The sequence below is a fragment of the Epilithonimonas zeae genome (assembly GCF_900141765.1).
GTDB classification, from domain to species: Bacteria; Bacteroidota; Bacteroidia; order Flavobacteriales; family Weeksellaceae; genus Epilithonimonas; species Epilithonimonas zeae.
The window spans coordinates 634385-749727 of sequence record NZ_FSRK01000001.1 but is presented as its reverse complement, the minus strand read 5'-3'; the positions used below and the strand labels follow the sequence as shown (position 1 = coordinate 749727).

The window sequence follows — 115343 nt, the reverse complement described above, 5'->3', positions numbered from 1 at the left end:
CGTCCGGTAAAATTGGTGATCCCATCACGGCACCTCCAGAATTTTTCTCTTCTTCAGTAGCTCCAAAGTCTTTTACAACCGCTTGGAATTTCTTTCCAGAAGCCAGTTCTTTATAAATTTTAGCTTTAGTCGTTTCATAATTAGCATCCTTTGGAAGAGACAAAACGCCAAAAATCATATAACCAAGGCTAGGCCTTGTGTTCACTACTTTTGCAAAAGCGACAACATTTGGTTTGTCAATAAATGTGGTATAAGAATTAGCTGAAGCATTTTTTATCTGCTGATAAAGTTCATAATCCAGCATTCCTGGTTTTACATAAAATGGTTTTGCTGCTTCTGGTTTAGCATTTTTTGCCAAAAAATCTTCCATTGTCATTTTACCGGCTTTCACATCATTGTAAAGTGCTTTGTAGTCGGTTTTATCATCTGATTTTTTTTCTTTGATGAAGAGTAAAACCTGAGTTTCAGTCTTGTTCGAATTAACAAAGTCCTGAACCAATGGATCTATAATTGGTTTTGGATAAAATTTTTGCTCTCTTAATTCAGATAATTTTTGATTAACAGAATTCACGAAAAAATTAAGCGTATCCGCTTTTTTTTCCTTTGCTAATTGTTGCAATAGCAAAAATTCTACAGTAGAATTTACAGATTTATCCGGACCGTTGGTTTCCAGTCCGTATTTATTTTCTTTGATATAATCTTTTACAGAAATGCTGTCTTTGCCAACAATCAGATATTGTGAAAAAGCAGTTTGCGAGACAAATGCTAAAACAACTGGAAAAAAAATCTTCTTCATTTTATATATGTTAATTTACGACACTCTTTTTGAGTGCTAAATTCTGATAAGGTTAAATTTTAAATTGCAGATTCGAAAGAGGTCAATTCTTTGAACTGATTGATTCTCTCAGACAATTCTTCTTTTGTAACAGTTTCTATTCTTTCTGTCCCGAATTTTTCTACAGTGAATGAAGCCATTGCACTTCCTACAAGAATTGCGGTTTTCATAGTTTCAAAACTGAAATCACCTTTCTTCGTAAGATAAGCCGCAAATCCTCCTGCAAAAGTATCTCCAGCCCCTGTTGGATCAAAAACTTCTTCCAAAGGCAAAGCAGGAATTGCAAAAACTTTCCCATCGTGGAAAAGCAAAGCACCGTGTTCTCCTTTTTTGATGATGACATATTTTGGTCCTAATTCGTGGATTTTCTTAGCTGCTTTCACCAAAGAATATTCTCCTGAAAGTTGTCTTGCTTCTTCGTCATTAATTGTAATAACATCCGTTTTAGCAATGACTTTCATTAGATTATCCCAAGCGATATCCATCCAGAAATTCATTGTATCAAGGATTACTAGTTGTGGTTTTGTTTTCATTCTTTCTAAAACCGAAAGTTGAACTACGGGATCAAGATTTCCCAACAATAGAACTTCGGCATCTGCAGAATGTTCAGGAACTTTTGGATCAAAATCAGCTAAAACATTAAGTTCTGTAACCAAAGTATCTCTGGAATTAAGGTCGTTATGATATTTCCCACTCCAGAAAAAAGTTTTACCATCTTTTACCATTTCTACTCCATCAACATTGATATTTTTAGAAGTCATCATATCAAGATATTCTTGTGGGAAATCTCCGCCAATTACGGAAACCAAGCTCACGTCTGTATTCAAAGCAGAAGCTGCCAATCCAATATAAGTGGCTGCTCCACCAAGAATTTTATCTGTTTTTCCAAAAGGTGTTTCGATGGCATCAAATGCTACAGTTCCTACTGCTAGTAATTTCATATTTATTTGTTTTTTTTCCGAGATCAAATCGGATATTTTAATTTATAATTTAATTAAGAATCTTGATTCTTTTATCTTGTTTCTTATTTATTTTTCCATTCAAAAGAATCTATGATATGCAGAAGATCTTTTTTGATATAGTCTACAGCTGGCGCTAATGAATCTGGTTTTGGGCGGGAATTGAAATATAAATTCCCTGTTACAAAATGTCTCGTACTATCCGTCACAAAAAACTGAATGTTTGAAGCTGTTTGTCCTTTCAATTCATAGAAATTCCCGTACACTTTTTTTTCAGGATAAGCGAAGGTCTTGGTATCGATAGAACTTGCTTTGATCGTATGTTCATAAACCATTTTTTCTACTTCTCTCACGTGTAACTGAAAATCATTCTTAATAGGAAAATAAGTAATGAAAACATTAGCCTTCATCTTCGGATAAGACAGATTGTACCAGCAAGGCTGTTTTGCATCTTTAATATTTGCGAAATCCGAGTAATCAAAGGAATAATTGCAGGGCGAAGAAAAACTCAGATATTTTGGATTGGGGTATTCCAGACGCAAGTCTCCTTTGGGCTTTGGAACAGGTTCTTTGCCACAGGAGAATAACGATAGACCAACAAAAATTCTGATCAGATTTTTAAACATTCGGCAAAAATAACAATTAGAATTGATACAGAGAATTTTGAAAACCTAATTTTTGTTAAGAATAATTGATTTACAGAGAAAAGAGGATTTTTATTCAATTAATAATTGGAACTCGCAGATTTGGCAAATTAGGCAGATTATTCTAAACGTTTTTTGTACTATCTTTTATTTTTACACCGAATCTGCAGCCCGACTTGAACGGATCTCATTTTTTTGTGACTGGAAAAGCAAAGGCAAAAAATAGCGGGAGTGGAAGGCGGAAATAGCTGCCCAAATTTTACTAATTAATTTTAAATTACGTTAAAAATGAACATTAATCTGATGAAATTAAAATATTTGTAACCTTTTTGATGTTCTCATCGTATAATATAATGCAACCTAACAGAATGAGGTTTTTATAATGAGACAATTAAAAATTACAAAACAGGTTACCAACAGGGAAACCGCATCACTAGACAAGTATCTGCAAGAGATTGGAAAAGTTGAATTGATTACCGCTGATGAAGAGGTAGATTTGGCTCAGAGAATCCGTGCCGGAGACAGAGCTGCATTGGAAAAACTAATCAAAGCTAACTTACGTTTCGTGGTCTCGGTTTCTAAACAGTATCAGAATCAAGGACTTTCTCTTCCGGATTTGATTAACGAAGGAAATCTTGGTCTGATGAAAGCGGCGAAAAGGTATGATGAAACGAGAGGTTTCAAATTCATTTCCTACGCTGTTTGGTGGATTCGTCAGTCGATTTTGCAGGCTTTGGCTGAGCAGTCGAGAATTGTGAGATTGCCATTGAATAAGATCGGTTCTATCAACAAGATCAACAAAGCTTATGCTCACTTGGAGCAAGAGAACGAAAGACCACCTTCTCCGGAAGAGTTGGCGGAAGTTCTGGATATGAGCGAGGAAGACATCAAGGAATCTATGAAAAACAGTGGTCGTCACCTATCGATGGATGCGCCGCTTGTGGAAGGTGAAGATTCTAACCTTTATGACGTTTTGCGTTCGGGAGAATCGCCTAGTCCAGATAAAGATCTGATGTTGGAATCTCTACAAATCGAGATTGAAAGAGCGCTTCAGACTTTGACGCCGAGAGAAGCTGACCTTGTAAGATTGTATTTCGGATTGAACGGAAAACACCCAATGACTCTTGAAGAAATTGGAGAAACTTTTGACCTTACGAGAGAAAGAGTCCGTCAAATCAAAGAAAAAGCAATCAAAAGATTGAAACACAATACTAGAAGTAAGATTTTGAAATCTTACCTTGGTAAATAAAATTTTCATTCTTGGAATGAAATTGAAGCAAGACTTTTTGGTCTTGCTTTTTTTGTATTTTTGAATACTATGAAAACAGAATTATACTTTGGAATTGGGGGAATACTTATATTCTGTCTTTTGGCTAATCTTATTATTTATTTTTATTTTAAGCAGAAGCGAAAAATATTTTTTGATTATATTAAAAACAGAAAATATATTTTGATAGAAAAGGCTGAAACGAATATTGAAACTTATTCTAAGATTAGTTCAAAGCTTGTTTATAGAAAATCAGACATACTTTTTTTAGATGATTAAATTTTCATATTAACCTTTAATAAGCCTATTTTACATATATCAAAAGGTTCAGAAAGCTTCCCTAGTGTTTTTCAAAAATTCATTTATGCTACTAAATTAAAGGATAGTGATTTTCTAAAAATTGAAGGAAAATTTCACAGTCCAATTGAAGGGAATTTTAAAATTTCCATAAACTTTAAAAATAAAAATCTCGATATAAATTCAATTTTATCAAATTAATGAACATCTCAATCATCGGTGGCGGAATTGGTGGTTTGACTTTAGGTAATTTTCTGAAGCAACAAAACATCGATTTCAAAATCTATGAAAGTGCACCAGAAATAAAACCTTTGGGAGCTGGAATTGCAATGGCAGGAAATGCAATGCAAATCTTCGACAAACTTGGTTTGAAAGAGAAAATCGAGAATGCAGGAACCAAAATGCACGCTTTAATTATTACTGATGAAAATCTTAAAACCGTTTCAAAAACCGACGTTTTAAAGCTTGAAACTAAATATAAGGTTTGCAACATCGCCATTCACAGAGCGGAACTTCAAAAAGTCTTGAGTGAAAATATTTTAGAAAATATTATTCTTAATAAGCGCCTTCTGAAAATTGAGAAGAAAGAAAATTACCATTTGACGTTTGAAGACAAAACTGAAATCGAAAGTGAAATCATCTTCGGAGCTGACGGCGTAAAATCTTTGGTTCGAAATCAAATTCTTAGATCTGGCGAGATTCGAGAAGCCAAACAAAAATGCTGGCGCGGAATCCTGACTACCGAAATCCCAGAAAAATACAGCCACAACGCCTATGAAATGTGGGGAAAAGGAAAACGTTTCGGTTTTGTGAAAATCAAGGAAAATACTTTGTATTGGTACGCGTTGGTGAATGAGAAATTCTATTCTAAAGATATTGATTTAGTGGAAACCTTCAAGGAATTCCATCCTGATGTTATGCAAATGATTTCTAAAACTCCAAAGGAAAATATCATTCTGAATGACATCATCGACCTAAAACCAATGGAAAAATGGACTGCTGAAAACCTTTGTTTGATTGGTGACGCAGCACACGCCACAACGCCAAATATGGGACAAGGCGGTTGCCAAGCGGTGGAAGATGCTTATGTGATTGGGAAATTATTGGAAACTGAAAAAGATTGGAATAAGGTTTTTTCTCAGTTTGAAAAAATCAGAAAAGAAAAGGTTCATCATATTGTGAACACAAGTTGGACGCTTGGAAAAGTAGCACAGTGGGAGAATTTTACAGGAATCAGAAATTTTATTTTCAGAATGATTCCGGAAGCTGTGAATCAAAAACAGATGGAGAAGATTCTGAAATTGGAGATTTAGTTTTTATGGTCTTCGAGAGCTTCAGACTGACAATTGCAAATATTAATTAATCCTCTTCTTTTTTAATTTTTTCAATTAAACTTTCGAGTTCTTTGATTTTATCTTTCAGGTTTTTGATGTCATTTTTATTATTGGTGACTTTGCTTTTCAACATTACTGTTCTGGCACGTTCGCTGTGGTCTTCGTCGTCATCATCTTCATTGATTTCCTCCACATCTTCTTGGATTTCATCAATATCCTCTTGGATTTCCTCTACATCTTCCTGAATTTCCTCAATATCTTCCTGAATCTCGTCGATATCTTCCTGAATTTCATTAACATCTTCCTTCAAATCCTCGATATGCTCTGTACTTTTATTGACAGACATCTGGATGAAAATCGCCAGATAAATCGCCTCCAAAGAAACTACCGTTGTGAGAACCAACAACATATGTTCAAATTCTACAATATTGAAAACAGGTAACGCAAAACTGACGATGAAAAAAATGGTATGAAAAACCAATGACTGAATAGAACCTACCCACCAAATAATTCCGTTTGCAATTTTTTCTAAAACAGATAGTTTTTCTTTATTTTCTTCAGTCAATCTCATTGATGATTTTTTTAAGCTATTGGCTTTTCTTTCAGAACTTTTCTGCAAAAAATAATAATTAAAATAAAATTAATAATGATTAAATAATAACCAATTTTAATCTGATCTATTGCTTCCAAAACTTCACAAAAATAGAGTAAAATTGTTGAACTAATTAGCAAAATCAAATTAATTAGAGATAAAATTTGAACTGCTTTTATTTTATTTAAGAATGATAAAATCATCATTATTATCGTTGACATCAATACCAGAAAATATCCTGACAATGAATAAAATGACCCTTCAAGAAAGGAATTTTCATCGAATTTATCCTTAAATAAAGTTTTCTCCAAAAGTGTATAGAAATTAAATGTAAATTCTTTTTTAGCTTTATGAATCCTTGCTATTCTATTTTCTTTTTCTTGTAGTAAAAATCTTGTTCTTCTTGCTTTGATGGAGCCTTGAAGGTTCTAATTGTATCATTTCCTTCGATAACCTTATTTGCAGAATCTACAACTAAAACTGCGGTTACTTCTTCTGAATGTAAATTTTCAATCGATCTATCCGAACAAGTCCTCAAAAACGGAAGAAAAAAGAGTAAAAAACTTAGTGAGACTAAGCTTCTTAAAGTTAATTTATATTTCATCTATTCAATTAGTTTCATTTCAAAATTACTAATTTAAATATCAAAATGAAATTAATTAATCACATCACTCAAAGCCTTATCGAGATTATTGTACTGGAATTTGAAACCAGCATTTTCAATCTTTTTTGAAGAAATCCGGCTGCCTTCCAAAGCCAAAACCGACATTTCTCCTAAAACAGTTTTAATAATAAACTTGGGGATATTGGGAAGAAATATTTTTTTATTGAGATGATAGGCGATTTTTTTGGTCAGAATTTCGTTGGTTACGAAATCAGGAGCCGAAGCATTATAAGCACCATTCATAGAAACATCTTCGACTGCTTTGAAATAGATATTAACCAAATCATCGATATGAATCCAAGGAAAATATTGTTTACCGCTTCCTAGAGGAGCACCAACATTTAGTTCAATTGGTTTTTTGAGTGTTTCCAAAGCACCTCCTTTTTCTGATAAAACGGTTGAAGTTCTGATTCTGACTACTCTACTGCCAAGGCTTTCAAACTGCAAAGCTTTGAGTTCCCAATCTGTACAAATGCTTCCTAAAAAATCTTCTGCTGGAGAATCCTCTTCAGAAAAAATATGTTCCGATGTGATTTGTCCATAAAAACCTACTGCCGAAGATGAGATAACTGCCTCTGGATGAATATCTTTCTCCAGCATCTTTTCATAAATGAACTGCGCCAAATCTATTCTGCTTTTATAGATTTCTTTTTTGTAATCTTTCGTCCAGCGCTTACTAATCGAAGCTCCAGCTAAATGAATAAAAATATAAGTATTGTCTAAGGCGCCTTCTTCTAAAAATCCATTTTCATAGTCCCAGATATAGGATTTGAAGTCTGTTTTTTTTGATTTGGAACGAACAAGAATCTCAACTTTGTAGCCACGTTCATATAGCTTTCGGGCGAGTTTTTTGCCAACAAGTCCTGTTGCACCACTTATGAGAATTTTTTTCATCAGTTTTTATTTTGTCTTTATTAACAAAAACGATTCCAATGAAAAATTATTAGGATTAATTTTCGGAAAGCTGATAATTTACAGATTTAAAGCAATCTGATTTTATCGTCCAAAATTTCGATGACTTTATCTTTATAAAGACTTCCAATTGCTTTTTTGAAGTTTTTCTTACTCATATGCAACGCATCTTTGATTTCTTCAGGAGAAGATTTGTCGGATAAATAAAGTAATCCGTAGTTATCATTCAGTTTATCAATGATTTTTTGTTTGAACTCATCTACATTTTCAAAACCTTGAGGCTGCAAAGTCACATCTATTTTACCATCTTCACGAATGGTTTTGATATAACCAGATTCTTCTGACAACGGATACAGTTTTTTGAAAACATCAGAAGCGTATATTAATCCTATATATTGCTTGTTGATAACGACATTCCAACCTAGCTCAGACTCGTTCATTACAATCAAATCTACTTTATCGCCATTTTTAAAAGGTAAATTTTCGTATTGAGGATTGCGTTTGAATTTGGTTGTTCCCGTAATCAGTCCAGTAGTTTCATCGATATAGACATATACCAGATAACGCTTTCCTTCTATGATTTTGGATTTTTGTTGCTTATATGGAATAAAAAGATCTTTGATAATTCCCCAATCCATAAAAGCACCACTTGGCAAACTTTGTACGCTCGTCATTACTGCAAATTCCCCTATCTCAGCATTTGCTTTTTCTGTGGTTGCTTTTAGGTTACCTTCTTCCTGATACACAAAAACTTTTACTTCTCCTCCAATTTCCCAAGAATCATCTGCGAAAACTTTTTGGATGAAAGCTTTTTCACCATTTTCATCTCGAAGGATAAATCCGGATGAAATTTGTTCAGAAATTGTAAGAGTTTGAGTTTGTCCAGGCTTCATAAAAATTGAATTTGCTGCAAAAGTAACTAAACTTTTTTTTATTCTGGTCTGTTACGGAAAATTCCGTCGCCAAAACAAATTCTTAAAACTACCAAACTGAAGTTGACAAATTTTACGAAGATTAGATTATTAAATTTAGACATAGTTTTTATCTTATTTTATAAATTGATATTTCTGTAGAAATCTGTCCGAAGGATGATAAAGATTCATTTTCTGTCATCAAACCAAAGTTCAGTTTCTCTCCTTGTTTAAGATTATAAATATGATTGATTCCTGCTTGTGGAGAAAGTGAAATTCTATCACTTTTTGAATTTTCAGCCAAAATACCATCAACCATTTTTGAGCTTAAAACAATACGATTCGTAGCATTGGAATTTGATTTTACAATCGCGACACTTGGTCTTTGGGTAACGGTCTTATCATTACTATTATCAAATGTGATATAATAATTAATAACATACAATCCGGTTTCCGGAACTACATATTGATTATCTGCGATATATTCTGATCCAATTTCGTTTTCAATTGCAGAATCAAATCTGATAGCTTGAAAATTTAGTTTAGAAGAACTTAAGCCCATTGAAGCAAAAGAAACTGGAGAAATACTCTTTGCTGCAAACGCATTTGGGTCGCTGAACATTTTCTTCCAAGTCCCTCTGGATTTATCTTGATTAGAATATCCTGCATCGTAAACATAATAGCCGGAACTTGTAACTTGTTGCGTTCTACTTGATGTTTTTGAAACAGGTTTTGTAATATAAATCATCGCTCCATTTTGTGCCGGACCATAAAGATGATCTTTCATTTGAAGAGAATCTGCCGTGATTCTTGGTGGAATAATCCCTTCCGGAATTTTAGAAGATCTGGATTTATGTACTTCCAAAGTTGCTAACGGATTAGAAGTATTGATTCCGATTTGGGCATTGATGTTACCCATTAATAAAACTAAAATAATTGTGTGGATGTTTTTCATCGCTTTAAAAAGTAAGTAAGAAATCAAATTTCAGTTTTATAACATACCGATATTCATTTCAAATGTCTATTTTCAAATCTGCCTCAATCTAATTGAATAAATTGAGGCAGTTTATAGTGCTTGAATGAATGTTTTTAAATCTACTATAGATTACCAGCTAGTTCCATCTTTCACAGGTGGATCTGGATCAACAGGTCTTTTATTTGCTGTTACTGTTACTGTGTCTGTCTCTGTACTATCACCGCCTTTTTTAAAGCTTACATTGTCCTGAGGAGAATTAACTTCCATATCAGAAGTTGAATCGTCTTGTCTACAAGATACAAAGTTTAAAGACACAAAAGCAATTGCTAAGATTGAAATGAATTTTTTCATATTGAGTAATAATTTTTATAAATTTTATTGAGATGCAAAACAAAGGTTTTCTTCTCATTTTCTGTGACGAAATTATATCCTAATTTTGATACGTGAAAGAAATCATGGTCACGATTGGGAAATCATGACGTCCTAATTCACAAATAACGACCAAACCAAACAACTGATTTTCAATTATATAAATGATAAATTATGTTATTCCAATCCATAACCTTTTCTTAATAAATAATTTTCAATAATATTTGATAATTCCGTATTTTTGTGGACACAAATGATGAAGTTTTTAAAATTTGAAATGAAAAATTTTTTCTTTATCATATTCGTCCTGTTTTTCGGTTTTGTTTTTTCCAAAGACATTAATCCAAAAAGCTATGAAGACCTTCGAAAGGGATATGAAAGTTATTCGGAAAATGATATTCGAGCTTTTTCTTACATCAATCCTTATATTCAGAAAGCAAAAAGAGAAAAAAAATATCCCGAACTATTCCAAGCATACAGAGATGCGGTTTTCTACTCCAAATCTGTAGATAAAAAAATAAAGTATGCCGATAGCTGTTTGGATGCAGCTTATAAATCTACAAGTGAGGACAGAATTTCTACAGCTTATGTCCTAAAGGGCAGTATATATTATGCAAAAATGAAAAAATATAAGCCTGCATTAGATGAGTATCTGATGGCTTATAAATATTCTAAAAATACAGGAGATTTATATCTTAAAAACAAGGTTTCTTACCATTTAGGAGTTGTAAAAAACTATTTAGGTTATAATGATGAAGCTTTAGATCTATTCCGAGAATGCGTCAACTTTTTTGAGACTGAGGCTAATAACACAAAAGCTCATAAATTTCAAATCTTTAATAATCAAAAAGGTTATCTGAACAGTCTACATCAAATGATTATCTGTTACAGAAATAAGAAAGATTTTGCTAAAGTGGATTCTTTAATCAATATTGGATTACTAAAAACTTTCAACGAGCCAGATTTTTCCCAAGAGAGAGGCTATTTCTTGAAAAGCAAAGGACTATCTGAATTTTCCAATAGTAAATACGAGTCTTCAATCGACTATCTTACTCAGTCTTTGGATTTGATGAAAGAAGATTTTGCTTGGAAATCTGTTGATTATTTCTACATTGGAAAAAGTTATTTGGCTCTTAAAAAAGAAGATTTAGCTATTTCTAATTTTAAGAAAATTGATTCTATCTTTACAAAACAAGAATTTTTATTACCTGAATTAAGAGAAAATTATGAACTTCTCATCAATTATTATAAAGGCAAGAATGATGCTCAGCAACAATTGTATTACACAACACAATTATTAAAAGCTGACAGTATTATCTCAAGAGATTTTGCTTATTTGTCCCCTAAAGTTCATCGAGAATACGATACGAATGCACTTCTTGAAGAAAAAGGTAAATTGGAAAAAGTTAATATTTGGGGTGGAGTATTTATCATTTTGTTAGCGGGATTGGCCACTTTTCTCATCATTACTCTGTTCAAAAAGTTTAAAAAAGAAAAAGATATCCTTCAAAAATATTTTGTTTTGCAGGACAAATTGCAAACTCATAATTATACACGTCCTGAAAGTTCTGTTGCGGTTGTTAATAATACAGAGAATAATGATGATAAGAGATCTCATATCGCAGAGACGATAAAAGAAGAACTGTTACACAAACTAAAGGTATTTGAGGAGAAAAAACAATTCACTCAGAAAGGACTGACTATCCAGAAGTTAGCCACTCAGTTGGACACCAATTCCAATTATCTTTCTCACGTCATTAATGATAACAAAGGAATGAATTTCAACAAGTACCTGGGCGACTTGAGAATCAGACATATCACTCAATTACTTTTTGAAAAGAATATCTACCTCAATTATACCATTGATACTTTGGCAAAAGAATGTGGAATTGCCTCGAGACAAAACTTTTCAGACCTTTTCTTTGAGATCAACGGCATTAGACCTACGGATTTTATACGAAACAGAAAAAAAGAAATAGCAGGAGTTAGTCAGCCTTCTGTTGAGAATATCAAAGGTTTAGTTTCTGAAAATTAATTCAGAAACTCACCTATTTTTAAAGTTTGCTGTTCGCCGGAATTAAGATTTTTAACTGTAACATTTCCATCTTTAATTTCCTGCTCACCAAGAAAAACCAGATTTTCTATTCCTTTTTTCTCAGCATAAGTGAACTGCTTTTTCAATTTAGAAGCTTCTGGATACAACTCTGCAGAAATATTTCTTTCTCTCAGTTCAGCAATCAGTTTTAAAGCTTCAATAGATTCAGCATCTCCGTAATTGGCAAAAAGGTACTTTACATTATTTACAGAATCTTCAGGGAAAATTCCAAGTTCTTCCATTACCAGATAAATTCTGTCCAAGCCAAAAGAAATTCCAATTCCAGGAATATCCTTAACGCCAAAAACTTCCGTCAGATTATCATAACGTCCACCACCGCCGATAGAACCCATTAAAACTTCATCAGCTTTAACTTCGAAAATAGCACCGGTATAATAATCTAAACCTCTGGCTAAAGTGATATCAAAAACTAAATTTTGAGAATCGATGCCGAGATTCAAAGCATTAGTAATAACAAATTCTAATTCCTCAACGCCTTTCAATCCAATTTCGTTTCCGACAAATTTTTCTTTCAGATTAAGAAGGTTTTCCAAAGCATCATTGGTTTGGCTGAAGAGGAAATCCAGTTTAGAAATTGCTTCTTCAGAAATTCCCTTTTCCAGCATTTCTTTTACAACGCCATCTTTTCCAATTTTATCAAGCTTGTCCAAAGCAACTGTAAAATCAATCAACTTGTCTGCAATTCCTGCATAATCTGCTAATCCGGAAAGGATTTTTCTGTTATTGATATGAATCGAAACCGATAACTTCAAATCTTTGAATGATTTAAAATACAATTGCAACAATTCAACTTCCTGCCAAAGACTGGTGCTTCCTACAACATCCGCATCACATTGGTAAAACTCTCTGAATCTACCTTTCTGAGGTCTGTCTGCTCTCCAAACCGGCTGAATCTGATAACGCTTAAAAGGAAAAGCCAATTGCCCGTGATTCATTGCTATAAATCTTGCGAATGGAACTGTTAAATCATAACGAAGTGCTTTTTCAGAAATCTGAGAAATTAGTTTCTGAGAATTTTTATTCGTCCAGTCATCATCATTGGTTTTTGAAGCATAATCACCGGAATTTAAGATTTTAAAAATCAAACGATCTCCTTCTTCTCCATATTTTCCTGTCAAAGTAGAAAGATTTTCGAAACTTGGTGTTTCCAACGGCTGGAATCCAAATAATTCAAAATTATTCTGTAATGTATTGATAATATATTTTCTTCTGGAAACTTCTTTCGCAGTAAAATCTCTGGTTCCTTTTGCTAAACTCGGCTTCATTATATAAAATAAATGATGATTGATAAATGATAAATCGACTGCAAAAATAAGAATAATCAAACAAAGGTTTCTAAAATCAGAAATAACTTATAGGAAAAATTCGGGCATTTTTATATTTTTAAGAATTATTTTGAATTTAAAAACACAACAATAATTGATGCATACACTTTTACCTTTTTTGCTTGCTATGGTTGCGGCCATAGTTTTGCTTACCATTTTGGCCAATAAACTGAAAATCGCCTATCCTATTTTGCTGGTGGTTGCCGGCTTACTCATCAGTTTTGTTCCTGGTTTGCCAATGGTGAGAGTAGACCCGGACCTCATCTTTTTCATTTTTTTACCACCATTATTGTTCGAAGCGGCTTGGAGCATTTCTTTCAAAGAAATGAAAAAATGGTGGCGAATCATCGGCAGTTTTGCATTTTTGGTGGTTTTTTTCACGGCATTGTCAGTGGCTATTTTCGCCAATCATTTTATTCCCGGTTTCACCATCGGATTGGGATTTCTTTTGGGCGGAATTGTTTCGCCTCCTGATGCTGTGAGTACGGGTGCTATTACCAAATTCGTCAAAATTCCAAAATCAACATCAGCAATTCTTGAGGGCGAAAGCCTCCTGAACGATGCTTCATCATTAATTATTTTCCGATTTGCACTGATTGCTGTCGGGACTGGACAATTTATTTGGCAGGAAGCAGCTACCAGCTTTGTATGGATGGTCATCGGCGGTGCTGGAATCGGATTGGTTTTGGGCTGGTTATTCGTTCAGATTCACAAATTACTGGATACAGAACCTGCTTCTGATGTCGCATTGACATTGATTGAGCCTTATTTTATGTATATCGCTGCAGAATTATTACACAGTTCCGGCGTTTTGGCAGTAGTTGCCGGCGGATTGTATATGTCCTCCAAACGTTTGATTTTTCTTAACAGTGCCAGCCGAATCAAAGGTTACAGCGTTTGGGAAAGTTTTGTTTTCATTCTCAACGGTGTTGTGTTTTTGCTGATAGGATTGGAACTTCCGGAGATTGTAGACGGTATCCGTTCGGAAGGGGTTCAGGTAAGAACGGCAGTTGGTTACAGCATTTTGGTAACAGCTGTTTTGATTTTGGCCAGAATTATCAGTGCTTATGCGGCTTTGGTGGCGACGATTATTTTCCGTCCCAGTGTCATTCCTAATGCTTCATCCAGACGTAGACGTTATCTGATGCCATTACTTCTCGGTTGGACGGGAATGCGTGGTGTGGTTTCACTGGCTGCTGCTTTGGCTATTCCGGTGAGTTTAAATGGCGAAGCATTTCCACACAGAAATTTGATTTTATTCATCACATTTATTGTAATTTTATTGACCTTGGTGATTCAGGGTCTTACCTTGCCTGTGTTAATTCAAAGAACAGGTTTGTTTGGTGGAATTTACAATGAGGAAGACGAATTGGAAACCAGGCGAAAAATCAAACACGGATTGCGACACCATATTTATGACAAATTGAAATATAAGTATGACAATGGTCTGAACGGAAATGCAGGATTTGATAGGATTATGAAACATTGGGAAGAAAAAATCAATGCGAATGACGACAACTGGATGAGCGATGAATCGAAGGAAATATTTTACGAACTTCTTGAAAATCAAAGAGAATACCTGACAGAATTGAATCAAGATCCGAAAATTGATGAAGAAATCATCCGCCAGCAATTGTATCAGATTGATTTGGAAGAGGAACGAATTAAGAGCATCTAAAAAATATAATATGAAAATCATTCAAATTCTGATAACTGCAGTATTTATTTCTGTAATGACAATTGCCTGTAACAATTTTGATTCGAAGGACAATTCGACTAATGAACAATTCGTAAAGAAATATTTTCAACTGTTCAACCAACATCAATGGAAAGCGCTTTCCGAGCTTTATGTGGAAAACGCAGAATTCAAAGATCCAAGTTTCGGAAAAGGAATTGTAAAGCAAAGTCGGCAGGAATTTGTCAAGAAATATTCGGAGTTAAACCAAATGTTTCCTGACCTGAAAGACGAAATCAAAACAATTTATGTATCTGGCAATAACAATGTTATTGTTGAATTTGTTTCGACAGGGACTGCGCCGGATAATTCCAAATTTGAATTGCCGATTTGTACTATTTTCACCATTGAGAATGGAAAAATTACCAAAGATTTTACTTATTACGATAATTTTGACGAAACTAAATAATGAGCCTTTTTGACGACCAATTCGAAATCATAGAAAACATTCTGCCTTACGATGGAACAACTTCTTACTATGGAAAAATATTTTCTGAGGAAGAAGCGAACCATTATTTCAATAGATTAATGACCGAAGTTGAGTGGAAAAGTGATGAAGCAGTCATCTTCGGAAAACTGATTGAAACCAAAAGAAAAGTGGCCTGGTATGGCAATGAGGAATTCAGTTATACCTATTCAGGAAGGACGAAAACAGCTTTGCCTTGGAACAAAATCCTTCTTGAAATCAAAAAAAAAATTGAAAACGTAAGTGGCGAAACTTTTAATTCCTGTTTACTTAATCTCTATCACGACGGTTCCGAAGGAATGGCTTATCACAGTGACGGCGAAAAGGATTTAAAGGATAATGGCGCAATAAGCTCTGTGAGTTTTGGTGCTGAAAGGAAATTCAATTTCAAACATAAAACTACGAAAGAATTGGTTTCTCTTGTTCTTGAACACGGCAGTCTTTTGATGATGAAAGATACGACTCAGAAATTCTGGCTCCACAGATTACCAACAACTACAAGAATCATCAAACAAAGAATTAGTCTGACTTTCCGGACAATTGATAAGTCTAAATAACCGGCTTATATTTCTTGATAAAAGCAAGACAAAGCAAGAATCCTAGCGCGGCCAAACCTGCACCAACCAACGATGGATAATTATATGATAATCCAAATTCTAAAGGAAATCCGCCAAAAAGTGCACCTACAGAATTACCAATATTAAAAGCAGCCTGCATAAAAGCAGCAGCCATCATTTCAGAATTTTTCGCAGAACGCAGCATCATAATATTAACAGGCGTTCCTACAGACATCGATAATGCACCACAAATGAATGTCAGAATCAAAGAAATAGTTTGATTTTCTGAGAAAAAGAAAACACCAATCAAAGCCAGAATCATGGCACTTAAAAGTATTGCTCCAGCCAAAGCAGGACGCATCTTGTCCGCCAAAATTCCGCCAAGGAAATTACCAACTACCATTCCGGCTCCCGCTAGAATCATAATATAAGCGATAAAATCTGTCGGGAATTTAGAAATTGTAGTCATCAACGGTGTGATATAACTGAACCAAGCGAATAATCCGCCAAATCCAACTGCTGTAATAGCGATGATATGCCAAGCTTTTGCAGTTTTGAAGAACTCCAGTTCTTTTTTCAATGTTGTGGTTCGTAAACTGTTCATTGATGGAAGCAAAAATTTGAGACCGACAATTGTAATTAAACCAATGACTGAAACTACTCCAAAAGCATATCGCCAATTTAGCTGATGTCCAAGCCAAGTTACGAAAGGTACCATTGCAAGATTCGCCAATGTGAGTCCAGTGAACATCATTGCGATACTTTGTGCCTGTTTTCCTGGCTTTGCCAGTCTTGTTGCAACCACAGTTCCAACCCCGAAAAATGCCCCGTGAGGAAGCCCAGCCAAAAATCTGATCGCCATCATCGAATAATAATCATTCGAAAAAGCAGAAAGTGCATTGAACAAAGTAAAGGCAATCATCAAGAAAATAAGGATTTTCTTTGGTGGATATTTTGCAGCATAACCAATCAGAATCGGTGCACCTACAACTACTCCAAATGCATAAGAAGAAATCAAATGTCCAGCTTGCGGAATGGAGATTTTAAGTGATTCTGCAACGTCTGGCAAAAGTCCCATAATTACAAATTCTGTTGTGCCTAATCCCAATCCACCTAATGCCAGTGGAAATATCCTTTTATCCATTTTGCAAAAGTCTTTAATTTAACGAGAAAAATCAAGATGTAGAGATTCAAAATATCGAATGGTGTTATTAAATTAAACTATTGTTTAAATCTAGTTAACATAGAACTGGAAATGGTGTATCGGATGTTAAAATCTAATTTTATCCTGAAATCTCACAGCCCGACTTGAGCGGAAATCCTTTTTGTTTTTTTGCTAAAAAATAAAAAGATTGGGAGTGGAAGGCGGATTAAGCTGCCGAAAGTATTATAATTAGTTAAATTCTAACAGTGTTTTGATTTTTCTACTATTTTTGCATAGCTCAAAATTATGTTGAACAAGATTCTGACTTTTCCGTTGGTGGTTTTGATAAAGTTTTATCAACTCGCTATCTCACCTTGGCTGGGGAAAAACTGCCGGTATGACCCGACTTGTTCGCATTATACTTTGGAAGCTTTGAAGGTGCACGGACTGATCAAAGGGAGCTGGCTGGCGATGAAAAGAATCGGAAGTTGCCATCCTTGGGGAGGCGAAGGCTACGATCCTGTTCCGCCGAAACAACATTAAAATCAATTATCAATGAACCATATTTTTCTAAGATTTTATCTCATCCTTTTTGCCGGAATTTTCCAAATGATTTCTGCGCAGAGTGCTGCAACAGGACTTTCTGACGGAACTTTGAAAATCAATAACAAGGAAACAGTTGCTGTGAAAATCTTCGCAACGCAAAACAATACCAAGTTTTATGATGAAGCATCCAATAACATTCCTAACGAATTAGTTATTCTGAATGAAGATAACATCAAAGCGGAATCTGCAGAACATCTTGGAAGCATCCAGAATATTCTGTTAAAATATAAAGCATTCAATTTTCAGTTTCTGGATAAGGATTTCAAGCCTGTAGATGCTACGCTGGAGCAGAAAAATATTGAGAATTTCAAATATCTTTTGAAATCTAAAACCCTTATAAAACCAACTGATCAAGTAGAATTGGAAACTGGTTTCAAAATTTGGGATCCAATAAAAGGGATTAAATTAGGACCTGTGATGCTGCATTTCTATAGTTTGATGTTCATTTTCGCTTTTGGATTCGGTTATGTTATTATGACCAAAATCTATAGAATAGATGGTGTAGATGAAAAATTTGTAGAGCCATTTTTTACTTGGACTTTGGTAGGAACTATTCTTGGAGCTAGATTAGGTCACGTTATTTTCTATCAACCAGAATTGTTTAAAGAAGATTTCTTGAGTGTTTTCTTGCCAATCAGTACAAGAGGAGGATTACATTTTACAGGATTTTCCGGCTTGGCAAGTCACGGTGCTGCGATTGCTGTGATTGCAACTACACTATACTACAGTTTGAAAATCATCAAGAAAAATCCGCTTTGGGTTTATGACAGAATTGGGATTGTGGTTGCTTTGGGAGGTGCATTTGTGAGAATGGGAAATTTCTTTAATTCTGAGATTTTAGGAAAACCTGTTGATCCTTCTTCGCCATTTGCGATTCTTTTTCCTCAGCAAAGTTCTGAATACGGTGTGACAATTCCACGTTATCCGAGCCAGTTATTTGAAGCATTTGGTTACGTTTGTCTTTTCGTTTTACTCTGGTTCTTGTACCGCAAAACTGATAAGAAATATCAGCAAGGTTGGTTATTCGGATTGTTTTTCATTTTGCTATGGGCGATTAGATTCTTTGTAGAATTCTTGAAAGAGCCACAAGGCGACGAGATTATTCAGTTTGCCGGACTTAATACAGGTCAGATCTTGAGTATTCCGTTTATGATTGCCGGTTTGGTGATTATGATTTATTCTAAGAAATTTAAACTTCCAAAAGAAGAAACTGCAACTGCATAAAATAGAAACTCCCGATTTGGGAGTTTTTTTATTTTAGCAAAACAATGGTGTAACAAAAATGCACATCCAATTGTCTAATTTGAAAAAAGTTTATGTCAAAAATATATTTGCTTTTCATTTCATTTTTTATTTTGATTTCCTGCTCTGTTTCGAAAGAAAATAAAAACAATAAAATGGCATTGATGAATGAAATCAATACCATTTATAATCAGAAAAAATTCAATGGATTTGCAGTTTCGATTGTTAATGAAAATGGAACTTTGTATAAAAATGGATTTGGATTTTCCGATGTCGAGAATCAAATAAAATACACTACAGAAACCATCCAGAATATCGGATCTGTTTCCAAAACGTTTGTCGGGATTGCACTTTTAAAGGCTCAGGAATTAGGACAATTAAAACTTGATGACCCAATTGATCGATATCTACCATTTAAAGTTCTTAATCCAAATTTCCCACAGGAGAAAATCACGATTCGTCAATTGGCAACTCATACTTCATCCATTACTGATAACGAATTTTATTCCTCAAAGAATTATTATTTAAAGCCTAATCAAAATCTGAAAGGACTTAAACTGACATTTGAAGATGAACAATCTTTCAATCCATCCGATTCTATTATTTCTCTTAGATCATATTTGGAAAACGTTATCACAGAAAATGGAAAATGGAACAAAGACAGTTTTACTTCTCACAAACCCGGAACAATCTACGAATATTCTAATGTAGGAACAGCGTTGGCAGGCTTTATCATCGAACAAGCAACTGGAGAATCATTCAATCAATTCACTAAAAAATATATTCTTGAGCCTTTGAAAATGAAAGAGTCTGGTTGGAAATCAGAAGAAATAAATATGACGAAATATTCAAGGCTTTATGAAAATCCAAAAAACCCTCTTCCCTATTACGAACTGATTACATATCCTGACGGCGGATTTATAACCAATGTTAATGACTTAAGTAAATACCTATCAGAGCTCATAAAAGGTTACAATGGCAATGGAACAATTCTTACAAAAGAAAGTTATAAAGAATATTTTAAACCACAACTTTCAGAATCTAATTTCATAGAAAGAAATACCAAAAATCCGTTTAATGAATCTTACAATGTTGGCATTTTTATGGGTTTTGGTTACACTGGTTATATTGGTCATACAGGCGGCGATCCAGGAACAATGTCGATTATGTTTTTTGATCCTAAAACCAATCTTGGCAGAATAATGATTTTCAACACCAATTTCTCCGACAAAGAAGGGAACAAAGCTTTTTATGATATTTGGAATGCTTTGGAAAAATATAAAGATAGATTGAAATAAAAAACTCCCAGATTTGGGAGTTTTTTGTTTATAATGATTGAATTTTTTTCACAAATTCTTCCACAACCTCATCAGAAGTTGCCCAAGATGTAATCAATCGGATTGCAGAAGTTTCTTGATCCATCTTTTTCCAAACATAGAAATCAAAGTTTTCTGATAACTTTTCGATTTGAGAATTGTTGAGGATTGGGAAAATCTGATTGGTAAATGTATCAGACAAAAACTGGAAACCTTTATTCTGAAAAGCAGATTTAATTTTCATTGCCTGAATGTTGGAATGTTTTGCCAAATCGAAATACAAATCATTTTTCATCAATTCCAAAAATTGAATTCCTAACAGTCTGCCTTTCGCCAACATTGCTCCTTTTTGCTTGATGTGAAAACCAAATTCTTCTTTCAGTTTGTCGTTGGTAATGATAATAGCTTCACCTAAAAGTGCTCCATTTTTGGTTCCACCGAGATAAAATATGTCCGTTAAGTTAGCAATATCTTCTAATGTCAAATCATTGATTTCGGAAGTCAAAGCTTGCCCTAATCTTGCGCCATCCATAAAAAGATACAAATCATTGGCTTTGCAAAACGCAGATAATTCTTGTAATTCTTTCTTTGTATAAATCGTTCCGACTTCTGTAGAATTGGAAATGTAAACCAGTTTTTGTTTGACTTGATGAGGCTTATTGGTATGCGTATCCAAAACCGATTGAATATGTTCGGGCTTCAGTTTTCCATCTTCCGTAACAAGTCCGTGAACTTTGTGTCCGGTTGCTTCTATTGCGCCAGTTTCGTTGGTAAAAATATGTCCCGTTTCTGCAGAAACTACACTTTCGTGTGGACGAAGAACCGAAGAAATGACTAATAAATTGGCTTGAGTTCCGCCACTCACAAAATGAATATCCACATTTTGATTGTTCATTTTTTGTTTGATTAATGCTTTGGCTTCTTCGGAATAATCATCGTAACCATAACCGTTTTGCTGAACGAGATTGGTTTTGATTAATGCTTCTAAAATATGGGGATGACAACCTTCCGAATAATCGTTTTTGAAAGAATATTTCTTCATTATTTCTACTTCTTTTTAGAGTTTGTAAAGTTACGCTTTTTGCGTGAGGGCAAAGGGCATTGTTGGAGCTCTTCCCGAAAAACCTTGCAAGGTTTTTCGGGAAAGCGACTGCCCGTAGACCGGCCCGCTTGCTGTTTGCCAGTCTTGGAATTAGCTCGGCAGGTAAACAGCAAAGGGACACGCCCGAATAATTGTTAGTTTAAAATTGACTTCCATCTAACTTTTACTTATCTTTGGAATATGAATTCTTTAACTGAGGAAAATTATCTTAAAGCGCTTTATCATCTTGTGAATGAGAATGATGAAGTTTCTGTGAATGATTTGAGCCGACAGCTTAACATCAAAATGCCGTCTGTGAATAGTATGATAAAGAAATTTGCGGAAAAGAATTGGGTGAAATATGAGTCTTACAAACCTATAAAATTAACCGAATCCGGAAAGAAAGAAGCGTCGCTTATCGTAAGAAAGCACCGATTAACAGAGATGTTTTTGGTAGAAAAAATGGGATTTGGCTGGGAAAATGTTCACGAAATTGCGGAACAATTGGAACACATCCACTCTGATATTTTCTTTGATAAAATGGACGAAATCCTGAATTATCCAAAAGTGGATCCACACGGTGAACCGATTCCTGATAAAGACGGAAATGTGATTCAGCCCGATTTGAAGAAACTGAGTAAGTGTAAAGAAAATGAAACGGTTGAACTGGCTTCAGTAACGACTTCTTCCGAGGAATTCTTGAATTTTCTTAACAAAAGAAATCTTAGTCTTGGAACTGAAATCAAGGTTTTACAAAAGGAAGATTTTGACCAATCGATAAAAGTTTTTTATAATGGTCAGGAAGAGAATTTTAGTAAAACGGTTTGTGATAGATTGTTGGTGAAATAGAATTTTCTGTTAGTGAATAACGAATTAAAAGAATATAATTTCAAATACTCAAAAAGTTTATTAGGTTTTGAATCTATATTTGTCTTGGCAACTTTTGTATTAGCAGGATATTTGTATTTTGAGAAAAATAGTGTGAGATTAGCTATCATCCTTTTAGTAATAGGAATTTTAAATTCTATTTATTACATCAGCCGAATAACAAATAATAAAGTTCAGCTAAAGATTAATAATAAGGGGATTACACTTAAAAATCGCTTTTTTAGTTGGAATCAAATTAATCATATTAATATTGATAAAGTAAGTACAGGAAAAACTTCTGTAGAATTTTTATCATTGACAACCAAAGCTGATAAAGATTTTGAAATTGAAATAAGTGAACTCAATGTCAGTGGTAAAAAATTAAAGGAAATAATAAAGAATTATAAAAATATTTCATAATAAAAAAGAGACTTAAAATTAAGTCTCTTTTTGTTTGTTCTTAGTTGAACATATCTTTTACTTTCTCAAAGAATGTCTTTTCTTTTCCTGTTGGCTCGGCGTTCATATCTCCGTTATCCAATTGTTTCTGGAAGAATTCTTTTTGCTCTTTGGTCAATTTTTGTGGTGTCCAAACATTGATATGAACAAACATATCGCCTTTTCCACCGTAACCTTCGATGTTTGGAAGACCTTTGCCAGCTAATCTCAGGATTTTACCAGACTGCGTACCTTCATCCACTTTGATTTTCACTTTTCCACCAACCACGTTGATTTCTTTTGAAGTCCCCAAAGCTGCTTCCGCAAAAGAAACATATAGTTCCTGATGAAGATTATCGCCTTCACGTTTGATTACTTTATCTACTTCCTCCTCTACTACAACCAAAAGGTCTCCAGGAACACCACCCAAAGGCGCATCGTTTCCTTTTCCTCTTACATTCAGTTGAATGCCATCTCTAGCTCCAGCTGGGATATTGATTGTGATTTCTTCCTCTTCTTTAATCAAACCTTGTGCATTAGCTCCAGAAGGAATTTTGTCTGCCACTTTTCCAACCCCTTGGCAAGTTCCGCAAGTGGTTTGAGTCTGCATTTGACCGAACATTGTGTTCATCATCCTTACCTGAACACCACTACCGCCACAGGTAGGACAAGTTTTAGAAGTTACGCCTGCAGCCAACTTCATCTTCTTAACTTTAACGGTTTTCTGAGTTCCGTTAATCATCTCTTCTAGATTCAGTTTGATGCGGATTCTCAGGTTAGAACCACGAGATTGTTGCTGTCTTTGACCGCCACCGCCACCAAATCCACCGCCAAAGATATCACCGAACTGACTGAAGATATCCTCCATATTCATTCCGCCGCCAAATCCGCCGAAACCACCACCTCCGGCTGCACCACCCATTCCTGCGTGACCGTATTGGTCGTATCTTGCTTTTTTATTGTCGTCGCTCAGAACTTCATAAGCTTCTGCCGCTTCCTTGAATTTCTCCTCAGCAGTTTTGTCACCTGGATTTTTATCCGGGTGATATTTGATAGCCATTTTTCGGTAGGCCTTTTTTATTTCGTCAGCACTTGCACTTTTGGAAACCTCCAAAACTTCGTAATAATCTCGCTTGCTCATAATTGATAATAAATGATGATTGATAGTTGATAAATTATAATTGACAAAAAATGATTGATGATAGAATCCAAATCATTTATCCATTATCTTTTATCATTTATATTCTTAGTTTCCTGTAACCACTTTTGCGAATCGAATCACTTTGTCGTGTAGCTCGTAACCTGTTTCTATCACATCAACGATTTTCCCTTTCAAATCTTCTGAAGGCGAAGGAATAGATGTAATAGCCTCGTGTAAATCTACATTGAAAGCATCACCTTGCTCTACGTGGATCACCTTCAAGCCTTTTTCTACCAATTTGCTTTTCAGTTTTTGGTAAATTAATTCGATACCTTTTAACTCTGCTTCGTTTCCGTTTTTGGAAATTTCTTTGATGGCTCTTTCAAAATCATCTAAAACACCAAGCATAGATGTCATCAAATCTTTAGAAGCATAAAGGTAGAACTCGTTTTTTTCTTTCTGTGTCCTTTTTTTATAGTTTTCGAATTCAGCATACAGACGGATGTATCTGTCTTTTTCTTCTGCCAAAAGTTCCTCGGCAGTCGGTTGTTGTGACACATTTTCCTGATTTACGTTTTCCGTAGCTTCAGTGTTTGTAGTCTCTGTATTCAGGTTTTCTTCGTGTATATCTTTGTTTTCTTCCATTATGGTAATTTTACAGGGTAGTTTTTTCAATTCCTTTGCCAATTATGTTTTTTTGTCAATTAGGCAGAGTTTGGGGTTGATTGGGGGTATAATTGGGTTTGGAAGTTTGAGTGGCTTGAGTATCTTTATTTTTTTTATAAAGAAGCTTTAATCGCTCGGATAAATACAGTCTGTTTGGATGAGTAAAGGAAAATAATTTACCGCACTACTTTACCTGTAATTGAAGTCCGAAAATCAATATCATCCATCACCCACTTCATTGTTTTATCTTCGGTATCAGTTAGATTTCCGAAATCTGGATCTATTTCTACATTTGGGATAACACCTCTGTGCTGATTATCAAACTCGATATTCGGACGGATTAGTAAAAGTCCGATTGGTAAAGCTAATTTAGAATGTGGCAAAATGACGGTATTACTCACGCCGGCAACTGTTCCGTCATTGGCACCGCCTGTTTCTTCGCCTACGATGGTTGCTCTTTTTTCGTATTTCAATTTTGCTGAAATCACTGATGATGCTGAAAAACTGGCACCATTCACCAGGACATAAATTTTACCCCTGAAAGCATTATGCTTCGGTTTGGTCGGTTTAGAAGCAAATTCTCGGAAGTAATACTTTTCATCTTTTTTAGAAGACATAAAATAATTGCCAGCCAAAAAGAATGGATAAGTAACAGCAATATAAATTTTTGAAAAAAACGTCTTTCCTCTGAAGTAATTCTGATGCATGCTAGAGGTTTTGGAAGTCATTTCCGGTGTTTTTACCAATACAAATTCTTTATCCGTAAGATAAGAATAGAGCGTATTGATTTCCGAAAGCGATCCTCCAAGGTTATCCCTGATATCCAAAATCAGATAATCTGCTTTGCTATGTTTTATCTTTTCGAAAGTCTCTTTATAAAACTTGCTGGCCAAAGTTGAAGAAAAAGTTTTCACTTTGATGTAAGCAACACTGCTGTCAGCTTTTATGAACTTAAAGCTTCTGTTATAAGTTTTGGAATTAATATCATAATCCTGAACTTTTTGTTCGGCAGTTACCTTTGATTGCACTTTATCTGTAACAAGTTCTTTATCGGTTTTACTCTGTCTTTTGATAGAAATATCTGCAATCCTATTATCATATTTGGTCTGCAAAGTAACACTGTCCAAATAGCCTTTCTCCAACGTATAATAATTCAGGAAAGCCAGATTAAGAAAATATTTTTGGTAGGTTTGATTCTTACCATCTGAACTGATGAGCTTTCTGTATTTTTTGATCAGGGCTGATACATCTTCTCCATTGATTTTCAAAATCTCTGTTCCAACTTTTAAATCCTTGATGTTCTCTTTATTTTCTTTAATAAAAAGCCTATCATCCACCACTTGATAATCCATCAAAGAAAAGAGAGGGCGCTTATTCTTAAAGGCTTTTTGTTCTGCCTTTGTATATCTTCTGGAAAGCGCTCTCAGTCGGAGATGACCTTCATTAATGCTTGCGATGACAGGTGACAGTTGGAAATAAAATTCATTAGGCGTCATTGGGTCTTTAAGACTGGTTTTCAGACTATCGAATTTATAATCCAAATCTTCTTTAGAGATGTACCAATAAAGTTCCGGATGGAATTTTTTCAGTTTATTATAAGTGAAATCAATATCTTTTTTAAGTTCAGAAACCGGTATTCTTTTCTCAAGTAACAAGTTGTTTTTCCTGACAGACTGACAAGACATTAGAAAAATAAATACCAATAAGAATAAAGCTTTTCTCATAATGAATAAAAATAAGATTATTAAATCACACAACAGTAATTGCAGAATGAAATTTAACATATTCTAACATAAAGTGGTTTTAAATTTGTTGCTTACAATTAAATTTAAATTAATAATGAAAAGTATAATTGTTGCAGCTTCTGTATTTCTGTTTTCTCAGTTTTCATTTGCGCAGACAAAAGATGTGGCGGCGTTCACATCACTCAAAGTCTTTGATAAAATACCTGTAGAATTGGTTTCATCCACTTCTTACAAAGCAGAATTAAGCGGAACAAAAGCCAATGAAGTTGAATTGGTTAGCTCTGGAAATGAACTGAAAGTGAAAATGAAAGCAACCAAATTATTGCAAGGCGATGATGTCAAAGTTATTCTTTACTATAAAGACATTAATCAGATCCAAGCCAGCCAGGGTGCAAAAATCACTTCAAGTGATCCCGTGAAATTCACCAAATTAGAAGTCACTTCCAATGAAGGTTCTCAGATTGATCTTAATATTGATGCTGATGTTCTTGAAGGAAAAGTCAACACAGGCGGAATTTTAAAATTATCCGGCGATGTGGAATCCCAAACCGTAGTTGTGAACACAGGCGGACAATACGACGGACAAAATCTGAAAACAGAAATTACAAAAATAACAACCAACGCTGGCGGAAATGCGTCCGTATACGCTTCTAAATCTGTAGATGCTACAACCAGAGCCGGCGGTGTAATAGATGTTTATGGAAAACCACAGATGAAAAATGAGAAAAAATTAGTAGGAGGTAAAATCAATTACCGTTAACAGTTTGATAGTTTAGTAAAAGTAGAAAGATAAAACTCCCAAAATTCGGGAGTTTTTTTATTTTTTTCTGCTGGACGATTGTCTAATATGAAGCGTTGGTGTCAAAACCAATTTTTTCTCGATACTGATTCCGGAAGAATTGTCTCTGATACTTTCCAGAAAAACATTTCCTGAGATTTTCCCCATCAAAACAGGTGTTTGGTCAACAGAGCTTATTGATAACTCCATAAATTGAGTAAAGGGCTCATTACTGAAACCAATTACGCCAATATCCTGAGGGATTTTAAGTTTAAGATTTTTGATTTCTTTGCATGCACCTAAAGCTGTAAAATCACTGGCAGAGAAAATAGCATCCGGTTTCACTCTGCGTTTCCAAAGACTTTTCATAGCACTGATTCCTTCCTCGATAGAACTTCCTGTATTGATAATATTTTCCTTAAGGATAGGTAAATTATGATCTTTCAAAGCATCAATATAGCCATTCAAACGGTTTTGATAAATTTCCAGATTCTGATCTCCAGAAAAATGGCAAATGTTTTTATAACCTTGGTTAATCAAATGTTCTGTTGCCTGATAAGCGCCTTTGTGGTCATCAATCGTGATTGTACTCACGCCCGGGATATCTTTTTTTCTATCAAAAAGAATAATTGGTGTGTTGGTTGTGCTTAGGATTTTTCTTACATAATCCATATCAGTCGTGTTTCTTGATATCGAAATAAAAATACAATCTACCTGAGTGTGCAACAACGTATTGAGTTGTTTCTTTTCTATTGCAGCATCATCGTGACTTTGACAAATAATCACACGATAGCCGTGAGGAGACAGTTCTTCCTCTATTCCTCTAATGACGGATGAGAAAAAATTGGTATTGATATAAGGCACAATCACACCCACAGTTTTGGTCTCTCCACTTTGCAGGGCTTTTGCCAAATTGTTCTGTTTATAATTCATTTCCTTAGCCGTAGCAGCGACCAATTCCTTGGTTTCCTGACTAATTCTTGGATGGTCGTTTAGCGCTCTGGAAACAGTCGCTACACTTACATTCAGTTTTTTGGAAATGTCATATATCGTCGTGTTTTTCTTGGTCATATATTCTTTTTGATGAATATTCGTTTGTTGTAAATATATAAATAATACCCGTCACAACTGCTTCCGGAATCAAAATAATCTTTTGATTTCTTTTTTCAGTTTTACAATTCCTAATTTCCTATCAGATAAAAAGCCGTCCCATCAAAATGAAGACGGCTCTTATTATGAAAATTAAATTGTTTACTTTTTAATAAGTTTACCAGTTGATTCTCCAGAATTGGTTTTCAAATTGTAAAAATAGATTCCGGTTCTCAAATCTTTTGTATCGATTGTCAAATTATTCAGTCCTTTCTTTTCGTTGCTTGTGATTGTTTTCACAACTCTTCCGTTCACATCATAAATTTTAATATTAACGTCAGAATTAGATTTCAAATCAAATGCAATGGTGACCTGATCTGCAAACGGATTTGGGTAAACCAAAAGCTTACTGTTTTTGATATCATTTACTGCTAAAGTTTCAAAGTCTATATTAACCGAAGCTTCCGGCATCCAATCGAAAACGAATGAAGGATCTGTATCTTTTTTGAAAACGTTAGAAACAGTGTAAACCTGAGATTCAGTTGGCGTTAAAACTACTCCACCATTGGCTCTCTGTGCTAATCTGTCAGGCGTCGCTCCAGCTCCGGTATTTCCATATTCTACAAACGTTACTGGAAGCGCCCCATTAATTGGTGTTGTCCAACCTGTTGCATTCAGCATAGAAGGTGTTTCACATGTGATGAAAGCTGATTTTGGTGTATTCTGCCAAGCTCTTCCAAAATGGAAATTGCTGATTACTGTTCCATTAAAGTCAGTTGTTCCGGCTGCTGGTACAGTCAAATTACAATCCAAAAAAACAAATCCGTATTTCGTAGTCGCTTCTGTAGAAGGTGCTGTTACAACACTATTGTTACGATTAATATAAGTTGTACAATGGTCAAAGACAACCGTTTGGCGTCCAAATATGAAATCCACATTTCCTTCGATATAACAATTCTTAAAGTAAGCTCTTCCAATACTGTTACCTAGATATGTATCCTGATAACCTAAAATCTTACAATCGTAAAAAGCCTGACGATCGCCCTGTGTTTTAAGCGCTACAGCCTGAGTAGATGAATTGATTTGAGTATTAGCTGTTGAATTGACAAATGTATTGGCAACTGTAATTTTGGACGCTGTAAAATCACTTCCGAAAATCGCCATCGTTTGTGATAGAGAAGTTCCGTAAGCAGATCCTGTATCAGGATTAATGTCTCCAGCAGAAATATTATTGGTAATAACAGTTGTATCCGCATTATCTCCAACCAGAAAGACATTAATCTTATTAGCTAAAAGCGTCGGTCTTTCTGTGTAAGTTCCAGGTTTGATATGAAGAATCCATCTTCCTGTGTAATTATCCGGCACTGCATCAAAAGCTGCCTGTACAGTTGTATAATCTCCAGAACCGTCTTTAGCAATTGTTTTGATTACATCTGGTTCAGTAGCTTTTGTATTAACGGTAGCTTGAGAACCATAAGAAGTTCCAGCAGAATTGGTTGCAAATGTTCTAACATAATATAATGTAGAAGGCATCACACCATAAGCATAAGATGAAAAAGCGCCAAGACCCGTTCCTGTAGAAACTTTTGTGGCATTATTAATTGTTGGATTCTCCGCTGTTGAATAAACGATTCCTCTCTCTGTTACATTGGCACCACCCCAATCTGTAACGTTTCCAGAAACCACAAAAGACTTATTGGTAACCTGAGATTGAGAAGTTGTTGTTACTGTCGGTGCAATAATATTGGCTAATGTTGTAAAACTAACCTGACTTCCGTAAGATGTTCCTGCAGAATTGGTTGAGTAAGCCTTAACAAAATAAGTTGTTGCCGGTAACAATCCTGATAAATTACTTACATACGAGCCTGAAGTCGCATTTTCAGTCGTTTTAGAATCTGCGATTGTTGGATTTTCATTAGTACTGTAAACAACACCACTTACTGTGATAGCACCACCGCCGTTGCTGGAAATTGTTCCTCCTGTAACCGCTGTTGTTGTGGAAATAGATGAGATTGCTGTTGTAGAAACTGTCGCAGGATTAGCAACAGAGCCTTCCATAGTTCCGGATATTTTTACATTTCTAAGTGCAAATTGTTTCCCTGTAGTTGCAGAAGCTATGTAAGGATAGAATCTAAGATAAAATTTTTGACTTCCAGAGATTACAACCGATGTTGCTAGAGTGACATCCAGAGTTAACGCTTTTCCGCTAGGTGTTAACTGAGTCGCACTTTTGATCTGAACTCTGTCCGAGAAATCAGCATTCAAACTATAAAATGCCTGATAATACATATTACTAGTTCCACCAGCTCCAACCTGAGCTTCTACTCTATTGATGGTAAAAGTGCCGCTATTAGTCGCGTTAACCTCAAACTGAACATATTTGGTTTCATCCACAACCGCTGTACTTCCGGTTCCCGTCCAACTATTGGTATTGGTTCCCGTATATTGATAGAAATCGACATTACTATCAGCTGTTCCATCACCTGTAAAATCAACTTTGGAATTGACTTCTGTTTTTAATATTGTCGTTGGATAACTTACTGCTGATTCCAGGTTACCTTCTAAAGATTTTGTTGTAACATCTGCAATCAAAGGCCAGTTGACAGAGGCTGGCGTAGCTTCAAATAGTCTTGAATATTTTTTTGAAGATTCTGTTTTATTCGTAATTTCCTTTATTGAAGAAAAAGATGGTTTTGAATCATTATAGACAGAATCTGAGAAAAAAGAAATGCTCTTTCCGATTCCGAAAATCGTAGCTGTACTGAACAGCACAATTGGCAAAATTAGACTTTTTTTCATGAGTAGTTAAAGTTAGTAGTTAAGTGTAGTAATTTGATTCTAATTTATTTTACAATCACTTTTTGGGTGTAAGAACCTTTATCAGTTTTTACTTCAAAAAGTTTTACACCTTTACTCAATTTTTTAATTGAAATTGAATGGATTGTATTATTCCCTTTATTAATATTTCCCTGATAAATTGTTCCTTCCGATTTTCCTGAAATATCTGTCACGTTAATTTTTACCAGCTGATTATTTTCAGAAAAAGCTTTTAAAGAAATCTCTTCCGAAGCCGGATTTGGGAAAAGTAGAAATTCAGATTTTGACTTGGAATTAATTTCGTTAGTAGCTAAAAAAACACAATCGGTTGGTTGTAACAAAACTGCGCCTGCTCCAGTCATTACCGTTTGTTTTACATCCTGAGATGCAATTTTGTTAATCGAGTAAGGCGGCGTAAAAGCTGTTCCTGAACCTACTGCTGTTCCCGATGTTCCGACAAATGTATTATCAACAGATTGAGCTGCAGTGAAATTCCCGGTTTCTAAACGGATTGGATTTTTCACGCCCTCAAAATAATTACCTTCTATTAGCAAATCTGCTTTATAACCTGCATAAATACAGTAATTACTTACAGAACTATTAAAATAATTATTCAAAAGATGAACTTTTCCGTAACGTACTCTAGGCATTCTTTCTCTTACACCATTGGCCCACCAACAATATTGCATCGTAATTCTCAATTTTCCTTCGTCTTGAGTCGCATCATCTCCGGAACCAAAAAGATTAGAGAAACGGTGATCGTTGCTTCCGCCAGAACCGCCAGGAATCGGAGCTTTCAGATATTCAAATTTTGTCCAGGTTATAGTGATCAGATCAGAAGCATTTTTGATATCAAGATTACCATCCAAAGCATCCTGAAATGTACAATGGTCCACCCAAACATTGGTACAGTTATCAATGGTCATATTATCATTTCCATCTACATCATAAGCACCAGGACCTTCAAACGTGATATTCTTTATCAAAATATTGGAACTGCTTTTCAAGGTCAGAATTCCTGAACCGCCAGCCGTAAGATCTGTAGAAATCAATCTAGCGCCGGCTAAACCTAGAATGGATTTGTTGGTTTGATTATTCAACGTCAAACGTCCGGCAGCAGGAAAAGTAATTTGCCCCGAAACGTGGATTACTTTTACCGATGTGCTGTTTACAGCAGCTCTTAACTCAGCATAAGTCGTAACAACAGTAGGAGTTGCTGAACCGCCTCCTGTAACACCATTGGTTGAAGCCCAACCGGAAACAGGACATTGTGCATTTAGATGGGTAATAATAGCTGATGTAAGAAATGTGAGTATTAAAAATATTCTTTTCATTAGAAATAAAAATGTGTAAAAATTGATAAGAAGATTAAAGTTGATCTAAACCACATATAATTGATTAACAGTAATTTAAATATCAAAATTATTTTAATTAAGGCAAAAAAAAGTTTGATAAAAACAGGTTTCATCAAACTTTAATTAATGAAAAATTTAATTCAGTTAAATTTTTATTGATTCTCTATATGCTGTAGAAATAGTCTTATCTAATTAAAACTTTCACAGACTTTTCACCTGCCTGAGATTTAAGATTTACGATATATAAACCTTTAGTACTCAATTCAAAGTTAGCATCAGTAGAAGTCGTCATAGATTTTACCAAAGATCCGTTCGCATTGAAAACATTAACCTCTGTATTTTTAGACTCAAGATTAGAAACTACTACTTTGTTTCCATTGGTGTAAACTGTAGCTTTCATATCTTTCTTCACATCATTTACACCAAGAACTGTGTTTCCAACGTTAGTAGCTGTAATTTTATAAATATTAAGAGACTGATCTCCGTAGATATAAATATCTCTTGCAGGTCCAGCATAATCATAAGTATAGATAATACCATCTTGCGAATTAGAATAAGTTTTAGAAGCTAAAACAGCAGTTCCTGTACCTATGTATAAAGTACGATCTCCTGCGCCACCGTTTTTATACCAGATAGTAATGGATGAATTACCATTTGCTTTAAAGTATATGTAACGTTGTGTAGGTGTTGTGTTAACTCCTGTTGAAGTATAACCTCCTCCATTCAGTTTGAAACGTTTTGATGCAGAATAGCCATCTGAAAAAGTAGCAGTATTAGCTTCCACAGCTCCAAAATTAACAACAGTTTCTGGTCCAGGAACCAATGCCAGATTATTTTTCACTTTTGCAGTTTCACCGGATATTATTGGCCACGCAGCAGATGAAAAGTCCCAAGTAGTTTGTGCTTTTACGTTTCCTACAGTAGCAACAACTGCAAATGCTAAAAGAAGTAATGATTTTTTCATGATAAAATGATTTATTAATTGTTTGTTTAAGTTTTCAATGCAATCGATTACACAAGTATTTGTAATAATTCGACGGTTCTAATATAAAATTATTATTCAATTCCAAGATATTTTTTTTTAATTTAATATTAATTTTCTTTAACACTAGACAGAAAGTCTTTATTAATAGTAGTTTTAGAATAAAATAATTAATGAAAATTTTGATATTAAAATCTTGAAAAAGTATTTTTTTGAATTAAAATCTGTGCAATCGGTTGTCTTAATTTAACTAAAAACATAGCCAAGTTCTTGAAATAATTAAATTTTAAAAAAAAATCGATTATCAATATCATAATAACAGACTTACATTGTTTCAAATAAAAATATTAATATTAAATCGTTTGAAATCAAACAAAAACCCTTAGAATAAAGATTCCAAGGGCTTTCTTAAAAAAATAATATGAAAAATATTTATAACTTAACTTTTTATTTAATCATAACCTTTACAGATTTTACTCCAGCCTCAGATTTCATATTTACAACATAAACACCTTTAGTATCGATCACAAAATCAGTATCAAAAGTCGTTTTCAAAGATTTGACCAACGTACCATTAGCAGAATACACATTAATTTGAGTATTCTTAGCGTCTAAATCTTTGATGTAAATTTTGTTTCCTGCAGAGAAGGCATTTAGTTTATTTTTAGACTTCACATCACCAACAGCCATTGTAGCATTATCAGTATATTCTATTTTGTACAAACTATTATCACCACTTCCAGTCGTAATCAAGATGTTTCCAGCAGCACCTGTATAAGTGTAAGTCGCAATAGCTATATCAGCAGTTGTATTTCCCGCAAATGTTGTTGAACTCAGCACTTTTCCAGTTTCGTCCGAAATCAGAATTGACCTGTTAGCTCCTCCACCTCTTGCCCAAAACTTAATCACAGCATTGTTAGATACAGCAAATTGCAAATACCTTCTTGTTGGCATAGAAGTCGTTCCTACAGCAGGATTCGTAGAACCGCTATAACTGTTACCGCCAAATTGTAAACGTTGAGTTGGAGCATAACCGTCGTCAAACGTCGCAAGACTGTTAGTCGCTATAGTAAGGCTGCTGCCTCCTGTAACAAAGGACAAACCATCTACAGTTTTATCAGTCGCAATGGCACCAGCAGGAAATTTTGAAGTATCACTAAAGTCCCAGGTTTTACTTTGAGCATTGAATGTAACTGCAGAAATCCCCGCAAACATTAAAGAAAATAATAGTTTTTTCATAATAAATGAGTTTATAGTTGTTTGTTTCATCTTAGTTGCGCAATCGATTACACTATTTATTATAATTAATCGACGGTTCTAATATAAAATTATTTCTATGTCATCCAATATTTTTCTGAAAAATTTTTAGAATCGGGTTTAATTTAAATTAATAAATAATTAAAATTTGCTTTAAATAAAGAACTTATGGATTAAATAATTGTTTAATTATTTATTGAGCATTTTATCCTTAAAATATAATAAATAAAGAAAAACAACGCAAAATTTAAGCAATCGATTGCATAAAAATTCCCAAAATCTTAACTGAAAAGTCAAAATTTTTGAATCGATTAAAATTTCTTTTTGTGCAACAATCTTATGGAATCCAATTATCCGACTTTTTGAAAATATTTTCAATCGAATAGTTTTTCAATTCTTTTCCAGAAAGCTGATGAGACCATTCAACTCTTTTGTCGGGATTTGAACCGTTTCCTTTACTTCCAAATTCTGCATAGAAAGCCGTTTTTTCTTTATCCGGAAACATTTTATCACCTTTCCAAGGATTCCAGCCTTCTAATAAAATATGACTTTCCATAGTTGTATTAATGAAAACTGTCTTTGCAAATGGTCGCCAAGGTCGCCCAAGATAAACTTTGGTAATGTCTTCTTTTGCAGTCAAATGACAATCGATAAAAACAAAACCAAATTGATTGTCTTTACTTGTTGCCGCAGCAGTAATGTAAGAATTCGCTAAACTTTTGATTTCACAATTTTTGAAAACCACAGTCGCCTGACCGAAAATAAAATCCGTAGTTCCTTCTATATAACAGTTTTCATAATATTGCCGGCTGTGGTCTGTTGCTGCGTAAAGTGTATCCTGACAACCCAAAATTTTAGAATTTTTCATTACAAACCGGTCGCCTTCCACGTGAAGTGCAACGGCTTGTCCTTGATTACACGACGAATTTTTAATCGTTAAATTCGAAACCTTAATATTATCTCCAACAACTAAAAATGTGTAAGAATTAAAAGTATTGAGCTTTTCATTAGTCAAAGGATTCAGTTTTCCGGAGAAATCATCATTTGTAATGATTGTATTTTCTTTGTCTTCGCCTTCAATTGTAATCAAATGTTTTGAAGAAGGAATCACAATTTTTTCATTATAAATCCCTGATTTAATCTTAATAAAAGCTTCAGCAGGACCTAAATCTCGAATCGAATTAATCGCATTCTGAACTGTAGTAAAATCCCCAGAACCATCCTTAGCAACTGTAATCGTGATATAAGGCGATTGTGCAAAAGACAAAATTAATGATAGAAAACCAAGAAAAGAAAATAATTTTTTCATTGGATTAATTTTTTAAAACTTTATCCAGAAAATCAACAGTATATTTCAAAGTCTCATCAAACCAAGGCTGAACCAACCAAAACGAATGCGGCGAATCTTTGATTTCGTGAAATTCTGTCGGGATATTATAATTTTTTAATAGCTTCATCATATCATCCCTTCCAGCGTGAAATCTAGATTGGGAACTGTTGATAAACAATGTTGGCGGCGTACGTTTCCCAACATATTCCAAAGGTGAAGCTTCTTTCCAGATTTGGAAATTTTGGGCTTTTGTCGCTCCAAACCAATAAGCAGCATAAGTACCTTCTTCCGAGTCGGGATGAATGAAAGAAACGATTCCATCGATATTGACAATCGCCTGAACTTTGTTTTTCACACCGACCAAAGTTGCCAGCTGCGCTCCGGCAGAGTTTCCACCAACTGCAATTTTCTTTTTATTAACAGTAAATTCTTTGTGATGTTTCTTCAAAAATTTCAAAGCATCTTCGATATCTTCAACTGCTGCAGGATATTTTGCATCGTCGCTTAAACTATAATTGATTGCCATCGCAACATAACCTTTTGAAGCTAATTCCTGAGCAAGAAATCGTTCATTTTCTTTACTTCCTGAAATCCATCCACCACCGTGAACCAGAATAATCGCGGGATATTTCTGAGCCGAATTTTCAGGATAATAAATATCTGCTAAAAGTGATTTTCCGTTTCTGGTTTTGTATTCGACGTCTTTTTTGACTTTGATGTTTTTCGGAAATTCCAGATTCAAAGGCTGAATGAAAGGATATTTCTTTATCAGCTTTTCATAAGTTCCTTCAATGGTGTAAGGCTGTGCTTTTGGTCTTTCAATTTCCTGAGAATAAATCTTTGAAATCGAAATCAAAATAATAGAAAAACGGATGAAAATCTTCCGCAGATGACTATTGTGATTCAAGTTAGATTTGGTAGGTTTCATCCGTTTTAAGAAAAAATATAAGAAAAATTATTTTACTGTATTCTTCGGAACATCTTTGGAGATAGATAATTTATCGCCTGTAATTCCTTTCGGTAATTTAATAGCCTTAGTTTTACTTCCGATAACCCTTATCAAAGGTGTTTTAGAAGATTCCAAAGTCAATCCGGAGATGTCCACGTTCTTACTGTTATAGATTGTTGCACCTATTCCATCGGTATATTTTATTTTGACATTTTTTAATGTAATTCCGTCCGCATCCACGATGGTTAAAGCTTTCTTGGTATCGAAATAAGAATCTTCAACAATAATATTTTTAAGATTCATTTCAGATAAACCGTTTAGTGACAGAGCTTCGTAAGAATTGGAAGCTGTGATATTTTTGAAGAACACATTTCTGAAAATCGGAGTTTCGTCTGTCACAGGAATATCCTTTACGACTCTCTTTTCGTCATCTGCATTTTGGTCTTCTTCGATAATTGGCGAATTGCCTTCATAGAACATATTGAAACCAATCACTTGAGCTGGAATCCCAGTCATATCAACATTGCTAATCCAAATATTCTCGACAACACCACCTCTTCCTCTCGTCGTTTTGAAACGAAGTCCAATGTCCGTTCCGATAAACGTACAATCCGATGCGTGGAGATTTTTTACACCGCCGGACATTTCGCTTCCGATAACAATTCCGCCGTGTGCGTGGTAAACTGTATTATTTTTGATGATGACATTTTCTGTTGGAATTCCTCTGTCTCGTCCGTCTTTATCTTTTCCGGATTTGATACAAATCGCATCATCTCCAACATCGAAAGTATTATTATAAATCAAAACATTCTTACAAGATTCCAAATCCAAACCGTCGCCATTTTGAGAATACCAAGGATTTCTAACTGTTAAATTTCTTAAAATCAAATTACTTGACATCAATGGATGAAGATTCCAAGCCGGGGAATTTTGGAACGTTGGTCCGTCCAAAAGTACTTTGTCACAACCGACTAAACTTACCATAACCGGACGAAGAAAATCTTTCACAGTTTCCAATTGCTCTCTTGTTGTCAACTTTTCAGGAATATTGAAATTTCCTGTGCTTTCGAAACCTCTTTTCGAACTTTCACTTGGGAACCAAATCTTCTTATCAACTGACAAAACGCCACCTTTTGACAATAATTCTTTCCATTGTCCATCAGTCATTTTACCTTTTTTCACATATCTCCAAGCGTCGCCATTTCCGTCAATCACACCTTTTCCTGTAATTGCAATATTGGTAGCACCTTTTGCAGAAATCGGAGACTGGCAACGGGTTGTATTCAGGCCTTCGAAACTTACATCAACCAAAGGATAATCTGCAAAATCTCTGCTGAACATAATCAAAGCGCCGTCTTCCAAATGCAGATTGATGTTGTTTTTCAGAACAATTGGTCCCGTTAACCAGATTCCTCTTGGAATGACAACTGTTCCGCCACCTTTTTGAGATGTTTCGTCAATGGCTTTTCTAAAAGCTTCGGTATTTTTTACAATTCCGCCAGAAACAGCACCAAAATTTTTGATATTGACAGAAGTTGCGGGAAAAGACGTTTCTGCAACTGTCGGCATTTTGAATTCTACATTTTTGTAAATATCAGAAATGTTCTGTCCAAAAGCATTTCCTGAAACTAATGTTGCTAAGCTTAAAGCTAAAATTTTAATCGTTTTCTTCATTATTATCTTTTTAAATTCCCGCAGATTAAACTGATTTTAAAATTTGCTATATCAATAAAATCTGCGAGATAAAATTTAAGTATTTAAAAAATTATTTCTTGCTTACTATTTTTTTGAATTCATTGTAAACCAGCTGAGCGACTGCTTTTGCTCCTTCTGGCTGGAAATGTGTGTCATCCTTTTGTCCATTCGGATAAGCTGTGAATTTGCCTTCGGGAAGATTCATAAAGTAAGTTGTAGTCACGAAATCTTTTCCTTTTTGTGTGAAGAATTCTCTGGAAAGTTTATTCAAATCGATAATGTCAACTTTTTGTTCCTGCCCGACTTCTATCATCGCTTTTGCATAATCTACGTGACTGTCGCCCAAAACGCCGTCTTTCCAAGGATAATTTCTGGAAACAGGCGTTACCAAAATCGGCGTTGCTCCTTTCTCACGAACCTGATGAATGTATAATCTCAAATATTCCTTATAACCAGCAACATCTACATAACGGTCGACTTTTTTCTCCGATTCGTCATTGTGACCAAACTGAATCAAAACCCAATCTTTCGGTCTTAGATTTTCAAAAATATAACGCCATCTGCCTTCCTGAAAAAACGTTCTTGTGCTTCTTCCGCCTTTGGCTTTATCAACTACTAAAACATTTTTTGCTAATGGAGATTTGAAAGTTTTGAGACTATCTGTTACAAAAAACTCCTGAAAAACACCGCCCCAACCTTGCTGTGGATAACGTTTTTCCTGATAATTGCTTTCCAAAGTATAATCTGTCAACGTAGAATCGCCAGCCAGAAAAATATTGGTCGTATTCTTATCTGTTGAAGGCTTTACAATTTTTTCTTTTTGATTATCCTGTTCTGTCTGAGCAAAAGTCATCACAGAACCTGTGATAAAAAATACTGTTGAGATATTTTTGAAGGATATTTTCATTTTTGATAATTATAATTTTTTCGTTTTAATTTTTTGTAATTCTGAAAAAGTCAAAATCTGCATAACCACCTCTCGAAACTTTTGGGTCGCTCACAGAATAAAGTCCGACTTTTGCGCCTATCCACTTTCCTGGTTTTGCCTGAAATGTCTCGCCAATATTTTCAAATTTTTTCCCATTTTCGCCGTAACTGAATGTACAGATTCCATTAGGTTCGTTGACATTGACTTTTAGGTAAACCTCGTTTGATTTTAATTTGATTTCGTTCAGAATTTTTTCTTCGCCACCTTTATCCGCTTTTTGAGCTTTCCTCAGCTGAAGATAAAATCCGTCAGGTTTGTTTGTAATCACTAATGACTGATAATCCATTCCCATTACCAAAATCCCGGCGGTTTTTCCTTCTTTTACATCTTCGGGAAATAACTTAACTTTTGTAGTGGCTACGAAATTTGGAGCTGGGAATTTCTGAGTTAGAAGATTCGGAACATTCCAAAGATTTTTTTCGCCATCCGGAATTTTGATTGAGAATAATCTGAGATAATCTTTATCAGGAAGTTTGGCTGACCAAACTATATTTTCATTCGCACTCCATTGCCATTGCAAACCAATCTTATCATCATTGAACTCATCCGATTCTGCAGGTGTTTCTATTGGGTATGATTTTCCGACATTCGGTTTTCTGAATGTCAGAACTGGTTCTCCAATTCCATTTTTATTAGTATCAATTCCAATAACTGGCCAGTCTTTTTCCCACTTCATCGGTTGAAGATGGACGATTCTTCCACCTGCATCGACATCCTGAAAATGGTAAAACCAATCTTCGCCATTCTGCGTATCCACCCACGCGCCTTGATGTGGTCCGTTGATTTTGGTTGACCCTTTTTCTAAAACAATTTTCTCTTCATAAGGTCCATAGATGCTTTTCGAACGCAATGCCAATTGCCAGCCTGTCGCCACGCCACCAGCCGGAGCAAAAATGTAATAATAACCATTTCGTTTGTACATCTTTGGACCTTCAACGGTTGGATTCGCATCGTGTCCGTCGAAAACGTGAATACCTTTGTCAAGAACTTTTGTTCCTTCCTGATTCATTTTATTGATGGTCAAAATACTCTTGACTCCTGCTCTACTTCCTGCCCAACCGTGAACTAGATAAGCTTCGCCATTATCATCCCAAAACGGACAAGAATCTATAAGACCTTTTCCTTCCATTACCAAAACAGGTTTTTCCCATTTTTCGAAAGGATTTTTAGTTTTCACCATATAGATACCAAAATCAGGATCTCCCCAATAGATATAATATTCATTGTTGTGAAAACGGATACTTGGGGCCCAAACACCGTCGCCACGTCTTGGTTGATTAAAATGTTCTTTTGGAATTAAATCGGTAACTGCATAATTCACCAACTTCCAATTGATCATATCTTTCGAATGAAGAATCGGTAAACCCGGCATTTCGTTGAAGCTGGAAGCAGTCATAAAATAATCGTCTCCAACTCTTATTGCATCTGGGTCAGAATAATCCGAATACAAAACCGGATTTTTATACATTCCGTTTCCTAGATCCGAAACCCAGACTTCTGAAGCATAAGGTTTTGTTTTTTGAGCAATGATTGGATTAATTGCTAATGTCAATAAGGAAAGGATAATATGTTTTTTGATTGTTTTCAAATTTCCATTTTTTCAATTATGTTCTTTTGTGACTTCGTCGAACCACTTCGTTAGGTTTCTTGAAACAAAAGAACCAAAAATTCAAGACTGTAAACTTTTAGCTACAAATTGAAATTTAGTTCTAAAAAGTTCAAACTCGCTTCGCTCAAACAGTGAACTTTTCTTAACGCCCGAAATTATAATTTGCTTAACGCAAAAATTTTAATATCGTTTTTGTAATTCTATTTTTCCAATTCTAAACTGGCAAGGATAAAAGGCCCGGTTCCTTTTGGATCGTTGGAACGGATTTCTTCATTCACATAATAATCGTAAGTTCCGCTTCTATAAGGTGTTCCGCCTAATCCTGCCACTGCACAGTTTTTATTGAGGTTAACAACTCCGTTAGGTTCTACTGTAATTAGATTTTTAAGTATTCCAGCGTAGGCTTTTTTTGCAACTGTTTTATAAGAAGTTGGAAGATATTTCTTTCTGGCTGCTTTTGCAAACGTATAAACAAACATTGATGAAGCTGAAGCTTCCAAATAATTTCCTTTCTGTCCGCCTTTATCCAAAACCTGGTACCAAAGTCCGGTTTTTGTGTCCTGAACTTTCAGTAAAGCTTCTGAATAAGATTTCAAATAACCAATCAATTTTGTTCTTCCCGGATGATTTTCTGGCAAATAATCCAAAACATCTACGATTGCCATTCCGTACCAACCCATTGCTCTTCCCCAGAAATTTGGAGAAAGTCCGGTTTCTTTGTTCGCCCATTGTTGTTCCTTGCTCTCATCCCAACCGTGATACAACAATCCTGTTTTAGAATCAACCATATGTTTCTGAATCACATCAAACTGATTCACAATATCAGTATAAGCTTTATCAGCTTCTGCACCTTCATTAAACAATCTTGTGTAAATCGCATAAAAAGGTTCCGCCATATATAAACCGTCTAGCCACATTTGGTTCGGGTAAATTTTCTTGTGCCAGAATCCACCTTCCGAAGTTCTTGGATGATTATTCAATTGCGATCTCAACAATTGAGCGCCTTTCAGATATTTTTCGTCTTTGGTTGAAAGGAAAAGATAGATTAAAACATTGCCGGAATTCAGCATATCGAGATTGTACTTGTTGATATCATAGGTTTTGATGGTTCCATCTTCATTGACTAATTCGTCTGCATAAGCTTTGATATAATCGTAATATTCTCTTTTCCCCGTTTTTTTGAATAGTTGTTCCGCGCCTTTCAAAACCAATCCGTTGGGATAGCTCCATTTCGGCGATTTGTGAAAATCCAGCATCCAGGCTTCGGGGAAACGCTTCATCTCGGATTGCATCATTCTTTCTGACCAAGGTAATTTTGTAGAAATCGTTTGTCTTGTAACTTTCGAAACTTGTTGATTGGTTTGCTTCGGTTGTTGTGCACAGGAAAAAAATAATCCTGAAGCTAAAGCTGCGATGGTTAATATTTTGAGTTTGCTGAATTTCATTTTAATTACTTTTACTTTTTAATACTAACTTTTATTTCATTTTAAAATTCCAGTTATCTTTTCCTGAAAGAATATTTTTAATCGAATATTCTTTGGATTGCTCTTTGGTTAATTGATGAGACCAAGCGACTCTTTTTTCTGAATTAGCTCCAACTCCTTTCGAATTGAATTCTGCATAAAAAGTTGTTTTTTCAGCTTCCGGTTTTTTCCAATTGTGCCAACCTTCCGGTTTTATGACATTCGAAATGTCTATATTGATAAAAACTGTTTTAGCAAAAGGTCGCCAAGGTCTTCCCAGATAAACAGATTCTGGTTTCGCCTCGCCTTTGATTTTGCAATCGATGAAAACAAAACCATATTTGGTATTTTCCGGTGTTGAAGCTGCTGTAAGATATGTTGCGCTTTCTTTCGCATAGATTGTACAATCTTTGAAAACTGCTGTTGCTGCACCGAATATGAAATCTGTTGTTCCCTCTATATAACAGTTTTTGAAATAATGCCGGATTTCTCTTTTTGGTGTGGGAACATCCTGCTCGCCTTTCAAATATAAAGTATCCTGAAATCCTATAAATCTACAATTCTCAAAAATGGCTCTATCGCCTGTAATCAAAACGGCAACAGCTTGTCCTACTTTTCCGGCATCATTTTGAAACGTGATATTCTTTGCTGAGAAATTATCTGAAAAAATGAAAATCGTAGAAGAACCTGTCGTTCCCATTTCTTTTCCTTCAGCATTTTTCTTAGATGCAAAATCATCATTCACAATAATGGTTTCTGCCAAACTTTCGCCTTGAAAATAAATAGCACCTTTGGTTGCTGGAATTGTAATTTTCTCTCTATAAATTCCTTTTTTTATGATGATTTTAGTTTTAGATTCAAACCTATCTTCAACTGCATTGACCGCTTCCTGAATTGTTTTAAAATCTTCTCTTCCGTCTTTTGAAACTGTATAAACTTTTTCAGAATTATGAATAACGCTGAAAGAATTAATAACAATCAAAACAAGAATGAAAGAAAAAAACAACAATAGATTTTTGGTTTTTGACATCTTCATTGAAATTTTTGAACTTATTTTAAACACAAAAGTCACTAAGTTTTATTTTAATAATTAATGTTTTTAAGGTCACTAAGATTTTGACTTCGTTGATATTTCAATTATGAAATTGAGCTTATCTTTTTTTAAATATACAAGTTTCCACCCCTTTCGGGATGAAAACCTGTATGAATTTAACAATTAAATAATGTGATCTGAAAACTACAGATAGACATTAAGTTATGTATGGTTATTTTTTGATAATCTTTTTGGTAATTGTTCCTTTATCAGTTGTGATGCTGATGATATAATTACCTGATACAAGGTTTCTCAAGTCAACTGAATCCGCTTTTGCATCAAAAATGTTCTTAACCAAAGCACCTGCAAAATTGTAAACTTTAACGCTCAGAACTTTTTGTCCAGCGGTGTTGATATATAAATGATCTGATACCGGATTTGGATATAAAGTGACCTGGGCTTTGTTAATATCGGATGTTGCCATTGTTGAATAAACCGTCTTGATATAGTACAAGTTGGTTGTATCTCCTTTTGTAATCGTGTGTTCTCCAGCTGCAACATTAGGAATTGTAACAATACCGTTGTTTGCTGTATAATTCACGCCATCAAACTTAACCACTTTAGCAAAATCAGCATCGAAAACCAAAGTTAATGTAGATTCTGCTGTTGTAGTGTATTTGATGCTTGTAGAAGATTCCATTTTGAAACGTTTTGTCAACGTTAATCCGTCGTAAGACTGAGAACCATCCGTAGAGTTCATATTACCTGTAATTGCATAGAATGTACTTATTTTTCCAGATGTTGTGAAGTTGTGAATCATTCCATCTGTTGATCCCGGATTTCCAGGTGTACCAACTGTTACTGTTCCACTGATAGAAGCTGAAGTTCCTGAAGTGCCAACAGTTGTAACCGTGTAAGAAGTATTTTGAGTTGGCGTTCCAGTAATTGTAACAGTTTTTGCCATTGTATCTTTTGTGAAAGTAAGACCATTTGTGACACCAGTTAATGTAACATCTGTCGCATCTCCACCCCAAGTGAAGACAATTGGAGCAACTGCCGCACCTGTAGCAACCGTTTGATCTTTGTTTCCAGAAGTATTAACCAAAGTCTGAGAACTGCCTTCTGCCTGAATATAAACCATAGAAGTCCCATAGTTGGTCAACGCAGATTTAAGACCTGTAATTACAGCGTACGATTTGTCATCCACAGCGTTGTCGAAAGTCCATTTGAAATCGCCACCTTGGACACGTCCAGCATAAAGTTTAGTTTTGTCTCTCGCTACAGTTGGTTCTTCAATTGATAAATTTTTCACGTAAAGCGAAGCATCTGTATCAAAGTTATTATAGGTTTTTGCACCCACTTTCGACTTCACAGTTGCCGGAACAGTTTCGCCACGAGTTGCTGCTAAGTAAGCATCAAAATCTGTCAATGAACTGATTTTCCCTTCGATATTATATAAAGGATTAGGGTCTGCATAAGCTACAAAACGCATAGAATTGGTTGCAATATCAGCGTCCATCAAGTTATTAAAAGCCTTAATCATACCTCCATCTTCGCCGGAGAAAGTTCCCTGATTAGTTGGATCATTCATTTGTTTTGAAGGATTCCAAACATCTGTTCCCTGAAGCGAGATCATCATTGGATTTTTTGCATTGCGGAAATAGTTTCCTTCTAAAAATAAAGATGAACCTTCTGTAGAGCCAGAACCATATTTAGCAATTCCGTCAAAATAATTGTTATAAATATGAGCTGAATAATAACGAACCCTTGGATGTCTGGAATCTGAATGATCAAACCAATTGTGGTGGTAAGTCACGTACAAACCAGCAGTTGTATTTTCACTTAGGCCTAATAAACTTGCTTTTCCAGAATCCCAGAAGTGGTTGTAAGAATACGTTGCATAAGATGTCCCTTTGTTATCCAATGCGCCATCTCCTTTGATCTGATCTGCGTCGCTACCTGCGTGTCCGTAGAACAAATCGTTGTTATGAACCCAGATGTAAGAATTGTTTTGCTGCATCCCAATATTATCACCTTCGCTGCTGTCACAATTCATAAATCCAAGATTGGCAATCTCAATATTGGTTGCATTCTTAACACGAATTCCCCAACCGTTGGCTGTTGCATCGTCCCCAACACCTTCTACAGTGATATAACTTAAATCGTTATTCTTATTTTCAACCACAAGATCTCCACCTTCCATATCGGTAAAATCTGTGATATTACCTACCAGTCTGAAAATATATGGTCTCTTATCAATTCCTTTTTTGATTCCGGAAAAGATATTCTGGAAGCCAACATAATTAGTTGTATTTCCGTTGTTATTCGTAATTACATTGAAAGAAATGGTGTTTTTACTTTTTTCAGTGATGTAAAGAATGACTGCATTATCTTTTGGTGTTCCGTCAGCTTTGTATCCTCCTGGAACTCTTCCACCGTGGAAAGCAAAACCATTTCTGTCCTGGGATAAAACGGTCAAAGTACCAGTTGTAGAGCCAGAACCTTCGATTCCCAGAATCACAGGCTTAACAGTAATTGTATAGTTTCCTGCTTTTAATCCCAAAACATCAGCTCTCAGATATGATCCGTAGCTACGAATCAAATAATCATCGACCTGCTTGTTTACCACACCTTCTCCGGAATAGTAAACATTATATCTTCCGGCATTTTCCACCGGTTGCCATTTTACAAAGGCAGTTTCTATCCAGCCTGCTGATTCGTTGAACGTAACAGACTGTCCTGATACCTGCATAAATGCAAGTAAAAAGAATACATAAAGTAGTTTCAGTTTATTCATATAAAATTTATTAAATGAGTTTTTACGAGTTTTTATAAAAAGTAATTATTATAATTAGTGTTGAACCTCAACGAACCCATCTCATTAACTAATTTTAAATAATATCAGAAGTTTTTGTTTAAAAATTTGGACAAAGAAGTCCTTAGAGTCAGCTCCGTCAGGGCATAAAACCCTGACAGAGTGATTCTTCAAAAAAAAATTAAAAATATAATAACTTAAAAAATTCTAGTCCAGAATTTCTTATATTCTAGTAACCGTAATCTTGTTTCAGATTATAGTTTGATAGTATAATATCATCGTAGATCGGGAACAATTCTTTTCTGTTCGCTTCAAAATACTGAGCATAACCTTTCAAAGGACTGCTGATATAATCTGCAGTAACCGCAACTCTCCAGTTGACTCTTGTATAACCAGTTGGTGTACTTGCTACAGAAGGCGTATAATAAACATCTTCTCTGGTTGTCCCTGGCTGAACATATACATCTATAGCTTGCAATGCTGCCTGAGCAGTTTTTGTTCTGTCGTAAGGCGAAGCTTTGTAGTATAAATAAGAAGGGACTGATGAATACTGTCCTGTTCCATTCAATAAGTCTGTTAACTTTTGCTTTGTTTCAGCGATTTTTGTTGCTAAAAGATTCCAACGGATTAAATCATATTTTCTAAGACCTTCTCCTCCAAACTCTAACAATCTCTCGTGAACAATGTAGTTGAAAAATCCAGTTTTATCAGTTGGAATGGTTCCAGCTTGTCCTAAGTTCCCCACGTATGCACGATCTCTTACTTGCTTCACTGCGTTTACAGCTTCAGCAGAAGGAGAACCATTCAGTTCATTATCAGCTTCTGCAAACATTAATAAAATGTCAGAATATCTAAGTAACGGCCAGTCAATTGACAATTGTTGCGCTGTTCCTGTAACACCGGTCCAAGACTTTCTGAATTTTCCATCGGTACAAACAGCTCCTGTTGCTAATATCGCTTGGTTGGCATCATTAATCTGCATTGATGCTACTGTAATATCTCTTCTAACGTCGTATTTGCTAAATTCATAAAAATAAGTTGCGATAGCATTGATCCCACCACTACTTTTCCAGTTAGAACCATCACCGTGTCTCATCCCATTGTAGTAACCTATTTTACTATCTGTTGCTGCGTTACCGCCAAAAGCTCCGACTGCGAAAATCACTTCGTGCGCTGCATCTTCTGTATTGTCGTGTAATGCTCTGAAAGTTGCTTCGAAGTTTCCATTCAAACCGTGTTGTCCTTCTGTAATAATCGATTTGCACTCATCGTAAGCAATCTGATAATAAGTTTGAGAATTGGAGCCTTTAGCCATAATTCTTGGTTCTCTCCTCAAAGAATAGCCTGCCCTAGCCAAAGCTATTCTTGCTCTAAGTCCTTTCACAGCTGCCTTCGTAATTCTTGTATTACTACTGTTAGCTTCTGATCTCCAAGGAACTAGATTAGATGCCGTTTCCAAATCAGCAATGATTTTGTCATAGATGACATCTCTGTCTGTTTTTGGTAAATAAACCGACTCCAAATCTGAAGAAGGTACCATTTGCATTGGAACATCTCCCCAGTTTTTGATCAAGTCAAAATAGAATAATGCTCTTAAAGTATAAGCTTCTCCCAGATAACGATTCATTAGCTTTTTATCAGCTTCAGAGCCAGATTGCATTACTTTTGATAATGGAATATTTTTGATAACAAGATTGGCTCTTTCTATCCCTGAATATAATTTTAAGAAAGGCTTATTAAGATCTGGATTTGAAGTACAAGCGCCATAAGTACTCAGTCCTCTTCTATCATTACAGTTATAATCTCCGGACGTTTTGAAATCGTCCCCTGATTGAGGAAAATATAAACTAATTCTCTGTCCATATCCATCATCACCAATAACCTGATTGTAAACACCAATCAATGCTGTGAAGGTATCTGCAGTACTATCAAACTGCTGCTCTTCATTAGAGTTAGAAATGTTTTCTGCATCTAAGAAATTATCACAAGAAGTAACTGTAGATAAAGTAAGTGTACAACTCAATATTGCAATTAAAAGTCTATGTTTTTTCATTTTTTTTTGAATTAAAAAGTTACATCAATACCTGTTAAGAAAAATCTGCTTCGTGGAAATGCTGCATAATCTACAGCAGGAGTAAGTGTACTTTTTCTAGTACTTACCTCTGGATCATATCCCGAATAACCGGTAATTGTAAATACATTATTTGCCGTAGCATATAATCTCAAATTGGTAATACCAATAGCCTTAAGCGCATCTTTGCTTAATGAATATCCAATTGTTACGTTATTCAATCTCAGGAAAGATCCATCTTCTATCGCGTACGAATGTAAGAAATAGTTACCTCCTGTTGGTGTCCACATTGTAGTATTAGCATTAAGTGCTGCTAATGCAGTAGGATCTGTAACCTTCATACCCTCATCATTAAACCATCTCCATCTGTTGGCCATATCGCCCAGCATATTTTGGTCTGTGTACTGATATTTGGTCGTGAATTCAATTTTGTTAGCATTATAAACTTTGTTTCCAACAGAGAAGTTGAAGAACAAACTCATATCAAAATTTTTGTATTTGAAAGTTTGGTTAAAACCACCGTAGAATTTTGGCTGAGCATTTCCCAGGACTGTTTGATCTTTGTTATCGATTATACCATCTCCGTTAATATCTCTCAATTTAAGATCTCCTGGTTGTGCTGCTCTGTTTCCTAAAGCTACAGAACTGGTTGTCGGGATCCCATCTTTTAATTTATAGGTGTTATTAGTCGGATTGAAATCAAAATCGCTAACCTCATATCTACCTTCCGTTACATAACCATAGAACATCCCAACCGGCTGATTAATCTGAACTTTGAAATCGAATAAGTTATTAACCCATCCTGAAGGTTGTAAATAAAAATCTGTTCCAGACTGTGTCACTGAACCTAAACTTTTGATCATATTTCTGTTAGCGGCAAGGTTGAAATCTGTTTTCCAAGTAAAGTTTTCATTACCAACAATAATAGCTCCTAGACTGAATTCCAAGCCTTTGTTCTGAGTTTTTCCAGAGTTTTGATATTCATACTCGTAACCAGAAGTCTGAGGGATTTTTGCTAGTAATAACAAATCTTTTGTATCTGTAATATAAGCATCAATTGCTCCATAAACTCTCTTATTGAAAAGTGTAAAATCTAAACCTGCATTTTTAGAAACCGTTGCTTCCCATTTGATATTCTTATTTGCCTTAATGTTTCCTGCCGCCGCTCCTGTAATGATTCCAACTCCGCCTGTATATCCATACGTGCTGGAAGGATTGTAGAATGTATCGAACAAGAATGCTGCAATTCTATCATTTCCAGATTGACCATAACCGACACGTAGTTTAAGATCATTAACTATTTTAGAATCTTTCAGAAAGTTCTCTTCTCCAATTTTCCAAGCCAATGATGCCGATGGGAAATTAGCCCATCTGTTAGCTGGTCCAAATGAGTTAGATCCATCTCTTCTTATAGATAAAGTTGCGATATACTTGTTGTTATAAATATAATTGGCTCTTGCAAAGAAAGATGCTAGTCTATATGGAGGTAAAACACCTGCATAAGGAGCATCTTGAACCATTCCTGCTGGCGGAGCCGCAAGAATAATGTTTGCAAAAGCTTGGTTAGCGTCCATAGAAGTTGGCAACCATCTGATAGTCATATCTGTTTTATTACCATCTGTCTTTACAATTTCTTGACCTAACAGGAAATCCATTTTATGATTGCCTATTTTTTTCTTATATGCTAGCGTATTGGTATTAGTTATTCTTCTACTTTGATTGCTTGTTAACTGAACAACAGACATATCAGAGTAGATTCTAGACAAGTATGTTTTAGGACCAGAAAATTGCTGAATCTCCTGATCATTTTGCACATATCCAATGACACTTTTGAAAGTCAGATCCTTGGAGATATTATACGTAATAACTCCGTTTAAGAATAAGTTATCGGCATTATTATATTTGATCTCGTTATTAGAAAGCAACACAGGATTTACCAAGTTAGTCACTGCGAAGTCGTCTGTATCAAATTCGTCTGAACCTGTTCCAGTACCTAATCCATTTTCAAAAGGTCTGTATCGGATAACGTTTCTAAGTCTGTTTGTACTTTGAGAGCCTGCAGTTGCAGTTCCAGCACCATTGATGAAAGTTTGGCTATATCTTGCTGTCACTCCTACTTTCAATTTTTTGCTGATATCAAAATCATACTTGAAATTGGCCATATTTCTCTTATAGCCAGAATTAATCATAATTCCGTCTTCCTCAACATGGTTTAATGATAATGTGAAAGCAGAATTAGTATTACCTCCAGAGATGTTCAAATTATGAGTAAAGTTGAACGCTTCTTTTCCGAAAACTTCTTCCTGCCAATCTCTTGTCTGGATGGTTTTGTATCTATTGATTCCCGGATCTATTATCCTTCCTTCAGCATCTCTTATTTCTTCATAATTACCGTATAAACTAATAAACTTATCATGGAGCTGAGAATCGCCATCTCTATTATAAAGTTCATATTGATAAAGCACAAAGTCATAAGGACTCATGACGTCCAATTTTTTTGCAATAGTTCTTACTCCTGTATAACCATTGTAATTCACAGTAGTTTTGGCATTTTTTCTACCACTTTTTGTAGTAATTAAAACAACACCGTTTGCTCCTCTTGCCCCATAGATAGAAGTTGAAGATGCATCTTTAAGAACCTCGATAGATTCTATTTCTTTTGGAGAGATTAACGATAATGCATTGTCCATTTGGATTCCATCCACAATATAAAGAGGCGCATTATCCTGGGTGATAGAAGTTCCACCTCTCACTTTGATTTCCGGATCAGAACCTGGCGAACCTTCTCCAAATGTGACTTGAACACCGGCCATTCTACCTTGGATAGCTTCTGCAGCACTGTTCACAGGCATATCATTCAATTGATCTCCTTTTACAGAGGCAACAGAATTGGTAACATCTTTTTTAGATACAGTTGTATAACCAACCAAAACTACTTCGTCAATAGCCTTCTCTTTACTGCCATCAAATTTTGCTAAGGAAACATTAATGCTAGTCCTTCCATTAACTTCTACTTCCTGTTCTTCAAAACCTTTGGAACGAATAACAAGCGTTGCGTTCTTTGGAACGTTAAGCTCATACTGCCCTGCTTTGTTGGTCATTGTAGAAAACTTGGAGTTTCTTACAGTAACTTCTACATTTTGTACAGGTTTGTTTTGATCAGAAGTAATTTTTCCTGAAACTTTAATTAATTCTTGAGCTAATCCAAAGGCTGGTAATAAAAAGACCGAAGCAATTGTCGTTTTTATAAAAGCACTTTGAATACCTAATTTTAAACCACTCATAGATATTTTTTAGTTTTTATAATTTTAGTAATGTTTTTTACTCAAAATTGTCTTGAAAATTATGTTAAAAATGCAATCGATTGCACTTAAAATTTTAGACTTTTCTTAACTCGACTAAACTAAGATTATTTTTCAATTGGCAAATAAAAAAAAACAAATTTTTATTAATATTAATTTAACATAGCAATTATTCATAATTAAAAATAATATACAAATAATTCATTTTCAAACATTTAAAATCATATTTAAGTTAAAAATAAATCTTTAAAATTTTCTAAAATAATTTTTATTTAATAACATAATTCAATTAATCAAACCAAAAAATGACAGATATCATCAATTTTTAATTAACCAAAATTTAACTTGAAGAAGTCATTTTTGAAAAATGATACATTTTTATTACACAAAATCAAAATTTTTGTAGCTAATATTTTTTTTGACAAATATTACTCAAAAATAATCATAATTAATTAATTTTCAACAAGTTAAAATTAAACAAACCAAACAACAATATACTAAGTAATAAAAGTTGATAAAATGCAAAAAATTGCACAAATTTTACATTACAGTGCAAAATAAAGCACAAAAATAGGCATAAATAATATTAAAAAAGTATTATAAAACTAGCGCAAACTACTGATATTGAAATAATTAAAATTTATTTTAAATTTTTCTTTCTTGGTTAATATTTATATATATATTTACAGGAATTATTTATTGTGCCAAAAAGAGCATTTATCAATGCAATCGATTACACAATTAATTTTTAGTTAACATTTATATAATAAAGAAATGACAACTTCAGAGTTCAGATACGCTCATCATCCGGATGATGCAAAAAAATACACAACAGAAGATCTTAGAAGAGAATTCCTAATTAACAATTTATTCCAAGACGGACAAATCAAATTAATCTATACAATGTATGATAGATTAATTGTTGGTGGAGCAATGCCAACTGACAAAGCTTTAAAGCTTGAAACAATTGATGAACTGAAATCCGAAAACTTCCTTGACAGAAGAGAAATCGGAATCATCAACGTTGGTGGAAAAGGAAAAGTAACAGTTGACGGAACAGTTTACGAACTTAATAATAAGGAAGCATTATATATAGGAAAAGGAAACAAAGACGTAACTTTTGAAAGCGTTGATGGTGAACAAGCTTATTTCTACATCAACTCTGCACCAGCTCATCATTCTTACCCAACAAAAAAGATTACAAAAAATGAAGCTGAAATCGTAGAATTAGGAGATTCCAAATATGCGAACAGAAGAACCATCAATAAATTATTGGTAAACAGTGTTCTGGAAACTTGCCAATTACAAATGGGAATGACCGAACTGCACGAAGGAAGTGTTTGGAATACAATGCCTTCTCACACGCACACCAGAAGAATGGAAGCTTATTTCTACTTCGATTTGGAAGAAGGCCAATCGATTTCACATTTTATGGGACAACCTCAGGAAACGAGACATATTTTTCTTAAAAATCGAGATGCAGTCATTTCTCCGGAATGGTCTATTCACTCTGGCGTTGGAACTTCCAACTATACCTTTATTTGGGGAATGGCAGGAGAAAATATGGACTACGGCGATATGGATGCTGTAAAAACTGACGAATTAAAATAAAAGAAGAATATAAATTCTCGCAGATTGAGCAAATCAAGCAAATTTAAAATCAGCACAATCTGCTAAATCAGCGAGAAACAAAATATTTGAAATATTCTATCTAAAGATATTTAAAAATGAAAAATTTATTTGACTTAACTGGAAAAGTAGCTCTTGTAACTGGTGGAACGCACGGTTTAGGCTTGGCGATGGCAGAAGGTTTGGCTTCAGCTGGAGCAGAATTGGTTGTCACCAGCACTACGCCTTCCAAATTGGAAGAAGCTATCAAATATTATCAATCAAAAGGTTTCAAAGCAACAGGTTATATTTTTGACGTGACCGATGAGAAAATTGCTGCTGAAAAAGTAGCAGAAATAGAAACGAATCATAAACAAATCGATATCCTTATTAATAATGCCGGAATCATCAAAAGAATTCCAGCTCTGGAAATGGAAATTTCTGATTTCCGAAAAGTAATTGATGTGGATTTAACGGGGCCTTTCATTATGTCTCAGTTAGTCGCAAAAAGTATGATTGCCAGAAAATCGGGTAAAATTATTAATATCTGTTCTATGATGAGCGAGCTGGGTCGTGACAACGTCGTGGCTTACGCTTCTGCAAAAGGCGGACTGAAAATGCTGACAAAAAATCTGGCGACAGAATGGGCAAAACATAACATCCAAGTGAACGGGATTGGTCCCGGATATTTTGCAACATCTCAAACAGAACCAATCCGTGTGGACGGAAATCCTTTCAACGAATTCATTATCAGCAGAACACCGGAAGGACGTTGGGGAAATCCAGAAGATTTGGCAGGAACAGCTATTTTCTTGGCTTCCGAAGCAAGTCAGTTCATCAACGGACAAATCATCTACGTTGATGGCGGAATTTTAGCAACTATCGGAAAACCTTCAAACGAATAAACATTCATAATTAATAATTTATCATTAATAATTAAAAATGAGTACACTTACAAAACCATTTATCACAGATACATTTCTATTAAAGAACAAATTCGCTGAAGAGTTGTATTTCAGATTTGCTGAAAACCAACCAATCATCGATTATCATAACCACCTGCCTCCAAAAGAGATTGCAGAAAACCGTCAGTTTGAGAATATTACTCAAGTGTGGATTGGTGGCGACCATTACAAATGGAGAGCAATGAGAACAATGGGTGTGAACGAAAAATTCATTACCGGAGATGCTTCTGATAAAGAAAAATTCGCAGCTTGGGCAAAAACAGTTCCGAATACTTTGAGAAATCCGTTATTCCATTGGACACATTTGGAATTAGCAAGATATTTCGATGTTTATGATTTATTGAGCGAAAAAAATGCAGATGCAGTTTACGAAAATGTATCAGCTCAGCTTCAAACGCCTGAGAAATCTGTTCGTGGATTGTTGAAAATGAGAAATGTGGAAACGGTTTGTACGACAGAAGACCCGATTGACACTTTAGAATATCATCAAACAATCAAAGAAAACAACATCGGAATCACAGTTAGCACAGCTTTCCGTCCTGACAAAGCGATTTTGATTGATAACGAGGATTATAATTCTTACATCGATAAATTAGGCGAATCTGCAGGAATCGAAATTAATTCTTACAAGGATGTACAGGATGCGCTGATCAAAAGAATAGAATACTTTCACGCCAACGGATGCAGATTGTGTGACCACGGATTGAATAACATTTCTTTTGAAACGTTCACCGATTCAGAAATCAACTCAATTTTTGAAATTAAGAGAAAAGGACAAACCCTAACGCCACATCAGATTGAGCAATTCAAAACAGCAATTTTGTTGTTTTTGGGTGAGACTTACCATTCTTTGGGCTGGGTTCAACAGTATCATTTGGGTGCGTTGAGAAATAATAATGCAAGAATGTTGAAGGTTCTGGGACCAGATACAGGTTGGGATTCCATAGGCGATTTCAGTCAGGCTGCGAACCTTTCGAGATTTCTTAACACATTGGACTCAAAGGACAAGTTGACTAAAACAATCATCTACAATCTGAATCCTGCCGATAACGAAATTATGGCAACAATGATTGGAAATTTCAATGATGGTTCAGTAAAAGGAAAAGTTCAATTCGGTTCTGGCTGGTGGTTTTTGGACCAAAAAGACGGGATGGAAAAACAGATGAATGCGCTTTCCAATATGGGACTCATCAGCACATTCGTTGGGATGTTGACCGATTCAAGAAGCTTCCTTTCGTTCCCAAGACACGAGTATTTCAGACGTGTATTGTGTAACCTTTTAGGAAACGAAATCGAGTCTGGCGAACTTCCTGAGGATTTGGATTTGGTAGGAAAAGTTGTGGCAGATATTTGTTATTTTAACGCTAAGGAATATTTCAACTTTTAATATTGTCATCCTGAGGCTCTCGAAGGATTTCAGAATAATTAGGGCAGCTTAATCCGCCTTCCGCTCCCAATCTTTTTTGCAGAACATTTCAGTTTAAATAGAACTAAAGTACAAGCAAAAAAGGATTTCCGCTCAAGTCGGGCTGCGAGTGATTCAACGGATAAAAAGCTTACTTAAGCGAAGTGGCTTTGCGACTTTAAAAGCATTGAATTAAATAAAAAATCTTTGCGGACTTTGCGTTCAAAAAAGAATTAGAATAAAAAATGGAAACAAAACAAACATCCAAAATATATTACAAATCCGATTCAACAGAATGGGAAAAAATAGATGAATACATCGACCGCCAAATTGTCGGCTACGACGAATCTGTAATGATGGTAAACGTCCGTTTCAAAAAAGGTGGAATTGGCTACAAGCACAAACATCCTCATATTCAGGTGACTTATGTTGCAGAAGGAAAATTTGAAGTCAACATCGGAGAAGATATTTCAATTTTGAAAAAAGGCGATTCATTCTTCGTCCCTTCCAATGTTCTTCACGGTGTCGAATGTCTGGAAGACGGAATTTTGGTTGATGTTTTCAGTCCGTTTAGAGAAGATTTTATAAAGTAAAAACTCAAACCTTCGAGGTTTAGAAAAAATAAAAATTAATGAGCAAAGTTGTAACCTTTGGCGAAGTATTGATGAGATTGTCTCCGTCCGACAGCAGAATGCTGAGACAAAGCCGCGAAATGGAATTCTTTTTCGGAGGAACAGAAATGAATGTCGGTGCGTCTTTAGCAATTATGGGATGCGAAACCAGACACATCACCAATGTTTCCGATTGTTTCATCGGAGAATCAGCCATTGCAACAATGAAAAGTTACGGAATTGATACACAATTCGTCAACAGAATAGAACATCCAATTGGTTTATATTTCTTGGAAGTTGGTTCAGCAATGCGCGCCAGCAGAATTTCGTACAACAGATTAAACGGTTCTTTTGCCAACATCAAACCCGAACAAGTAGATTGGGAAAAGGCTCTCGAAGGTGCAGAATATTTCCACTGGACAGGCATTTCTCCCGGGATTTCGGAAGGTGCTTACGAAACTTTGAAGCAAGGCTTACAATTAGCCTATTCAAAAGGAATCGAAATTACAGCTGACCCAGCCTATCGTTCCAATCTTTGGAAATATGGAAAAGAAGGATTTGCAGTTCTTAAGGAACTCATCTCCTACTCTACGATTTTCATTGGTGGCGTAAACGAAATCAATGAAATCCTAGGAACATCTTTCGGTTATGATAAAGACAGTTTTATCCAAGCTGCAGAAACATTAATGAAAGAAATTCCTTCCATCAAAAAAGTATTTGATAAAACCAGAATTGGTGTGACAGCAAGTAATCAAGCAACTCAGGGAAGAGCTTTAGTTAACGGACAATATTTCGAAACAGAAAGTCTGGAAGTGAATCCCGTTGTTGACAGAATCGGAACTGGAGATGCTTTTGCAGCAGGATTAATTTATGGTTTAATCAACTTCGATGACGAGAAAGCTTTGAAGTTTGCCAATGCAGCCTGTGCTATCAAACATACAATTTTAGGCGATGTGAATTTGAGCAGTGCCAACGATATTTTGGAAGTAATGAACGGCAATTCAGGAGGAAGAATTAAAAGATAATTTAGAAAAAAATGATTATAGATACATTAGAAAATGCTTCTCAATATTCTTTGCTAAATCCATTATTTGAAAAAGCTTTCGACTATTTAAAAGACAAAAATTTAGATTCTTTAGAAGTTGGAGTTACAGAGATTGAAGAAGGTCTTCGAATGATTGTTTTTGATGAAATGGCCAAAACAAAAGAAGAAAGTCTTTCCAAATTCGAATGTCATAATCAAAATATTGATATTCAAATTTGTCTGAAGGGAATAGAAAATATTGGTTGGAAATCAAGGCAAAAATGCACAAATCCAATCGGAGAATACAATGCAGAAAAAGATGTTCTTTTTTACAATGATAATCCGGATATGTTTTTCCAATTAAACAATAATCAGTTTGCTATTTTTTATCCAAATGATGTCCACGCACCAATGATTGGAAATGGTTTCATCAGAAAAATAGTTTTTAAAGTAAAAATTTAAGAAAAATGACAAAGATTCAATTAGTTACGAACGCCATCATCAAGCAAGGACTTTTGCCTTTGTATTATAATGCTGATGAAACGGTAACTTTAGAAATACTGAAATCGCTTTACAGAGCAGGAATCCGAGCGGTAGAATACACAAGCCGAGGCGAAGCTGCATTGAGCAATTTCACAAAAATGGTAGAAATCCGAAATGTAGAAATGCCGGATATGTTGCTTGGAATCGGAACAATTAAGAATCAAAAGCAAGCAGAAGAGTATTATAATGTTGGTGCAGACTTCTTTATCAGTCCTGGAATTGTTTCTGAAGTTGCAGAATTCCTGATTCCGAAAGATGTGTTGTACAGTCCGGGTTGTATGACACCAACAGAAATCATCGAAGCTGAAAATGCAGGTGTGACCTTCGTAAAGTTATTCCCTGGAAATGCTTTAGGAACTGGATTTATGAGCGCCATCAAAGATGTGTTTCCAAACTTGAAATTTATGCCAACAGGTGGTGTTGACACAACCAAAGAAAACATCGAAAGCTGGTTTAAAGCAGGCGTTTCTGCGGTTGGAATGGGAAGCAAATTGGTAAGCAAAGAATTAATGGCTTCCAAAGATTACGCTACCATCGAAAACGAAACGAAAAAAGTATTGGACATCATCCAATCCATCAAATAATTATTGAAAACTAAATTCCTAAAACCAATATGAGTTCAGTCAAATCCTTAAAACCGAGTAATTTCAGATGGTCAATTTGTGGACTTCTGTTCATTGCTACGACCATCAATTATCTTGACAGGCAGGTTCTTTCTTTGACCTGGAAAGATTTCATACAACCCGAGTTCCATTGGAATAATAATGATTATGGAAACATCACGGCATTATTCTCAATTTTCTATGCAATAAGTATGTTATTTGCCGGGAAATTTGTGGATTGGATGGATACGAAAAAAGGATTTCTTTGGGCAATTTTCATTTGGTCGATTGGAGCTATTTTACACGCATTTTGCGGCATTGCAACTTCCGGAATCTTAACTGGAAACTGGTTTGTAGGATTTGCAGAATCAAAGGAAATTATTAGTACAGTTAATAATATTTCGCTGGTTACAAGCACAAGTGTGACGCTTTTCATCTTTGCAAGATTTGTTTTAGCAGTAGGAGAAGCTGGAAACTTCCCTGCAGCGATTAAAACCACTGCGGAGTATTTCCCTAAAAAAGACAGAGCATTTTCTACAAGTATTTTCAATGCTGGAGCGACTGTTGGAGCTTTAGCAGCGCCAGTTACCATTCCTTTTATTGCTAAATCGATGGGTTGGGAAATGGCGTTTATCATCATTGGTGCGCTTGGATTTGTTTGGATGGGACTTTGGATTTTTGTTTACAAAAAACCTCATCAGCACCCGAAAGTTAATGAACACGAATTGGCTTACATTCAACAGGACCAAGACGATGTTGTAGAAAATGCAGACGAACCTCAGAAAAAAATGAGCTTAAAACAAGCTTTTGGATACAGACAGACTTGGGCTTTTATTTTCGGTAAATTTATGACAGACGGCGTTTGGTGGTTCTACTTATTCTGGACTCCGGCTTACCTAAGTTCAGTTTACGGAATGGACAGTACGCAAAGTGCATTACCATTGTTCGTTTTGTATATGATAACCTTGGTTTCCATTGTCGGAGGCTGGCTTCCAAAATATTTTGTAGACAAAAAAGGAATGAATCCTTATGCAGGAAGAATGCGTGCGATGCTGATTTTCGCTTTCTTTCCATTATTGGCCTTGGTTGCACAACCTGCAGGAACTATTTCCTATTGGCTTCCGGTTTTGATTATCGGAGTTGCAGGTGCAGCGCATCAGGCTTGGTCAGCTAATATTTTCTCAACGGTTGGCGATATGTTCCCTAAAAAAGCAATTGCTACGATTACAGGAATCGGAGGAATGGCTGGTGGAATCGGTTCTTTCCTTATCAATAAAGGTTCTGGATTATTGTTTGACCACGCCCACAAAGCTTGGACAACTATTGACGGCATTCCACTTTTAGAAAAATATCCTGAATTCAAGGATACAAGGCTTCCTGATGATTTGTTGGTTCAATTGAAAAATTCCGGTGCTGTCATTTCAGACGGTATCGATAAAGGATATATGATTATTTTCTCAATCTGCGCAGTAGCTTATCTCATTGCGTGGTTCGTAATGAAATCATTGGTTCCGAAATATAAAATCATTAAAGAATAAAGAAATGGAATATCAAACTAAACAAAAACTTAACCGTGAAAACTCAGGTTCAACTGAGAAACTTCCAATCAAATTTTTACAGTTCGGGGAAGGTAATTTCCTTCGTGCGTTTGTAGATTATCTTATCGACAAGATGAACAAAGAAGCTGGTTTCAATGCTGGTGTAGCTGTTGTTCAGCCAACTATTGGTGGTCTTGTCGATATGTTGGAAGAGCAAGATAATCTTTACACACTTTTCGTAAGAGGTGTAAAAAAAGGACAAATCGTAGATGACCAGAGAGTGATTTCTGCAATCCAGCGTTCATTCAGTCCTTATGATAATTATGCTGAATATCTTGAACTTGCAAAAGGCGAAGACTTACAATTCATTTTATCTAATACAACTGAGGCAGGAATTGCTTTTGATGAGTCTGAAACGTCTTTAGCTTCAGGCCCTCACAAGAATTTCCCAGCTAAAGTGACTGCTTTTCTTTACGAGAGATTCAAGCATTTTAATGGAAATTCAGAGAAAGGCCTTCACATTATTCCTTGCGAATTGATTGAAAACAATGCTTTGACATTGAAGAAATATATTCTAAAATATGCTTTGCTTTGGAATTTAGGTTCAGAATTTTCTAATTGGATAGAAAACAGCAACTATTTCCATAATACTTTAGTGGACAGAATTGTTCCGGGTTATCCAAGAGAAGAAAAAGACGAATACGAAGCTAAATTGGATTATGATGATAATCTAATGGTGGTTTGTGAAGCCTTCTTACTTTGGGTTATCGAAGGTGATGAGAAATTGAAAGCTTTGATTCCGTTTGATAAAATCGATGACCAAGTTTTGGTTGTGGATGACATCACGCCTTACAGAACCAGAAAAGTTAGAATCCTGAACGGCGCTCACACAGCAATGTTAGCGTTCTCTATCCTTGACGGAAAAGAAACTGTAAAAGAAGCTATTGATGCAGACTTTGCAGGAAAATGGATTTCCGAGACGGTTTATAACGAAATCATCCCTACTCTAGACTTATCAACAGAAGAATTGACTGCATTTTCGGATGAAGTTTTTGACAGATTCAGAAACCCGTTCTTGAAGCATTTGCTTTCCAGTATTGCACTGAATTCGGTTTCGAAGTTCAAAGTGAGAGTGTTGCCAAGCTTGTTGAAATATGTTGAAATCAAGAATGAATTACCAATTAATTTGACTTTTGCATTAGCAGCGTTGATTAGATTCTATCAAGGTGAATTTGACGGAAAACAACTTCCTGTAAGCGATGACGCACCGGTTTTGGAGAGATTCAAAGAAATCTGGTCAACTAACGACCTTGGTGAAGTGGCAAAAAATGCTTTGTCAGAAGTGAGTTTCTGGGATACAGATTTGACTCAGATTAATGGACTAACTGAATCTGTTACGAAAGCTTTGCGTGCAATCGATTCCAATGGGATTGAGGAAGGGTATAAAAGTTTCATTCAGTAATTTTTGGTTCAATAATTAAACGTTGAATCACAGCAGCCCGGCCTGAGTGGAGCTCATTTTTTGCTTGGGAAAAGCTTGGCAAAAAATAGCGGGAACGGAGGACGGAAATAGCTGCCCAAACCTAACAAAGAGGTTCGACGAAGTCAAATTATTAAAAAGAATAAAGTTATAATCTGAAAATTATGCAAAAGAAAGTATTAAAAGTAAACCCGAAAGACAACATCATTGTTGCGCTGACGGATTTGCCTGCCGGAGAAATCGTGCATCTTGACGGTGCAGATTACACGGTTCTGAAAGATACGAAAGCAAAACATAAATTCGCGGCGGAAGATTTTGAGAATGGCGACCATATCATTATGTATGGCGTAATCGTGGGGAAAGCGAATCAACCTATCAAAAAAGGCGAAGTTATCACGACTGAAAACGTAAAACACGAGAGTGAAGAGGTTTTCAAAAAGACCGGAGATTTGGGTTGGACGCCACCCAATGTGGATAAATGGAAAGATAAGACCTTCAATGGATATCATCGTGCTGACGGACAAGTGGGAACCAAAAATGTTTGGTTATTTTTCCCATTGGTGTTTTGTGAAAACAAGAATATCGAGAAGCTGAAAGACATTTTCGAAAACGAATTATTACCTAAGAAGGAAGTTTCCTATAAGAATTTTCTACGCTCATTAATTGAAGAGAAAAGCGTGGAAGAAGTAGAGGATAAATCTCGAAATGAGAATCTTCTGGACAATATAGAAGTCAAATTCATCAATCATCAAGGTGGTTGTGGCGGAATTCGTCAAGATTCGGAACTGTTGGCAAAATTACTTGCCGGTTATGTAAATAATCCGAATGTAGCCGGTGCAACGGTTTTAAGTTTAGGATGTCAAAATCTTCAGGTTGATATTTTTCAAAATGCTTTGAAGGAAATGAGTCCGAACAGTGATAAAGAGATTCTAATCTTTGAACAGCAAAAAATCGGAACTACGGATAAAATGTTCCAAATGGTTATCAAAGATTCTTTCGAAGCGATAAAAAGAGCCAACAAAATAGAACGTAAACCTGCACCGGTTTCAAAATTGAGCATCGGTCTGGAATGTGGTGGTTCTGATGGATTTTCAGGGATTTCTGCGAATCCGTCTTTAGGAATTGTTTCGGATATTTTTGCGGCGTTGGGTGGAAAAACAATTTTGGCTGAGTTCCCAGAATTGTGCGGTGTAGAGCAGGAATTGATGAATCGATGTGTGGATGAAGAAAAAGCAGATAAGTTCTTATCTCTAATGAAAGCTTTTGAAAAATCCGTTGTGGATGCAGGTTCAGGATTTGATATGAATCCATCACCGGGAAATATCAAAGATGGACTGATTACCGATGCTATGAAATCTGCCGGCGCTTCTAAAAAAGGAGGAACTGCACCGATTGTAGATGTTTTGGATTATGGCGAATACATTTCAAAACCAGGTCTGAATCTATTGAACACACCAGGAAATGATGCCGAATGTACCACAGGATTGGTAGGATCCGGCGCAACAGTCGTTTTATTCACTACAGGTTTAGGAAATCCAATGGGAAATCCAATCGCTCCGGTTGTGAAAATCTCATCCAATACGGCATTGATTAACAGAATGTCGGACATTATCGATGTGAATGCCGGAACCGTAATTACGGGCGAAAAAAGCATTCAGGAAGTTGGTGAGGAGATTGTAGATTATATTATTGAACTGGCGAGCGGCAACGTAGAAACAAAAGCAGACCAACTGAAACAGGATGTATTTATTCCTTGGAAACGAGGCGTATCATTATAAATATTTGAATTTTTAAGGTTTTTATTTTTAAAGGGCATTTCTTCTTTTTTGAAGAGTGCTCTTTTTTTACCTAGGAAAGTTCTGAATAAAATCAATTTTATTAACGGCAAAAACTCAGTAATTTTGTTAGAAAATAGAACGATATGCTCATCATAGACTCCCCTTCTCACAACGCTTTTTTTAATATTGCTTCCGAAGAATATCTGCTGACTAAATTTCCGACCGAAGACATTTTTCTTCTTTACATCAATGCACCTTCGATTATTGTTGGGAAATTTCAGAATACATTGGCAGAAATCAATCTGGATTATGTGAACGACAACAATATCAAAGTGGTAAGGAGGTTGTCTGGTGGCGGGGCAGTCTATCACGATTTGGGCAATCTTAATTTTTCATTTCATACACTTCTGGGAACCAATGACTTTTTGGATTTTGGAGAGTTTACAAGCCCTATAATTAAGATTTTAAAGGATTGGAATATCAATGCTAATCTGGAAGGGCGAAATGACCTTTTGGTGGACGGAAAGAAATTCAGTGGGAATGCAAAATTGGCCAAAGGCGGAAAGATGATTCAGCACGGAACAATTTTGTTCAATTCAGAAATGAGTGTTCTTAGTGATGCTTTGAAAGTCAACCCTCTAAAGTTCCTTGATAAAGCTACAAAATCCAATCGTCAAAGAGTTACAAACCTTATTGATTTTCTACCAACCGGAGCAACGATAGAAGTACTGAAACAAAAACTGATTGATGAAATCCTGAAAGATTTTGCCGGAAAAGTTTATAACCTTACAGATGAAGACATCCAAGAAATCGAGAAATTAACCAAAGAAAAATATGAGACTTGGGATTGGAACTTCGGTTCCTCCCCGAATTACAACTTCAAAAAGGCGATTAAAATCCCAGCAGGTTTTATCGAAATTCATTTGGACGTTGAAAAAGGAATCATCAAAAAAGCTAAAATATTCGGAGATTTCTTCGCTTCCAAACCGATTGAGGAATTGGAAGATTTATTAATCGATGAAAAACACGAGATTGAAAGTTTAAACCAAGTTCTTTCTAAAATCAATCTCACAGATTATTTCGGAAAAGTGACTGTTGATGAGATTTTGGAATTATTCAAATAAAAAAACCTTTAGAGAAGTCTAAAGGTTTTAACAACTGAATTAATCAATATTATTTCTTAATAAATTTCTCCTGATAAATTGCTTTATCGGTCGTCACTCTTAAGATATAATTACCTTTCAATAATTGAGAGACATTGATTTTTCCATCCATCAACTTGGTACTAATAGCTTTTCCTGTAACATCAAATACAGAAACCTCAACAATCTTATCCTGAGTTTTGATATTCAAGACATCGGTTGTTGGATTTGGATAGATACTCAAATTGATTTTCTTAACATTATCATTCACAGCCAATGATGATGAGATAACAGTCAAGGTTTTGTCAACCACTTTTCCATTAGAATTAAAGCTGACAACGATGTTTGCCGTTCCTGCATTTTGTGGTGTTAAAACCAACTCTTCATCAGCATTGATTTCTGCCAAAATCGCATTGGTATTGCTATTGGATTTGATTGTTTTCAAAATCGAAACCGAAAGATTATCCGCATCGGTCACAATCGTTTTCAGGTCAATCTTTGTAATTCCACTTGGATTGATTTCTGAAGGGAAAGTAGAACTCACAACAGGCAAAGTATTGTCTGGAAATACTGTTACCGCTGGAAACCAATAATAATCATTCAAGGTTTTAGTATTCAGTAAAGCTCCTGTATTGCTGTAAGTATGAATCCAGTTTTTCTGATAATGCGCACCATAACCACTTTCTGTTGTGTTAAGGATTAATTCGTCAGAAACAGGATTAACTCTCAACGCTGCACCGTAAGGAATTTGCTTGTAAGTTCCTTCCTGACCAGGAATTGTTATAAAATTACCATCAAGTGTTTTTGTCGTTACATCAAATTTGACAACCTTAGTTCCAGATGTAAAAGCATTCACGGAGTTCATCCAATACAAAGCATTTTGCTGGTTACTATAAGTGAAACTTCCTGCATTCCAAGCTCCCCAAGAACCAAGATATTGAGTTGCAGTAGAAAGCGCATATTCAGTTGTTGCAAAAGTGGTTGGATTAATATTAATCAATTTCTGATTTTGAATCGCCCAAACACTTCCGTCCTTCGCCTGAACAATAGAATGGAAAGCTCCGGAAATCGTCTGAATCAAAGTATTGGTTTTCGGGTCAATTATTAGAATTCCAGTCGATTGTTTAACCGCAAAAACATACTGCGAAGTTCTCACCATATTTCCGATTTGTCCAGCATATTGGCTTCCACCGCCAGTTCCCGTAATCAAAGTTCCAACCTGCAGATTTTCGATATCGAAAGTATAGATTCCGTTGGATGCGCCGATGTAGCCTAATTTTTCATTCACACCAAGGAAAGAACGTCCGTCTCCTCCACCGATGTTGTCAAAGCCTTTGATTTTCTCCATCGTGGTGGCATTCGCAACTACTAATCTTCCGCCAGGTGTGTATTGTGTATCGCCACCATCAGCTGCTTGTTTGGAAATGAAATAGAATTTGTCTCCGTAGATTGTTCCAAACTGAGTCGTCGCTCCAAATGCCTGATTATTATTCTTCTCGCTGTAAACTCTATAATAGATTTGGTTATTATCACCAACAAAGTTCACAGAACCGTTTGTGTGACCAAACCAATCTTCATTTACCATAAAATAACCTTTGGTAAAATCTGCCTGTGCAGAATAAGCGGAAACAGGCGTCATCGTTGATGAGATATCAAAGCTTTCAAAATTTGGGTTGAAATTCCAGATATCCCAGGAACCATTCTGCAATTGTCTGCTACTTGCTCCTAAACCAGAATACCCGAAATCCGTATCTGTAGGATCTTTTACCCAATACGACCAATAACCGGTGTACCAGCCAGCTCCCCAATGATCATTAGGATCAATCGCTGTATAATTGTCAAAATCATAAGCAGTTGTATTAACAAATCCATCTACCGGATATAGTGGATAAGTTGTGTTTCCATTATTGTAAAGCCCGATTGTTCCTTTTCCGTCAAGGTCAAAACCAAGTCCGCCAATTGCACTTCCGTATTGTGTTCCTTGGTATAATAATGAAAAAAAACGCTTATCGGTTTTTGCAATCGCTTTCAGCATATCTTCGCCGGTTGCATTTCCGTCCCATTTAAAACCCCATACCAAAGCATCTGGATTTTTAGCATCATTCCATTGAACGACGAAAGCTGCTTTGTTAGAACCTGTTCCCACCCAATAGATGATATCATCCATTGTGAAATCTGCTTTTTTAGATTGAGTTTTTTTAATGGAATTCGTTTTGAGGTCATTTCTCGGAACTCCCTGAACTGTGACTTGTGCATTGGTAAAAAATGCAAAGAACAACAGCAATGTGAAAAGATAAAACTTTTTCATTTTTAATTGATTTAAAGAATATTATTGTTGAATTTTATTTTAAGTGTAAATCGTAAGCGCCGGCAACTTCTGTAGAAACTTCGCCCAGCCAGCCCGCTTCCTGATTGACTCCCGTATAGACTTTCACGAAATCGATTCCGGGAAGTTTGACGTAATTGCCGTTCTTGTCAACAGCCCAAGAAATATCAATATTGGAAGCTTCGTCGTTATTCGGTGCGTTGTCTGCGTATCCGAAGGCATAAGACTTTCCGACCCAATACGTTCCGCTTCCACTCTGGTCGTAGTAATTATTAGCCAACTTAGTTCCCGTAAAATTGTAAGAAGCATCAGAAATCCACAACGGATAATAGCTTTGAATGTGGAAAACATTTTTTGTTTTGAATCCTGAATTTCCCAGATTATCTGTCCACTTGATATATTCTACATCGTTTTCCCAATATTCTATTCCAGGAACTGGCGGTTTGGATTCGTTGGGTTTGAAGTAATTAATTGTGTAATTCTTTACGGTTGTATTTTTGAAATATTCGCTTCCTGCAATTTCGAACCATTCGTCTTCATCGGGTTTTCCGTTTTTATCTTTGTCGTAAGCTACCAGAATGATTCCCGGTTCGCAAGAGCCCGAACGTTCTTCCGCAGACAAATCGCCCCAAAATGCATTGCCCAGAATCTTGAAATCTTTGCCATTCATATTTGGGATGGTGTGGTCAAATCCAAAAGTGACATAACCTCCAAATCCACCCAACGAAATCATCGAAGAATTGGAACCAACCAATGATTGTTTCGCTTTCTGAATCATCTGTTCCGATGTATTTCCAGCAGAATATTCCGGAATCTCATTCATAAATTGTCCAACAGCAGGACGGAAATCGAAAACATTCGAAATGTATTTACTGTAAGAAACCGATTCTTTGTTGACAATGATTTTTGAGGTGTAAGTTGTAGTCGTTCCGTTACTTTCAACCTGCAAAGTCAAAGGATAAGTTCTGGCGTAAGGACTGATGAAATCTAATGTTGAATTTTCTGAAATCAAAGAATCATTAATTTTCCAAGTGAAAGTTCCTGAAGTATTAGTCGGAATATTCAACACTTTGAAACGGTCAACGGAATAAGAATCAGCAAGGCTAAACGTATTTTCGTCGTCATCGTTTTTACAGGCAATCATTCCGATTGTAATTAATGACAGCAAAGTAAATTTTAGAAAGTAATTTTTCATTTTCATATCAATTTATTTATAGAGAAAAACAAAGTGTGCAGGAATATTTCCGCCTTCAGTTTTCCATTTGAATTTTCCGTTTTTATCAAAGCAATAGACGAATCCTGTGGAAACATAATTCCTTGCATCGGTCATATAAATGTCTTCTGTGATTGGATTGACGGCAATTCCGTAAGGTGTTTTTATCGCATCTACATATTCCTGGTCGATGATTTTGTTTGAGATGATTTGCTCGGTTTTTACATCAATGATTCCAAAAGATTTGGTGTAGGAATGCGTGTTGTAATTGAATTCGTTGCCGTAATAATAGAGTTTGCCGTTCACAATCGTCATCTCGCTGACCGCAATGTGAAAGTCTTTTTTCACAGTTCCGGTTTTGGAATCGACCAAAAATAAACTGGATGGAACGTTGTAATAATCGCCTCTGGAACTCACATACAAATCGCCGTCATCGTCCTTTGTAATGTGATGAAGATTAATCGCAACATCGATTTTTTTGGTCTCGGTAAATGTGTTCAAATCAACGACGGAAACGGTTTTGTCATAATTTGGAAATCGGTAACCTCCGGAATTGGCAACGTAAAGATTATTCCCGACAATCGTCATTTCCTCCGGCTGATAACCAACGACAACTTCACGTTTTATGGAAAGCGAAACCGTATCAATCTCAGCAATTTTTCCAAGCGGTGCATTGGGGTCGAGAACAACCGGGCCGGCGTAACTTGAAGCATAAACTTTCCCGTCTTTGAAAGTCACATAACGGCAGTTTTCAAGATTGATGGTTTTGATTCTTTTAGCAGTTTTGGCTTCCAGAACTTCAATTTTATTAGAAACATTAATGACAGCGTACATCTTACTTCCATAAATTTTGATGTCGTTGCCAACGTCGCCCAATTCTTTTACAACATTTGGATTAATCTCGGAATAGATATTTCTATGATAAGTTCCTGTCGTGTAATCGAAGAAATCCAAAGTCGCCTTGTTCGTTCCCATATTGCCTTCGTTCAAAAGATAAAACCCTTTGATAGCGGTATTTTCCGGTTGAGCAAGACCTTCTTCAACTTCCTCACGAATGATGATATCGTCCGTTCTGCAAGACATTAAAGTAATGAATGCAAAAGCCATTAAAATTAGATTTAGTTTTCTCATAATGTGAAACTTACAATGAGTTTAAAATTTCGCCCCGGCATTGGATAACTCAAAACCACTTCATAGAATTGATTGAAAATGTTGTTCACTTCCAAGCTTGCTTTGAACTGATAATTCTTCCAATTGATTTTTTTCTGAATCGATAAATCGTGTGTGTACCAAGGTTGAATGTAGTTAAAAGCGATATTGTTCTGGCTCACATCATAGCGCTCACCGACATACATAAAACTGTAATTGAACGACCAATCTTTGTAATCTGACATCAGTGTAAAAGTTCCTGAATGCCAAGGCGTATAAGGAATCTGGTCGCCAAAATAAGGGTCTGCTCTATCAGAAAAATCTCTGGCACTCTGATAAGTATAACTCAGCAAGGGTTTGATTTTTACATTTCCAAACTGTAATTCTGCTTGCAGATTAACATCGGTTCCGATAATCTCAACTTCTCCCAAATTGTACATCGTCCAGCGGAACATACTTCCATTAGGCGCAGCAACAATTTTATCCTGAACTTTATTGAAATAAGTATCAACCTTTGCATAGAAAGATTGGAAGGTTTGATTTTTATAAAATTTCTGATAAGTGAAGCCAACGTTATATTGGTTTGTGAATTCCGGTTTCAAAAATGTATTTCCGATATTGGTGTAATACAAATCGTTGAATGTCGGCATCCTAAACATTCTTTTATAAAATGCTCTCAGCGTAAAGTCATTAGAAAGTTGATAGCTTAAAAAAGCAGCCGGTGTCCATTCGTTTTTATCGGGAGATTTGGCATTCATCTCAACATCTTCGTGAACGAAAGTTCCCAAAAGACTTCCTAAAAATTTAAACCGATTAAACTCATAAGTGGTTGCAAAAGCAGCTAAGGAAGTGTAACGAGTCGGAAAAGAAAAATTATAAATCCCTGTTCCAAAAGCATCCAGATTGTTATATTGAAAATCAAAATTAGCACTGAAATCCCATTTTGGTGTAATGGAATAAATATTAGATGAAGACAAATAAACCTCTCTCTGGATATATTGATTTTTGATTTTTATGGATGAAACAGTATCAATATAATTTGTGTAATCATAGGCAAACTTACCTTTGAATTGTGTTTCTAGTTTTGGAAACAACTTCTTTCTGAAATTAGCCTGAACAAAATAATTTTCATCAATCATCCGCTGTCCTCTTGCTCCAAATCTATTGTTAACAATCGCTCCTGGAATTCCACGATTGGATAGATAACCGTAACCTCGGATGTTCCAGCTTCCATTATTCTGGTTTCCGTGGAGACTGGTTTCGAATCGTTTGGCTTTGATATCAGAATCGAAACGTTTTGCAATTGTGTCGTAAGCTCTTTCGCCATCAGGATATTTTTTATGATAACGAAAACGATAAATCCCGTCGCTCTGCCAAAATTCTGAACTGAAACTCGCCGAAACTCTCTCCGAAATCTTCTGCTCTAAACGGAAAGACGGATTGAACAAATCGATAGAACTGTTCTTCAACCTCAGAACGAGATTTGTTTTTTTATTAAATTTAAAACTCGGTGTTTTCGGTTGAAGATAAATTGAACCTGACGAACCAAAATCCTTTGCAGGCTGGAAAATCTCAGATTTCTGCCCGTTATAAAGCGAGATTTCCTCAATATCATCCAAAGAAAACCGACCTAAATCAACCAATCCGTTTTGAGCATTTCCGAGTTGAATTCCGTCATAGAAAACTCCAACGTGCTGGCTTCCCATACTTCGGATATTGATGGTTTTGAGTCCGCCAATTCCTCCGTAATCTTTGATTTGAACACCAGAAAAGTATCGCAATGCATCTGCAACGGATTCACTGTTTAGTCTCTCTAATTGTTCGCCTGAAAGCGTCTGAGCCGGAAGAATCTCTTTGAAATTCTTTTTGTAAACATTGACTTTTTGAATCTCTGTTTCCTTAACCGAATCTTTTTTTGACTGGGAAAAACATAGCGAAGAAGCTGTCACAAATATCGCAACAGCAGTTTTATAAAACCGAAAAGTAAATCGTGTCACCATTAGCTCATATCGAATAATGATGACGCTAATGGAGGTAAGAAAGCAAGGATAATGCACAGTTTATGCTACACAAAATCATTGTTGACTAAGCTTTATTCCACGAAAGCGTCAAATATTTATAATTTCTGGCAGGTCTCCTGACTTACTTCATTTTTGAAATCCTTCCCATCTTGCGACAGTGGATATAATTTTCAAAAACCTTTGTGTGAAGCTTACAGTAGCGGGTCTGCTCCGGATTTTCACCGGATTCCCTATTAAGCGCTTTTTACAGCTCACCAGATTGGCGCAAAGATATATAAAATAGATTGACAAAGTCAGAATAAAATATTGTGATAAAAATCACTGTGAATAATCAAAACTTCAGAAACAAAAAAAGTGATGAAAAAATCACCACTTTAAAAACATTAGAATTAGTTAGCGTTTACTTTTGTACTCATTTTTAATTATTTTATTTTATCAAATATTAATGACATCGTTTCCTTATCAAGACTTTCCATATCAACTAGATTTAATGATTTTACCATCTTCAAAGTCGAGGTTTTGTAATGTTGAAAATGTGGCGTCTGCAAATGAAACTGATACGCATCTTTATCCGCATAGATTTCTACAATTCTGATTTGAGTCGGATTTTTCTGCTGAAACATCGGGAAAATGGCAATCACGCCTTTCTCTAATTTTACCGAAGCTGAAGCTTCTTCTTTCAGAATTGATTTGTATTCTTCCAAAAATTCGGGTACAATTTCAATTTCAGAAATCCGAATCATGATATCACTTTTAATAATCGGAACAAGCGGTTTTCCAATGATTTTTCGGACTGTGTTTGCCTGAGTTTTGTTGACAGACTCCTGAACCAAATCAGCCAATTGAGCTAATTGATTTTCAGTTATTCCCGTATTTTTTCCCATATTAATATGCGATTGCAACTGTGCATCTACTCCATCCAAAGATGCCAGAGCAGAAATCGTTACTATTTCTCTTTGCTGAAAAGTTAAAACATCACTCACAAAAATATCGGCAAATAAATGTTCTTTTAAAAAAACATCAATTCGTGGAGCAAACTCACCAAAGCCTTTTGCTGGTTTGGTTTGTGGCATTTTTGTTAGTTCTTCAAGGGTTTTTCTGCCTTGTTCATATTTATCTTCAACAGTATTTCCGACAATGATTTTCTTTCCTTCGAGATCATTAATACCTTTCGCTTTTCTTTTGTCTAAAACTGATTTAAAAGTATTGATAGCATTCAGACTTCTGGGAAAACCACAGTACGCATACAATTGAACCAAGGCTTCTTTAATTTCATTAATCGTCAAACCAGAATCCAATCCGGCATTCAACTGAAGTTTTAGACTTTCAAGATTTCCGGTTGCGGTGAGTGAAGAAATCTTTACCAAACTTTGTTCTTTAGCATTCAAATTTTGATTGGTTTTATTTTCTTGTGCATCCATTTTTGTCGTACTTAATGTGAGTATAAAAAGAATTATCCATTGTAGAAACTTGTTTTTGCTCATTATAGAAAATTATTTTTGATTATCTGTTTACTATTTATATGAAAAATTTAACACAAAGCGTATAAAATTATTTTTAAACTAAATGCTTTAAACCTCATAATATCACTATCTCTTATTAAAGCTCGCTTTGTATTTAAATTAATCTAAAATTATTTTTTGTTGGCCTCAGCAAATTCTTCGTCGGAAACAGCTTCCAGCCAAATATTTTGATTGGTTTGCGGATTACCATTCGTCGCTAAATGCGAAAACCAACTTTCGGAAGTCGCGCCGTGCCAATGCTCAACGTTTGGAGCAATTTCTACGATATCCCCGGTTTTTAAACGACGGGCAGGTTTTCCTCTTTCCTGATATAAACCTTCTCCACCCACAACAATCAAAAGCTGTCCGCCTGTATGGCTGTGCCAATTGTTGCGACAACCCGGTTCAAATGTGACATTAGAAAGGGGAACATTTAAATCTTTGTTGCTTGTAAGTGGCGCCAAATAGGATTTGCCAATAAAGTACTGCGCATAAGCCCTGTTTTCTTCACCTGTCGGAAAATCACTTATTTTAGGAATATCCGTATTCATTTTGTTAGATTTTATTTTGTTTGAATTTACTTTATTTTGTGCGATTAACGTTGTGCTGAACGATAAAATAATGATTAAATATTTCATTGTTTTACAATTAATTTATGATTCTATTGTTTTGATGATTTTTGCAGGAATCCCTCCTACCACAACATTGTCCGGAACATCCTTTGAAACTACAGCTCCGGCAGCAACAACTGCATTTTCACCAATCGTAACTCCGGGAAGAATCGTTGAATTGGCTCCAATCCACGCATTTTTCTTGATTAAAATTGATTTACCAATCAATCCTTTCCTATGTTGAGGCTCTAAAGGATGATTTTCTGTTATCAGACTTACTTTCGGACCTATTAAAACGTCATCTTCAATGGTAATTCCGCCTAAAGTCAGAAAAGTACAGTCGAAATTGATGAACACATTTTTACCAATCTTAAGATTCTTCCCGTAGTTGATATAAACAGGTGTAAATACCGCTACATTCTTCAATTTCTCACCGACAATTTCACCTAATATGTTTAAAATCTCATCCGGCTCTGTGGAATTATTTAATTCAATCAATTGTTTCTTAATTTCATAAGAAGCTTCCCGCAATTTATGAATTTCCGGGTCATTAGGCATTATTGTTTCGCCATCCCGAAGTCTGACGAAAATATCTTTGTTAAAGCTCATTTTTCAAATATTTAGAAAAAAAAAAATGCTAAATCCGCCATTTCTAAAGATGCGGATTCAGCTATTGCACTATTCAATTATTTCAAATTGGTTCTGAAGAAATGATCCAGCTTTTCAAAAGGAATTACATCGACTCTATCGTATAAATCTACGTGAACCGCATTTGGAATAATCATCAATTCTTTCGGTTCTGAAGCCATTTTGTAAATATCTTCACTCATATATTTGGAGTGTGCATTTTCCCCGGCAATAAGAAGCATAGGTCTTGGTGAAATTTCTTTGATATAACTCAACATTACGGAATTGGCAAAAGACAGAGAATTGGTTTTCGTCCAGCCTTTATTCGAGTTTAAAGAACGTTTATGATACCCTCTCGGCGTTTTGTAATAATCAAAATAATCCTTAACAAATTGAGGTTCATCACCTTTTAATTTTTCCGGCAAATGGGTTGTCGGATATTCCGGTTTTCCGTTTTCGGCATCCACCCAACGTTGCAGGCTCATTGTTTCGAAAGCTTTTGTACGTTCTTCGGGAGTCATTTTATCGTAATATCCTTTGGCGCTGACTCTTGAAATATCATAAGCGCTCGTCGTCGCCACCGCTTTCACTCGTTTGTCGGCAATGGTCGCATTCAAAGCAAAAGTTGCAAAACCACAAATTCCGATGATTCCGATTTTGTTTCGGTCTACATTGTGTTGAAGCCCTAAGAAATCAACTGCCGCACTAAAATCTTCGGTATTGATGTCGGGTGAAGCAATATCTCTCGGCTCACCCCCACTTTCACCGGTATATGAAGGGTCAAAAGCGATAACGGCAAAACCCCTTTCCGCCATTTGGTTGGCATACAAACCTGAAGACTGTTCTTTTACCGCACCAAACGGTCCGCTGATTGCCAAAGCTGCTAGTTTTTCGTTATCTGCATTTTTTGGAAGGTATAGATCTCCGGAAAGGGTTATTCCGTAACGGTTTTTGAAAGTCACCGCTTTTCGGATTACTTTATCACTTAGCTTAAACGTATAATGTTCGTTTTGTTCCGTCACATTCATTTTTGTTTGATTTGATTTTTTATTCTGCGCAAATGCCTGTCCGATGAAAAGAAAGGACAAAACCATCGCTGTGGTTACTATTTTCATATCTGAATTTTGTTTTAAAAATTACTGATACAAAATTAGAAACTGCGGAGCGCTAACAGTTAATAATAATCAAACCAAAAATTAAGAAAATCAAACCTCCGTCAAACGGAATGTTTTCGGATTGGTTCCGGTCTGTTTTTTGAAAAAATTATTAAAATACGTCGGATAATCGAATCCTAGTGCGAAAGCGATTTCTGAAATATTCCAGTCGGTATGCTGCAGCAATGCTTTTGCTTCTGTGAGAATACGTTCCGTGATATGGGTTGTGGTGGATTTTCCGGTAACTTCTTTCACGGCACGATTGAGATAATTAACGTGAACATTCAGAATTTTTGCAAAATCCTTAGCTGATTTCAGCTGCAGAGGCTGGTTTGTTGTTTCGATAGGAAATTGTCTTTCCAATAGCTCCAGAAAAACGGATGATAATCTTGATGCCGCATTCTTGTTCTGGTCAAAATCTTTTGCTGGTTCCAGCTTTAGAGATTCGTGGATGATCAGGCTAATGTAGTTGCGAATAAGTTCATCTTTATAAATATAATCGCCTTCCTGCTCTGCAATCATCTTTTGGAAAATGGTATTTAGAAAAAGTCTTTGCTCTTCGGTAATTTTCAGAACCGGAGTTCCACCAATTTTAAAGAAAGAAGATTGCTGCAAGCTTTCGGAACGTTCAGAATTTTTGAAAAATTCTTCAGAAAAAAGAATGGTATAGCCTTTATAAGTTGTTGAAATCGTTTCCCAGGAATACGGAATATGCGGATTTCCAAAAAAAAGCACCGTTCCTTCCTGCTCGAAGCTTTTATCGGAATAATGAATTTTACTCTTCCCTGTTGTCAGACAGATTTTATAGAATTCTTTCCTGCTTTACACGCGGGTTTCATTTCCGTCCTGCTCAATCTGAAACGCACGGAAACCTTTCAGTTTTAATTCAGCATTAAATTCCGAAACAATTCTTTTTGCCTTTTCTTTCATTTTCCAAAATTAAGAAAATCAAACTTACAGAATTTAGATTTAATTATTATTTTAATTTAATCATATCAAAGAAATCAAAATGAATTCTTTACAATTAATTATTAAATCAAAATTTATTTTTACATTTGCATAATCAGTTATGTAATTAATTATGAATATATTTGAAAGAACGGGAAAAATGGCTTTGGGAAGCAGATTGCGTTTGCTGACGAGCCGGTTTACAGATGATGCAATGAAAATTTATGAAATGTATGATGTTGCGAAATTTTCTCCGAAATGGTTTCCGGTTTTCTTTGTTTTGTCAGAAACAGAGGAAATAACAATCACGGAAATCGCTAAAGAAATTGGACATTCTCAACCTTCTGTCACCAAAATTGTGAAGGAAATGATAAAAGCTGATTTAATCAATGATAAACTTGAATCTGATGACAAACGCAGAAATGTTGTCGCATTGACCGATACAGGAAAAACATTAGCAAAAAAAATGTTGAATGAACAATGCGTTGACATTGATCTCGCTGTGGAAAGTCTTTTGTCAGAAGCCAACCATAACCTTTGGGAAGCAGTTGCTGAGTGGGAATTTTTACTGGAACAAAAATCATTATTAAAACGAGTTCAGGAACAGAAAAAACTACGTGAAAGTAAAGATGTAAAAATCGTGGAATACGAACCAAAATATCAATCTGTTTTCAAAGCTTTGAATGAAGAATGGATTTCGACTTACTTTGAAATGGAAGAAACTGATTACAAATTACTGGACAATCCGCAGGAATACATTTTGGACAAAGGTGGAAAAATTTTAGTTGCGTTGTACAAAGACGTACCTTTAGGCGTTTGTGCTCTGATAAAAATGAATGACGAAAACTACGATTTTGAAATGGCAAAAATGGCGGTTTCTCCGAAAGCTCAAGGGAAAAACTTGGGTTGGCTTTTGGGTCAGGCAATTATTAATTCTGCTAAAGAATTAGGTGCTTTAAAATTATATTTGGAAAGCAATACGATACTGAAACCTGCGATTAATTTGTACTACAAAATGGGATTCGAAAGAATTACAGGTCGCCCAACTCCTTATAGACGGGCGAATATTCAGATGGAACTGGATTTGAAAAAGTAGATTTTCATCCCTGAACTTAACAATAAAAGAGCTATCTGTTTTGTGGATAGCTCTTCATTATTTTAAGTGTTTACCTTCATTATACAGCTCTTGATTCAATAATTAAAAAATGAGCAACACGGTCTTTGATAAGCCAATTTCCATTTTGATTGACATAAAAGTCTTCATATTTCACACTGTAATCCGTCAAAACATCTTTTCCTTCTACTTCTCTTATCATTTTAAGTTGCGAAAATGAAATTCCAGTAGCCGATTCTCCGTCAATTTTTACAGTATGTTGTCCGTTTAAAGTAAAATATGTTTTCACTTCATTGGCGTGACCGTTGAAGTTATTCTCCATATCTTCTCTTCCTGAAACGCTGGAAACTAAATTTCCATTCATATAAACTTGGTAAGTAAGGTCGGGCGTGAACAAATCCATTACCTGTGGGATCTTCTTCTCATCACCTAAATAAGCGTAATCATCGATTAAGTTTCTTAAATCTTCCTTTGTTTTTAAGATTTCTAATGTCATAATTTTAAATGTTTAATGCTGTTTTTTAATTTTCTGAATCTGTATTAATACTTGACAAAACTATAATATATTTGCTTACATTTTATTAGTTGTTACGTAAAGGTTAGTGACTAACAAATCGATTAGTTATGAAAGAATCAACACAAAATCAAACAGATAACAAAGCATTCACTGAAGAATGCCATACCGTTTTAACAGCAGTTTCTGATGCATTGTACGTTATTGGTGGAAAATGGAAACTGATGATTATCATTGCGATGGCAAGGGGAAATAAGCGATTTACAGAAATTCAGAAACAAGTCACCGGAATTTCTGCAAGAGTCCTTTCGAGTGAACTGAAAGATTTGGAACTGAATGGTTTTATCATCAAAAAAGTGGAAAACGGTTATCCAGTAACGATTGAATATGAATTGCTTCCTTACAGCCAGACTTTAGAAGAACTGGTTGGTGCAATGACACGCTGGGGAATTCAGCATCGTGAAAAAGTGAAAGCTGAAATGGGTTCGGAAAAATCGAATAAGCAATAATTCAATAATTAAAAACTTATTAATTTAAACTAAGAAAGAGTTACTATTATTAATCAAATCCGCTTGCAAGAGCTTATCCAATCAATTTTTCAGTTTTGGTTAAAAAATTTTCCATCGCGTTTTTAATATCAATGTTGGAACGCTCGGCCAATACAATCAGCCACCAGATATTTTCTCCGATTTTATGCTCCAACTCAGATTCGCTGTTGGTTTTTGGCCAGCGATTTTGTTGCGACATAATATTTCTTCCTACTAAACCAGCGTCCGTCAAATATGCCAATGCATCTTCTTCCACCGTCCATTCGCTGCCGTGATGCTGGATTTCTAATTCGTGATATTTCTTTCTTAATTCCAATGAGCGATTGATGATTTCATCAAAATTATTTGTTGCCATATTTTTTGTTTTTTTTTAAATCAAATCCGCTTTCACAAACTCAATCTTATCATTTTTAAAAATAAAATCAAAGCTCCCTCCTATTCTACCTTCCGGAAAATCGCCCGTAAATTCTACTTCCAAGTAAGCGGAATTTTCTTTAATATCTAATTTCCTCAATTCAGTCTGAGTTTGATATCCGATAAAATAACTTACGAAATAATCTTTAATTCCGCTGTGACCGATAAATTTCCTTCCTACTGATGGGTCGTCTAAAACTGCTTTTTCGTGATAAAATTCAAGATATTTTTCAGTGTCATAAGTGTTGCCAACGGCAATCCAATCTTTGATAAAGGTTTCTATATTCATTTTTAAATTTAATTATGATAAAAGCCTTGTTTAAATTGTACAGGCGTCTGATTGGTCTTATTTTTAAATAACTTATTGAAAGACTGCGGATGCTCAAAACCCAGCTGATAAGCTATTTCTGCAACAGAAAGCTGTGTTGTTGTGAGATAATCTTTGGCTTTTTCAATCAATTTTTCGTGGATGAGTTGCTGTGCATTTTGTCCCGTCAAAGACCGAAGCATATCGCTTAAATATCTTGACGAAAGGCTGAGTTCCGTTGCCAAATAATCTACAGTTGGCAAACCTTTATTCAAACCTTGTTCTTTTTCGAAATAAACATTTAAAAGTTCTTCGATTTTCGAAAGCAAATCATTGTTCACCGCTTTTCTGGTGATGAATTGTCGTTTATAAAAACGATTGCTGTAATTGAGCAAAACCTCGATATGAGAAATAATGACATCCTGACTGAAATCATCAATCGTGTTATTCAGTTCTTCTTTAATATTATCAAAAACTGAAAAAATCGTCTGTTTTTCTTTGTCCGATAAAAACAAAGCTTCATTCGCAGCGTAAGAAAAGAATCCCAAGCTTTTGATTCGCGTTCCCAAGGAATAATTCCTCAGAAAATCGGGATGAATGAGCATTGTCAAACCTTCATATTCCATATCATCCGACGTTGTGGAAATCAGTTGGTTGGGAGCGGTAAAAACCATTCCGCCTTCATCAAAATCATAATAACCTTGGCCATAACCAATTTTACCTTTCAGTGTTTTTTTGTATGAAATCTTGTAGAAATTGAACAAAAAATGCTGGTTCAGAAGATTTTCATCAACAACCATATTAGCATTGTCATTGATACTGATCAAAGGGTGAACAGGCTTAGCAAAATTCAACATCTCGTGAAGCTGTGATATAGAATTTACTTTTATTGGATTATTCATTTCTTAATTTTTTAGTTGAGTAAACTTCCAAAAACCATCTGTTTCATTTCCTGAACTGCAGCTTCGGAACCGATTTCCAAACGACGATTGTACAACTGGTTCGCAAATTCTCCAGTTACATATCGTAACTTATTTTTCCCGTCTGTCGCCGCTTCATAAACCACATCCGCAATCCATTCTACCGGTTCGAAGTTCTCAGGATTCATCAGTTCAAATAATTTCTGCATTCCGTTTTCATAAGCCGGATGATTGGCAACAGCTAATGATTCTCCTGCAAAATTAGTTTTAATTCCGCCCGGCGCAATGGTTTTGATGCCAACATTATGCAAAGCCAATTCAAAAGACATACTCTCGCTCCAGCCTTCCAAAGCCCATTTTGTAGCGTGATAAAGCGAATCCAGAGGGAAAGTCAGAAGTCCGCCAATCGAAGTCGTTGTGATAAATAATCCGTTTCTATTTTTTCTGAAATAAGGAATGAAAGCCTGCGTCACACGAATTACTCCAAGTAAATTGGTGTCTAATTGTTTTACGATTTGTTCGTCGGTCAAAGCTTCCAAAGCGCCAATCAAACCATAACCTGCGTTGTTGAAAACCACATCAATTGTATGATGTTCAATTGCCTTTTTTACCGTTTCCTGAATCTGCTCCAAGTTCGTAACATCCAATGGAAGCAGGGTTACATTTTCCAATTGAGAAAGTTCGGTTTCTTTTTCAGGATTTCTCATTGTTGCGATGACGTTCCAATCTTTTGACTGAAATAATTTGGCTGTCGCTTTACCTAATCCTGATGATGCGCCAGTGATGAAAATTGTTTTTTGCATTGTAAATTTTGTTTAAATTTTATAATACAAATGTCCGCAGAAGCAGCAAGCAAAATGTTGCCAAAATGAGTTTGGTTGTAGCCAAAATGACGGAATGATTCAATTTTATATATAAATAGAATTTTCTATTAACTAATATATCTTCTGAAATCAATTCCAAACTCGTATCTTTGATTTTTACAAATACAATGAGTTCTATTACCATCAAAGAATTTTATCAGGATATTCTTGGAGATACTTGTCCAGATATCAATCAATTCCTAAATGAAAATATTAATAAGGATATTGGTCACTTTAATGTTTTTGATATTTCTGAAATTTACAGAAGCTGTAAATCGAAAACCGAAATGCCCTACAACAGAAGAACTTACTACAAAATAAGTTTGATTAATGGTAAGAACAAAGTGGAATATGCAGACAAAACAATCCAGATTGAAGATTGCGCCGTTCTTTTTGCATCACCAAAAATTCCTTACAATTACACGCATCTCTGTACAGACCAATCTGGACATTTTTGTGTTTTTACCAAAGATTTTTTACCAACTACTAAGATTGGATTAGAACTTGATAATCTTCCAGTGTTCTCTGCAAACAGCGATTTTATTTTTCAGATTACTACAGAACAATATCATCAGTTCGAAGCTATATTCCTGAAAATGCACGAAGAAATCAAGTCGGATTATCTATATAAATATGATTTGTTGAGAAATTATGTGATGGAACTGATTCATTTTGGCCAGAAATTAAAACCAATTCAGCCCATTGAAAATAATAAAACTGCCGCTTCCAGAGCCACAACATTATTTATCGAATTACTGGAAAGACAGTTTCCCATCGAAAACATCAGTCAGCTTCTGCAACTGAAAACACCTGCCGATTTTGCCGGAATATTGGGAGTCCATGTGAACCACTTGAATAGAGTTTTAAAGGAAACAACCGGAAAAACGACCGGAGAAATAATAGGAAGCAGAATCTTCCAGGAAGCTAAAATATTATTAACTCAAACCCAATGGAATATTTCTGAAATTGCTTTCACATTAGGTTTTGAAGAAGTCGCGCATTTTTCTAACTTTTTCAAGAAACACAGCCAACAGTCGCCACAGCATTACCGAGAATTAATGATTGTTTGATTTTCACAAATATCGATTTGATTTATACAAATAACCTGATGCCATAATTTTTCAACTTTGTACCATTAAATAAAACATTAAAACATGGCAAGTAAAATAGCATTAGTAACCGGCGGAAGTCGTGGATTGGGTAAAGATTCAGCTTTACAACTGGCAAAAAAAGGATTCGACCTTATAATCACTTATCAAACAAAAAAAGAAGCAGCAAATGAAGTTGTAAAGCAAATCGAAAGCATCGGACAGAAAGCGTACGCATTGCCTTTGGATATTTCTACAACTTCAGGTTTTGACCAATTTACAACGGAAGTACAAAATGTTTTGGACACTCAGTTTGCTTCCGCAAAATTGGACGCTTTGGTAAACAACGCAGGAATCGGAATTAATCAAAGTTTTGAAACAACAACTGAGGAAATTTTGGATGCGATGACGAATATCCATTTCAAAGGTCCATATTTCTTAACTCAAAAATTATTACCATTACTGAATGACGGAAGCAGCGTTGTGAACACATCTTCTGGTTTGGCAAGATTTTCTTTCGCTGGATATTCTGCTTATGGAGCAATGAAAGCTGCAATTGATTCTTTATCAAGATACCAGGCTTTGGAATTAGGAAGCAGAAAAATCAGAGTGAACTCCATTGCGCCTGGTGCGATTGAAACTGATTTTGGAGGCGGCGTTGTGCGTGATGTGGCAGATTTGAACAACCATATCTCGTCTGAAACAGCTTTGGGAAGAGTTGGTTTGCCAGATGATATCGGAAGCGTGGTCGCGTTCCTTTGTTCAGATGATTCTAAATGGATTAATGCACAGAGAATCGAAGTTTCCGGAGGATTTAAAATCTAACGAATACAAAACAAATTTTCAAGAAAGTCCGCTTTACGAATTGTCGAGCGGACTTTTTCTGCGTAAGAGATAGAAGAGCTATCCTTTTTTTGTTATTGCAGTTGGGAAATAGTTCTACTGATAATTCTCTCAGCATTTTACGACATTGTTTAATCAAAAAATTAGCTTAAGCCCAAATGAGTATAGAAATTTGAATTGAAATTTTTATTAATGGTTTTAATTAGTTTCTATGTTGACTGCAGGAACTTTATAATTATTGAATTTCTTATCAGGCTGTAGAATTCTGGCTTTTTTCAAAAGGTCTTCCGCAATTAGAATCGACTCGTTGTGAACTTCGATATCATTCAGAAAAAATCTTGATTCTTGAGTGAGATTCAATTTTGTTTTAGCTTCAGCAATTGTTACTTTTTCGATAGCTTGAGGCTTTTTCATTATAATATTAATCAAACCATTTTTTACGAGGTCATCATATTGTTCGATTTGCGAAGATGGCGATTTGTAAACCTGAACATTTTCTATATCATTTGGATTGAAACTGTGAAGCAACACATTAGAAACAATCACGTTATCAACAATATAAATTGGATTAGCTTCAGATTTCTGAGCAAAAGAAAATTGGAAACAAAAGAAAACTGCGAAAGCAAGAATCAGTTTTTTCATAAATTTTAGATTTAATTTAAAATTAAAGAATCAGCAAAAATTAAAATTACTTCTCGCTGATTTTCTAGATTTAGCAAATCATCAAAAACCTGCCCAATTTGCGAAATCTGCGTGAAATTTTCTTTTAAAAAATTCTAATTAGCGTCGCCTTTCTCGATACCTTCTTCTATTTTTTCAAAAACCTCCTCTTGTTCTTCATTAGAAATACCGAATTGGTCTTCTTTATCCTCATTTCGCACAACCAACGAAATCCAAATCGGAAAATGGTCAGAATCAACAGATTTCATTCTTTTCATATCTACTAGTCGGAAATGTGGACTTACGAAAAAGTGGTCAAGAGGCCAACGCAGAAACCAATATTTGACGTGAAACGTATTGAACATTCCTCGTCCACGTCGCGGGTCGAGCATCCCGCTGGATTTTAGAAATAATTTAGTCGTTCTGGACCAAGCGACATCATTCAAATCTCCGAAAACAATGGAAGGTTTGCCATAGTTTTTCGCTTTTTCTCCAACCAAAAGAATCTCCGCATCACGTTCCGTACTTTCAGGATTTTCCTGCGGAACCGGCGGTGTTGGATGAATTCCAAATAATCTGACAACTTGATTTTTGTATTCCAAATCCGCCACAATCGACGGAATATCGTCATCAATCAAATAATTAATTTCGTAATTCTTAACCGGAAAATGGCTGTAAAACAAAAGCCCGTAAGTGTTGGCGAGAGGAACTTCAATTTTATATTCGTAATGTTTTGTAACCGATTTTAAAGCGTTTTGCCATTCTTCATCAGTCTCCAGAAAAAATAAAACGGATGGATTTTCTTCTTTTACTAAATCAATTAACTTCTGATAATTCCTGTTATGCTGATAAACATTACAAACGAGAATATCTAAAACTTTTTCATCAGGATTTGGTTGAGTTTTATCAATCATCGTTTTCCCATAATCTGTGTAAGGCAAGATGATATAGAACAAATATCCTGCACAAATTACTTCAATAATGAGAATTAAATATTCATAAATATTTGGATTTTCGAAAGTGAAAAACCACGCGAAAATGAGGATTAAAAGAATAACAAATTTCTGAAATCGAGGATAATCGAAAACCCTAAAAGTCCAATAAGTGTTTTTGATAGCAGGAATCAATACCGACAAAATCGCCAGAGCTGAAATAATCCAATAACAACAAGAAGCGATGTTTTCCATTTAATGATTTGAGTCTTTGATAGTTTTTCCGAGAATAATAAGGCTTCTCTTTTCGCCGTCCAATTCTGCAATATTTTTGAGATTGGCCCATAATTCAAACCCGAATTTCTCAAACAAAGTCAGACTCGGAAGATTGTGTGCAAAGATGAAAGCCAAAAGATTTTCTATTCCGAGGTCGTTGGACTTTTCGATGGCATATTCCAGAATCAATCTACCCAAGCCTTTTCCCCGATATTTTTCATCAATATAAATACTGATTTCAGCCGTTTTCTGATAAGCTGGTCTTCCGTAAAAATCCTGAAAACTTACCCAACCAACTATATTTTTCTCCGAATCCAAAACTATCCAAAGTGGACGAAATTCAGAGTTATGCTGATGAAACCAATCGATTTTGCTCTCGACAGAAACAGGTTCCAAATCAGCAGTAACCAATCGAGATGCAACCGTAGAATTATAAATTTCCACAATCTTAGGAAGGTCATCTAAAGTCGCATCACGAAAAGTCATATTTTAATTATAATTGATGAATGATAATTTATAAATGATAGAAATTAAATTAATTATCATTAATCATTTATTGAGTTAAACGCTTGTTCCAAATCAGCAATCAAATCTTCTGCATCTTCGATTCCGACACTTAATCTCACCAAATCATCCGTGATTCCTAGAACCGCTCTTTTATCTTCAGGGATTGAAGCGTGCGTCATCATTGCAGGAAGATTCGCTAACGATTCTACTCCACCCAAAGATTCTGCCAAAGTGAAAACTTTGATATTTTCCAAGAATTTAATGGCGTCATCTTTTTTTCCGGATTTGAAAGTGAAAGAAACCATTCCACCAAATTCCGTCATTTGTCTTGTCGCCAAATCGTACTGCGGATGAGACGATAACCCCGGATAATAAATCTTTTCTACCAAAGAATGATTCTCAAGATATTTTGCAATCTCAAAACCGTTATCAGAATGTCTTTGCATTCTAAGCGCCAAAGTTTTGATTCCTCTTAAGACCAAATAAGAATCGTGAGGGCCTAAAATTCCACCACTCGCAAATTGGATAAAATGTAATTTCTCTCCTAATTCAGCATCTTTTGCAATTAAAGCACCGGCAATCACATCAGAATGTCCACCCAAATATTTAGTCGCAGAATGCATCACAATATCAGCTCCTAAATCCAAAGGCTTCTGAATGTAAGGCGTTGCAAATGTATTATCAACAGCTACCAAAATATCTTTCCCTTTTACAGCATCAGCGACCATTTTGATATCCACTAATTTCATCAAAGGATTGGTCGGAGTTTCTAGCCAGATTAATTTGGTTTTATCAGTAATAACACTTTCCAATTCCTCAACATTATCAAAACCGATGAATGTAAATTTCAATTGGTATTTCTCGAATAATCTTGTGAACATTCTGTAAGAACCACCGTAAAGGTCATCGACAGCAATCACTTCGTCGCCTGGATTTAATAATTTCAAAACACAATCAATTGCAGCCAAACCGGAACCGAAAGCTAAACCTCTAGCTCCGTTTTCGATGCTTGCTAAAGAATCTTCTAAAGCTTGTCTCGTAGGATTTGCTCCTCTGGAATATTCGTAGCCGGAAATTAATTGTCCCGGACTTTTTTGCGCGAATGTCGATGTTAAAAAAACAGGAACATTTACCGCTCCAGTTGCTGGTTCGTGGTGTTGTCCACCGTGTATAACTTTTGTATTGAATTTCATATTTTTTGATTTGTTAATTCGTAAAATCGTTGATTTGATGATTTGCTAAATCACATATTTATATAAACGATTTTACAGTTTTACTATTTTACGATTTACATTTTAATCGCTGATTTCACAGCAAACTCTTCAGCTACTTCTTGCAACCATTGTGCTACATCATCTTCGCTGGTTGCTCTTTCGTAAGTATGTCCAATAGAAACCAGAATCTGATGGAAGAATCTCTTCATTTCGTCAACAGGCATATCTTTTGTCCAAAGGTCGATTCTCAAAGCCTCCATTGCTTTGCTGTCCCAAACTGAAATCATCGCTGCTTTGGTTTCCTGCCTTTTGATGCCACCATCTTCGGCTTTCCAAAACATTTTTTCCGGAACGTGATTATCGTCCAACTCTACATCAATAACTATTTTTGATTTTTTCATTGATTCTATTCTTTAATATATGATACTTCTTTTTGAACACAGAGTTCACAAAGATTTTTTTATTTAATTAACTATTTTTAAGCTTACAAAGGCGCTTCGACAAGCTCAGCATAAACTTAATCCAAAACTCTCCGACTCTATTTTGGTCTATATTCCGAGCCATTGAAAATTTCTGTTGCATTCTTTTTCAAAAAAAGTTGTAATTTTTCTTCTGGATGTGCTTTCAGATAATGTTTGCAAATCTGCCAACCAGTCCAAATTGCAATTTGTGGGGAACTTTCACGATCCACTTCTGTGTAGAATTTTGAAAACGGTCCAGGTGTGATAAATCTTTCTGAAAGATTCGGGTCTGCACTGAATAACAAATCGCTTTCTACAAAATAATTCCAGATGTTGGCTTCATTAGCAACCGCCCAATCGTATTGTTCCTTGGTATAATTGATTTTAAAATAGTCAGGAACATTAGGTAAAAATGCATCCTGAAGAATCTGAATCTTTCCCTGATAAACCATTTGATCCAAAAATTTCTGTTGATCTACTGGCACAGGAACTAATCTCGCTGCAAAAAAAGCAGAAATCTTCGGAATTAAATTATCCGGATTCATCGATTTTTGAAAGTACAATTCCAAGCCTTTATAATTCTTGTTTCCATTTCCTAGAAAACCTGTGATATCAACAAAAAGCATATTCTGATCTTCTCTCAGGAATATCGGATCTGTCACATTTTGGGGATCAATAACCGATGAATAAAGATAAATATGAGGTGGAACGAACTTCGGGAAATAATTTTTGATACGTGAAAAAAGATCAACCAAATCTTTATTCAGTTTTGTTTTATCAATCTTAGAAATCGCTTCTTTATAAATGCGAACTTCCATTGTATCCTTTCTTCTGCTTTCGTAATCTGCATCAGGAACAGAACCTTGAAACCAAGGATATTTATTTTTAAAATCTTCAAGATTAACCGAAGAATTATAAAATTCACCAGACAAATCTGTGACTTCTACTTTTTTAACCGGATTTTTAATTTCGACATTCCATTTGTTTTCATTTTCTTTTTTGCAGGAACTCAATCCAAAAACTAAAACTGCAGAAATCGTGATATATCGGAAAAACTTCATTATTTTTACATTAAGATTTTCGAACAGCAAAAATACAATTTTAATAGATGAAGCTCCCAATATTTACTGAAAGATTAATGTTAAGAAAATTAACAGAAGAAGATGTTGACAACATTTTTCTTTTAGACAGCAATCCTGATGTTATGAAATATGTTGGAGTTTCGCCAATTACGGAAAAAGAAGAATCCGCAAAAATGGTTGATAACATTCTGAATCAATACAAAAATAATGGAACCGGAAGATTGGCTGTTATTGAAAATGAAAGCAATCAATTCATTGGATGGTGTGGAATTAAATTATTGACTGATGAAGTGAACGGTTTTAAAAATGTATATGAATTAGGCTATCGTTTTCTTCCCAAATTCTGGGGAAAAGGTTACGCAACCGAATCAGCAATAGCTTCTTTAGACTTTGGATTCAATCAACTGAATGCTTATAAAATCTATGCTTACGCTGATGTTGGAAATGAATCTTCCAATCATATTCTCACAAAATTAGGTTTTGAAAACAAGGGAACTTTTTTTGATAAAGGTGATATTTGTAATTGGTACGAATTAGAAAAAAATAATAGAAAATAAAAATAATGCAGACACAAAAAGTAATAGATCATATCGTCAATTGGTTAAAAGATTATGCAACCAAAGCTAACTCAAAAGGTTTTGTAGTAGGCGTTTCCGGAGGAATTGATTCCGCTGTAGTTTCAGTTTTAGCAGCTAAAACAGGACTACAAACTTTGGTTTTGGAAATGCCAATCCGTCAAAAGCCCGATCAGGTAGATAGAGCACAAGATCACATCGATTTTCTGAAAGCTAATTTCCCTAATGTTGAAGGTTTCCGAGTTGACCTTACGCCAACTTTTGAAAGTTTTGAAAAAACAACAGAAGGCTACAAAGACGATTCGCCGAATAAAAATCTGGCAGAAGCCAACACAAGATCTAGACTGAGAATGATAACACTTTATTATTACGGTCAAATCAACGGATTATTGGTAACCGGAACAGGAAACAAAGTAGAAGATTTCGGAGTCGGATTTTTTACAAAATATGGTGACGGTGGTGTTGACATCTCTCCTATTGCTGATCTTTATAAAACTCAGGTTTACGAAATTGCAAAAGAATTAGGAATTCTTGAAAGTATTCAAAAAGCAAAACCAACAGACGGACTTTGGGAAGTTGAAAGAACGGATGAAGATCAAATTGGCGCCACTTATCCGGAATTGGAATGGGCAATGGAACAGCAGATCGCAGGAAAAAATGCAGAAGATTTTAGCGGGAGAGAAAAAGAAGTGATGGAAATCTATCTGAGATTCAACAGAGCAACTCAACATAAGATGAATCCAATTCCTGTTTGTGAGATTCCGAAAGAATTAAAATAGAATTTAATTTTTTGACAACTACAAAAACAATAGTTTATGCAAGAAGAAATCAGCAAACATTCCAGAAAAATTTATAAAACTGTAAAAAATCCAAAACATACAGTCAACGAAAAAATTAAAGAAATCATTGTCGAAATCTTTATTATTGTTTTTGCAGTATCACTTTCTATTTGGCTTCACGGCTGGAGTGAGCACAGACACGAGCAAAAAGAATCTAACAAATTTCTAAAAGAACTGAAAACTGATCTGGAAGCAGATGCAAAACTGATTGAAGAAAATAAAAAAACATTGTCAAGTCTTGATAGTGATTATAAATTTATTCTCTCTTTAAAAAACCAAAAAACATCTGTAACAGACAGTTTGGTAGGCTCTCATTCAAATTTTTATCTTTTGGGATCTGCTTTCAATGTTGGAAGATATGAAGGTTTCAAATCAAGTGGTAAAATTGGAACAATAGAAAACGATTCTTTAAAGAACCAAATTTTGGCATATTATCAGCAAACTTTACCTAATCTGACATTCAGAGTTAATTTTATAAATTCTGAACAACTGAAAATAAAAGATGCGGATCCTGGTAATCTTAATTTATCCGATTTTTATAAAAGTCAAAGAATGCAGTCTAATTATTCTAATTTGAGTTATAATAGCAAAGGCTTGATCGATGAATATCAAAATGCATTAAATCAGATTAACCAAATTCTAAAGGAAATTGATTCTGAAAAATAAATTAAAAGATATTAGATACAAACAACAAATCTAAAATATATGAAAATAAGAAATCTACTGGCTATCTCAATCGGTTTGGCTTTTTCATCTCTGGTTTACGCTCAGGAAACTAAAACCGAAGAAACGACAGCTGCAGTTCCAACGGAAGTTATCGACCGCCTGAATATTCCAGGTCCGTTGACATTTAATGGCAATGAATATTTCCTGGCTTGGAGCAAGCAAAACTCAGCGACATGGGCGCAGCAGCAATATATTTTAAGAGATGATGATTTCAAAAATTACAAGGAACTCATTAACATTTCATACTTCGATAAAGAAATTGATATCGAAACGGCTGTCAAACAAAAAGTGGAATATGTTGAGAAAAGAAAGGAAAGAACTCAGGACAAATATTCCTTTGTGAGCGTGACAGAAAGCCCTGATGGTAAGGAAATTATCGTAGATTATCTCGTAACGGTTGTTCCGCAAGAAGGCGAATCTTACGCAGAATATAATATTGATCGATTCAAAAATTTTGATACCAATGGCAAAAAGTCGTTCGTGATTTTTTCTTATTCAAAAAGAATTGCCGGCGATTTGAAATACTCAAGCAAAGCTCTATCCAAAGAAAGAAGTCGACTGATGGAAGCGGTCATTACGACTGCAGTTCCGATGGTAACTTACAAACCGACTGCGGTAGAACCGAAGAAATAAATTTTATTAGAAGTCAGAGTAAAGATGTCAGAAGCTAAAAATGATGATGAGTTTTACATCAAACGATGTATCGAATTAGCTGAAAAAGCTTTAGGAAAAACCTACCCCAATCCTTTAGTTGGTTCGGTAATCGTTTATAATGACCGAATTATCGGCGAAGGCTTTCACAAGAAAGCAGGCGAACCACACGCAGAAATCAATGCAATTAATTCCATTAAAGACGAAGACAAACATTTGATTCCAGAATCTACGATTTATGTTTCATTGGAACCTTGTGCCCATTTTGGAAAAACGCCACCTTGCGCGTTGAAAATTGTGGAACTCGGTTTCAAAAAAGTTGTGATTGGCGCAATGGACAGCCACGACAAAGTGAATGGAAAAGGTAAAAAAATCATTACCGATGCAGGAATCGAAGTTGTTTCTAGCGTTTTGGAAAACGAATGCAGACAACTTAACAAACGGTTTTTCACTTATCACGAGAAAAAACGTCCGTTTATTATTTTGAAATGGGCACAATCTGCGGATGGATTTATGGACAAAGATTTTAAACCCTTCCAAATCAGCAATAAGCTTTCGAAACAATTTGTTCATCAGATGAGAAGTGAGGAACACGCCATTTTGGTTGGAAAAAATACTGCGTTGCACGACAATCCGAGTTTAACTGTGAGAGAAATTGAAGGTCGAAATCCTATTAGAATTTTGATTGATTTCAATCTCGATGTCTCTGAAAATTCTAATATTTATAATAGCGAAGCGGAAACAATTATTTTTAATTCGGTTAAAGATTTAGAAGATAGAAATCTAAAATTCATTAAAATAGAAAGGCAAAACTCTATTAATCAGATTTTAGAAAAATTATATGAATTACAAATTCAGTCTGTGATTATCGAAGGCGGAGGCTTTACGTTACAGGAATTCATCAATCAAAATCTTTGGGATGAGAGTTTGATTTTCAAAAATCCAAATCTTAATCTGAAAAACGGAACCAAAGCTCCGGAATTCAATTTCAATCCTCAAAAAATAGAAAACCTGAGAGACACAGAAGTTTTATTTTTCAGCAACAAAAGTGTTGATTAATATCAGAATTACAGCTCAGAAAAAATTACGTAAATTCGCACCTTTAATCACTCTATGAAAAATCTGAGCGCATCTACAAAAGGTTTGATTTTTTCTTTGTTGGCAATGGGATTTGCCTTTGCTGTTTACTTTTTGTTTTTGGCAAAACCGAATTATTATTTGGTAGATAATCCTACGCCGGAAACTTATTATTTCAAAGTCAATAATGGCGAAGAAAAGGTGTTGTCTGCCGGACAATATCTGAAAGTTGACCTTAATAAAGGGAAAAATAAGATTCAGGTTTTTGATCAGAACAAGCAGATGCTTTACGATTCTGCCTTCACAGTGAACAAAGTTAGAGGTCTTCTGAATATCACACACAAAGATTATTACATCAACAATCAGTACTATGGTTATGGCTTAAACAAAGATTCTTTGATGGCCACAAAACCAGGCTTGGAGATTGACAAGAAACTTTATCTTGGCGATGTTAAGAAAATGAACAAGCTATATTCTGAAGATTTCTACTACAATCTGGACGAAGATTATGATCGTGTTATCAAAAACGTAGCAAAAATCGAAAGCAGATCAAAGATTTTCAGAAAGCAGGATTTTATCAATTATTACAACAACTATTACAAATTTTGATGATTCGGTTTAAATAACCGTTTATCAATTATTATTTATCAACTATAAAATGGAACACAACAACGTAACACCATATAACTCCGAAAACAGCAAGAAAAGTCAAGTAGAAGATATGTTTGACAACATTGCGCCAAAATATGATCTTTTGAATCACGTTTTATCAATGAAAATTGATGTGCTTTGGAGAAACAAGTTGGTAGATATGCTAAAAAAAGACCAGCCACAATTGGTTTTGGATGTAGCGACCGGAACCGGAGATTTAGCCATTACCGTTCAAAAGGGAACTAATGCCAACGTTGTTGGTTTAGATCTTTCACAACAAATGCTGAACGTTGGAATCGAGAAAATCAAGAAACAAAATCTTGACAGCAAAATCACCATGCAGAAAGGCGATGCAGAACAACTTCCGTTTGAAGACAATAAATTTGATGGCGTTACCGTTGCATTTGGAGTAAGAAATTTTGAAAATCTGGAAAAAGGATTATCAGAACTACGAAGAGTGGTGAAAGAAAACAAAAGTATTTATATCTTAGAATTCTCAAAAGTTGAAGGATTTTTAGGACCTTTTTATATGTTTTATTTCAAGAACATTTTGCCTGCGATCGGGCGTTTGGTTTCCAAAGACAACAGAGCTTACACCTATCTTCCGGATTCTGTAAACGCTTTTCCTTTTGGAGAAAAAATGAAAACCATTCTTCTGAATACAGGTTTCAAAAAAGTAGAATATACAAAATTAAGTTTAGGAATAGCCACCATTTATAAAGCTACAAAATAGGATGAAGCAAAGATTAATCAAAATATTATCAATATCTGCCATAATACTGGGCAGTAACCTTCAGGCACAGACTTACAACAATCTTTTCAGAACAAAAGACAGACAAGAAAACAGAGAAGGAATGGATCTGGAAAAATTCAGTTATGGATTTTATCTGGCTGGTAATAATTTTGATTATAAAATGGTTCTCAATCCAAAATATGGGATGGATGGCAACAGAAATCTGGTCGAATCCAAATCCACTTACAGCTTCGGTGCCGGGTTGATTGGAAAAATGAGGCTTAATTATTATCTAGATCTTCGTATAGAACCAGGTTTACATTTCGTACAAAGAGATTTGACCTTCAATACGTTTGACAAAGTCAATGAAGCATTTCCAGGAGGATTTACATTACCTGATGGGAGTATAACACCAAATATTACCGCTCCAACTGATGTAGATCAGAAAAGAATTGTAAAATCCACTTATGTAGATGTTCCGATTTTGCTGGAAATCCACGGTGACCGTTGGTACAACTCGCGTCCTTACGCCGCTGTTGGTGTCAATTATATGATGAATCTTCAGTCCAATGAAACTTCCGAAGGCGACAACAGCGTGAATACTTTCCGTACAACTACTCACAATTTCGGTTGGTCTGCAGAGTTAGGAATTCAGTTTTATTTTAGCAGATTTAAGTTAACGCCAGCAATCAGAGGAACATTCTTTACGAACAACGAGTTAGTTCAGGACAAAGCAACCACACCACCTTATTGGACACCAGCCATTTCCACAATGCAAACCAGAGCATTTATGTTTGTTTTGAAATTCGAATAAAATCTACAAAGCTTTCTATTAAGGAAGCTTTTTTTGTGGGCGTGTCCTTTTATCCCGACTGCATCGGGACAAGCAGGTCGGTCTACAGGCAGTCGCTTCCCGATGAAACCTTGCAAGGTTTCATCGGGAGAGCTCCAACAATGCCTTCCGCCCTCACGCAGCGGTGCCAATTAGAAAATGGCGTTACCAAAAAAAGAGAAACTTTAGAAACCATTTATTTTCCCGTACATTTTTTCATTCAACTTTAAATCCTTATAAATCAAACACAAACCCATTCATTTTCACAAAACAGGAATAAGGTGTTAATTCATCATTAATTTTTCTTATTTTTGTAAAAGTTAGAATTTAATTCTGGTAATGCTAAGCGAATTAGAAAACAACTTTTCTGTTTTAGAGAAAAAGATTCAGAACCTTTACAAAAAGTTCAGGACTCTTTCAGAAAAACACGCAGAAACGGCTGAGGAGCTACAAAAAGTGAAGGAAGAATATGCCGAGGAAAAACGCAGAAACCAGATATTAGCAGAAGAAAATAAAGAATTAAAACTCTACTCAGCAATATCCGGAAACGCAGAACACAACCGACTGATGAAAAATCACATCAACAGATTGGTAAAAGAAATAGATATGTGCGTTTCTGAATTACAAAACAGCGGTTTATAACAATGGATTTCAGAAGAATAACGATCAATATAGCCGGAAGAAATTATCCGTTGAACGTGCCTGCTGCAGAAGAAGAAACCTTGCGTAAAGTAGGGAAACAGATAGAAAGTATGATAAAGGATTTCGAGGCAAGCTTCGATGTGAGAGATAAACAGGATGCTCTTGCGATGTGCGCTTTGAAACTGGGAACCAATGCAGAAGTATATTCTTTAAACAACGAGAAAAATATTAAAAATACAAACGGGCGTGTTGCCAAAATCAATACACTCTTAGAGCAATTGGAAAAATAATTTTTTCTATTACAAGCTGCCTACAATAGTTCTAACACAAAGAAGTAAACTCAACAATTAAAAATTACCGGACGAAAGTTCATTCGATGGCGTGCTGTCTTGCGCAGATTACAGAGAGTGAAAATCAGTTCAAATCGTGTTTTTATGGAGTTTACTCTATAACTGAACTGTTGTAGGTTTTTTTATGCACTTTGTACAAAGTAGAATGTATAAAGTATTAAGATTGAAAAGTCATTGTACACATTACATGGTACTTTTTACAAATTAAAAAGAGACAATTAAACTCAATATATATAAATTTTATGGACACAATTACCATTATTATCGGTGTCGTTGCCCTTATCATCGGAGCAGTTGCAGGACTTTTCTTCGGAAAAAGTTCTCTCAATTCAAAAGCTCAATACATTGTAGAAGATGCTAAGAAAACAGCCGAAAACATTATAGAAAAAGCCAATGTACAGGCAGAAGCGGTAAAAAAAGAAAAACATCTGCAAGCCAAAGAAAAATTTCTGGAACTGAAGTCGGAGCACGATGCCAACATCAACAACAGAGAGAAAAAAATGCAGGAGGCTGAAAAGCGTACCAAAGACAAAGAAAATAAACTGAATGACGAGCTTAGCAAAGCTGGAAAATTAGAAAAAGACCTGGAAAGACAAGTTGCAGATTACAACAAAAAACTGGAAATTGTTCAGAAAAAACAACACGATTTGGATGTTGCAACAGCTCAGAAAGTAGAAATGCTGGAAAAAATCTCCAACTACTCTGCTGAAGAAGCTAAGAACGAGCTGGTAGAATCTTTGAGAGCTGAAGCTAAAACCAAAGCTCAGGCTCACGTTCAGAGCATTATGGAAGAAGCGCAACTGAATGCTAAGAATGAAGCCAGAAAAATCGTTATCCAAACCATTCAGAGAATTGGAACGGAACAAGCAGTAGAGAACTCAGTTTCTGTGTTTAATATCGAATCTGATGAGATCAAAGGTAGAATCATAGGTAGAGAAGGTAGAAATATCCGTGCTTTGGAAGCGGCAACAGGCGTTGAAATTATCGTAGATGATACTCCGGAAGCCATTCTTCTTTCGTGCTTTGACCCCGTAAGAAGAGAGATTGCGAGATTGTCTTTACACAGATTGGTAACGGATGGTAGAATCCACCCGGCAAGAATTGAAGAAGTTGTTGAGAAAACAAGAAAACATATCGAGGAAGAAATCATCGAAGTTGGTAAGAGAACCATCATTGATCTTGGAATCCACGGTTTACATCCAGAATTGGTAAAAATCGTTGGTAGAATGAAGTTCCGCTCGTCTTATGGTCAGAACTTATTGCAACACTCCCGTGAAGTAGCTAACATTGCTGCAACTATGGCAGCCGAATTAGGATTAAATGTAAAATTAGCAAAAAGAGCTGGTCTATTACATGATATCGGTAAAGTTCCGGAGCAGGAATCAGAATTGCCTCACGCACTTCTAGGAATGCAATGGGCAGAGAAATATGGTGAAAATGCAGAAGTGATCAATGCTATTGGGGCTCACCACGACGAAATCGAAATGACTTCTCTCCTATCTCCAATCATCCAGGTAGCAGATGCTATTTCAGGTGCAAGACCAGGTGCAAGAAGACAAGTTTTGGAATCTTACATCCAAAGATTAAAAGATCTTGAAGCTGCAGCTTTGAGTTTTGAAGGTGTTTCAAGCGCTTACGCCATCCAAGCTGGTAGAGAACTGAGAGTGATGGTAGAAAGCGGAAAAGTGAATGACGAAAATGCTTACCAATTATCTTATGACATTTCCGAAAAAATCCAGAATGAGTTGACTTATCCTGGACAAGTAAGAGTTACAGTAATTAGAGAAACCAGAGCTGTGAATATCGCCAGATAATTTACCTGAAATATTCATATTAAAAATAACAACACCTGCTTATTATAGCAGGTGTTGTTATTTTATCTGGTTCTATTTTCTTCTTCGGTTCTCTGAATTTCTTTTGCCTGATATTTTGAACTTCCGAAATTATAACTTAGAGAGAAAAGCAATTTTCGGGTATCCCACCAATGTGTGAATTGATTATCCATAATCCGTTTGTGTCGGAATTCAACACGCTGATCGTAGGAATTGAAAATATTATTGTAGCCTATTTTCGTATTCAGTTTATTGTCAAACCATAGTTTTTGTATTGACAGATCTATTGTATATCGTGGTTTTATAATGTATAAGCTATTGCCGCCTTTGGATTCATAATTTGCGAAAACATTGATTGTATATCCTTTCGACAAAGAGAAAACCTGATTCAACCGAATTTCATAATTATAAATTTTCAAAGCAAAAACTTCATCCAGATATGGTCTGAATTCATAATTGTAATATCCGGAAAGCTGACTGTTTACATTCCACCATTTGGTTATTTTTACAGGAAAGCTAGTTTCCAGAACTGCAAAATTCCTATAAGGGAGATTAGTCCCTAAGTATTCTAAGACATTGGTTTGGGGATTATAAAGCGGATATCGGGTCATTACATCTTTTTCTCTTCCGACAGTGAAACTGGTTACCCAATTTTTAAAACGATACGTTGTTTTGATCTGGCTTGTGAAAGATGGTTGTAGATAAGGGTTACCAATCCAGTAATTGAGTGGACTGAAATAAAATCTGAATGGATTGAGTTGTGAAAAAACCGGCCTGGTAATCTTCCTGCTGTAGGAGATGAATAATTCATTTGATTTATTAAATACATAATTTGTACTCAGAGATGGCAGCCATTCCAAATAATTTCTTGATACGATAGAATCTGTGGTGATGGCATTGGAAATACTTTTTGTGTTTTCAAATCTTAATCCAGCGTTGATCTGAAGTTTATTAAATTTCTTACTATAAGCGAGATACCCAGCAAATATTTTCTCCTTATAAGAAAATATATTGCTTCGGTTCGGATCAAAAATAAATTGATTACTTACCGACAAAGTATCATATTTTATATTATTATCCGTACTTGTGTCGCTGAATTTCACACCCGCTTCTAAGGTAGAGTTTCCAATCTTTTGAGAGACATCAATTTGTCCTGTATAAATATTAATCTTATTTAAAAGATCCGATTTCCAATAGGATAAAAGTTCTGAAGTTGGCCTGTCTTTATTGATAAAATCATCCTTTTGCTTATTTTCAACCGAGAGATAATTACCTAAAAAACTGAGCTTAAAGTTTTTATTTTGAAAAGAGTAATCCGTCGTTATACCATAATTATTTTGGGCATAATGAGTGGGATTATTACTTTCCGTATTAAAAATAAGCTGTGTCTCATCATCATTCGTGGTATACAATGAGCCCAATCGTGTCCGGTAATTATCTCGGAAACTACCTCTAACATTTACTCCAAACCTATTTTTATTGTTCAGTCGATAATCAATTCCTACCTGAATATTATAGATTTCAGCATCATCTTCCTGATAGTTTTTGGTTCTCATCACATTTGTATTTGCCAAACGCTGTAATGCATTGTAGCGATACGTTGAAATCCCATAATTGTAACCGAATTGAAGATTATAAACCAGTTTCTCAGTATTGTAAGAGAGGTTGAGCGAATTTTCTCTGTAGCTGAATTTGTTGGCATAAACATTCCCGATGTAACTACCTCTCCAGCCAAGATTGGTATTCTTTTTTAATTTAATATCGATAATCCCTTTAAATTCTGCGTCATATTTTGAAGAAGGGTTGGAGTTTATTTCAACAGATTCCACCATTTCCGGTGACAATGATCTCAGGTAAGACTGCAACTCCTGACTGCTCATCACAACGGGTTTTCCATTAATAAAAATAGCAGGACTCACTCTTCCGCCAAGAAAGATGCCGTCTTCCTGATCGACAGTTACGCCAGGACTTTTTCTTAAAACGTCCAGCATATTCATTGATGTTTTGAAGTCTTTATTCCCTGAAACATTCATTACAATGTTTCCGTCATTCAGTTTTATACGTCGGGAAGATTGTATTACAACCTCCGAAATACTTGTAAGAGAGTCCTTTTGATTATCTTTCTTTAAAGAATCCTTTTTTACAGTTTCCTGTGATTTGGAAAAAAATGAGAATAATAACAGAAAAAAAATCCCTGATCTGGTTTTCATAAATTTTAAATTTTATGAGACCAAAAGTATCTGATACTTACAAAAATCAGGTTTTGAAGTTTAAATTCCGAAGTACAGAATTATAAATTTGAACTCTGAAACCTAGGTTCAGAAACCGTTTGAGATTGTTTGTACAAAAGTGGCGTGGTGTTCTTGATTTTCCTAAAAGTGGAGAAAAATGTAGATTTTGAGTTGAACCCAACCTCGTATCCTATCTCCTCAATTTTCAGATAAGAGCCATTTTCAATTTTTTCACAGGCTTCATTAATTCTGTATTCATTGATATATGTAGAAAAACTTTTTCCCAAATTATCATTCAACAATTGAGAAAGTTGATGAGCTGACATATTCATTTTCAATGCAAGGTCAATCAATTTCAAATTTGGATTTTTATACAATTCTTCGGCATTCATCAGCTTTTCTAATTTTGAAACAAAATTATCTGCCTGCAGATCGGATATTTTTTTATTGGAATATTTAGTTTCTTCTTTTGCGACTTTTGCCTGGTATTTCTTATTAAACAAAACCAGAAAATTGGCATACAAAACAAATGAGAACACAAGGCTTCCACCAGCACAATAAACCTGAATCCAACCTGTCGAAAGCAACTGATAAGAAAGAAATATAATTGCATTGCTAACCAAAACCGGAAGGATAAATTGATTCGACTTAGCGTATTTTTCTGAAAGTATGTAATAATCGTAAATGGATAGAAAAATGAAAATGGTCCATATTCCATAAATAAATGTTGCAAAATACCTATTCCAAACATTTGGAAAAATGAAATGCAGAATCCCGACTCCGCACAGGATCAATATCAAAACACCAAAGGATTTTACAGCACTTTTAACATCAAATTGCTCCTTCAAAAAAGATGAACGGATATAATAGTACAATGCCGGTCCTGTAAAAAACAGTGCCGACAATCCCAAATTAGGAATTATTCTTGGCCAATCCGGATAGAAATAAATACAGACAGTGATTCCTACCCTGATACTTAATGTCAATAGAATTAATCCTAAGAAAAAATCGGGAAGAGATTTCTTTTTTTTAAAGAACAACAGATAAACGCCCAACAGAAGCCCATTAAAGGCTCCTATTGCACTAAAGAAAAATAACATTTGTTGTCCGAAATTCATTGATTCTTAGTTTTCTATCAGAGGCAAATTTATAACAATTCTTATATTCAATTTTCTATAATATTTACAATACTTTTATTCCACTCCTACAGAATCATCTCCTCTCCCATCTGCCACAGCGTGTATGTTCAGATTATCATCAACGAGGATTATTTCTGTCTTTCCTATCTGCTTGATTTTTTCGAATTTATAATTCTTTTTCTCAAGCGTTTTGATTGTAGTTTCCGGGAAATTATATTCTACTTTTACGACTTCCGGCAACCATTGGTGATGAAACTTTGGCGTATTAATAGAGAAATTAGCATTTTGTTTAAAATCAATCACACCAACAATTGCTTGAAAAACCGATGTAGGAATTGTTGTTCCTCCAGGAGTTCCAACAACCATTTTTACTTTTCCATCTTTTAGAACTATCGTAGGTGTCATAGATGACAACATTCTTTTTCCTGGTTCTATCTTGTTGGCTTCTCCACCAACTGCGCCAAACATATTAGGAACACCAGGTTTTATAGAGAAATCGTCCATTTCGTTATTCAGGAAAAATCCTGCTCCGGAAACAACCGTTTTACTGCCGTAATAACCATTAAGTGTTGTGGTAATAGAAACAGCATTTCCAAACTTGTCCAAAATAGAGATATGTGTAGTCTGTGTACTTTCTTTTGGCTGATTGATAATGGTTCCTACATCTTTGCTTAATGTAGCCTGATTAGGATTAAAAGATTTCCATCTGTTTTTTAGATACTCATCTGAGATAAGCATTTGGGTTTTGTCTGCTGTAAAATCTGGGTCACCCATATATTCTGCCCTGTCAGCATAAGCTCTTCGCTCCGCTTCCACCATAATCTGAACAGCTTCAGCCGAATTCTGCTGGTATTTGGAAAGGTCTTCATAAGAAGCCATTTTCAACATCTGAGCCAGCAAAGTTCCACCGCTGGAAGGCATTGGCATCGATATGATTTCGTTTCCTTTATAATCAAACGACAGCGCTTTTCTTTCTTTTGTTTTATAACTTTTAAGGTCTTTTGCCTGAATAATTCCGTTTCCGAGTTTCATTTCAGCCAAAATCAATTCAGCTGTTTTTCCTTCATAGAATTCTTTTTCTCCAGATTTTTGGATTCTTTTTAAAGTTTCCGCCAACTCCGGTTGAATCAACAAATCTCCTGCTTTCCAGCCTTTATCATTAATGAAAACGATTTTGTTTTTGTTGTGCTTTTTAAAATCATCCTGATGACGGTTGAGAAGATCTGCTTCCTGCTCGGTAATCGTAAAACCTTTTTGTGCTAGATCTATAGCAGGTTCTATTAGTTTTGAAAATGGAAGCTTGGCATATTTCAAAGTTTCAAACATCCCAGAGATGCTTCCAGGCACACCAACCGCCAATCTGCCATATTGAGACAAATCTGTATTAGCATTTCCCTTTTTATCCCAGTACATATCAAAACTAGCTTTAGACGGTGCAGTTTCACGGTAATCTAAAGCTAACTTTTTCCCATCGGAAGTTACTGCGACCATAAATCCGCCTCCACCGATATTACCAGCCTGAGGATAAACAACTGCCAAAGCCAATTGTGTAGCAATAGCAGCATCAAAGGCATTTCCACGTTTTTTCATAATCTTTGATCCAGCCTCACTTGCGAGTGGATGTGCTGAGACAACTACGCCTTTGTTTTTAACTTTAACTTCTTTGATAAGATTAAAGTCTTTATATTGTGCGCAAACCGTGACAGATAAAAGGAAACTTGCGTATAGTAATTTTTTCATATTGATATTTAATTTGATGTTATTGACCACCCCGTCACCCTCCAGAGAAGAGGAAATTTTAAAGTGCAAATTTACTCGATAATTATCTGAAATTGGTCTAATAATCCGGCGAGATTGTCTTTTGCGAATTTGGTTTTTTTGAGTTGATTCTTATTGGGATTGATAGAATAATTGATGGCATTCTTGAGATTTGCATTATCTAAAATTGTTCGGTCAAAAACAGCATTGGATAAATTAGAGTTATCGAAAAACGCATTGGAAAGATTTGCTTCCGTAAAATCTACTTCTTTTAAACTACAATTTCTAAAAATCGTTTTCCGAATATCTAACTGATAAAAGGAGGAATGATCCAGAACACAATCTTCAAACCTAAAAGATATATTGAAGGAATGAGCATCTTCAAAATTAAGTCCCATCATTTTACAGTTCTTAAAAATGACATCTCTAAAAGCAGTCTGAAGAATCTTCACATTGCTCAAATCACAATCTTCAAAATCGCAATTAGAAAATTTGAACTCAGATAAATCATAGTTTGAAAAATCGATTCCTGTGAAATCGCATTCTTCGTAATCGCCTTGCTCAATCTGCTCTTGTTTGTAGTCTTTGGAAGAAAAGCTTTTCCCCGATTCATATATCATTTTAACTCATTTTAAAAACAGATAAATTTACAGAATGTAATGCTGAAGCAGAAATTCTCAGCAGGAAAATTCTTAAAAATTTTAATAGAAAATTTCGAACAAAAAAACCTCAATTAAAAAATTGAGGTTTGCTTATATTATCTATGTCCTCTCGGACCGCCTTTGTGATGTTTATTTGGTTTTGGATGGTTTCCCATTTTAAAGTGTTTATTTTCCCCACGATTGAAATTGCCTTGATGACCAACTTTGGCGTACTTATATTTAGGCGATTTGTAATGGTTCTTAAAATTTTTCTTATGATAATTATTACCATTGTAATGCCTTACAAGTACTGGTGGAGCGTGATTGACTCTGTAGCTGGCATACTGATTATAATGAACTTTATGTCTTTTGTAAGGATAACGATCGACTAATACAACTTTGTGCGTCCTGTATAAATCGATGTGGCGGTATCTCACAGGTAAAACAGGCGAGAAGACCCATCTGCTTCCAGAAGAGTAATAATAGCCGCGCTTAGGAACATTATAATAAAGGTCATACTCTGGCAGATAATAGGATTCCACATAATCGTAGCCGGAAGGTCCCCATTTTGGCTGACTGTTAATATTAATATTGACATTAATCTGCGCCTGAAAAAGTCCAGATGTTAAGCCTGTTGCCATTAACATCAGAATTAAAATTAATCTTTTCATATTTACTTTTTTAACAGAAATCAATCGGAGCAAAGATAATACCATAGATATAAATTACTGTTGATCAATATTTCAACGGTTTTATAACAATATATATTTTATAAATCATTTTGAAATCGGTTCAAAAACAAATAAATTTACAGGACAGTTTCAGGCATTCTGAAAATTGAAAATGGAAAAATTGAAAAAAGTATTAATTGTTACCTATTACTGGCCACCTGCTGGCGGACCTGGTGTACAGCGTTGGCTGAAATTCGCCAAATATCTTCCCGAATTTGGTTTTGAGCCAATTATTTACACTCCGGAAAACCCAAGTTATCCTTTGGTAGATGATACTCTGGTAAAAGAAGTGCCAGAAAATCTGAAGATTGTAAAAACCAATATTTGGGAGCCATATCAGATTGCAGAAAAATTCAGTAAGAGTAATAAGAAGTTCAAAGGTGGGCAATTTGATGTTGGGAAAAATCAGTCTTTTATCTCTAAGCTTTCCATTTTTATAAGAGGAAATTTTTTCATTCCAGATGCGAGGAAATTTTGGGTGAAACCTTCAATCGAATTCTTAAGACAATATCTGGTAGAAAATCATATTGAAACAATCGTTACAACTGGTCCACCACACAGTCTTCATCTGATTGGATTGGGTTTGAAAAAAGAATTGCCTAATCTGAAATGGATCGCCGACTTCCGTGATCCTTGGACAGAGATTTCTTATTATAAACATTTGAAATTAACCTCAGCTTCTGATAAAAAACACAGACAACTTGAAAAATCTGTTTTTGAAAATTCTGATTTAACGCTGGCGACAAGTTATACCGATGCTGAGAATTTCAGAAAAAATGGAGCAAAAGCTTTTTGTGTGACGAATGGATTTGATAAGTCGGAGAGTTTGGGAGTTGGAGCGTTGGAGATTGATAAAGGTGAAGTTTCTGAAGCTCCGAAACACTCAAACTCTAAAACACCCAAACCTAGATTCACGTTGAGTTATGTCGGGGTTTTGGAGCAATTGAGAAATCCGGAAAATCTTTGGAAAGCTTTGATTGAACTTTGTGAGAAACATCAGGATTTTGCTAAGGATTTTGAATTGAAGTTCGTTGGACGAGTTGATGATAAAATTCTGAGTGACATTGAGAGTTCGGTTTTGAGAGATAATATTAGGAATCTTGGTTATCTGGCTCACAATGATTCTGTTAAAGAAATGGAAACCTCTGATTTGTTGTTGATTACCAATTTTCCGAATGAAAGCTCTAAAGGAATTATCCCAGGAAAGTTGTTTGAATATCTGGCGACCGGAAAAAAGATTATTTCGTTTGGTCCAAAAGATGCAGATGTGGAAACGATTCTCGATAAAACCAATGCTGGAAAGCACTTTGATTATTCTGAGAATATGGAAATCCAGGATTTTATTTATTCGCTTTATGAGGATTGGAAAAGTGGAAAATCTATTCAGAATTCTGCTAATATCAATGAGTTCAGTAGAAAAGAATTGACAAGACAATTGGCTGAACTGTTGACAAAATTGGATTAATTGCTGACTGGTTCTACCCTGCGCAGCGCGTGAGCGATGGTAACGGTTATCCTTTTTTTGATTGGGCTTATGGGAAAGGCAAAAAAGATAATAGTGGACAGCGCGGTCCCAGCCCCTGCCAATGTGTTGGAAAGGACACGCCCTAAATTTTTTCTTTAAAATCGAGAGATGGCATACATTTTTCTTGTAACTTTAAGAATCAAATATTAATCAAAAAATTATATCATGGGAAATAAGACAAATGGTCTTTTGGCATTGTTAGGATTGGGAGCTTTGGCTTGGTGGAAATACAAAAAAGCTTCTCCGGAAGATCAGCAAAAGGTGAAAGATACGATCAACACGGCAAAAGACAACCTGACGAAATTCGGGAATGATCTGAAAGATAAAGCTGGACAAACTGTAGACCAGCTCAAAAGTAAGGCTGATGAGCTGAAAAATGATGCTCAGCAAGCTGCAGAATAAAAATAAAAAAGCCGTTTCAATTGAGACGGCTTTTTTTATTTAGTGGTAAGATATTGCTTCTTTGTTTTGATTTTTAGAAGGTAAATTCATCAGAACAATTGCAAAAAGTATCAAAGCTATTCCCAACCATTGGATTAAAATAACTTCTTCATTCAGTAACATAAATGCCATTGTAACAGAAACAGGAAGTTCTAATGACGAGATGATACTTCCTAATCCCAAACCTGCATTCGGGAAACCAAGATTGAACAAAATCGGAGGAATGATGGTTCCGAATAATGCCAATACAAATCCGTAAGTCCAAAAAATGGAATAATCAAATGGTCTGATGTGTTGTGTATTCTCTGTAAAATTGAGGTAGAAAGACTTAAGTCCATCAAAATACATTGGTCCTATCTGAGCAAAGAACAAAAATAACAGGACAATAATAGAGCCGCCACAAAGCATTGTAAAACTTTTTCTAAGAACCGGCAAATGCGTTGCTAAAGTATTGGAGGTAAACATCGTCATTGTAAAAGAAGCTGCTGCCAATAATCCCCAGAATATGCCGTGCCAATCGATTTTAACGTTAAGATTAATCAAATTCGTCGCTAAAACTGTTCCTAACAAAACGATGATTGTAGCAATGATTTTTCTGGCATTCGGAAATTTTTTGGTAATGAAACTTTCTACAACTACACTGAACCAAACCGACTGCATCAACAATACAATCGCAATCGAAACATTGATGTATTGAACGGCAATGTAGTAGAACAAACTTGTACAACCAAGTGATGTTCCAGCCAACATCAACATTCTGATTTCTTTTCGGCTGGGTGCAGATAATGGTTTTTTAGAGGTTTTGGTTTGAATGATATTCAGAATCAATAATCCAATAATTCCAAGTATAAATTGTGCCGTTGTTACTTCTGAAGTTGTAAAACCATCGTTATACGACATTTTCACAAATGTAGCCAGCATTCCGTAAATACTAGCACCAATACCAACAAAAAGAACTCCTTTTAAAATATTTTTCTTTTCCATAGTTTTTTAGAGAGCCGGCGAATTTACGATTTATAAGTTGTTAAATAAAATTTTTCAAAGATTATAAATTAGATTCCTGAAATAGAAATTTGATTCATCTTTATAAAAATGGTCGGAATAAATTCCGACCATTTAAAGCTGCAATTAGCTTATTATTTAAAGATTGAAAATTTTATTTATTCACAATCATTTTAGAGCTATAATTAACACCAATACCTGATGCTTTTACAACATATACTCCATTTGGTAACTTTTGAGTGTTGATAGCTTCTTTTGCAGAAGGATCTATCTGTTGTGTAGCAACCACTTTTCCAGATGCATCATAAATTTCAACGTTAACTTTTCCTAAAATATTATTTTTAAAGTTTAAGTAAAATTCATTTTTCGCCGGGTTTGGATAAATGCTAAATCCTTTTACTGCTGTAACTTCATTGGTTGCTAATGCACAGTCAGCCGGAACTGTAAAGTCCTCTACTTGGTCATTAATATTTGTTTTAGATCCTGCACTTGCGTTGACACCAACACCTCTTTTCGCAAAAGTATTCCAGATAAGACATTTGTTATCTCCGTTGTTTGAAGCTTGATCTGCCGCAATTATAGCATCTCTACCCATTATGAAAGTAGGATAACAACCTTGTAACTTAAGTCCATCAACAACAGTTTGGAAAACTCTTGCAGATCCAGAGTTAGGGTCAGCAGTTATATCATTATTAAATCCATATTTTTCAACATATTTCCAATGAAGATCCCAAAGAATTGTTGCCCAAACAAAACCAATAGAGTGTACATTTGGAACTAAAGCACCATTTGCGTTTGTATACTCCATTCCATTAGTTTTCCCATAAGTATAGTTATTAATAGACAAATCTGGAGAATATTTAGCCGGACGAATACCTCCTCCTGTAGTAGGCTCATTAGTTGCGTATGTACCAATACCTCTAGCAACAGAGGCATTATCAGTAGCTTTCATAGTTAACATTAAAGCTAAGAAATCTGACCAACCTTCTCCCATTTGTTCTTTATCTAAAGTAGAACTTAAACAGCTTACATTAGTTCCTGTCAATCTATTAGACAATCCATGTCCATACTCGTGACTTATAATGCCATTATCTAAGCTGCCATCTTTTACAGGAACTTTAAGTGTTACATTTACATTTTGTCCTCCGTTAATTAATGAATTGATAGCCTCTCCTCTAGATTGAGGAAGAAAAACTGAAGGAATATTAATGGGAGTTACTCCATCTCCCGACATATTACTAATAGCTTCCCCGGGATTGGTTGCTGCGTCTGCTGAATTATAAATAATAGCACCTATTGCACCAGCATCTTCAATATTTTTAACTTTTGCTATAAAATTACAGGTTCCTCTTTGTGCAATACCTATTTTGCCTGTAAGAGATCCCGCTGGAAGTGCTGTACAAGCATCTAAGACTGGCGAAATAGCAACATCACCTGTCACAGATTGTTTCCAAAGAGGTGTTCCAAAATAACCTAACCCAACTGAAGGAATATTGGTACCCGCAACACTAGAAGGTCCGTTGAATGAAAAATATGGTTGAGATCCTAACCAAATATACATCTGCATTCTAGGTTTACTCCCGTCAGATGGAGTTGAGAAATTAGCATTATCATAGTAACCTAAGGAAAGGTCAGCCACTCCTGCTCCATCTCTTGCTTCTGCTAATACATAATCATTTTGTATACCACCTTTTCCAAAATTGTAAGCTTGAAAGTTTTTTGAAGTTTCAGTAAAACCAAACTTATACAATACATCATGAACCCTATTATTAACATAAAATAAATTAGTGATTGATGCATTTTTATAACTGTCTAAACCATTTGCAGGATCGAAAGGAAAATCAAAAATATGCGAAGCGCCTCCATCCGCAGATGCGCCGATAGCATTTGTACTACCTTCATCAAGATAGGTATGTACATTATTTCCTCTAGTAATATTATATTCAGTAGCATTATCATTTTGCCATCCAAGAGACGATGCTGTATTATCCCAAGGATTCATCAATAATTCTCTATCACCAAAAGTTGGGGCTTCTACCGGAAAAGGAAAAACTCTATATGAAGCGTTATTGGCCAATAGAGAAATACCTTTACTCGTATTATTTTGTGGATAAGCAACTGTGTGATTTACTACCTCATCGTTATGATTATGCTCTCTCTCAAAAGCTCCGTCAGTAAAATTACAAGAAAGAGTCAGATTATTTTGATCGTAAATTTCCCCTGTTTTAGCATCTGCAATTACATGCCAAAGATTATTAGATTTATTCTCGTAAAATTCTACTTCGTAAGAGAGAATCAATTCTGATCCATTATCATAATAGACTAAAGTAGGTGTTTTAATATCACCTTTAGCTAAGGAAATTTTATAATCCTTGCTATTTGGTAACTTCATATTATCAACAACCTTCACAAGAATACTCGACGCATCTTGAGCTTGAGAAGTACCTGAAGTTTTAGATGCATTCACACTAAAATCACCTGTATAACTCAGTACATTGTTATCTCTTATTAATAACGTAGAAGAATTTCCAAAAACAGGAATTCCATTATAAGTCTGCTGTATTTTAACAACAGTAGCATTCAATGATTTTGATATATCTTCAGATGCGATTACAAAATCTTTATTAATTACATTTTCACCAACGAAAGTTGATGTTTTTAGATAATTTTCTACTACAGTATTATAATTCTGTCCATAAACAGAATTCATTGTAAATAATGAAATTACCGCAACAATAAGGGGTAGTTTTCTCTTCTTCATAATAAATTTCGTATTTAATTAAAAAATCAATCGAATTTATTAAAAATAACCAAATAAATCAAAAAAAAACATCTTTATAAATTATAAAGATGTTTTTTTAAAATTAATTCTTAACTATTTTATTAGTATTTGATTTACCGTCTTTATAATTAATAGTAATTATATAAACGCCCGTTTTCAAATCACTTAAATATAAATTTTTAGATATATTGTTGATATTTTTTACAGTCTTTCCAGAAATATCAGCAATTGATACAGATTTTACTGCCTCAGCATTATCCAAATAAATTACATCTTTGAAAGGATTTGGATAAACTGCAGTTTCTTTTTTAGCAATATCAGAAGTTGCCAAGAATGGTGATTGCGTTAATTTGAAGTCATCTAAAATAACATCATACTCACCTGATGTCCATTGTCCGGAAACTCTGAATTTGAAATCTGATCCTGCCGGAACCGAACTTTGAGGAATAGATCCAGACCAAGTAGTACAAGTAATTACTGAATTGAGGTTAATAGTTCCTAAAGCTGTATAATTTTGACCACCATCAGTAGAATATTCTGCCTTCAACGTTCCATTCACAGATCCTCCAGAATAGATGTGAGTTTTATAAGCGAAGGAAATATCAATTTTACCACCGTTAGATAATGTAGAAGAATAGGTTGTTGATCCCGCAATTCCGCCGCTCCAGAAGTTTCTTGTCAAACCATAGCTTCCAGTACAAGGCGTAAGAACCTTGCTTGGGAAAAAGCTAACATTTGTAAAACCAGCTGGCGTAGATCCAGCTTCAAAACCCTCATTCAAATTGATTTGAGCTGATGAAAAAGCGGCTGTGATGAAGCCTAAAGATAATAGAATTTTTTTCATAGGTTAATTTTTATATACTAAATTGTTTTTTTGGCTAAAAAAGCCACCTAAAAAAGGTGGCTTCATTATTTTAAAATGATTTAAGGCGATTATTTACCTTCTTCCATTTTTCTTTTCAATTCTGCTAATGCATCGATATCTCCAAGAGTTGATCTTTCTTCGTTATTTGAAGAAGAAGCAACATTGCTTGATCTGTTAGAAGATTCTCTTACATTCTTTTTCTCCTCATCTCTGAAGATTCCTGTGTGAGAAACTACTACTCTCTTGAATTCTTTGTTGAACTCGATTACTTTGAATTGAGCTTCTTCTCCTTTTTTGATTTTAGATCCGTCTTCCTTCTCTAATAATCTTGATGGGCAGAACGCTTCAACTTCAGCATCTTCGAATTGTACAGAAGCACCTTTATCGTGCACTTCTACAGCTTTTCCAGCGTGTACAGTTCCTTCAGCATATTTAGTTTCGAATTTATCCCAAGGATTCTCAGTCAATTGTTTGTGACCTAGAGACAATCTTCTTGCTTGAGTATCCAATTCTAATACTACAACATCTAATTTATCTCCAACTGCACAGAACTCAGATGGGTGCTTGATTTTCTTAGTCCAAGAAAGGTCAGAGATATAGATCAATCCATCAATTCCTTCTTCCAATTCTACAAATACTCCGAAGTTTGTGAAGTTTCTTACAGTTCCAACGTGTTGAGAACCTACTGGATACTTAGCTTCGATATTTTCCCAAGGATCTTTGTTCAATTGCTTGATACCTAGAGAGATTTTTCTATCTTCTCTATCCAAAGTAAGAACTTCTGCTTCTACTTCATCACCAACTTTTACGAAATCTCCAGCACTTCTCAAGTGAGTAGACCAAGACATTTCAGAAACGTGGATCAATCCTTCTACACCTGGAGCGATTTCTACAAATGCACCATAGTCAGCAAGAACTACTACTTTTCCTTTTACTTTATCTCCAACTTTTAAGTCAGCAGAAAGCGCATCCCAAGGATGAGCCTCTAATTGCTTCATACCTAATTGGATTCTTGTTTTCTCATCATCAAAATCAAGGATAACAACTTTTACAGTTTGTCCATCCTCTAGGATTTCAGATGGGTGGTTCACTCTAGACCAAGAAAGATCTGTAATGTGGATCAATCCATCAACACCTCCAAGATCTACGAATACACCGTAAGAAGTGATGTTCTTAACAGTACCTTCAAGAACTTGTCCTTTCTCCAATTGAGCGATGATTTCTTTTTTCTGACCTTCGATATCTGCTTCGATAAGCGCTTTGTGAGATACAACTACGTTTTTGAACTCTGGGTTGATTTTCACAACTTTGAACTCCATAGTTTTACCTACGAACTGATCGTAATCTTTGATTGGCTTCACGTCGATTTGAGAACCTGGCAAGAATGCCTCGATTCCGTGAACATCAACGATCATACCTCCTTTAGTTCTAGATTTTACAAAACCGTTTACGATCTCTCCAGTTTCGTGAAGTTCGTTTACTCTATCCCAAGCTTTAAGCGTTCTAGCTTTTCTGTGAGATAATTGTAATTGTCCGGTTTTGTCTTCTCTTCTGTCCACCATTACTTCAACTTCATCGCCTACTTTAAGACCTTGGTTGTAACGGAATTCGTTAAGAGAAATAACACCTTCAGATTTGAAGTTGATATCTACGATAGCTTCTTTATCAGTCAATCTTACAACTTTACCAACAATGACGTCGTTATCTGTAAGATCGTTAAGAGAACCATTATAGATTTCTTCCAATTCTTTCTTCTCGCTTCTGTCTTCTGCGTTAAGACCTGACTCGAAAGAATCCCAATCAAATTGTTCTGGTGCTACGTTTTGGTTCAAAAGAACCTCTGCTGAATTTGTCTCTTTTGACATTTTCTAATAAAATTTGTATTCCTATTTACTCAGACTTTGGCTTTGCTGTGACTCCTGAAAAATACGGAAGATGTTAATTGTTAATGTTTTACTTCGCCCAAAGTACGTTCACAAAAGTGGTGCAAAAATAAGCAAAATATTTGAACCTAGCAATAATTTTAAAGAAGTTGAAGTTAATTATAATCAATTGAAAATCAAACCATAATATTTAATTAATAGAAAAACATCTTAAGAGCAGTGACGATTAGTCCAATAACTCATACACAGTAGCGATTTATTTAATTTTTAATAATAATTCATAAAACAATCGTTTGTAAAAATGATTTATAAAAAAGGCTAAACTATTTAAATCAAAAAATATTAAACAACTAAATTTCAACAATTTAAAAAAAACAAATAAGCACCTTTTTTAATCAACAGTTTAACAGAAAAATAAAATAAAACCCAAGTTAAATTTATTAACACAAGAATACAAATTAAATAAAAAAAATCACAAATAATTATTAAATTTTCATTATATTTGAGTTACAACCGTTGAAAAAAATAAACCTATGAAACCAAAACTAATTATTTTTGATGAACCTCTATTTTATACAGAAGGACTCTCCAAACTGCTTACACAAGGCGATATTTTCAGCAACATAAGCATTTGTACCTCAACAGAAACACTTTACGAATGTATCAAAAATAGCCCCCCTGATTTTCTTTTGCTAGGTGCTAACTCTCTTGTATTGACAGAAATGTATGTTTTAGTAGAAAATTTGGTTAACGAATACAAAGACATAAAAATTATTACTATTGGAAATTTTTATGAAGTCTCAAAAATCAGAAAGCTTTTTGAGAAAGGTATCAAAAGTTATCTGGACATCAATTGTTGCTATAATGAATTTGTGAAATCTATTGAAGCTCTTAGTTCGGATCTAATTTACATCTGTGATTTTGCAAAAGAAAGAATGATAAATTTTATAAGTCACAAGCAGAACAACCAAAACGATCACGCAGATTGCCTTACTAAAAGAGAAATGGAAGTTCTAAAACTGATTTGTGACGGACTAAGTAGCAAACAAATTTGTGAAAAGCTTTTTATTAGTATCAATACAGTAGAAACGCATCGCAAAAAAATCCTCCTAAAACTGAATGTGAAAAATTCCGCAGGCGTTGTAAAATACGCTATAGAAAATCACATCATAGAATAAATCAAAAAAAAAGAATTTCAAACACCTTGTACAGCCTAGAAATTCTTTCCTACCACAAAAAATTGCAATATATTTTTTAACTTTATTTCTAATTAATCTTTCTGATTAATATTCCTCAATTTCATTTCTTTATTTTATTAAATCATTCATAATCTGGCATTTCCGCATTACTGAACAACGAAGTTCTTTCTAAATCTGTTCCGGAATTATTAATATCAACCATTTCTACATTTCTCTGAGAAATACCATCGTTAGAAGTATTAGTAAAAATAATCTGAGCATTATTAGGCGAGAATCTTGGATCAAGATCGTTGGTTCCGTTTGGTTTTTCACTTTCGGTAGAAATATCTCTTACAGTATTATCCATCAAATTATAAATAAAAATATGAGAATCTAATTGTCTATAGTTACCATCTTGATAACCAGAAACATCGTGTGTATAAACCAGATAATTACCATCAATAGAAAAATCTAATCCTCCACTTCCTCCAGCAACTCCAGAAAGAACTGTTTTGATAACATTCCCCAACATATCTATAATATAGATCTTTGAATTGTAACCATTGAAATCATTAGTCTTAAGCGCAATCTTACTTCCATCGTAACTCCAATCACATTCGGAAATCAAACTACCATCCGGAGTTGTATAAATTAATTCCTGTCCGCTGCCATCCTTGTTGATTCTGTAAAGTTTGTCAAAATTAGCATAAATCAATTCCTTACCATTAGTTTTCCAAGCAAAGTCCAATTCATAGCTATTAAATCCCCCAAGAGGAACACTAGTAACTTTGAAAACATCAGAACCATCAGGTTTTGCTGTAAAAATATGTGTGCCTCCGCCTTCTGTTCTTAGAAAAGCAATAAGTCCTGCATTGTTATTTTTTCTTGGTCGCCAACTATTATTCGCAAGCGCTGTGAATTGGAAGTTATCTCCCGTATCATTACTGGAAACAATGTAAAGATTTCCAGATTGCTTTCTTACATAATGAAATCTATTTGCAGGTACTGTATTGGTTGTAAATTTACTTACTGCGCTTAAAACTTCTGGATGAATATCGTCGGAAACAGCGATTTGCCAAAAATAACTCACTCCAAATTTGAGATCTTTCAAAGTGTAATGTTTATCTAATAGATCTTTAACCTCCAGAACATCTGTATTAAGGTTATTCTTAACAATCAATCTGTATTTAAGAACATCCAGACTATCAGGATCTGTAGAATTCCAAGTTAGTTCAACAGAAAGTGGCTGGTTTTCTGAGTTATCTATTGGACTCAAGAGCTCCGGAATTGTTGGCGAGGAATTGAGAGATTCATCATCTTCCATTTCAAAAACAATCGTTACCAACTGATTTTGAGTTTGAAAATTAACGCTGGTAAAATTTGCAAGATAACCTGAGAGCTCTGCTTTCACTGAGTAGTTACCAATAGGAATATCCGAAATTTCAAATGTTCCATCACTAGCACTAAAAACGGTTTTTGTTGTCGGGTTTGTAAATATTTTGACATTAGCCAAAGGTTCATTACTTCCTCTTTTCACAACTTTTCCTTTTAAAACTCCTGTTTGAGTTTGTTCTACCAATTCTTCATTACAAGAAAGCAATAAAAAAGAAAAGATGATGAGTATTGTGTTTTTTATAATTGTTTTCATGACAGACGTTTTATTTTTTTCCGATATAAAAATTAACACCAAAAGCAATTCGAATCGCTTGATCCTTCCTTTTGCCATTAACAAAATCATCCCAAGTATCTTTGAAACCAAGATCATATTGAGAGGAAATTCTTAATGCAAAATTTTTATCCAGTAGATATTCCAATCCACCACCTACTTGAGCTTTGTATAAATTTGACTTTTTGGAAGACAATGTTCCTCCGCCCGCATAGATAAAAGGCGTCAATTTATACTTCGGCAAAATCATAAACTCTAAATTAATTTCCGATACGATGTAAGTTCTGGTAAATATATTTTCATTCTGAAGCTTGAGAATATTTGCATTCAGCTCCAGATTGAGATGATCATTGATAAAGTATTTGAATCCCATTTTTCCTCCGACATTCCAATTTGGATTTACATAATCTCCTTTGATCTGTTGCCCTTCGATATCAGCGAACAGAGCGAATTTTTGTCTGTAATTATTAGGAAATTTATTCCCAATCACTTTTCCAGAATTAATTGTTTCTTCGTTATTATAATTATCAATCAAGCTTTTATATTTAGTAAAATCTTCAACTGCTTTGCCCCAAATTCCATCTCTTATTCCTTCTACTATTAATGATTTTACAGCTTTTTCAATAGCTTCGGTAACAGCTAACTGTACTGGTTCATTCTGAGTTACACCAACTTCAGATTCCAAAAGTCTTTCCAGATCAATATATCTAAAGAAATTACCGTTAACACTTGTAGAAAGTATTGTTTTGGAAGTGTAAACCGTTTTCATAATCTCTCCATTGAGCGTAGAAACAGCTCTTAAATAAATTGTAATTCTATCCTGACGATATTGGGAAGAAGCTCCTATTCCAAAATATCTAGCTCC

At 35.2% G+C, this 115343-nt stretch carries 104 protein-coding genes and 1 riboswitch (2 of these 105 running past the window's edge); of the genes, 42 read left to right on the top strand and 62 right to left on the bottom strand.

Going from position 1 to position 115343, the window contains the following annotated elements; genetic code table 11:
- The 3 genes from BUR19_RS03355 to gldD form a co-directional block, all read right to left on the bottom strand.
- Window positions 1–796, bottom strand: the beginning of a protein-coding gene (locus BUR19_RS03355) for a hypothetical protein (RefSeq protein WP_074233503.1). 1040 nt of this gene lie to the left of the window's left edge; the window shows 796 of its 1836 coding nt (coding positions 1–796); the start codon lies at window positions 794–796; its stop codon lies beyond the left edge, outside the window.
- A gap of 59 nt (window positions 797–855) precedes the next feature.
- Window positions 856–1776, bottom strand: a complete 921-nt coding sequence (locus tag BUR19_RS03350; RefSeq protein WP_074233502.1) for a PfkB family carbohydrate kinase — start codon at window positions 1774–1776, stop codon at window positions 856–858.
- 83 nt (window positions 1777–1859) lie between these two features.
- The gene (gldD, locus tag BUR19_RS03345) at window positions 1860–2420 is read right to left on the bottom strand and encodes a gliding motility lipoprotein GldD (RefSeq protein ID WP_074233501.1); all 561 of its coding nucleotides are present in this window, start codon (window positions 2418–2420) and stop codon (window positions 1860–1862) included.
- A gap of 400 nt (window positions 2421–2820) precedes the next feature.
- On the opposite strand from gldD, the gene BUR19_RS03340 reads away from it, so the two are divergent.
- The 3 genes from BUR19_RS03340 (at window position 2821) to BUR19_RS03330 (ending at window position 5315) form a co-directional block, all read left to right on the top strand.
- Window positions 2821–3687 (top strand): sigma-70 family RNA polymerase sigma factor, encoded by an 867-nt coding sequence (locus tag BUR19_RS03340; protein ID WP_027383822.1) that lies wholly within the window; start codon window positions 2821–2823, stop codon window positions 3685–3687.
- Between the two features lie 69 nt (window positions 3688–3756).
- A complete protein-coding gene (locus BUR19_RS18885) occupies window positions 3757–3984 on the top strand; it encodes a hypothetical protein (RefSeq protein ID WP_074233500.1) in 228 nt (75 codons plus the stop codon).
- A gap of 218 nt (window positions 3985–4202) precedes the next feature.
- Window positions 4203–5315 carry an FAD-dependent monooxygenase gene (locus BUR19_RS03330; RefSeq protein WP_074233499.1) on the top strand — a complete coding sequence of 371 codons (1113 nt, stop codon included), beginning with the start codon at window positions 4203–4205 and terminating at the stop codon, window positions 5313–5315.
- Between the two features lie 46 nt (window positions 5316–5361).
- Here the strand turns inward: BUR19_RS03330 and BUR19_RS03325 are convergent, their stop codons facing one another.
- The 7 genes from BUR19_RS03325 to BUR19_RS03295 form a co-directional block, all read right to left on the bottom strand.
- Window positions 5362–5907 (bottom strand): coiled-coil domain-containing protein, encoded by a 546-nt coding sequence (locus BUR19_RS03325; RefSeq protein WP_074233498.1) that lies wholly within the window; start codon window positions 5905–5907, stop codon window positions 5362–5364.
- An 11-nt stretch (window positions 5908–5918) separates the two neighbouring features.
- On the bottom strand, window positions 5919–6239 hold the full coding sequence (locus BUR19_RS18880; RefSeq protein ID WP_074233497.1) for a hypothetical protein: 321 nt from the start codon (window positions 6237–6239) through the stop codon (window positions 5919–5921).
- Window positions 6240–6289: 50 nt separating this feature from the next.
- The gene (locus tag BUR19_RS03315) at window positions 6290–6532 is read right to left on the bottom strand and encodes a hypothetical protein (RefSeq protein ID WP_074233496.1); all 243 of its coding nucleotides are present in this window, start codon (window positions 6530–6532) and stop codon (window positions 6290–6292) included.
- Between the two features lie 51 nt (window positions 6533–6583).
- Window positions 6584–7486, bottom strand: a complete 903-nt coding sequence (locus BUR19_RS03310; RefSeq protein ID WP_074233495.1) for a TIGR01777 family oxidoreductase — start codon at window positions 7484–7486, stop codon at window positions 6584–6586.
- Window positions 7487–7572: 86 nt separating this feature from the next.
- On the bottom strand, window positions 7573–8397 hold the full coding sequence (locus BUR19_RS03305; protein ID WP_074233494.1) for a CvfB family protein: 825 nt from the start codon (window positions 8395–8397) through the stop codon (window positions 7573–7575).
- 148 nt (window positions 8398–8545) lie between these two features.
- Window positions 8546–9370, bottom strand: a complete 825-nt coding sequence (locus tag BUR19_RS03300) for a hypothetical protein (RefSeq protein WP_139297250.1) — start codon at window positions 9368–9370, stop codon at window positions 8546–8548.
- A gap of 150 nt (window positions 9371–9520) precedes the next feature.
- Entirely contained in the window at window positions 9521–9742 is a 222-nt protein-coding gene (locus tag BUR19_RS03295; RefSeq protein ID WP_074233492.1) for a hypothetical protein, read from the bottom strand.
- Between the two features lie 295 nt (window positions 9743–10037).
- Here BUR19_RS03295 and BUR19_RS03290 point away from each other — a divergent pair, with 295 nt between their 5' ends.
- The gene (locus BUR19_RS03290; protein ID WP_074233491.1) at window positions 10038–11795 is read left to right on the top strand and encodes a helix-turn-helix domain-containing protein; all 1758 of its coding nucleotides are present in this window, start codon (window positions 10038–10040) and stop codon (window positions 11793–11795) included.
- Here BUR19_RS03290 and hisS read toward each other — a convergent pair.
- Complete coding sequence (gene hisS / locus BUR19_RS03285) at window positions 11792–13141, bottom strand: histidine--tRNA ligase (RefSeq protein WP_074233490.1); 1350 nt, start codon at window positions 13139–13141, stop codon at window positions 11792–11794. The genes BUR19_RS03290 and hisS overlap by 4 nt on opposite strands.
- A 157-nt stretch (window positions 13142–13298) precedes the next feature.
- On the opposite strand from hisS, the gene BUR19_RS03280 reads away from it, so the two are divergent.
- From BUR19_RS03280 to BUR19_RS03270, 3 genes are read left to right on the top strand one after another with little or no spacing between them, the layout of a single operon-like run.
- Window positions 13299–14879 carry a Na+/H+ antiporter gene (locus tag BUR19_RS03280; RefSeq protein ID WP_074233489.1) on the top strand — a complete coding sequence of 527 codons (1581 nt, stop codon included), beginning with the start codon at window positions 13299–13301 and terminating at the stop codon, window positions 14877–14879.
- Between the two features lie 10 nt (window positions 14880–14889).
- Window positions 14890–15345, top strand: coding sequence for a nuclear transport factor 2 family protein (locus tag BUR19_RS03275; RefSeq protein ID WP_083600629.1), 456 nt, complete (start codon window positions 14890–14892; stop codon window positions 15343–15345).
- The gene (locus BUR19_RS03270; RefSeq protein WP_074233488.1) at window positions 15345–15959 is read left to right on the top strand and encodes an alpha-ketoglutarate-dependent dioxygenase AlkB family protein; all 615 of its coding nucleotides are present in this window, start codon (window positions 15345–15347) and stop codon (window positions 15957–15959) included. The genes BUR19_RS03275 and BUR19_RS03270 overlap by 1 nt, the downstream gene beginning before the upstream one ends.
- Here BUR19_RS03270 and BUR19_RS03265 read toward each other — a convergent pair.
- Window positions 15952–17103: an MFS transporter gene (locus BUR19_RS03265; RefSeq protein ID WP_074233487.1), complete on the bottom strand. Its 1152-nt coding sequence runs from the start codon at window positions 17101–17103 to the stop codon at window positions 15952–15954. The genes BUR19_RS03270 and BUR19_RS03265 overlap by 8 nt on opposite strands.
- A gap of 306 nt (window positions 17104–17409) precedes the next feature.
- Between BUR19_RS03265 and yidD the strand changes: the two genes are divergently transcribed.
- The 3 genes from yidD to BUR19_RS03250 all read left to right on the top strand — a co-directional run bounded on the left by yidD (window position 17410) and on the right by BUR19_RS03250 (window position 20249).
- The gene (gene yidD / locus BUR19_RS03260) at window positions 17410–17646 is read left to right on the top strand and encodes a membrane protein insertion efficiency factor YidD (protein WP_074233486.1); all 237 of its coding nucleotides are present in this window, start codon (window positions 17410–17412) and stop codon (window positions 17644–17646) included.
- A 423-nt stretch (window positions 17647–18069) separates the two neighbouring features.
- Window positions 18070–18933: a prolipoprotein diacylglyceryl transferase gene (lgt, locus tag BUR19_RS19100; RefSeq protein ID WP_379955508.1), complete on the top strand. Its 864-nt coding sequence runs from the start codon at window positions 18070–18072 to the stop codon at window positions 18931–18933.
- Between the two features lie 92 nt (window positions 18934–19025).
- The gene (locus tag BUR19_RS03250; protein ID WP_074233484.1) at window positions 19026–20249 is read left to right on the top strand and encodes a serine hydrolase domain-containing protein; all 1224 of its coding nucleotides are present in this window, start codon (window positions 19026–19028) and stop codon (window positions 20247–20249) included.
- Window positions 20250–20277: 28 nt separating this feature from the next.
- Here BUR19_RS03250 and BUR19_RS03245 read toward each other — a convergent pair whose 3' ends face one another.
- Complete coding sequence (locus BUR19_RS03245) at window positions 20278–21309, bottom strand: threonine aldolase family protein (protein ID WP_074233483.1); 1032 nt, start codon at window positions 21307–21309, stop codon at window positions 20278–20280.
- Window positions 21310–21549: 240 nt separating this feature from the next.
- On the opposite strand from BUR19_RS03245, the gene BUR19_RS03240 reads away from it, so the two are divergent.
- Both BUR19_RS03240 and BUR19_RS03235 read left to right on the top strand, forming a co-directional pair.
- Window positions 21550–22197, top strand: a complete 648-nt coding sequence (locus BUR19_RS03240) for a metal-dependent transcriptional regulator (protein ID WP_074233482.1) — start codon at window positions 21550–21552, stop codon at window positions 22195–22197.
- Window positions 22198–22209: 12 nt separating this feature from the next.
- Window positions 22210–22635 (top strand): hypothetical protein, encoded by a 426-nt coding sequence (locus BUR19_RS03235; RefSeq protein WP_074233481.1) that lies wholly within the window; start codon window positions 22210–22212, stop codon window positions 22633–22635.
- A 40-nt stretch (window positions 22636–22675) separates the two neighbouring features.
- Here the strand turns inward: BUR19_RS03235 and dnaJ are convergent, their stop codons facing one another.
- From dnaJ to BUR19_RS03220, 3 genes are all read right to left on the bottom strand, one after another.
- Window positions 22676–23794, bottom strand: a complete 1119-nt coding sequence (dnaJ, locus tag BUR19_RS03230; protein ID WP_074233480.1) for a molecular chaperone DnaJ — start codon at window positions 23792–23794, stop codon at window positions 22676–22678.
- Window positions 23795–23899: 105 nt separating this feature from the next.
- Window positions 23900–24439, bottom strand: a complete 540-nt coding sequence (locus tag BUR19_RS03225; protein WP_074233479.1) for a nucleotide exchange factor GrpE — start codon at window positions 24437–24439, stop codon at window positions 23900–23902.
- 197 nt (window positions 24440–24636) lie between these two features.
- Window positions 24637–26184, bottom strand: coding sequence for a S41 family peptidase (locus BUR19_RS03220; RefSeq protein WP_074233478.1), 1548 nt, complete (start codon window positions 26182–26184; stop codon window positions 24637–24639).
- 115 nt (window positions 26185–26299) lie between these two features.
- Here BUR19_RS03220 and BUR19_RS03215 point away from each other — a divergent pair, with 115 nt between their 5' ends.
- Window positions 26300–26965, top strand: coding sequence for a head GIN domain-containing protein (locus BUR19_RS03215; protein ID WP_074233477.1), 666 nt, complete (start codon window positions 26300–26302; stop codon window positions 26963–26965).
- Window positions 26966–27022: 57 nt separating this feature from the next.
- On the opposite strand, the gene BUR19_RS03210 is transcribed toward BUR19_RS03215, so the two are convergent.
- The 15 genes from BUR19_RS03210 to BUR19_RS03140 all read right to left on the bottom strand — a co-directional run bounded on the left by BUR19_RS03210 (window position 27023) and on the right by BUR19_RS03140 (window position 51720).
- The gene (locus BUR19_RS03210) at window positions 27023–28054 is read right to left on the bottom strand and encodes a LacI family DNA-binding transcriptional regulator (RefSeq protein ID WP_074233476.1); all 1032 of its coding nucleotides are present in this window, start codon (window positions 28052–28054) and stop codon (window positions 27023–27025) included.
- 180 nt (window positions 28055–28234) lie between these two features.
- Window positions 28235–30871, bottom strand: coding sequence for a pectinesterase family protein (locus BUR19_RS03205; protein ID WP_074233475.1), 2637 nt, complete (start codon window positions 30869–30871; stop codon window positions 28235–28237).
- 44 nt (window positions 30872–30915) lie between these two features.
- A complete protein-coding gene (locus BUR19_RS03200; RefSeq protein ID WP_074233474.1) occupies window positions 30916–32223 on the bottom strand; it encodes a pectate lyase family protein in 1308 nt (435 codons plus the stop codon).
- A 205-nt stretch (window positions 32224–32428) separates the two neighbouring features.
- A complete protein-coding gene (locus tag BUR19_RS03195; protein WP_074233473.1) occupies window positions 32429–33208 on the bottom strand; it encodes a T9SS type A sorting domain-containing protein in 780 nt (259 codons plus the stop codon).
- Between the two features lie 465 nt (window positions 33209–33673).
- The gene (locus tag BUR19_RS03190) at window positions 33674–34465 is read right to left on the bottom strand and encodes a T9SS type A sorting domain-containing protein (RefSeq protein WP_175565861.1); all 792 of its coding nucleotides are present in this window, start codon (window positions 34463–34465) and stop codon (window positions 33674–33676) included.
- Between the two features lie 355 nt (window positions 34466–34820).
- Entirely contained in the window at window positions 34821–35792 is a 972-nt protein-coding gene (locus BUR19_RS03185; protein WP_074233471.1) for a pectinesterase family protein, read from the bottom strand.
- Window positions 35793–35796: 4 nt separating this feature from the next.
- Window positions 35797–36741 (bottom strand): alpha/beta hydrolase, encoded by a 945-nt coding sequence (locus tag BUR19_RS03180; protein ID WP_083600627.1) that lies wholly within the window; start codon window positions 36739–36741, stop codon window positions 35797–35799.
- A gap of 27 nt (window positions 36742–36768) precedes the next feature.
- Window positions 36769–38436, bottom strand: coding sequence for a glycoside hydrolase family 28 protein (locus BUR19_RS03175; RefSeq protein WP_074233470.1), 1668 nt, complete (start codon window positions 38434–38436; stop codon window positions 36769–36771).
- Between the two features lie 91 nt (window positions 38437–38527).
- Window positions 38528–39364 carry a rhamnogalacturonan acetylesterase gene (locus BUR19_RS03170; RefSeq protein ID WP_245799013.1) on the bottom strand — a complete coding sequence of 279 codons (837 nt, stop codon included), beginning with the start codon at window positions 39362–39364 and terminating at the stop codon, window positions 38528–38530.
- A gap of 25 nt (window positions 39365–39389) precedes the next feature.
- Entirely contained in the window at window positions 39390–41024 is a 1635-nt protein-coding gene (locus BUR19_RS03165) for a glycoside hydrolase family 43 protein (RefSeq protein WP_083600761.1), read from the bottom strand.
- 230 nt (window positions 41025–41254) lie between these two features.
- Window positions 41255–42499, bottom strand: coding sequence for a glycoside hydrolase family 88/105 protein (locus tag BUR19_RS03160; protein WP_074233468.1), 1245 nt, complete (start codon window positions 42497–42499; stop codon window positions 41255–41257).
- Window positions 42500–42530: 31 nt separating this feature from the next.
- Window positions 42531–43547 (bottom strand): pectinesterase family protein, encoded by a 1017-nt coding sequence (locus BUR19_RS03155; protein ID WP_245799012.1) that lies wholly within the window; start codon window positions 43545–43547, stop codon window positions 42531–42533.
- Window positions 43548–43782: 235 nt separating this feature from the next.
- Window positions 43783–46347 carry a pectate lyase family protein gene (locus tag BUR19_RS03150; RefSeq protein WP_074233466.1) on the bottom strand — a complete coding sequence of 855 codons (2565 nt, stop codon included), beginning with the start codon at window positions 46345–46347 and terminating at the stop codon, window positions 43783–43785.
- Between the two features lie 247 nt (window positions 46348–46594).
- Entirely contained in the window at window positions 46595–48418 is a 1824-nt protein-coding gene (locus BUR19_RS03145; protein ID WP_074233465.1) for a RagB/SusD family nutrient uptake outer membrane protein, read from the bottom strand.
- Window positions 48419–48429: 11 nt separating this feature from the next.
- Window positions 48430–51720 (bottom strand): SusC/RagA family TonB-linked outer membrane protein, encoded by a 3291-nt coding sequence (locus BUR19_RS03140; RefSeq protein WP_074233464.1) that lies wholly within the window; start codon window positions 51718–51720, stop codon window positions 48430–48432.
- 792 nt (window positions 51721–52512) lie between these two features.
- On the opposite strand from BUR19_RS03140, the gene kduI reads away from it, so the two are divergent.
- The 11 genes from kduI (at window position 52513) to BUR19_RS03085 (ending at window position 64416) form a co-directional block, all read left to right on the top strand.
- Entirely contained in the window at window positions 52513–53349 is an 837-nt protein-coding gene (gene kduI / locus BUR19_RS03135; RefSeq protein ID WP_074233463.1) for a 5-dehydro-4-deoxy-D-glucuronate isomerase, read from the top strand.
- 116 nt (window positions 53350–53465) lie between these two features.
- Window positions 53466–54251: a gluconate 5-dehydrogenase gene (locus BUR19_RS03130; protein ID WP_074233462.1), complete on the top strand. Its 786-nt coding sequence runs from the start codon at window positions 53466–53468 to the stop codon at window positions 54249–54251.
- Between the two features lie 37 nt (window positions 54252–54288).
- Complete coding sequence (gene uxaC, locus BUR19_RS03125; protein ID WP_074233461.1) at window positions 54289–55698, top strand: glucuronate isomerase; 1410 nt, start codon at window positions 54289–54291, stop codon at window positions 55696–55698.
- Between the two features lie 263 nt (window positions 55699–55961).
- Entirely contained in the window at window positions 55962–56309 is a 348-nt protein-coding gene (locus tag BUR19_RS03120; protein ID WP_027383858.1) for a cupin domain-containing protein, read from the top strand.
- A 38-nt stretch (window positions 56310–56347) separates the two neighbouring features.
- A complete protein-coding gene (locus BUR19_RS03115; RefSeq protein WP_074233460.1) occupies window positions 56348–57352 on the top strand; it encodes a sugar kinase in 1005 nt (334 codons plus the stop codon).
- An 11-nt stretch (window positions 57353–57363) separates the two neighbouring features.
- Window positions 57364–57813 (top strand): YhcH/YjgK/YiaL family protein, encoded by a 450-nt coding sequence (locus BUR19_RS03110; RefSeq protein WP_074233459.1) that lies wholly within the window; start codon window positions 57364–57366, stop codon window positions 57811–57813.
- A 5-nt stretch (window positions 57814–57818) separates the two neighbouring features.
- Window positions 57819–58478 (top strand): beta/alpha barrel domain-containing protein, encoded by a 660-nt coding sequence (locus tag BUR19_RS03105; RefSeq protein ID WP_074233458.1) that lies wholly within the window; start codon window positions 57819–57821, stop codon window positions 58476–58478.
- 29 nt (window positions 58479–58507) lie between these two features.
- A complete protein-coding gene (locus BUR19_RS03100) occupies window positions 58508–60034 on the top strand; it encodes an MFS transporter (RefSeq protein ID WP_074233457.1) in 1527 nt (508 codons plus the stop codon).
- Window positions 60035–60038: 4 nt separating this feature from the next.
- Window positions 60039–61496 (top strand): tagaturonate reductase, encoded by a 1458-nt coding sequence (locus BUR19_RS03095; RefSeq protein WP_074233456.1) that lies wholly within the window; start codon window positions 60039–60041, stop codon window positions 61494–61496.
- A 182-nt stretch (window positions 61497–61678) separates the two neighbouring features.
- A complete protein-coding gene (locus tag BUR19_RS03090) occupies window positions 61679–63292 on the top strand; it encodes a UxaA family hydrolase (protein WP_074233455.1) in 1614 nt (537 codons plus the stop codon).
- A 143-nt stretch (window positions 63293–63435) separates the two neighbouring features.
- Window positions 63436–64416 (top strand): lipoate--protein ligase, encoded by a 981-nt coding sequence (locus BUR19_RS03085; RefSeq protein WP_074233454.1) that lies wholly within the window; start codon window positions 63436–63438, stop codon window positions 64414–64416.
- Between the two features lie 49 nt (window positions 64417–64465).
- Here the strand turns inward: BUR19_RS03085 and BUR19_RS03080 are convergent, their stop codons facing one another.
- From BUR19_RS03080 to BUR19_RS03040, 9 genes are all read right to left on the bottom strand, one after another.
- The gene (locus tag BUR19_RS03080; protein WP_074233453.1) at window positions 64466–66742 is read right to left on the bottom strand and encodes a DUF5074 domain-containing protein; all 2277 of its coding nucleotides are present in this window, start codon (window positions 66740–66742) and stop codon (window positions 64466–64468) included.
- Between the two features lie 34 nt (window positions 66743–66776).
- Window positions 66777–67955 (bottom strand): cell surface protein, encoded by a 1179-nt coding sequence (locus tag BUR19_RS03075; protein ID WP_074235519.1) that lies wholly within the window; start codon window positions 67953–67955, stop codon window positions 66777–66779.
- Window positions 67956–67967: 12 nt separating this feature from the next.
- Complete coding sequence (locus BUR19_RS03070) at window positions 67968–69104, bottom strand: YncE family protein (RefSeq protein ID WP_074233452.1); 1137 nt, start codon at window positions 69102–69104, stop codon at window positions 67968–67970.
- A complete protein-coding gene (locus BUR19_RS03065; protein ID WP_074233451.1) occupies window positions 69101–71122 on the bottom strand; it encodes a TonB-dependent receptor in 2022 nt (673 codons plus the stop codon). The genes BUR19_RS03070 and BUR19_RS03065 overlap by 4 nt, the downstream gene beginning before the upstream one ends.
- A gap of 110 nt (window positions 71123–71232) precedes the next feature.
- A riboswitch (cobalamin riboswitch) is annotated at window positions 71233–71417 on the bottom strand.
- 148 nt (window positions 71418–71565) lie between these two features.
- On the bottom strand, window positions 71566–72564 hold the full coding sequence (locus BUR19_RS19095; protein WP_074233450.1) for a carboxymuconolactone decarboxylase family protein: 999 nt from the start codon (window positions 72562–72564) through the stop codon (window positions 71566–71568).
- 212 nt (window positions 72565–72776) lie between these two features.
- Window positions 72777–73196 carry a cupin domain-containing protein gene (locus BUR19_RS03055; RefSeq protein WP_245799011.1) on the bottom strand — a complete coding sequence of 140 codons (420 nt, stop codon included), beginning with the start codon at window positions 73194–73196 and terminating at the stop codon, window positions 72777–72779.
- 102 nt (window positions 73197–73298) lie between these two features.
- On the bottom strand, window positions 73299–73865 hold the full coding sequence (locus BUR19_RS03050; protein ID WP_074233448.1) for a DapH/DapD/GlmU-related protein: 567 nt from the start codon (window positions 73863–73865) through the stop codon (window positions 73299–73301).
- A gap of 77 nt (window positions 73866–73942) precedes the next feature.
- On the bottom strand, window positions 73943–74998 hold the full coding sequence (locus tag BUR19_RS03045; protein ID WP_074233447.1) for an alpha/beta hydrolase: 1056 nt from the start codon (window positions 74996–74998) through the stop codon (window positions 73943–73945).
- 90 nt (window positions 74999–75088) lie between these two features.
- Window positions 75089–75772 carry a helix-turn-helix domain-containing protein gene (locus BUR19_RS03040; RefSeq protein WP_317041445.1) on the bottom strand — a complete coding sequence of 228 codons (684 nt, stop codon included), beginning with the start codon at window positions 75770–75772 and terminating at the stop codon, window positions 75089–75091.
- A 346-nt stretch (window positions 75773–76118) separates the two neighbouring features.
- Here BUR19_RS03040 and BUR19_RS03035 point away from each other — a divergent pair, with 346 nt between their 5' ends.
- Complete coding sequence (locus BUR19_RS03035; RefSeq protein ID WP_074233446.1) at window positions 76119–77081, top strand: bifunctional helix-turn-helix transcriptional regulator/GNAT family N-acetyltransferase; 963 nt, start codon at window positions 76119–76121, stop codon at window positions 77079–77081.
- 79 nt (window positions 77082–77160) lie between these two features.
- On the opposite strand, the gene BUR19_RS03030 is transcribed toward BUR19_RS03035, so the two are convergent.
- Window positions 77161–77595, bottom strand: coding sequence for a nuclear transport factor 2 family protein (locus BUR19_RS03030; RefSeq protein ID WP_074233445.1), 435 nt, complete (start codon window positions 77593–77595; stop codon window positions 77161–77163).
- A gap of 128 nt (window positions 77596–77723) precedes the next feature.
- Here BUR19_RS03030 and BUR19_RS03025 point away from each other — a divergent pair, with 128 nt between their 5' ends.
- Window positions 77724–78122 carry a winged helix-turn-helix transcriptional regulator gene (locus BUR19_RS03025; RefSeq protein WP_074233444.1) on the top strand — a complete coding sequence of 133 codons (399 nt, stop codon included), beginning with the start codon at window positions 77724–77726 and terminating at the stop codon, window positions 78120–78122.
- Between the two features lie 73 nt (window positions 78123–78195).
- Here BUR19_RS03025 and BUR19_RS03020 read toward each other — a convergent pair whose 3' ends face one another.
- Genes BUR19_RS03020 through BUR19_RS03005 form a run of 4 tightly spaced genes read right to left on the bottom strand, consistent with a single transcriptional unit; the run spans window position 78196 to window position 80605 of the window.
- Window positions 78196–78516, bottom strand: a complete 321-nt coding sequence (locus BUR19_RS03020) for a MazG-like protein (protein ID WP_074233443.1) — start codon at window positions 78514–78516, stop codon at window positions 78196–78198.
- Window positions 78517–78531: 15 nt separating this feature from the next.
- The gene (locus BUR19_RS03015) at window positions 78532–78864 is read right to left on the bottom strand and encodes a nuclear transport factor 2 family protein (RefSeq protein WP_074233442.1); all 333 of its coding nucleotides are present in this window, start codon (window positions 78862–78864) and stop codon (window positions 78532–78534) included.
- Between the two features lie 8 nt (window positions 78865–78872).
- Complete coding sequence (locus BUR19_RS03010) at window positions 78873–79784, bottom strand: helix-turn-helix domain-containing protein (RefSeq protein ID WP_074233441.1); 912 nt, start codon at window positions 79782–79784, stop codon at window positions 78873–78875.
- Between the two features lie 11 nt (window positions 79785–79795).
- Entirely contained in the window at window positions 79796–80605 is an 810-nt protein-coding gene (locus BUR19_RS03005) for an SDR family oxidoreductase (protein ID WP_074233440.1), read from the bottom strand.
- 188 nt (window positions 80606–80793) lie between these two features.
- Here BUR19_RS03005 and BUR19_RS03000 point away from each other — a divergent pair, with 188 nt between their 5' ends.
- Both BUR19_RS03000 and BUR19_RS02995 read left to right on the top strand, forming a co-directional pair.
- Window positions 80794–81735, top strand: coding sequence for a helix-turn-helix domain-containing protein (locus BUR19_RS03000; protein WP_074233439.1), 942 nt, complete (start codon window positions 80794–80796; stop codon window positions 81733–81735).
- Window positions 81736–81819: 84 nt separating this feature from the next.
- Window positions 81820–82578 (top strand): SDR family NAD(P)-dependent oxidoreductase, encoded by a 759-nt coding sequence (locus tag BUR19_RS02995; RefSeq protein ID WP_074233438.1) that lies wholly within the window; start codon window positions 81820–81822, stop codon window positions 82576–82578.
- Between the two features lie 216 nt (window positions 82579–82794).
- On the opposite strand, the gene BUR19_RS02990 is transcribed toward BUR19_RS02995, so the two are convergent.
- From BUR19_RS02990 to gldB, 6 genes are all read right to left on the bottom strand, one after another.
- On the bottom strand, window positions 82795–83238 hold the full coding sequence (locus tag BUR19_RS02990; RefSeq protein ID WP_074233437.1) for a SusC/RagA family TonB-linked outer membrane protein: 444 nt from the start codon (window positions 83236–83238) through the stop codon (window positions 82795–82797).
- Window positions 83239–83372: 134 nt separating this feature from the next.
- A complete protein-coding gene (locus BUR19_RS02985; RefSeq protein ID WP_074233436.1) occupies window positions 83373–84443 on the bottom strand; it encodes an endonuclease/exonuclease/phosphatase family protein in 1071 nt (356 codons plus the stop codon).
- Window positions 84444–84950, bottom strand: coding sequence for a GNAT family N-acetyltransferase (locus BUR19_RS02980; protein ID WP_074233435.1), 507 nt, complete (start codon window positions 84948–84950; stop codon window positions 84444–84446). It lies immediately after the preceding gene.
- Between the two features lie 59 nt (window positions 84951–85009).
- Window positions 85010–86164 (bottom strand): cystathionine gamma-synthase, encoded by a 1155-nt coding sequence (locus BUR19_RS02975; protein ID WP_074233434.1) that lies wholly within the window; start codon window positions 86162–86164, stop codon window positions 85010–85012.
- Between the two features lie 95 nt (window positions 86165–86259).
- A complete protein-coding gene (gldC, locus tag BUR19_RS02970; protein ID WP_074233433.1) occupies window positions 86260–86586 on the bottom strand; it encodes a gliding motility protein GldC in 327 nt (108 codons plus the stop codon).
- A 137-nt stretch (window positions 86587–86723) separates the two neighbouring features.
- The gene (gldB, locus tag BUR19_RS02965) at window positions 86724–87707 is read right to left on the bottom strand and encodes a gliding motility lipoprotein GldB (RefSeq protein ID WP_074233432.1); all 984 of its coding nucleotides are present in this window, start codon (window positions 87705–87707) and stop codon (window positions 86724–86726) included.
- A 77-nt stretch (window positions 87708–87784) separates the two neighbouring features.
- Between gldB and BUR19_RS02960 the strand changes: the two genes are divergently transcribed.
- From BUR19_RS02960 to rny, 11 genes are all read left to right on the top strand, one after another.
- Window positions 87785–88285 (top strand): GNAT family N-acetyltransferase, encoded by a 501-nt coding sequence (locus BUR19_RS02960; protein WP_245799010.1) that lies wholly within the window; start codon window positions 87785–87787, stop codon window positions 88283–88285.
- Between the two features lie 5 nt (window positions 88286–88290).
- A complete protein-coding gene (nadE, locus tag BUR19_RS02955; protein WP_074233430.1) occupies window positions 88291–89082 on the top strand; it encodes an NAD(+) synthase in 792 nt (263 codons plus the stop codon).
- Window positions 89083–89118: 36 nt separating this feature from the next.
- A complete protein-coding gene (locus BUR19_RS02950) occupies window positions 89119–89808 on the top strand; it encodes a hypothetical protein (RefSeq protein WP_074233429.1) in 690 nt (229 codons plus the stop codon).
- Between the two features lie 39 nt (window positions 89809–89847).
- Entirely contained in the window at window positions 89848–90501 is a 654-nt protein-coding gene (locus BUR19_RS02945) for a hypothetical protein (protein ID WP_074233428.1), read from the top strand.
- A 24-nt stretch (window positions 90502–90525) separates the two neighbouring features.
- Window positions 90526–91578: a bifunctional diaminohydroxyphosphoribosylaminopyrimidine deaminase/5-amino-6-(5-phosphoribosylamino)uracil reductase RibD gene (gene ribD / locus BUR19_RS02940; protein WP_074233427.1), complete on the top strand. Its 1053-nt coding sequence runs from the start codon at window positions 90526–90528 to the stop codon at window positions 91576–91578.
- Between the two features lie 54 nt (window positions 91579–91632).
- On the top strand, window positions 91633–92205 hold the full coding sequence (locus BUR19_RS02935) for a hypothetical protein (RefSeq protein ID WP_074233426.1): 573 nt from the start codon (window positions 91633–91635) through the stop codon (window positions 92203–92205).
- Window positions 92206–92254: 49 nt separating this feature from the next.
- Window positions 92255–92980, top strand: a complete 726-nt coding sequence (ubiE, locus tag BUR19_RS02930) for a bifunctional demethylmenaquinone methyltransferase/2-methoxy-6-polyprenyl-1,4-benzoquinol methylase UbiE (protein ID WP_074233425.1) — start codon at window positions 92255–92257, stop codon at window positions 92978–92980.
- Between the two features lies 1 nt (window position 92981).
- Window positions 92982–93794, top strand: a complete 813-nt coding sequence (porT, locus tag BUR19_RS02925; RefSeq protein WP_074233424.1) for a type IX secretion/gliding motility protein PorT/SprT — start codon at window positions 92982–92984, stop codon at window positions 93792–93794.
- A 357-nt stretch (window positions 93795–94151) separates the two neighbouring features.
- Window positions 94152–94454, top strand: coding sequence for a hypothetical protein (locus BUR19_RS02920; RefSeq protein WP_074233423.1), 303 nt, complete (start codon window positions 94152–94154; stop codon window positions 94452–94454).
- Between the two features lie 2 nt (window positions 94455–94456).
- Window positions 94457–94744: a cell division protein ZapA gene (locus BUR19_RS02915; protein ID WP_074233422.1), complete on the top strand. Its 288-nt coding sequence runs from the start codon at window positions 94457–94459 to the stop codon at window positions 94742–94744.
- 302 nt (window positions 94745–95046) lie between these two features.
- Window positions 95047–96618, top strand: a complete 1572-nt coding sequence (rny, locus tag BUR19_RS02910; protein ID WP_074233421.1) for a ribonuclease Y — start codon at window positions 95047–95049, stop codon at window positions 96616–96618.
- Between the two features lie 62 nt (window positions 96619–96680).
- Here rny and BUR19_RS02905 read toward each other — a convergent pair whose 3' ends face one another.
- The 5 genes from BUR19_RS02905 to BUR19_RS02885 all read right to left on the bottom strand — a co-directional run bounded on the left by BUR19_RS02905 (window position 96681) and on the right by BUR19_RS02885 (window position 103076).
- Window positions 96681–98846 carry a TonB-dependent receptor domain-containing protein gene (locus BUR19_RS02905; RefSeq protein ID WP_074233420.1) on the bottom strand — a complete coding sequence of 722 codons (2166 nt, stop codon included), beginning with the start codon at window positions 98844–98846 and terminating at the stop codon, window positions 96681–96683.
- An 80-nt stretch (window positions 98847–98926) separates the two neighbouring features.
- Window positions 98927–99985, bottom strand: a complete 1059-nt coding sequence (locus BUR19_RS02900) for a helix-turn-helix domain-containing protein (protein ID WP_074233419.1) — start codon at window positions 99983–99985, stop codon at window positions 98927–98929.
- 75 nt (window positions 99986–100060) lie between these two features.
- Window positions 100061–101746: a gamma-glutamyltransferase gene (gene ggt / locus BUR19_RS02895; protein ID WP_074235518.1), complete on the bottom strand. Its 1686-nt coding sequence runs from the start codon at window positions 101744–101746 to the stop codon at window positions 100061–100063.
- Window positions 101747–101817: 71 nt separating this feature from the next.
- Entirely contained in the window at window positions 101818–102384 is a 567-nt protein-coding gene (locus BUR19_RS02890) for a pentapeptide repeat-containing protein (RefSeq protein WP_074233418.1), read from the bottom strand.
- Between the two features lie 137 nt (window positions 102385–102521).
- Entirely contained in the window at window positions 102522–103076 is a 555-nt protein-coding gene (locus BUR19_RS02885; RefSeq protein WP_139297248.1) for a hypothetical protein, read from the bottom strand.
- A 172-nt stretch (window positions 103077–103248) separates the two neighbouring features.
- Between BUR19_RS02885 and BUR19_RS02880 the strand changes: the two genes are divergently transcribed.
- Both BUR19_RS02880 and BUR19_RS02875 read left to right on the top strand, forming a co-directional pair.
- The gene (locus BUR19_RS02880; protein WP_074233416.1) at window positions 103249–104601 is read left to right on the top strand and encodes a glycosyltransferase family protein; all 1353 of its coding nucleotides are present in this window, start codon (window positions 103249–103251) and stop codon (window positions 104599–104601) included.
- 225 nt (window positions 104602–104826) lie between these two features.
- Window positions 104827–105063 carry a YtxH domain-containing protein gene (locus BUR19_RS02875; RefSeq protein WP_074233415.1) on the top strand — a complete coding sequence of 79 codons (237 nt, stop codon included), beginning with the start codon at window positions 104827–104829 and terminating at the stop codon, window positions 105061–105063.
- A gap of 39 nt (window positions 105064–105102) precedes the next feature.
- On the opposite strand, the gene BUR19_RS02870 is transcribed toward BUR19_RS02875, so the two are convergent.
- The 4 genes from BUR19_RS02870 to rpsA form a co-directional block, all read right to left on the bottom strand.
- Window positions 105103–106086, bottom strand: a complete 984-nt coding sequence (locus BUR19_RS02870; protein ID WP_074233414.1) for an EamA family transporter — start codon at window positions 106084–106086, stop codon at window positions 105103–105105.
- Window positions 106087–106258: 172 nt separating this feature from the next.
- Entirely contained in the window at window positions 106259–108865 is a 2607-nt protein-coding gene (locus BUR19_RS02865; protein ID WP_074233413.1) for a T9SS-dependent M36 family metallopeptidase, read from the bottom strand.
- A 103-nt stretch (window positions 108866–108968) separates the two neighbouring features.
- Window positions 108969–109730, bottom strand: a complete 762-nt coding sequence (locus BUR19_RS02860) for a T9SS type A sorting domain-containing protein (RefSeq protein ID WP_074233412.1) — start codon at window positions 109728–109730, stop codon at window positions 108969–108971.
- 89 nt (window positions 109731–109819) lie between these two features.
- Window positions 109820–111616 (bottom strand): 30S ribosomal protein S1, encoded by a 1797-nt coding sequence (gene rpsA, locus BUR19_RS02855; RefSeq protein WP_074233411.1) that lies wholly within the window; start codon window positions 111614–111616, stop codon window positions 109820–109822.
- Between the two features lie 551 nt (window positions 111617–112167).
- Between rpsA and BUR19_RS02850 the strand changes: the two genes are divergently transcribed.
- Window positions 112168–112812: a helix-turn-helix transcriptional regulator gene (locus BUR19_RS02850; protein WP_074233410.1), complete on the top strand. Its 645-nt coding sequence runs from the start codon at window positions 112168–112170 to the stop codon at window positions 112810–112812.
- Between the two features lie 142 nt (window positions 112813–112954).
- Here the strand turns inward: BUR19_RS02850 and BUR19_RS02845 are convergent, their stop codons facing one another.
- Window positions 112955–114460, bottom strand: a complete 1506-nt coding sequence (locus BUR19_RS02845) for a carboxypeptidase-like regulatory domain-containing protein (protein WP_074235517.1) — start codon at window positions 114458–114460, stop codon at window positions 112955–112957.
- Window positions 114461–114470: 10 nt separating this feature from the next.
- A protein-coding gene (locus BUR19_RS02840) for a CsgG/HfaB family protein (RefSeq protein WP_074233409.1) crosses the window boundary here: on the bottom strand, window positions 114471–115343 show its 3' portion. The gene runs 489 nt beyond the window's last position; only the last 873 of its 1362 coding nucleotides appear in the window; its start codon lies beyond the right edge, outside the window; it ends in the stop codon at window positions 114471–114473.

Coding starts and splice junctions, on each gene's coding strand:
- BUR19_RS03350 (WP_074233502.1), bottom strand. CDS start 1,776: ATGAAATTACTAGCAGTAGGAACTGTAGCATTTGATGCCATCGAAACA.
- gldD (WP_074233501.1), bottom strand. CDS start 2,420: ATGTTTAAAAATCTGATCAGAATTTTTGTTGGTCTATCGTTATTCTCC.
- BUR19_RS03340 (WP_027383822.1), top strand. CDS start 2,821: ATGAGACAATTAAAAATTACAAAACAGGTTACCAACAGGGAAACCGCA.
- BUR19_RS18885 (WP_074233500.1), top strand. CDS start 3,757: ATGAAAACAGAATTATACTTTGGAATTGGGGGAATACTTATATTCTGT.
- BUR19_RS03330 (WP_074233499.1), top strand. CDS start 4,203: ATGAACATCTCAATCATCGGTGGCGGAATTGGTGGTTTGACTTTAGGT.
- BUR19_RS03325 (WP_074233498.1), bottom strand. CDS start 5,907: ATGAGATTGACTGAAGAAAATAAAGAAAAACTATCTGTTTTAGAAAAA.
- BUR19_RS03315 (WP_074233496.1), bottom strand. CDS start 6,532: ATGAAATATAAATTAACTTTAAGAAGCTTAGTCTCACTAAGTTTTTTA.
- BUR19_RS03310 (WP_074233495.1), bottom strand. CDS start 7,486: ATGAAAAAAATTCTCATAAGTGGTGCAACAGGACTTGTTGGCAAAAAA.
- BUR19_RS03305 (WP_074233494.1), bottom strand. CDS start 8,397: ATGAAGCCTGGACAAACTCAAACTCTTACAATTTCTGAACAAATTTCA.
- BUR19_RS03300 (WP_139297250.1), bottom strand. CDS start 9,370: ATGAAAAACATCCACACAATTATTTTAGTTTTATTAATGGGTAACATC.
- BUR19_RS03295 (WP_074233492.1), bottom strand. CDS start 9,742: ATGAAAAAATTCATTTCAATCTTAGCAATTGCTTTTGTGTCTTTAAAC.
- BUR19_RS03290 (WP_074233491.1), top strand. CDS start 10,038: ATGAAAAATTTTTTCTTTATCATATTCGTCCTGTTTTTCGGTTTTGTT.
- hisS (WP_074233490.1), bottom strand. CDS start 13,141: ATGAAGCCGAGTTTAGCAAAAGGAACCAGAGATTTTACTGCGAAAGAA.
- BUR19_RS03280 (WP_074233489.1), top strand. CDS start 13,299: ATGCATACACTTTTACCTTTTTTGCTTGCTATGGTTGCGGCCATAGTT.
- BUR19_RS03275 (WP_083600629.1), top strand. CDS start 14,890: ATGAAAATCATTCAAATTCTGATAACTGCAGTATTTATTTCTGTAATG.
- BUR19_RS03270 (WP_074233488.1), top strand. CDS start 15,345: ATGAGCCTTTTTGACGACCAATTCGAAATCATAGAAAACATTCTGCCT.
- BUR19_RS03265 (WP_074233487.1), bottom strand. CDS start 17,103: ATGGATAAAAGGATATTTCCACTGGCATTAGGTGGATTGGGATTAGGC.
- yidD (WP_074233486.1), top strand. CDS start 17,410: ATGTTGAACAAGATTCTGACTTTTCCGTTGGTGGTTTTGATAAAGTTT.
- BUR19_RS03250 (WP_074233484.1), top strand. CDS start 19,026: ATGTCAAAAATATATTTGCTTTTCATTTCATTTTTTATTTTGATTTCC.
- BUR19_RS03245 (WP_074233483.1), bottom strand. CDS start 21,309: ATGAAGAAATATTCTTTCAAAAACGATTATTCGGAAGGTTGTCATCCC.
- BUR19_RS03240 (WP_074233482.1), top strand. CDS start 21,550: ATGAATTCTTTAACTGAGGAAAATTATCTTAAAGCGCTTTATCATCTT.
- dnaJ (WP_074233480.1), bottom strand. CDS start 23,794: ATGAGCAAGCGAGATTATTACGAAGTTTTGGAGGTTTCCAAAAGTGCA.
- BUR19_RS03225 (WP_074233479.1), bottom strand. CDS start 24,439: ATGGAAGAAAACAAAGATATACACGAAGAAAACCTGAATACAGAGACT.
- BUR19_RS03220 (WP_074233478.1), bottom strand. CDS start 26,184: ATGAGAAAAGCTTTATTCTTATTGGTATTTATTTTTCTAATGTCTTGT.
- BUR19_RS03215 (WP_074233477.1), top strand. CDS start 26,300: ATGAAAAGTATAATTGTTGCAGCTTCTGTATTTCTGTTTTCTCAGTTT.
- BUR19_RS03210 (WP_074233476.1), bottom strand. CDS start 28,054: ATGACCAAGAAAAACACGACGATATATGACATTTCCAAAAAACTGAAT.
- BUR19_RS03205 (WP_074233475.1), bottom strand. CDS start 30,871: ATGAAAAAAAGTCTAATTTTGCCAATTGTGCTGTTCAGTACAGCTACG.
- BUR19_RS03200 (WP_074233474.1), bottom strand. CDS start 32,223: ATGAAAAGAATATTTTTAATACTCACATTTCTTACATCAGCTATTATT.
- BUR19_RS03195 (WP_074233473.1), bottom strand. CDS start 33,208: ATGAAAAAATCATTACTTCTTTTAGCATTTGCAGTTGTTGCTACTGTA.
- BUR19_RS03190 (WP_175565861.1), bottom strand. CDS start 34,465: ATGAAAAAACTATTATTTTCTTTAATGTTTGCGGGGATTTCTGCAGTT.
- BUR19_RS03185 (WP_074233471.1), bottom strand. CDS start 35,792: ATGAAAAAATTATTTTCTTTTCTTGGTTTTCTATCATTAATTTTGTCT.
- BUR19_RS03180 (WP_083600627.1), bottom strand. CDS start 36,741: ATGAAACCTACCAAATCTAACTTGAATCACAATAGTCATCTGCGGAAG.
- BUR19_RS03175 (WP_074233470.1), bottom strand. CDS start 38,436: ATGAAGAAAACGATTAAAATTTTAGCTTTAAGCTTAGCAACATTAGTT.
- BUR19_RS03170 (WP_245799013.1), bottom strand. CDS start 39,364: ATGAAAATATCCTTCAAAAATATCTCAACAGTATTTTTTATCACAGGT.
- BUR19_RS03160 (WP_074233468.1), bottom strand. CDS start 42,499: ATGAAATTCAGCAAACTCAAAATATTAACCATCGCAGCTTTAGCTTCA.
- BUR19_RS03155 (WP_245799012.1), bottom strand. CDS start 43,547: ATGTCAAAAACCAAAAATCTATTGTTGTTTTTTTCTTTCATTCTTGTT.
- BUR19_RS03150 (WP_074233466.1), bottom strand. CDS start 46,347: ATGAATAAACTGAAACTACTTTATGTATTCTTTTTACTTGCATTTATG.
- BUR19_RS03145 (WP_074233465.1), bottom strand. CDS start 48,418: ATGAAAAAACATAGACTTTTAATTGCAATATTGAGTTGTACACTTACT.
- BUR19_RS03140 (WP_074233464.1), bottom strand. CDS start 51,720: ATGAGTGGTTTAAAATTAGGTATTCAAAGTGCTTTTATAAAAACGACA.
- kduI (WP_074233463.1), top strand. CDS start 52,513: ATGACAACTTCAGAGTTCAGATACGCTCATCATCCGGATGATGCAAAA.
- BUR19_RS03130 (WP_074233462.1), top strand. CDS start 53,466: ATGAAAAATTTATTTGACTTAACTGGAAAAGTAGCTCTTGTAACTGGT.
- uxaC (WP_074233461.1), top strand. CDS start 54,289: ATGAGTACACTTACAAAACCATTTATCACAGATACATTTCTATTAAAG.
- BUR19_RS03120 (WP_027383858.1), top strand. CDS start 55,962: ATGGAAACAAAACAAACATCCAAAATATATTACAAATCCGATTCAACA.
- BUR19_RS03115 (WP_074233460.1), top strand. CDS start 56,348: ATGAGCAAAGTTGTAACCTTTGGCGAAGTATTGATGAGATTGTCTCCG.
- BUR19_RS03110 (WP_074233459.1), top strand. CDS start 57,364: ATGATTATAGATACATTAGAAAATGCTTCTCAATATTCTTTGCTAAAT.
- BUR19_RS03105 (WP_074233458.1), top strand. CDS start 57,819: ATGACAAAGATTCAATTAGTTACGAACGCCATCATCAAGCAAGGACTT.
- BUR19_RS03100 (WP_074233457.1), top strand. CDS start 58,508: ATGAGTTCAGTCAAATCCTTAAAACCGAGTAATTTCAGATGGTCAATT.
- BUR19_RS03095 (WP_074233456.1), top strand. CDS start 60,039: ATGGAATATCAAACTAAACAAAAACTTAACCGTGAAAACTCAGGTTCA.
- BUR19_RS03090 (WP_074233455.1), top strand. CDS start 61,679: ATGCAAAAGAAAGTATTAAAAGTAAACCCGAAAGACAACATCATTGTT.
- BUR19_RS03085 (WP_074233454.1), top strand. CDS start 63,436: ATGCTCATCATAGACTCCCCTTCTCACAACGCTTTTTTTAATATTGCT.
- BUR19_RS03080 (WP_074233453.1), bottom strand. CDS start 66,742: ATGAAAAAGTTTTATCTTTTCACATTGCTGTTGTTCTTTGCATTTTTT.
- BUR19_RS03075 (WP_074235519.1), bottom strand. CDS start 67,955: ATGAAAAATTACTTTCTAAAATTTACTTTGCTGTCATTAATTACAATC.
- BUR19_RS03070 (WP_074233452.1), bottom strand. CDS start 69,104: ATGAGAAAACTAAATCTAATTTTAATGGCTTTTGCATTCATTACTTTA.
- BUR19_RS03065 (WP_074233451.1), bottom strand. CDS start 71,122: ATGGTGACACGATTTACTTTTCGGTTTTATAAAACTGCTGTTGCGATA.
- BUR19_RS19095 (WP_074233450.1), bottom strand. CDS start 72,564: ATGGATGCACAAGAAAATAAAACCAATCAAAATTTGAATGCTAAAGAA.
- BUR19_RS03055 (WP_245799011.1), bottom strand. CDS start 73,196: ATGAATACGGATATTCCTAAAATAAGTGATTTTCCGACAGGTGAAGAA.
- BUR19_RS03050 (WP_074233448.1), bottom strand. CDS start 73,865: ATGAGCTTTAACAAAGATATTTTCGTCAGACTTCGGGATGGCGAAACA.
- BUR19_RS03045 (WP_074233447.1), bottom strand. CDS start 74,998: ATGAAAATAGTAACCACAGCGATGGTTTTGTCCTTTCTTTTCATCGGA.
- BUR19_RS03035 (WP_074233446.1), top strand. CDS start 76,119: ATGAATATATTTGAAAGAACGGGAAAAATGGCTTTGGGAAGCAGATTG.
- BUR19_RS03030 (WP_074233445.1), bottom strand. CDS start 77,595: ATGACATTAGAAATCTTAAAAACAAAGGAAGATTTAAGAAACTTAATC.
- BUR19_RS03025 (WP_074233444.1), top strand. CDS start 77,724: ATGAAAGAATCAACACAAAATCAAACAGATAACAAAGCATTCACTGAA.
- BUR19_RS03020 (WP_074233443.1), bottom strand. CDS start 78,516: ATGGCAACAAATAATTTTGATGAAATCATCAATCGCTCATTGGAATTA.
- BUR19_RS03015 (WP_074233442.1), bottom strand. CDS start 78,864: ATGAATATAGAAACCTTTATCAAAGATTGGATTGCCGTTGGCAACACT.
- BUR19_RS03010 (WP_074233441.1), bottom strand. CDS start 79,784: ATGAATAATCCAATAAAAGTAAATTCTATATCACAGCTTCACGAGATG.
- BUR19_RS03005 (WP_074233440.1), bottom strand. CDS start 80,605: ATGCAAAAAACAATTTTCATCACTGGCGCATCATCAGGATTAGGTAAA.
- BUR19_RS03000 (WP_074233439.1), top strand. CDS start 80,794: ATGAGTTCTATTACCATCAAAGAATTTTATCAGGATATTCTTGGAGAT.
- BUR19_RS02995 (WP_074233438.1), top strand. CDS start 81,820: ATGGCAAGTAAAATAGCATTAGTAACCGGCGGAAGTCGTGGATTGGGT.
- BUR19_RS02990 (WP_074233437.1), bottom strand. CDS start 83,238: ATGAAAAAACTGATTCTTGCTTTCGCAGTTTTCTTTTGTTTCCAATTT.
- BUR19_RS02985 (WP_074233436.1), bottom strand. CDS start 84,443: ATGGAAAACATCGCTTCTTGTTGTTATTGGATTATTTCAGCTCTGGCG.
- BUR19_RS02980 (WP_074233435.1), bottom strand. CDS start 84,950: ATGACTTTTCGTGATGCGACTTTAGATGACCTTCCTAAGATTGTGGAA.
- BUR19_RS02975 (WP_074233434.1), bottom strand. CDS start 86,164: ATGAAATTCAATACAAAAGTTATACACGGTGGACAACACCACGAACCA.
- gldC (WP_074233433.1), bottom strand. CDS start 86,586: ATGAAAAAATCAAAAATAGTTATTGATGTAGAGTTGGACGATAATCAC.
- gldB (WP_074233432.1), bottom strand. CDS start 87,707: ATGAAGTTTTTCCGATATATCACGATTTCTGCAGTTTTAGTTTTTGGA.
- BUR19_RS02960 (WP_245799010.1), top strand. CDS start 87,785: ATGTTAAGAAAATTAACAGAAGAAGATGTTGACAACATTTTTCTTTTA.
- nadE (WP_074233430.1), top strand. CDS start 88,291: ATGCAGACACAAAAAGTAATAGATCATATCGTCAATTGGTTAAAAGAT.
- BUR19_RS02950 (WP_074233429.1), top strand. CDS start 89,119: ATGCAAGAAGAAATCAGCAAACATTCCAGAAAAATTTATAAAACTGTA.
- BUR19_RS02945 (WP_074233428.1), top strand. CDS start 89,848: ATGAAAATAAGAAATCTACTGGCTATCTCAATCGGTTTGGCTTTTTCA.
- ribD (WP_074233427.1), top strand. CDS start 90,526: ATGTCAGAAGCTAAAAATGATGATGAGTTTTACATCAAACGATGTATC.
- BUR19_RS02935 (WP_074233426.1), top strand. CDS start 91,633: ATGAAAAATCTGAGCGCATCTACAAAAGGTTTGATTTTTTCTTTGTTG.
- ubiE (WP_074233425.1), top strand. CDS start 92,255: ATGGAACACAACAACGTAACACCATATAACTCCGAAAACAGCAAGAAA.
- porT (WP_074233424.1), top strand. CDS start 92,982: ATGAAGCAAAGATTAATCAAAATATTATCAATATCTGCCATAATACTG.
- BUR19_RS02920 (WP_074233423.1), top strand. CDS start 94,152: ATGCTAAGCGAATTAGAAAACAACTTTTCTGTTTTAGAGAAAAAGATT.
- BUR19_RS02915 (WP_074233422.1), top strand. CDS start 94,457: ATGGATTTCAGAAGAATAACGATCAATATAGCCGGAAGAAATTATCCG.
- rny (WP_074233421.1), top strand. CDS start 95,047: ATGGACACAATTACCATTATTATCGGTGTCGTTGCCCTTATCATCGGA.
- BUR19_RS02905 (WP_074233420.1), bottom strand. CDS start 98,846: ATGAAAACCAGATCAGGGATTTTTTTTCTGTTATTATTCTCATTTTTT.
- BUR19_RS02900 (WP_074233419.1), bottom strand. CDS start 99,985: ATGAATTTCGGACAACAAATGTTATTTTTCTTTAGTGCAATAGGAGCC.
- ggt (WP_074235518.1), bottom strand. CDS start 101,746: ATGAAAAAATTACTATACGCAAGTTTCCTTTTATCTGTCACGGTTTGC.
- BUR19_RS02890 (WP_074233418.1), bottom strand. CDS start 102,384: ATGATATATGAATCGGGGAAAAGCTTTTCTTCCAAAGACTACAAACAA.
- BUR19_RS02885 (WP_139297248.1), bottom strand. CDS start 103,076: ATGAAAAGATTAATTTTAATTCTGATGTTAATGGCAACAGGCTTAACA.
- BUR19_RS02880 (WP_074233416.1), top strand. CDS start 103,249: ATGGAAAAATTGAAAAAAGTATTAATTGTTACCTATTACTGGCCACCT.
- BUR19_RS02875 (WP_074233415.1), top strand. CDS start 104,827: ATGGGAAATAAGACAAATGGTCTTTTGGCATTGTTAGGATTGGGAGCT.
- BUR19_RS02870 (WP_074233414.1), bottom strand. CDS start 106,086: ATGGAAAAGAAAAATATTTTAAAAGGAGTTCTTTTTGTTGGTATTGGT.
- BUR19_RS02865 (WP_074233413.1), bottom strand. CDS start 108,865: ATGAAGAAGAGAAAACTACCCCTTATTGTTGCGGTAATTTCATTATTT.
- BUR19_RS02860 (WP_074233412.1), bottom strand. CDS start 109,730: ATGAAAAAAATTCTATTATCTTTAGGCTTCATCACAGCCGCTTTTTCA.
- rpsA (WP_074233411.1), bottom strand. CDS start 111,616: ATGTCAAAAGAGACAAATTCAGCAGAGGTTCTTTTGAACCAAAACGTA.
- BUR19_RS02850 (WP_074233410.1), top strand. CDS start 112,168: ATGAAACCAAAACTAATTATTTTTGATGAACCTCTATTTTATACAGAA.
- BUR19_RS02845 (WP_074235517.1), bottom strand. CDS start 114,460: ATGAAAACAATTATAAAAAACACAATACTCATCATCTTTTCTTTTTTA.